The sequence below is a fragment of the Streptomyces sp. NPDC098101 genome (assembly GCF_044760185.1).
In the GTDB taxonomy this organism is placed as follows: Bacteria; Actinomycetota; Actinomycetes; order Streptomycetales; family Streptomycetaceae; genus Streptomyces.
Genome location: NZ_JBIWAS010000006.1, coordinates 1 through 112084 on the forward strand (window position 1 = coordinate 1; position 112084 = coordinate 112084).

Sequence of the window (112084 nt, forward strand, 5' to 3'; positions counted from 1 at the left end):
GCCCGGTTACATTCCGAACCCGGAAGCTAAGCCTTTCAGCGCCGATGGTACTGCAGGGGGGACCCTGTGGGAGAGTAGGACACCGCCGAACAATTCTTCAGGACCCCTGGTCCCAGCGTTCATGCTGGGACCAGGGGTCCTTTTGTTTTTCCTTGATTTTTTCCCACTGCGCGGCGGAGTGCCGGCTGCGCGAGAATGACTGCAGTACCCGAAGACAGGAGTCACGACCATGCCCACCAACTCTCCCGACGACCGTCCGGAGCGCGAGCCTCGTCGCAGGGACGGTGGTGGTGGCGACCGGGGCGGCTTCCGTGGGCCGCGCCGGGACGACCGTGGCGGCGACAACCGGGGTGGCGGTGGCTTCCGCCGCGACGACCGGGGCGCCGGCGGCCGCAGTGGTGACAACCGGGGCGGCGACAACCGCGGTGGTGGCTTCCGCCGCGATGACCGTCGTGACGACCGGCCCTCCTTCCGTCGTGACGAGCGTCCTCCCTTCCGTCGTGATGACCGGCGGGACGACAATCGCGGTGGTGACAACCGTGGTGGTGGCGGTTTCCGCCGTGACGACCGGCGCGACGAGCGTCCCTCGTTCCGTCGGGACGACCGGCCCTCGTACCAGCGCGACGACCGCCGTGACGACAACCGTGGCGGCGACAACCGGGGTGGCGGCGGTTTCCGTCGCGACGACCGGGGTGGTGACAATCGCGGTGGTGGCTTCCGTCGTGACGATCGCCGTGACGAGCGTCCTCCGTTCCGTCGGGACGACCGGCCCTCGTACCAGCGCGACGACCGGCGCGACGACAACCGTGGCGGTGGGTTCCGCCGCGACGACCGTCGTGACGACCGGCCTTCGTTCCGCCGTGACGACCGGCGGGACGACAACCGGGGCGGCGACAACCGGGGTGGTGGCGGTTTCCGCCGCGATGACCGGCGCGATGAGCGTCCCTCCTTCCGGCGCGACGACCGTCGTGATGACCGGCGGGACGACAATCGCGGTGGTGACAACCGGGGTGGTGGCGGTTTCCGCCGTGACGACCGGCGCGACGAGCGTCCTCCGTTCCGTCGGGACGACCGGCCTTCGTACCAGCGTGACGACCGGCGCGACGACAACCGTGGCGGTGGCTTCCGCCGCGACGACCGTCGTGACGACCGGCCCTCCTTCCGTCGTGACGAGCGTCGCGACGACCGGCCTTCGTTCCGCCGTGACGACCGGCGGGACGACAACCGTGGTGGTGGCTTCCGGCGGGACGACCGTGGGGGCGACAACCGTGGTGGGTTCCGGCGCGATGACAGTCGGGGCGGCGGTGGGTTCCGTGGGCGGGACGACCGGGGTGGCGACAGCCGTGGGGGATACGGGCGTCGTGACGACCGGGGCGGCCGGGACCGGGACCGTGGTGACCGCGCGCCCATCAAGCGGCTGCCGATCCCGCCGGAGGTCACCGGTGAGGAGATCGACCCGGACGTGCGCCAGGAGCTGATGAGCCTGCCCAAGGGGCTCGCCGAGGACGTCTCGCGCAACCTCGTCATGGTCGCCCAGCTCATCGACGAGGACCCGGAGAAGGCCTACGGGTACTCCAGGGTCGCCCTGCGGCTCGCCTCCCGCGTCGCCGCCGTCCGCGAGGCCGCCGGGTTCGCCGCGTACGCCACGCAGAAGTACTCCGAGGCGCTGGCCGAGTTCCGGGCCGCGCGGCGGATGAGCGGCGGGGTCGAGCTGTGGCCCGTCATGGCCGACTGCGAGCGCGGCCTCGGCCGGCCCGAGCGGGCGCTCGCGATGGCCGGTGAGCCCGAGGTGCAGAAGCTTGACAAGGCCGGGCAGGTCGAGATGCGGCTCGTGGCCGCCGGCGCCCGCCGGGACCTGGGCCAGCTCGACGCGGCCATCGTGACGCTGCAGAGCCCCGAGCTCGCCTCCAGCGCCGTTCACCCGTGGACCGCGCGCCTGCGGTACGCGTACGCCGACGCGCTCCTCGCCGCCGGCCGTGAGCAGGAGGCCCGGGAGTGGTTCGGCAAGGCCCTGGAAGCCGACAAGGACGGCGCCACGGACGCCTCCGACCGGCTCGCCGAGCTGGACGGCGTCGAGTTCGTCGACGCGTTCGACGACTCTGACGACTCCGACGACTCCGATGAGGAGACGGACGGCGTCGTCGTCGACGAGATCGGCGACGAGATCGACGGTGACGACCGTGACGGCGACAAGGGCTGAGGTCGGTCGGTAGACCGGTAGAAGGAGAAGGGCGGCACCCACGGGGTGCCGCCCTTCTGCGTTTCCGGGGTCCTCAGTCCAGCGCGAGGCTCCTCAGGACCAGGCCCGTCGCCGGCTTCGGGCCGAAGGAGGTCGACTTGCGGGGCATCGTGACGCCCTGGCGGGCCAGGTCGCGGACGACCTCCTCCCGTACCGGGTGCATCAGGACCGCCGTACCGCCACGGCGTTCCGCCTGGGCCACGGCGGCCTCGGTGTCGTGGATGTAGGCGATGTCCTCGGGGGCGTCCGGGACGTGCCAGACGTGCTCCAGGAGGGTGGAGTGCAGGACGGTCGCGTCCAGCGTGCGCCAGGCCCCGGGGCGGTCCGTGCGGATCGTGCGGGCCAGGAGGGCCGGGTCCGGGCGGTCCAGGAGGTGGAAGGAGCCGTCCCCCGCGAGGAGGAAGGCGTTGCCGTCGGCGGTGGCCGCCGCGAGGGCCTCCAGGGCCTCCGGAAGGGGCCCTTCGACGCGGCGCACCCGGAAGGCGCCCTCGACGGCCGCGAGCGCGTCCGCGACCGGCAGGCGGTTGAGGAGGCGGTGGATCGCGCGGACCCGCAGGGGGTAGCGGGCGGTGTCGACCAGGAGGACCAGGCCGTAGTTCCAGGGGCCCGGCGAGACGTGCTCCTCGCGCAGGCGCAGATACGTCGCCCAGCGGTGGTGGCCGTCCGCGATGAGGGCCTGGTGGCGGCCGAGGTCCGCGGCGACGGCGGCCTGCTCGGCCGGGTCGGTCACCGCCCACAGGCGGTGGGAGAAGCCGTCCTCGGTGGTGGTGGCCAGGAGCGGCTCGCGCGCCGCGCACCGCTCGATCACCGCGTCCGCGTCCCCGCCGTCCTCCCCGACGTAGGTGAGGAGCAGGGGTTCGAGGTTGGCGGCGGTCGTCCGCATCAGGGCGGCCCGGTCCTCGACCACGTGCGGCATCACGTCCTCGTGCGGGAGGACGATCCCGGCCTCGGGCGCGGAGAGCTCCAGGGCGCCGATGATCCCGCGCTGGAGGATCCCGTCGCCCCGCTGCTCGTACACGTAGAGCGCGGGCGACGGGTCGGGGGCGAGGACGCCGTCCGCGAGCCAGCGGTCGAGGGTGACGGCGGCCTTGCGGTGGCGGGTGCCCGCCGTCACCGCCTGCGGGAGGATCAGCCGGACGATGTTGTGCGGGTCCGCCGACTCCAGGTGGTGCAGTCCGTCAGGTCGTACGACGACGTCGTAGGGAGGGGACGTCACGGCGGCGAGACTGCCGACCCGCTCGGGGACGTACCGGAGCCCGCGGAAGGGGGCCAGGCGCAGCCCCGCGGTGTCGTCGCGGACGTCGGCGGCCGCGTGACCTGTGGTGTTCATCTCGACATCGTATGTGGGCCGGGCGATGGGCGATGATCGGGGTAGCGGGGGGATCACACCCGGTGAGGCGAGGAGCGAACGGTGACGGTGCACGACGGCCAGGGACGGCGGGGCGGCGGCAGGACGCGGCCCGGGGGCAGCGCGGAGCCGCTGAGCGGGGCGTACGACACGGCGCTGCTCGATCTGGACGGGGTCGTGTACGCGGGCGGGCTCGCCGTCCCGTACGCCGTCGAGTCCCTCGGGGCGGCCCGGGACGGCGGGATGCGCCTCGCGTACGTCACCAACAACGCGCTGCGGACGCCGGAGGCCGTCGCGGAGCACCTCACGGAGCTCGGGGTGCCGGCGGAGGCCGGGGACGTGGTCACCTCGGCGCAGGCCGTCGCCCGGCTGATCGCGGACGAGGTGCCGGCCGGGTCCCGGGTGCTGCTCATCGGCGGCGAGGGGCTCGCGGTCGCGCTGCGCGAGCGGGGGCTGGTGCCGGTGGAGTCGGCGGACGACGACCCGGCGGCGGTCGTGCAGGGGTACGGGGGGCCGGACCTGCCGTGGAAGCGGTTCGCGGAGGCGGCCTACGCGGTGGGGCGGGGCGTGCCGTGGTACGCCTCGAACACGGACCTGACGATCCCCGGGGCGCGCGGGATCGGGCCCGGGAACGGGGCGGCCGTGGAGGTCGTGCGGATCGCCACCGGCGGCCGGTTCGAGCCGAAGGTCGCCGGGAAGCCGCTGCCGCCGATGCACCGGGAGACGGTGCTGCGGACCGGGGCGGAGCGGCCGCTCGTCGTCGGGGACCGGCTCGACACGGACATCGAGGGCGCGTTCAACGGCGGGGTGGACTCGCTGCTCGTCCTCACCGGGGTGACGGACGTGGCACAGCTGCTCGCGGCCGTGCCCGAGCACCGGCCGACGTACGTGGCGGCGGATCTGCGGGGGCTGCTCGTCGGGCAGCCGGAGGTGGTCCCCGACGGGGACGGCGGGTTCGTGTGCGGGGCGTGGCGTGCCTCGGTCGACGGGGGCGCGCTGACGGTCGTGCCGGTCGAGGGACCCGCCTCCGGCGAGGCCGACCCCATGGACGGCGTACGGGCCCTCTGCGGGGCCGCGTGGTCGGCGGCGGAGGCCGGGGCGGGCGTCCTGGACGGGGAGAAGGCGGTCGCGCGGTTGGGACTGTAGGGCGGGGGTTCGGTGGCGGAGGGGCCGGGGCCGGGGGTCCGGGCGGCCCCCGGGGCCGGGTGGCGGGCGGCGGCTGTCCGGGCCCGGCACGGGGGCGCGGTCGGCGCGGCCCGCCCGGTGCGGCTCGGGCGGTGGGGGCGGCAAGGGGCCCAGCCGTGGGGCGGCGGTCGGCCCGGCCTGTCCGGAGTGGCTCGGACGGTGTGAAGCGGCCCCCTCGGCCCGGACGACGCGGCTCGGCCGGTGGCCCGGCAAGAGGTCCGGCCGTGGGGCGGCGGCCGCCCCGGCCCGGTCGGCGCGGCTCGGGGCGGTGGGAGGCGGCTGCCCGGACCCGGCCGGCGCGGCCCGGGCGGTGGGGTGGCGGAGGGCTCGGCGGCAAGGGGTTTCGGAAGTTGGGTAGGCTAACCTAACTCCGCTTGGGTCGTGGTCGTCATCGTCCGCCACGGTCGCGGACGAGGACAACGGGAGTCGTGGGTATGGACGGTCGGCAGAGGCAGCGCCTGAGCGCGGAAGCGGTCACCCTGGCGTACGAGCAGCGGGTCATCGCCCGTGACCTGTCCGTCGAGATACCCGACAACTCCTTCACCGTCATCGTCGGGCCGAACGCCTGCGGCAAGTCCACCCTGCTGCGCGCCCTCTCCCGGATGCTGAAGCCCGCCGAGGGGCGCGTCCTGCTCGACGGGCAGTCGATCCAGACGATGCCCGCCAAGAAGGTCGCCAAGACCCTCGGGCTGCTGCCCCAGACCTCCCTGGCGCCCGACGGCATCACCGTCTCCGACCTCGTCGCGCGCGGCCGCTATCCGCACCAGGGCCTGCTGCGGCAGTGGTCCCCGGAGGACGAGCGGATCACCCGGGAGTCGATGGAGGCGACCGGCGTCGCCGAGCTGGCCGACCGGTACGTGGACGAGCTCTCCGGCGGTCAGCGCCAGCGCGTGTGGATCGCCATGGCGCTCGCCCAGCAGACCCCGCTGCTCCTGCTCGACGAGCCGACGACGTACCTCGACATCCAGCACCAGATCGACGTCCTCGACCTGTGCGCCGAACTGCACGAGACGCAGGGGCGCACCCTCGTCGCCGTCCTGCACGACCTCAACCACGCGGCCCGGTACGCGACCCACCTCATCGCCGTCCGCGCCGGCGAGGTGGTCGCCGAGGGGCCGCCGTCCGAGGTCGTGACCGCCGAGCTGGTCGAGCGGGTCTTCGGGCTCCGCTGCCAGGTCATCGAGGACCCGGAGACGGGCACCCCGCTGGTCGTGCCCGCCGGGCGGCGGGCGCGCGCCGCCACCGGGGCGCGGCCCGCGCTACAGAAGTGAGCGGAGCCGCAGGAGATCGCGGAAGCCGGCCTCCAGCCTGACCCGGCCCGAGGCCCAGGCCTTCGCGAAGTTCAGCCGGCCGTCCACCATCGCCACCAGGTCGTCACCGGTCATCGCGAGCCGGATCTGCGCCTTGGCCGGTGGCGGGCCCTCCACCGTGGAGTCCACCCGGATCCGGCCGTCCGCGAGACGGCCCGTGAAGGTCGTGTCCAGGTCGGTGACGTGGCAGCTCAGGCTGCGGTCGAGCGCGGCCGCGCCCCGCACGTCGCCGTCCGCCCGCGCGAGGCTGTCGGAAAGTCTGTCCAGTGCGCCGCGGCACTCCGTGATCGTCGCCATCGCCGTCGACGGTACCCCAGGGCTTCGCGGTAGCGTCGGGGCATGAGCGACGCGACGCCGGAACCGGTGGTGGACGACCAGACCGACGGAGCGGCCGGAGAGGCACCCGACGAGGCGCCCGGCGACGCGGTCGGCGAGCCCGCCGCGGCCGCGCCGCTCGGGGTCGCCCGGGAGCGCACCGGCCACCCCGCCGTCGACGCCCGCCTCGCGCGTCTCGCCGAGGTCGACGCCCTCCCGGCGGACGGACACCCGGAGGTGTACGAGGATGTACACCGTGGCCTGCGCGACGAGCTGACCTCGCTCGACGCGCACCCCGCACCCCGTCCGCACGACAACAGGAGCTGAACAGAACGTGGCAGGAGTGGCACGCCGCCGTCTCGACGCCGAGCTGGTCCGGCGCAAGCTCGCCCGCTCGCGGGAGCACGCCAGCCAGCTGATCGCCGCGGGCCGGGTGACCGTCGGCAAGACCGTCGCCACCAAGCCCGCCACCCAGGTCGAGACCGCCGCGGCCATCGTCGTCGTCCAGGACGACTCCGACCCCGACTACGTCTCGCGCGGCGGCCACAAGCTCGCCGGGGCCTTCGCGGCCTTCGTGCCGGAGGGGCTGGTGGTCGAGGGCCGGCGCGCCCTCGACGCCGGGGCCTCCACCGGCGGCTTCACGGACGTCCTGCTGCGGGCGGGCGCGGCCCACGTCGTCGCCGTCGACGTCGGCTACGGACAGCTGGCCTGGTCGCTGCAGAGCGACGAGCGGGTCACCGTGAAGGACCGTACGAACGTACGCGAGTTGACATTGGACGTGCTCGACGGCGTTCCCGTCGACCTGGTCGTCGGGGACCTGTCCTTCATCCCGCTCGGCCTCGTCCTGCCCGCCCTGGCGTCCTGCACGGCGCCCGGCGCCGACCTGGTCCTCATGGTGAAACCGCAGTTCGAGGTGGGCAAGGAGCGGCTCGGCACGGGCGGAGTCGTCCGCTCCGCCGAACTCCGCGCCGACGCCGTGAAGAACGTGGCCCGGCGGGCCGCCGAACTCGGGCTCGGCGTCCTCGGCGTCACCGCCAGCCCGCTGCCCGGCCCCTCCGGCAACGTCGAGTACTTTCTGTGGCTGCGGGCAGGGGCGCCCGCGCTGGATCCGGCGGACGTCGACCGCGCCGTGGCGGAGGGACCTCGTTGAGCTCAACGGAAGCACCACCAGAGACCGCACCCCGTACCGTCTTCCTGCTCGCGCACACCGGCCGGCCGGCCGCCGTGCGCAGCGCCGAACTGGTCGTCCTGGGGCTGCTGCGCGCCGGGCTCGGCGTCCGCGTCCTGGAGGCCGAGGCGGCGGACCTGCCGCTGCCGTCCTCCGTGCAGAAGGTCCCGGAGGCCTGCTCCGAGGCGATCGACGACTGCGAACTCCTCGTCGTCCTCGGCGGTGACGGCACCCTGCTGCGCGGCGCCGAGTTCTCCCGCGCCTCCGGGGTGCCGATGCTCGGCGTCAACCTGGGGCGGGTCGGCTTCCTCGCGGAGGCCGAGCGCGACGACCTCGACAAGGTCGTCGACCGGGTCGTCACCCGGGCGTACGAGGTCGAGGAGCGGATGACCCTCGACGTCACCGTCTACCAGAACGGCGACGTCCTGCACCGGGACTGGGCGCTCAACGAGGCGGCCGTGCAGAAGGTGTCCCCGGAGCGGATGCTGGAGGTCGTGCTCGCGATCGACGGGCGCCCGGTGACCGGCTTCGGCTGCGACGGGGTGATCTGCGCGACACCGACGGGCTCCACCGCGTACGCCTTCTCGGCGGGCGGGCCGGTCATCTGGCCCGAGGTCGAGGCGCTCCTCATGGTCCCGATCGGGGCCCACGCGCTCTTCGCCAAGCCGCTGGTGACCACCCCCGAGTCGGTGCTCGCGGTCGAGGTCGAGCCGCACACCCCGCACGGGGTGCTGTGGTGCGACGGGCGGCGGACGGTGGAGCTCCCGGCGGGCGCGCGGGTCGAGGTCCGGCGGGGCGCCGTCCCGGTCCGGCTCGCCCGGCTGCACCACGCCTCCTTCACGGACCGGCTCGTCGCCAAGTTCGCGCTCCCCGTGTCGGGCTGGCGGGGCGCACCGCGCTGACCGGCCCCTCCCCGCCGCCTCCGGTGCGGGAACGAGCGGCGCGCCGGAGGGTTACGGCCGGGGCGATGTCGCATCGGACCAGGGAAACCTCGTATGGTCTGGGGCGTGCTGGAGGAGATGCGGATACGGTCGCTCGGGGTCATCGACGACGCTGTGGTCGAGTTGTCGCCCGGCTTCACCGCGGTGACCGGTGAGACCGGTGCGGGCAAGACCATGGTCGTGACCAGTCTGGGGCTGCTGCTCGGCGGACGGGCCGACCCGGCGCTCGTGCGGATCGGCGCGGCGTCGGCCGTCGTCGAGGGGCGGATCAGCGTGCCCCCGGGCGCGCCCGCCGCCGTGCGCGCGGAGGAGGCCGGGGCCGAGCTGGACGAGGGGGTCCTGCTCGTCAGCCGTACCGTCTCGGCCGAGGGGCGTTCCCGGGCCCACCTCGGCGGGCGTTCCGTGCCCGTGGGGCTGCTCGCCGAACTCGCCGACGAACTCGTCGCCGTCCACGGCCAGACCGACCAGCAGGGCCTGCTCAAGCCCGCCCGGCAGCGCGGCGCGCTCGACCGGTACGCGGGCGAGGCCGTCTCGGTGCCGCTCGTCGCCTACGGCGAGGCGTACCGGCGGCTGCGGGCCGTCACCACGGAGCTGGACGAGATCACCACCCGGGCCAGGGAGCGCGCCCAGGAGGCCGATCTGCTGCGCTTCGGGCTCGACGAGGTCGAGGCCGTCGCCCCGCTGCCCGGCGAGGACGCCGAACTCGCCGCCGAGGCCGAGCGGCTCGGGCACGCCGAGGCCCTCGCCTCGGCCGCCGCGCTCGCGCACTCCGCGCTCGCGGGCTCGCCCGAGGACCCCGAGTCCGTCGACGCGACCACGCTCGTCGCGGGCGCGGGCCGGGCCCTGGAGGCCGTACGGTCGCACGACCCGGCGCTCGCCGCGCTCGCGGACCGGATGGGGGAGATCTCCATCCTGCTCGCGGACGTGGCCACCGAGCTGGCCGGGTACGCCGACGACCTGGACGCCGACCCGCTGCGGCTCGCCGCCGTCGAGGAGCGGCGCGCGGCCCTCACCCAGCTGATCCGGAAGTACGGGGACGGGGACGGCGTCGGCGCGGTCCTGGCCTGGGCGGAGCAGAGCGCGGGCCGGCTCGGGGAACTGGACAACGACGACGACCGGGTCGAGGAGCTGACCGCCGAGCGGGACCGGCTGCGCGACGAGCTCTCGGCGCTCGCGCAGCGGCTCACCGACGCGCGCACGGAGGCGGCGGACCGGTTCGCCGCCGCCGTCACCGCCGAACTCGCCTCGCTCGCCATGCCGCACGCGCGCGTGTCCTTCTCCCTCGCCCAGACCGAGGACCCGGAGGGGGTCGAGGTCGGCGGCCGGCGGGTCGCGTACGGTCCGTCCGGGGCCGACGAGGTCGAGCTGCTGCTCGCCCCGCACCCCGGCGCCCCGCCGCGGCCGATCGCCAAGGGCGCGTCCGGCGGCGAGCTGTCCCGGGTGATGCTGGCCGTCGAGGTCGTCTTCGCCGGGGTCGACCCGGTGCCCACGTACCTCTTCGACGAGGTCGACGCGGGCGTCGGCGGCAAGGCGGCCGTGGAGATCGGCCGCCGCCTCGCCAAGCTCGCCAGGACCGCGCAGGTCGTCGTCGTCACCCACCTTCCGCAGGTCGCGGCCTTCGCCGACCGCCAGCTCCTCGTCGAGAAGACCAACGACGGCTCCGTGACCCGCTCCGGCGTCACCGTCCTGGAGGGCGAGGAGCGGGTCCGCGAGCTGTCCCGGATGCTCGCCGGCCAGGAGGACTCCGAGACGGCCCGCGCCCACGCGGAGGAACTCCTCGCGACGGCGCGGGGGGACGGCTGAGCACGCACGGGGACGACCCCGGTCGCCGCCCCGCGGGGGGAGCGCGCGGATTGTTCGTGCGCTCACCCGTGTGGGTGAACCCGTGGGGCGGGCCACCGCACCCGGTGCCCTCCGCGCAAGGGAACGACTCCATTTCGGTGCCGGAACGTGCGTACGGTCGAAGGCCCGGACTGGCATCCTTGGGCGCGTGACACAGCTCCGTACGGTCCAAGTGCTGGGCGGCGGCGGCGCGGGCAGCAGCGCTCACGTCCGATCACTCGCCTCGGGGCTGGTGGCGAGGGGCGTGCGGGTGACCGTGTGCGCCCCTCCCGAACTCGACCGCGCCCACGACTACCTCGGCGCCGGCGCGCGCTTCGTGCCCCTGCCGCGCCTCGGCGACCCCGCCGCCGTCACCGCGCTGCGCAACACCTGCGTCGGCGCGGACGTCGTCCACGCGCACGGCCTCCAGGCTTCCGTGCGGGCCGCGCTCGCGCTGTCCGGCGGGGCGCCCGTCCCGCTCGTGACGACCTGGCACACCCGGAGCCACGCGGAGGGCGCGCGGGGCGGGGTGCTCCGGCTCCTCGAACGGCGGACCGCACGGGCCGCCGCCGTCGTCCTCGCCACCTCCTCCGAGCTGGTCGACCGGGCCCGGCGGCGCGGCGCCCGCGACGCCCGGCTCGCCCCCGTCACCGTGCCCGCCGCCCGCGGACCGGTCTGCCTCCACGACGGCAAGGCGCGCGCCGAACTCGGCGCCGTCGACCGCCCGTTGCTGATGGCCGTCGGCGCGCTCGAACGCGGCCGGGGGTATCGGACCCTGCTCGACGCGGCCCGGCGGTGGCGGGACCTCGACCCGCAGCCGCTCCTCGTCATCGCGGGCGAGGGGCGCGAACGGGCCTTCCTCCAGCGGCGGATCACCGACGAGGACCTGCCGGTCCGGCTGATCGGCAGCCGCGAGGACGTCGCCGAACTGCTCGCGGCGGCGGACGTCGCCGTCCTCCCGTCCCGCCGGGAGGCCCGCTCCCCGCTCGCCCAGGAGGCGCTCCGGCTCGGCGTGCCGCTCGTCGCGACGGCGGTCGGCGGAGTGCCGGAACTCGTCGGCGACGCCGCCGAACTGGTGCCGTACGGGGACTCCGAGGCCCTCGCGGCGGCGGTGCGGGGCCTCCTGGAGGACGCCGACCGGCGGATGGACCTGGCGGCCGCGGGCCGGGTCCAGGCGGGCACCTGGCCGACCGAGGACGACACGGTCGCCCATGTGCTCAGCGTCTACGACGAACTGGTCGGGCGCTGAGCCGGGGTCACGGCGTGTGGCGGCGGGCCCTGAGCGCCAGGGAGAGGGCCAGGACCGTCTGCGGGTCGTCCAGGTCCGTGCCCAGGAGCTCCGAGATGCGGGCCAGCCGGTTGTAGAGGGTCTGGCGGTTGAGGTGCAGCTCGCGGGCCGTCTCCGCCTTGCGGCCCGCGTGGGCCAGATACGTCTCCAGGGTGGGGAGCAGCGGCGGCCGGGAGGTCCGGTCGTGCTCCTGGAGGGGGCCGATCGCGCGGTCCACGAAGGCCCCGAGCACCGTGTCCCCGTGGAAGTGCAGCCGCCACAGGAGCAGGTCGATGTCGAGGCGCCGCGCGTCGTACCAGGGCAGGTCCGACAGGCCCTGCGCCGCCGTCGCCGTCTCCGCCGCGTGCCGCAGCCCGGCCGAGGCCGCCGCCCAGCCGCCCGCGACGCCCACCACGATCACCGGCGGGTGCGTGCCCGCGCGCTCCAGGCCGGCCCGCTCCACGCCCGCCCGCAGGGCCGCCGCGACCCGGTCCGCGACCGCCGTGCGCTCGGTCTCCGACCGCAGGGCGAGCAGCAGCGGGACCCGGCCCTCGACCGGGCGGACGCCGAGCAGGACGGGGACGCCGACGGAGGAGAGCTCCTCCAGGACCGCCCGGGCGAACAGCGCCCAGTTCCCCGAAGGGGAGAGTTCCGGGGCGAGGCGCATCACCACCGGCAGGAGCGGGCCGTCGCCCGGCTTGAAGCCGAGCACCCGGGCCTGCGCCGGGGCGTCCTCGGCGGTGATCCGGCCCTCCGCCAGGTCCGTCAGGAAGTCGCCCCGCCCGCGCGCGGCCAGCTCCTCCTCCTGCCGCGCCTGCATGAGGACGACCGCGAGGAGCCCGGCCGCCCGCTCGGCCGCCATCCGGTGGACGGGGGAGAGGGCGCCGGAGACCGCCAGGAGCACCAGCCGGGCCCGCACCGAGCCCGTACCGGGGCCGCCGCCGGGCACGTCGACCAGGACCGTGCCGGTGGGCGGGCCCGACTCGCGGGCCGCCCGGCCGCCGCGCAGCCCGTCCCACACCTGGAGCGGGTCGGCGGGCGCGGACTCGGTGCCCGCCGCGTACAGGAGCTGTCCGTCGGGGGTCTCCAGGAAGACCGGGTTGGCGGCGAAGTCGGAGAGGATCCGCAGCACCTGCGGGACCCCGCCGCCGCCGAGCAGGGCCTCCGTGCACTGCCGGTGGACCTCCTCGGCCCGCCGCTGGAGGGCGTAGTGGCCGTTGACGATCTCGGTGTGGATCTCCTCCGTCACCGTCACGAACGGCACCTCGCGGTGCAGCTGCACCAGCGGCAGGCCCGCCGTCCGCGCGGCCTCCACGATCGTCGCCGGGAGGCGGGCGAAGCGCGGCCCCAGCTCCACCACGAGCGCCGCGATGCCCCGGTCGGCGAGCCGCCGCACGAAGGCCCGCTGCTCGGCCGGCCGGGTCCCGAGGCCCAGGCCCGTGGTGAGCAGCAGCTCGCCGCCCTTGAGCAGCGACGCGATGTTCGGCACCTCGCCCGCGTGCACCCAGCGCACCGTCCGGTGCAGCCGGTCCGCCCCGGCGACGACCTCCGGGAGCCCGCCGCGCAGGCCGGGGAGTTCGAGGGCCCGCTGCACGGTGATTCCGCCCTGGTTGTCCATGGGCCCGGACGCTACCCGCGTCCGTGTTCCGGCGACATCACCCCACGGTCACGGCACCGGACGCTTCGTGCGCCGGCCCGACAACTCGTCGCCCCCGGAGGCCATTTGCGCGATCATGTGTCGAGTGTGGCCTGCGTCACTCCGGGGAGGGGGGCGGGCCTCAGGCCGCCGGGGCGATGTTGTGGTTGAAGCGGAACACGTTCTCGGGGTCGTACGCCGCCTTCACTTCGGCCAGCCGCCGGACGTTCTCCGCGCCGAAGCCCGCCGCGACCCGGTCCGTGCCCTCGGAGCCGATGAAGTTCAGGTAGACGGCGCCGACCGCCCACGGCCGCATGTCGGCCCGGACGTCCCGCACCCAGCGGATCACCCGCTCGTCGTCGGCCGGGTCCTCCCACACCCCGAAGGGGTGGACGCCCCACGGGGCCGTGCGCCAGGGCAGCGGATAGCCGGAGGGCCCGTCCGCCACCCGCCCGCCCATCGGGAACACCAGGTGCTGGGTCCCGGTGGGCACCGGCATGTCCGCCGCCCGCGCGCAGAAGCGGTCCACGGCCTCGTCCGGGAAGCCGTCCAGGTACTCGGCCGACCAGTAGTTCCGCTGTCCCGGCGGGTCGTCCAACATGCACTGGAAGTCGGCGTACGGGATCTCCGTGATCACCGTCGCCGCCGGGCCGAGCGCGAGCAGCGGCGCCACCGTCTCCCGCAGCTCCTCCTCCGTCCCGGCGTACGTCGTGAGCACGGCGTAGACCGGCGTCCCCACCAGCTCCGGCGGTACGAAGTCCTCCGGCGGGGCCGTCAGGCAGAGCACCGCGCCGCCCGCCGCGTCGGGCGCCGGCGCGTCGAACGCGTCCCGGTACGCGCGGACCGCCTCGGGCCCCGCGTCCGGGGTGAACAGCAGCAGCGCGAAGCAGAACGCCGGCAGCTCGTGCACCCGCAGCGTCAGCGAGGTCACCACCCCGAAGTTCCCGCCGCCGCCGTGCAGCGCCCAGAACAGCTCCGGGTTCTCCCCGGCGTCCGCGCGCACGTGCCGGCCCTCGGCCGTGACCAGCTCCGCCGAGAGCAGGTTGTCGCAGGCGAGGCCCCACTTCCGCTCCAGCCAGCCCGAACCGCCGCCGAGCGCGAAGCCGCCGACCCCGGTCGTGGAGGCCCGTCCGCCGGTCACCGCCACGTGGAACGGCTGGCAGGCGCGGTCCAGGTGCGACATGGTCGCCCCGCCCCCGACCCGTACCGTCATGTGCTCGGGGTCCGCGACCACCGCGTGCATCCGGCGCAGGTCCACCACCAGGCCGCCGTCGTTGAGCGCCGTGCCGGCGACGGCGTGGCCGCCGCCGCGCACCGCGACCGGCAGGCCGGTCTCCCGGCCGAAGAGCACCGCGATGGAGACGTCCTCGGGGGTCGCGCACTGGGCGACGACGGCCGGACGCCGGTCGATCATGCCGTTGAAGACGGTCCTCGCCCCGTCGTAGCCGGGGTCGTCCGGCACGAAGACCTCACCGGCCAGGTCCTCGCGGAGACCGGCCAGGGCGCTGTCGGGGACGAGCGTTCGGGGAGCCATGGGGTGCCCCCCTTCCTTGCGGGGGACAGGACCCTTTCATCGTAGGTCCGGCCCCCGGACCGTGCGCCCCGGCCGCTTCCGCCCTCCTCAGCCGCCGTAGGCGCCGCTCGCCGTCAGGCGCAGGGCCGTGTCGATCAGCGGGACGTGGCTGAAGGCCTGCGGGAAGTTGCCCACCTGGCGCTGGAGCTTCGGGTCCCACTCCTCGGCGAGGAGGCCCAGGTCGTTGCGGAGCGCGAGCAGCTTCTCGAAGAGGGTGCGGGCCTCGTCGACCCGGCCGATCATCGCCAGGTCGTCGGCCAGCCAGAAGGAACACGCCAGGAACGCGCCCTCGTCGCCCTCCAGGCCGTCGACGCCCGCCTCCTCGCCCGCCGTGGGGTAGCGCAGGACGAAGCCGTCCTCCGTGGACAGCTCCCGCTGGATCGCCTCGATCGTGCCGATGACCCGCTTGTCGTCCGGCGGCAGGAAGCCCATCTGCGGGATCAGCAGCAGCGAGGCGTCCAGCTCCTTGGAGCCGTACGACTGCGTGAAGGTGTTCCGCTCCTTGTCGTACCCCTTCTCGCAGACGTCCCGGTGGATCTCGTCGCGCAGCTCGCGCCAGCGCTCCAGGGGGCCGTCGGCGTCCCCGGACTCGATGAGCTTGATCGTGCGGTCCACGGCCACCCAGGCCATCACCTTGGAGTGCACGAAGTGCCGGCGCGGGCCGCGGACCTCCCAGATGCCCTCGTCGGGCTGGTCCCAGTTCTTCTCCAGGTACTCGATCAGCTTCAGCTGGAGCAGCGAGGCGTAGTCGTTGCGGGACAGGCCTGTCATGTGCGCCAGGTGCAGGGCCTCGGTGACCTCGCCGTACACGTCCAGCTGGAGCTGGTTGGCGGCGCCGTTGCCGACGCGGACCGGGCCGGAGTTCTCGTACCCCGGCAGCCAGTCCAGCTCGGCCTCGCCCAGCTCGCGCTCGCCCGCGATGCCGTACATGATCTGGAGGTTCTCCGGGTCGCCCGCGACGGCGCGCAGGAGCCAGTCCCGCCAGGCGCGGGCCTCCTCGCGGTAGCCGGTGCGCAGCATCGAGGAGAGGGTGATCGCCGCGTCCCGCAGCCAGGTGTAGCGGTAGTCCCAGTTCCGCACGCCGCCGATCTCCTCGGGCAGCGAGGTCGTCGGGGCGGCGACGATCCCGCCGGTCGGCGCGTACGTCAACGCCTTCAGGGTGATCAGGGAGCGGACCACGGCCTCCCGGTAGGGGCCGTGGTACGTGCAGTGGTCGACCCACTCGCGCCAGAAGTCGGCGGTCGCCTCCAGGGCCCCCTCGGGGTCCGGCAGCGCCGGCTGCTCCTTGTGGGAGGGCTGCCAGGAGATCGTGAGGGCGACCCGCTCCCCGGGGCCGACGGTGAACTCCGAGTACGTGGTGAGGTCCTCGCCGTGGGTCTCGGCCTCCGTGTCCAGCCACACCGAGTCGGGCCCGGCGACCGCGACCGTGCGGTCGCCGACCTTGTGCACCCAGGGCACGATCCGGCCGTAGCTGAACCGCATCCGCAGCGCGGACCGCATCGGGACCCGGCCGGAGACGCCCTCGACGATCCGGATCAGCTGCGGCGCGCCGTCGCGCGGGGGCATGAAGTCGGTCACCCGGACCGTGCCGCGCGGGGTGTCCCACTCGGACTCCAGGATCAGCGAGTCGCCCCGGTAGCGGCGCCGGTCGGCGGGGGCCGGCTCGGCGTCCCCGGGACCCGCGGGCGCCACCCGCCAGAATCCGTGTTCCTCGGTGCCGAGGAGTCCCGCGAAGATCGCGTGCGAGTCGAAGCGGGGCAGGCAGAGCCAGTCCACGCTGCCGTCCCGGCAGACCAGGGCAGCGGTCTGCATGTCTCCGATGAGTGCGTAATCCTCGATGCGCCCGGCCACGTGCTTCACTCCAGTCGAACGGCCATGTCCGCCCCTCGGGGCGCTTGCTCCAGATGCCCGGCCGCATGTGCCGGCCGGGGTCCGAGTGTGTCAGCGATCGGGAGGTCTGCGACAAGCCTCGGTCCGGGATGGGTCCCCGGGCGTTCGGCCCCGGGGGGACAGGCGGTGGCGTCGTCGGCCGGCCGGCTCGGCGGGCCATGTCCGAGCAGGATACGTCGCGCCCCGCGCCACCCGTTGATCACACCAGTAACGTCGTTGCTCCAATTGGGTGAACACCCCCTTTCCCCGCTCTCCCCGTCCGGAGCCGGCCGGACTCCGGCCACGTCAGCGGCCGTGTCACCGGCCGCGCCGCCGTTCGCGTCGCCGTCCGTGCGCGCCCGGCTTCCGCGTGTGGCCGGAAGCGGTCTCCCCGGGTCGCTGATACCCTGGTACCCCGTGGACCGGTGGGAAACGGCGACAGCCGAGGACCCCGCAACCGCAGCGACGGCACCCCCCGATTCTTCCGGAGGGGACGCCGGTACGCACCTCCAGAACGCGACCACGGGAGCCCCCTCTTGGCGATGCCGCCCAACACCACGACGACCAAGCACATCTTCGTCACCGGGGGTGTCGCCTCCTCCCTCGGCAAGGGCCTGACCGCCTCCAGCCTGGGTGCGCTCCTCAAGGCGCGGGGCCTGCGGGTCACGATGCAGAAGCTCGACCCGTACCTGAACGTCGACCCCGGCACCATGAACCCGTTCCAGCACGGTGAGGTGTTCGTCACCAACGACGGCGCCGAGACCGACCTGGACATCGGCCACTACGAGCGCTTCCTCGACGTCGACCTCGACGGCTCGGCCAACGTCACCACCGGCCAGGTCTACTCGCAGGTCATCGCCAAGGAGCGGCGCGGCGAGTACCTGGGCGACACCGTGCAGGTCATCCCGCACATCACCAACGAGATCAAGTCCCGGATCCGCCGCATGGCGACCGACGACGTCGACGTGGTCATCACCGAGGTCGGCGGCACCGTCGGCGACATCGAGTCCCTGCCGTTCCTGGAGACCGTCCGCCAGGTCCGCCACGAGGTCGGCCGCGACAACGTCTTCGTCGTGCACATCTCGCTGCTGCCCTACATCGGCCCGTCCGGCGAGCTGAAGACCAAGCCGACCCAGCACTCGGTCGCCGCCCTGCGCAACATCGGCATCCAGCCCGACGCGATCGTGCTGCGCGCCGACCGCGACGTCCCCACCGCCATCAAGCGCAAGATCTCGCTGATGTGCGACGTCGACGAGGCCGCCGTGGTCGCCGCCATCGACGCCAAGTCGATCTACGACATCCCGAAGGTGCTGCACACCGAGGGCCTGGACGCCTACGTCGTCCGCAAGCTCGACCTGCCCTTCCGCGACGTGGACTGGACCGTCTGGGAGGACCTCCTGGACCGCGTCCACAACCCGGAGCACGAGGTCACCGTCGCGCTCGTCGGCAAGTACATCGACCTGCCCGACGCCTACCTGTCGGTCACCGAGGCCATGCGGGCCGGCGGCTTCGCCAACAAGGCCCGGGTCAAGGTCAAGTGGGTCACCTCCGACGACTGCAAGACCCCGGCCGGCGCCGAGAAGCAGCTCGGCGACGTCGACGCGATCCTCGTCCCCGGCGGCTTCGGCGACCGCGGCGTGAGCGGCAAGGTCGGCGCGATCCAGTACGCCCGCGAGCACAAGGTGCCACTGCTCGGCATCTGCCTGGGCCTGCAGTGCATCGTCATCGAGGCCGCCCGGAACCTGGCGGACATCCCCGAGGCCAACTCCACCGAGTTCGACCCGGCCACCGCCCACCCCGTCGTCTCCACGATGGAGGAGCAGCTCGCGTACGTCGAGGGCGCCGGCGACCTGGGCGGCACGATGCGCCTGGGCCTGTACCCGGCGAAGCTCGCCGAGGGCTCGATCGTCCGCGAGGTCTACGGCGACGAGCCGTACGTCGAGGAGCGCCACCGCCACCGCTACGAGGTGAACAACGCGTACCGCGCGGAGCTGGAGAAGAAGGCCGGTCTGGTCTTCTCCGGCACCTCCCCGGACAACAAGCTCGTCGAGTACGTCGAGTACCCCCGCGAGATCCACCCCTACCTGGTCGCCACCCAGGCGCACCCGGAGCTCCGCTCCCGCCCGACCCGCCCGCACCCGCTCTTCGCGGGCCTGGTGAAGGCCGCGGTGGAGCGCAAGACGGGCAAGTAGGACGCAGGCGTTAACGTTGCCGGGGTGCGGGCCCGTTCGGGTCCCGCACCCCGGTTTTCACGTGTCCACGGGAGGACGGCTGATGGAGTTGCAGGACACCCCGCAGGAGTGGCGGATCGCCGCGACGGCGACCCCCTTCCGGGGAAACAAGACGAGCGTCCGCACGGACGACGTGGTCATGCCGGACGGGGAGGTCGCGCGCCGCGACTACCAGGTCCACCCCGGCTCGGTGGCCGTCCTGGCCCTGGACGAGGAGGACCGGGTCCTGCTGATCAAGCAGTACCGGCACCCGGTGCGGCAGAAGCTCTGGGAGATCCCGGCCGGACTGCTCGACGTGCCCGGCGAGAACCCGCTGCACGCCGCCCAGCGCGAGCTGTACGAGGAGGCGCACGTCAAGGCCGGTGACTGGCGGGTCCTGTCCGACGTCTACACCTCGCCTGGCGGCTGCGACGAGGCCGTACGGATCTTCCTCGCGCGCGACCTCGCGGAGGCGGAGGGGGAGCGCTTCGAGGTCTCCGAGGAGGAGGCCGACATGGAGACGGCGCGGGTGCCGCTCGCGGAGCTCGTGCGCGGGGTCCTCGCGGGCGACCTCCACAACAACTGCCTGGTCGTGGGCGTCCTCTCGCTGGCCGCCGCGCGCGCCGGCGACGGCCTGGACTCCCTCCGCCCGGCGGACGCGCCCTGGCCGGCCCGCCCGTTCGAGGCGTAGGCCCCGGGCGGGGGAGCGGGGCGGGGCGGCGTCGTTTCGCGCCGGCGCGTCCGTGCGGAGTGTGGAGTGCGGAGTGCGGTGAAGGTGGGGACGGGGTGCCCGGTGTGACCATCCGCTGATCCGATCGGGGGATGTGTCCGCCCTGCTCCGCCGGGTACGCGTCGTGCCCTGAACTACGCTCGGAAACGCCCGCCCGGAGCCCCTCCGGCGGGATCGGCTCGTGCGCAGGTGGACGGGAGCGTGGCCCGTGACGGATCAGGCGGTGGCGGCAACCGGCAGCGGGCGGTTCTTCGGCCGCCAGCGCGAGTTGAAGGCCCTGCGCGCCGACATCGAACGGACCGGGCTCGACACCCTCACCGGCCGCAAGGCGCCCCGCGCCCGGGTCCTGCTCGTCGCGGGCAGGCCCGGCTCCGGGCGCACGTCCCTCGCCGAGGAGCTGGCCGCCGCGGTCGCCGACCGGTACCCCGACGGGATCTTCCGGGCCCGGCTCACCGAGCCCGGCGGAGAGCCCGTCCCCACCGGCCGGGCCGCCCAGGAGCTGCTGGCCGCCCTCGGGGTCGCCGAACCCCCCGGCGCCGCCGAGGACGAGCTGACCGAACTGGTCCGCGGCGCCTTCGCCGGGCGCCGGGCCGTCCTGATCCTCGACGACGCCGTGGACGCCGAGCAGGCGGACCCGCTGATCCCCGACGAGCCCGGCACCCTGGTCATCGGGGTCGCCGGGGGGCCGCTCACCGGCATCCCCGACGTACGGCCCTGCACCCTCGGCGGACTCGACCCCAAGTCGGCCATCGAACTGCTCACCTCCTTCACCGGCTCCGTCCGCGTCACCGTCGACCCGCAGGCCGCCGAGGCCCTCGTCGAGGAGTGCGGGGGGCTGCCCGCCGCGGTCGTCCTCGCCGCCGGCCGGCTCTCCACCCACCCCGAGATCTCCGTCGCGGACCTCGCCAAGCGGCTGCGCGGCCTGAGCGGCGACCCCCTCACCCGGGCCTTCCTGCTCGCCCACGAGGGGCTGCCCGCCACCGCCGCCCGGATACTGCGCTTCCTCGCGCTCGCCCCGCTCGGCCGGGCCGACGCCCACACCGCCTCCGCCCTGGCCGGCTGCTCGGTCTCGGCGGCCGCCACCACGCTCGCCGACTTCGCCGCCCTGGGACTCGTCTCGGCCGGCGAGGACGGGCAGTACGAGGTGCGCGCCCATCTCGTCCCCCTCCTCCGGGCCCGCCTGGAGGAGCACGACCGGCCCGCCGAGGTGCAGCTCGCCCGGGCCCGGATGCTGGAGCGGACCGTACGGCTCCTGCAGTCCTGCCGCGCGGTCACCGAGCCCGAGGGCTCGCCCGCCCGCAAGAAGCTGGCCGGGCTGCCCCGGGCCCTGCGCTTCCCGAACGCCGCCGCCGGGGCCGCCTGGCTGGACTCCCGGCAGCCCGTCCTGCTCGCCTCCGCCCGCCTCGCCGTCGCCGACGGGGAGATCGACACCCTGGCCCGCCGGCTGATCGCCTCCCTGGTGCGGGCGCTCGCCGCGCACCGGGGCGCCGAGGCCGCCGCCCCCGAGCTGTACGGACTGCACCGGCTCGTCCTGGACGTGGCCGAGCGGCGCGGACTGCACCGCGAGCGGGCCGCCGCCCTGCTGAACCTGGCCGACCTCGACGCCCGGACCGGCAGGACGAAGGAGGCTCTGCTGCGATATCGGTCGGCCCTGGAGGCCGGACGCGCAGCAAATGACCCGTACGCGACCTGTCGGGCGATGGAATCCGTAGGCGGCTCCTATCAGGAGCTGGGGGACTGGCAGCGGGCCGGCGACTGGTACGGACGGGCGCTCGCCCAGCGCCTCGCCCGGGACGAGCGCGCCGACCAGGCCCGGCTGTACGCCCGGCTCGGTGCCGTGCAGACCTACGCCGGGCGGTACGGGGAGGCCCTGCGGAACTGGCGGGCCGCCGCCGCCGGCTACCGCAGGCTCTCCGATCTCCCGGGCTACGCACGGGCGTTGAGCGAGGCGGCCCGGGTCCAGGAGTACGCGGGGAGGCCCGAGGAGTCCCTGCGGACCTGCGAGGAGGCCGTGGAGTGGGCCCGCCGGGCCCAGGACGTCCGGCTCCAGGCGGCGCTCCGGCTCAGGCTCGCCGACACCCTCGACCGGCTCGGCGACCCGGCGGCGGCCCGGCTGCACCGGGCCGGAGCGGAGAGACTGCTGGAAACGGAACCATCTGCCTGCGAAATCCGCAGTGGCTCCGTCGAAGATTAGTACTTTGAAAGGCTAGACAGCGGGAACTCCTTCATTAGACTGGTTCTGCCGCGTTCGAACGTGGTCTGCCCCGGTGTGCCGTGATGCATCCGGGTATGTATCGCAGTGCTCCAGTTATCCCCCCTGATTCAAGGACCGTGATCGACGATGAAGGTCGGCATCCCCCGCGAGGTCAAGAACAACGAGTTCCGCGTGGCCATCACCCCCGCGGGTGTCCACGAGCTCGTCCGCCACGGCCACCAGGTCTTCGTCGAGCAGAACGCCGGCGTCGGCTCCTCGATCACGGACGCGGAGTACGTCGCCGCCGGCGCCGAGATCCTCCCCACCGCCGACGAGGTCTGGGCCACCGCCGACCTGCTGCTCAAGGTCAAGGAGCCGATCGCGGAGGAGTACCACCGCCTCCGCAAGGACCAGACCCTCTTCACCTACCTGCACCTCGCCGCCTCCCGCGAGTGCACCGACGCGCTGCTCGCCTCCGGCACCACCGCCATCGCGTACGAGACCGTCGAGACCGCGAACCGCGCGCTCCCGCTGCTCGCCCCGATGTCCGAGGTCGCGGGCCGCCTGGCCCCGCAGGTCGGCGCCTACCACCTGATGCGCTCGGCCGGCGGCCGCGGCGTCCTCCCCGGCGGCGTCCCCGGCACCCACGCCGGCAGGGCGGTCGTCATCGGCGGCGGCGTCTCCGGCTGGAACGCCACCCAGATCGCCGTCGGCATGGGCTTCCACGTGACCCTGCTCGACAAGGACATCAACAAGCTCCGCGAGGCCGACAAGATCTTCGGCACCAAGGTGCAGACGATCGTCTCCAACGCCTACGAGCTGGAGAAGGCCGTCGTCGAGGCCGACCTCGTCATCGGCGCCGTCCTCATCCCGGGCGCCAAGGCCCCGAAGCTGGTCACCAACGAGCTCGTCGCCAAGATGAAGCCCGGAAGTGTCCTTGTCGACATCGCGATCGACCAGGGCGGCTGCTTCGAGGACTCGCACCCGACCACCCACGCCGAGCCGACCTTCCGCGTCCACGACTCGGTCTTCTACTGCGTCGCCAACATGCCCGGCGCGGTCCCGAACACCTCGACCTACGCCCTCACCAACGCCACGCTGCCCTACATCGTGTCGCTGGCGAACAACGGCTGGGCCGAGGCCCTGCGCCGCGACGCCGCCCTCGCCCTGGGCCTCAACACCCATGACGGCAAGGTGGTTTACAAGGAGGTCGCCGAGGCGCACGGCCTTCCGCACGTCGAGCTGACCAGCCTCCTGGGCTGACCCCCGCGGCACCGCCGTCAACGCGGACCGTCAATACCACGCACCCGGCCGGACCTTGTTCGACAAGGTCCGGCCGGCTGTGTCTCCGGCCACGCCGAAACGTTCGGGCAACTCGCGGCGAACGTAACTCTTTAACCGTTTCGCACACCCCGGAAACGTGCGGATGCGTGACCGCGCGCCCTTGACAGAGGGGTGTTCGGTTACCGACACATCGGGCCGGGTCCGGCGGATTGTGTTGCTGCGGACCGGTGACACGCCATAGAGTCGCCAACCGTCGGCATGGTGCCACGCTGACCTATCGATAAATGTTCCTGGTCACACCCAAGGAGGTAAGACGACTTGTGAATGAGTCGACATTTACTCCCGGGAGTGGTGCGCCGGGCGCCCCGATCGGCTCCGTCGCGGTGCGGACCTTCGCGACGCACCAGCCCATGACGACAGCCCACACGATGAAGACGATGGACGGCCTACACGTGAACGCCACGGCCGGCAACGAGATGGGCCGAGAGTCCACCCACTTCGCCGCCTACGACGAGGTGCCCGAGGGGCACTTCTACGACCCCGACGCCGAGTACGAGCCCGACCCGGAGTACGCGGCCACCCTCGCGCCCGACGCCGCGCGCCAGCGCCGCGAGCGGATCGGCCCGACCGGGCGGCCCCTGCCGTACTTCCCGATCCCGGGCCCGCTCACCGACCACGGACCCGCGAAGATCATCGCGATGTGCAACCAGAAGGGCGGCGTCGGCAAGACCACGTCGACCATCAACCTGGGCGCCGCGCTCGCCGAGTACGGGCGGCGGGTCCTGCTCGTCGACTTCGACCCGCAGGGAGCCCTGTCGGTCGGCCTCGGCGTGAACCCGATGGAGCTCGACCTCACCGTCTACAACCTGCTCATGGAGCGGGGCATGTCGGCCGACGAGGTCCTCCTCAAGACCGCCGTGCCCAACATGGACCTGCTGCCGAGCAACATCGACCTCTCGGCCGCCGAAGTCCAGCTCGTCAGCGAGGTCGCGCGCGAGTCCACGCTCCAACGCGCCCTGAAGCCGCTGATGAACGACTACGACTACATCGTGATCGACTGTCAGCCCTCGCTCGGCCTGCTGACCGTGAACGCCCTGACGGCTGCTCACAAGGTCATCGTGCCGCTCGAGTGCGAGTTCTTCGCGCTGCGCGGCGTCGCCCTGCTGACCGAGACCATCGAGAAGGTCCAGGAGCGGCTCAACCCGGAGCTCGAACTCGACGGCATCCTCGCCACGATGTACGACTCCCGGACCGTGCACAGCCGCGAGGTGCTCGCGCGCGTCGTCGAGGCCTTCGACGACCACGTGTACCACACGGTCATCGGGCGGACCGTGCGCTTCCCGGAGACCACGGTCGCCGGCGAGCCCATCACCACGTACGCCTCCAACTCCGTGGGTGCCGCCGCCTACCGTCAGCTCGCCAGGGAGGTGCTCGCCCGGTGTCACGCCGAGTGAGCCTGCCCGGCGCCGACGAACTCTTCCGTACGACCGGGGGCACGGCGCTCCAGGCGTCCTCACCCCGCCGGGCCGTTCCGGCACCGGCGGGTGAGAGCGACCCGGCGGCGGCCGAGGGCTCCGCGGAGCACACGGCGGCGGACTCCGAGGCGGCGGAACCCCGCGCCCGGGCGTCCGCCGAGGCCGAGAAGGCGGCTCCGGCCGCCGCCCCCGCCCAGGCCGCCGCACCCCGGCGGCGCGGCGGCGGAGGCCGTGCCGCGAGCCGGCGGCCCAGCGGCCGCGAGCGCCACGACGAGAAGATCACGGTCTACGTCTCCGCCGAGGAGCTGATGGACCTGGAGCACGCCCGGCTCGTGCTGCGCGGCGAGCACGGCCTCGCCGTCGACCGGGGCCGGATCGTCCGGGAGGCCGTCGCGGTCGTCCTGGCGGACCTGGAGTCCCGCGGCGACGCGAGCATCCTCGTCCGCCGTCTGCGCGGCCGCTGACGGTAGCCTGCGGGCTGCCGCGCCCTCCGCTCCCCCTGGACCTCCATGCACCACGCCCCTGACGAAACGTCCCGCCCACCGCGCCGCCGCCCTCTGGGCCGAGGCGGGTCCCTGCGGGGGGCGGGGACGGGGGCGACCGGGGCCTCCACGACGACCGATCGGGCCGCCGAGGGGCCCGAGACGGCTGTACGGCCTCCTGCGGCCGCCGGGGAACTGCCCGGGCCCGTGGTCGCCGAGGCCTCCGCGACGGCCGTGGCTGTCGGGGGACTCTCCGGGCCTGCCGCCGAGGGCCCCGCGACGGCCGTACGGCCTCCTGCGGCCGATCGGGAACCGCCCGGGCCCGTCGCCGGGGCTCCCGCGACGGCTGTACGGCCTTCCGTGACTGCCGGGGGACCCTCCGGGCCCGTCGCGCTCGCGGAGCCGGGTGCCCGGGAGGACCGCCGTCCGGCCGCTGCCGGAGAGGCGGGGCCTGTGGAGGCCGTGGCCGCGTCCCCCGGCGACCCGTACGCGGCGCCCCCGGTCGCGGGGGAGCCGGGGGCCGGGGGAGAGCCCCCGGAGGGCGCGCCGGGGCCCGCCGCCGAGTCCCCGGCCGCTGCCGGGGCGGTCGGGGGCGACAACGAGACGGGCCGCGTCGAGCCCGGGGCCGCCGGGGGAGACCCCGGTGGTGCCGAAGCCGTCGGTGGGCGGTTCACCGTGCGGCTCGCGAACTTCGAGGGGCCCTTCGATCTGCTGCTCCAGCTGATCACCAAGCACAAGCTCGACGTCACCGAGGTCGCGCTCTCCGAGGTCACCGACGAGTTCATGGCGCACCTGCGCGCCCTCGGGCCGGACGGGGACCTCGACCAGACCACCGAGTTCCTGGTCGTCGCCGCCACCCTGCTCGACCTCAAGACCGCCCGGCTGCTGCCCGCCGCCGAGGTGGAGGACGAGGCCGACCTCGCCCTCCTGGAGGCCCGCGACCTGCTCTTCGCCCGGCTCCTCCAGTACCGCGCGTACAAGCGGATCGCCGCGATCCTGGAGGAGCGGTGGGAGGACGAGGGCCGCCGCCACCCCCGTACCGTCGGACTCGAACCGCACCACGCCGCGCTGCTCCCCGAGGTCGTCCTCTCCATCGGGGCGGAGGGCCTCGCCCGGCTGGCCGTCAAGGCCATGCAGCCCAAGGCCGAGCCGCAGGTGTACGTCGAGCACATCCACGCCCCCCTCGTCAGCGTCCGCGAGCAGGCCGCCCTGGTCGCCGCCCTGCTGCGCGAGCGCGGCACGGCGGCCTTCCGGGAGCTGATCGAGGACGCCGGTGACACCCTCACCGTCGTCGCCCGCTTCCTCGCCCTCCTGGAGCTCTACCGGGAGCGGGCCGTCGCCCTCGACCAGGAGACCGCCCTGGGCGACCTCACGGTCTCCTGGACCGGCGGGGACGGGGAGACCCGGGTCACCGACGAGTTCGACCAGGAACCCGGACAGGAAACGGAGGACCGCGCGTGAGCGCCCCCGACATCGACGCCGACATCGACACCGACCTCAAGCCCTCCCTCGAAGCCGTCCTCATGGTGGTCGACGAGCCCGCCACCGAGGCCCACCTCGCCGACGTCCTCGGCCGTACCCCCGGGGAGGTCGCCGACGCCCTGCGCGAGCTGGCCGGGGAGTACACCGCCCAGGGCCGCGGCTTCGAGCTGCGCCACGTCGCCGGGGGCTGGCGCTACTACACCCGTCCCGCCTACGCCCCGGCCGTCGAGGCCTTCGTCCTGGAGGGCCGGCAGACCCGGCTCACCCAGGCGGCCCTGGAGACCCTCGCGGTCGTCGCGTACCGCCAGCCGGTCAGCCGTTCCCGCGTCTCGGCGGTCCGCGGGGTCAACTGCGACGGCGTGATGCGGACCCTCCTCCAGCGGGGTCTGGTGGAGGAGGCGGGCGCGGAACCCGAAACAGGTGCGATCCTGTACAGGACGACGAACTACTTCCTGGAGCGGATGGGCCTGCGCGGCCTGGACGAACTCCCCGAACTCGCGCCCTTCCTCCCCGAGGCGGCGGCGGTCGAGCCGGACTCCCTCGAAGGCGTTCCGTCGTTCGAACCCGACGCAGACGTAGACGACAAGACGGAACTTTGATGCGAAGCAGCAGCGGCAGGAACAGCAGCGGAAACAACGGCGGGAGCCGTGGTGGCAACAGCGGCGGCCGCGGCGGCAGCAGCGGTGGCGGCCGTGGGGGCTCCGGCTCCGGCGGTGGCGGCGGCTACCGGGGCTCCGGCTCCGGCGGTGGCGGCGGCTACCGGGGCTCCGGCTCCGGCGGTGGCGGCGGCTACCGGGGCTCCGGCTCCGGCGGCGGTGGCGGCTACCGGGGCGGCGGCTCCGGCAGCGGCGGTGGCGGCTACCGGGGCGGCGGCAGCGGCTCCGGCGGCGGCTACCAGGGCGGTGGCGGCCGCGACGACCAGAAGCGTCCCAGCAACCCCCGCAGGCCCCGTCCCGAGGAGCGTTCCTACGACGTGAGCCCGCCCGCCGACGCCCCGAAGAAGGGACGCGGCTCCGCGGCCCGCGGCGGCGCCAAGGGCGGCCCCAAGGCCCCGCAGGGCGGCACCCCGCCCCGCCGCGGCCCGCACGGGCAGCGGCAGGCCCCGGCCCGCTCGCGCGAGCTCGACGCCAAGATTGAGCAGCGCAACCGGGAGCGGTACGAGAACCGGCCCGTCGTCAAGACCCCCAAGACCTTCCCCGGCGCCGAGCAGGAGGGCGAGCGGCTGCAGAAGGTCCTCGCCCGCGCCGGCATGGGCTCGCGCCGCGCCTGCGAGGAGCTCATCGAGCAGGCCAGGGTCGAGGTCAACGGCGAGATCGTCGTCGAGCAGGGGATGCGCGTCGACCCGGAGCGGGACGAGATCAAGGTGGACGGCCTGACCGTCGCCACCCAGTCGTACCTCTTCTTCGCCCTGAACAAGCCCGCCGGCGTCGTCTCCACCATGGAGGACCCGGACGGCCGCCAGTGCCTCGGCGACTACGTCACCAACCGCGAGACCCGGCTCTTCCACGTCGGCCGGCTCGACACGGAGACCGAGGGCATCATCCTGCTCACCAACCACGGCGAGCTGGCCCACCGCCTCACGCACCCGAAGTACGGCGTGAAGAAGACGTACCTGGCCGCCATCACCGGCCCGCTGCCCCGCGAGGTCGGCCGCCGCCTCAAGGACGGCATCGAGCTGGAGGACGGCTACGCCCGCGCCGACCACTTCCGCGTGGTCGAGCAGACCGGCAAGAACTACCTGGTCGAGGTCACCCTGCACGAGGGCCGCAAGCACATCGTGCGCCGGATGCTGGCCGAGGCCGGCTTCCCGGTCGAGAAGCTGGTCCGCACCGCCTTCGGCCCGATCGGGCTGGGCGACCAGAAGTCGGGCTGGCTGCGCCGCCTGACCAACACGGAGGTCGGCATGTTGATGAAGGAAGTCGGCATGTAGCACCGCCGGGGCGTCCGTACGCAGGGGCCCGTGACCGTTCCGGCGGTCACGGGCCCCCGTGCGTCCGCCCCCGGCCCTTGTGGCCGGAGTCCGCCACCCTTTATAGTCAACATGACTCTTAAGGAGGCGGGCGTGAGCCTCGCGAACATCCTCGAACCCCTGCAACAGCCGCTCTTCACCCTCCTGGGCACCCCGGTCAGCTGGACCGAGGTCCTGGGCTTCGGCAGCGGAGCGCTCTGCGTCTGGCTCGTCGCCCGCCAGCACCTCGCCAACTGGCCCGTCGGCATCGCCAACAACCTCTTCTTCGTCCTGCTCTTCACCCAGGCCGGGCTCTACGCCGACGCCGGCCTCCAGATCGTCTTCATCGCCCTCGCCGCGTACGGCTGGTGGACCTGGACCCACGGGGGTGGCCCGGGCTCCGGCGTCCTCCCGGTGCGCCGCACCACGCGCGCCGAGTGGACGTGGCTGATCGCGGCGGGGGCGGTGGGGACCCTCGCCCTCACCCTGCTGCTCGACCGCGCCACCGACTCGACCGTCCCCTTCTGGGACGCCCTGACGACCGCGCTCTCCCTCATGGCGACCTACGGCCAGTGCCGCAAGCGCCTGGAGTCCTGGTGGCTCTGGATCGCCGCCGACGTCGTCTACGTGCCGCTGTACGCGCACAAGGGCCTGTACCTGACCTCCCTGCTGTACGTCGGCTTCATGACGCTCTGCGTCCTCGGCCTGCGCGGCTGGACCCGGGACCTCGCGGGGACCCGGCGACCGGTGGAGGCGGCGGCGTGAAGCACGACGACCCCGGCACCGGGGAGCGGAGGCGCTACGGCCACGGCCTCGTCCTCGGCAAGTTCTATCCGCCGCACGCCGGCCACCACCACCTCGTCCGCACCGCCCTCGCCCGCTGCGACCGCCTCACCGTGCTCGTCTGCGCCGCCTCCGTCGAGTCCGTGCCCCTGGAGGAGCGCGTCGCCTGGATGCGCGAGGTCCACCCCGAGGCCCTGGTCGTCGGCGCCGTCGACGACCACCCCGTCGACCTCCGGGACCCCGACGTGTGGGAGGCCCACATGCGCGTCTTCCGGGCCGCCGTGCCCGAACGCGTCGACGCCGTCTTCACCTCGGAGCCGTACGGCGAGGAGCTCGGCCGCCGCTTCGGCGCGGACTCCGTCCTCGTCGACCCCGACCGCGCCCGCTTCCCCGTCTCCGGCACCGCCGTCCGCGCGGACCCCGCCGGCTGCTGGGACTTCCTGGAGGCCCCCGTGCGGGCCGCGCTCACCCGCCGGATCGTCGTCCTCGGCGCCGAGTCCACCGGCACCACCACCATGGCCCTCGCCCTCGCCGACCACTACCGGCGGCGCGGCGGCGTCTGGGCCCGCACCCGGTACGTACCGGAGTACGGGCGCGAGTACAGCGAGCTCAAGCTCGCCGAGCTGCGGGCCGAGCGCCCCGGAGCCACCTGGTCCGACGTCGCCTTCCGCTCCTCCGACTTCCCCGTCATCGCCCAGCGCCAGGCCGAGCTGGAGGAGGAGGCCGCCCGGGACGGCTCGCCCGTCCTGATCTGCGACACCGACGCCTTCGCCACCACCATCTGGCACGAGCGGTACATGGCCACCACCAGCGCCGACACCGGCGAGATCGCCGCCCGGGGCCGCCAGCACCTCTGGCTGCTCACCGACCACCGGGGCGTCGACTTCGAGGACGACGGACTGCGCGACGGGGAGCACCTGCGGCCCTGGATGACCGCCCGCTTCCTCACCCAGCTCGCGCACTCCGGCCGCCGCACGGTCGTGCTCACCGGCCCCCACGAGGAACGGCTCGCCACCGCCGTCGCCGCCGTGGACGCCCTGCTCGCCGAGGGCCCGGGCCTCACCGACCCCCTGCCGGAGCGCCGATGACCACCCACCGGGCCCCCGAGGGCTACGACCCCCGCGCCTTCGAGCCGTTCGCCGTCACCGTCGACCTCGCCGTCCTCACGATCCGCGAGGAACGCCTCCACGTCCTGCTCGTCGAACGCGCCCGGGAGCCGTACGCCGGGTCCTGGGCGCTGCCCGGCGGCTTCGTGCTGCCCCGCGAGTCCGCCGAGACCGCCGCCCGCCGCGAACTCGCCGAGGAGACCGGCCTCTCCGGGGCCACCGTCGCCGGACTCCACCTCGAACAGCTCCGCACCTACACCGAGCCGGACCGCGACCCGAGGATGCGGGTCGTCTCCGTCGCCTTCACCGCGCTCGTCCCCGACCCGCCCGAGCCGCGCGGCGGCGGGGACGCGGCCCAAGCGCGGTGGATCCCGTACGGGACGCACGGGCCGCTCGCCTTCGACCACGACCGGATCCTCGCCGACGCCCACGAACGGGTCGGCGCCAAACTCGAGTACACCTGCCTCGCCACCGCCTTCTGCCCGCCCGAGTTCACCCTCGGCGAGTTGCGGCAGGTCTACGAGACGGTCTGGGGCGTCGAGCTCGACCGCCCCAACTTCCGGCGCAAGGTCCTCGCCACGCCCGGCTTCGTCCGGGCCGTGGAGGGGCCGCCGCGCCTCACCGGCGGACGGGGGAAACCGGCCGCCCTCTACCGGGCGGGCGGGGCCACGGCCCTCCACCCGCCCCTCCTGCGACCGGAAGGACGCTCCTCGTGAACCACGCACACACCGCCGTCAAGCGGGCCGCGACCGGATCCCTGATCGGACTCGCGCTCGGCGACGCGCTGGGCTTCCCCACCGAGTTCAACGACGTGCCCTCGATCCTCGCCAAGTGCGGGCCCTGGCGGGAGATGGAACTCCCCGTCAGGAACGGGAAGGCGTACGTCACCGACGACACCCAGATGGCCCTCGCCTTCGCCCGGGGCGTCCGCACGGCCATGGACCGGGGCGTCCTCGCCCCGAGGCGCCTCGCCCGGCCGGTGCGCGAGGAGTTCGTCGACTGGTACCACTCCCCGGAGAACAACCGCGCTCCCGGCAACACCTGTCTGCGGGCCTGCCGGCTCCTGGACGGCGACCGGCTCTGGCAGGACGCCAGCCAGATCCACTCCAAGGGCTGCGGCGCCAACATGCGGGTCACCCCCATCGGTCTCGTCCCCGGGCTGAGCGACGAGCAGCGGGCGGGCGCCGCGCAGCTCCAGTCGGCGCTGACGCACGGCCACCCCACCGCGCTCGCCGCCTCCGACCTGACCGCCCGCGCCGTGTACCTGCTCGCGCAAGGGGTGGACCCGGCCGGACTCGTCGGACGGCTCCGCTCGTACGCGTACGAGAACCGCTCCCGCTACCACGAGGAGTGGCTCGGGGACCTGTGGACCCGCTCCCAGGACCCCTCCGCCCGGCACTTCACCGAGCGCGGCTGGGACGAGTGCCTGGCGGTCCTGGAGCGCCTGGACGCCGTCCAGCGCACGGCCGACCCGGAGCTCGACCCCTGCACGTACACCGGTGACGGCTGGATCGCGGAGGAGGCCCTCGCGACCGGGCTGCTCTGCTTCCTGCTCTTCCCCGGCGAGCCCCTCACCGCCCTGCGCCGGGCCGCCTGCACCCGGGGCGACTCCGACTCGATCGCCGCCCTCGCGGGCGCCTTCGCCGGGGCCCACCTCGGCGCGGACGCCTGGCCTGCGGAGTGGGCGGACCGCGTCGAGTACCGGAGCGACCTCGTCGCCCTCGGCGCCCTCTGGGACGCTTGAGCCATGACGCCCGTCCTCGATCCCTCGCAGCTGGACCCCTCCCGGGGCACGGACCTGTCCGCCGTCGTGGCGGAGCAGCCCGACCCGCTCCTCTTCGCCACCGTCTCCGGCGCGCACCTGTACGGGTTCCCGTCCCGCGACTCGGACGTGGACCTGCGCGGCGCGCACCTGCTGCCGGCCGAGGCGCTGGTCGGGCTGCGCGAACCGGAGGAGACCCGGAGCCGGATGTGGGACCGCGACGGGGTCGAGATGGACCTCGTCACCCACGACCTGCGGAAGTTCGCCCGCCTGATGCTGCGCCGCAACGGCTACGTCCTGGAGCAGCTCACCTCCCCGCTGGTGGCGCACACCTCCGACGTCCACGCGGAGCTGGTCGCGCTCGTCCCCGAGGTGCTCACCCACCACCACGCGCACCACTACCGGGGCTTCGCCGGGACGCAGTGGCGGCTGTACGAGAAGAGCGGCGAGCTGAAGCCCCTGCTCTACACCTACCGGGCCCTGCTCACCGGCATCCACCTGATGCGGGCGGGCGAGGTGCAGGCGCATCTGCCGACCCTGGTGGAGGAGGTCCCCGAGGCCCCCGCCCGGATCCCCGGCCTCGTCGCCGCCAAGGCGGCGGCCGAGCACGGGCGGGCCGAGGTGGACCCCGAGACCGTACGGGCCGAGACGGAGGCCCTGCACGCGGTCCTGGACGAGGCCCGCGCGGCCTCCCGGCTCCCGGAGCAGGTCCGGGCCCACGACGCCCTGCACGACCTGGTCGTACGGGTCCGGCTACGGCTCCCGCAGGGCTGACGCGCGGCGGGCGCGGACCAGGAAGTCCTCCACGCGCGCGTGGTCCGGTTCGAGGGGCAGCGGGGAGGCGTCGTGGGCCCGGTCGGCCTCCTCCTGGAGGCGGTTCATCCAGGACTCGACCTCCGGCCAGGACAGCTCGCCGCGCTTGACCGCGAGCAGCCGGTCGCGGTCCTCGCCGACGCCGACGCGCAGCTCGCCCGTGCGCAGCAGGTCCCGGCAGCTCCCCAGGAGCCGCAGCAGGTGCATGGCGTGCTTCCAGCGCGGCTGCCCGTACTGGCGGACGTCCGCGTCCAGCTTGCGGCGCTGCCCGCCCGCGTACCGCACGAACGTCCGGTGCGCCCGCCGGGAGAGGAAGGCGCCGCGCAGGGAGATCAGCTCCCGGCCGAGGTCGTCGGCGTACTCGACCACGGGGGAGTGGAGGCACTCCAGGACGTTCGGGTTGTTGCGCAGGGCCAGCTCGCAGAAGCGTTCCAGCTCCCAGCTGAACTGCTCCTCGCGCGGTCCCTCCACGTGCGCCGGGGGCTTGTCGAAGCGCCAGAAGAGCGGCGTCGGGGCCAGGTAGACGCCCCGCACGTCCGTGTCGCTGCCCTCGGTCGCCAGACCGAAGGCGCGCGAGCCCATCACACAGGAGTAGATCGTGTGCTCGCGCACCAGCTCGTCCGGAGTCATGCCGGGCAGATTACGCGAGGCTGATCGTTTCGCCCGAGACGATGATCCGCTCGGCCGGGAGCGGGCGGGTGGCCGGGCCCGTCACCACCGAGCCGTCCGCGACGCGGAACTTCGAGGCGTGGCAGGGGCAGTCGATGGTGCCGTCCGCGACCTTGTTCACCAGACAGCCCTGGTGGGTGCAGACCGCCGAGAACGCCTTGAACTCGCCGGCCGTCGGCTGGGTCACCACCACCTTCTCGTCCCGGAAGACCGTGCCGCCGCCGACCGGGATGTCGGAGGTCCTGGCCAGCGCCTCGCCGTCGCCCTCCGGGGGCTCGGCGGAGTCCGTCCCCTCCGGCACCCCGGGGGTGTCCGTGACCGCGTCGCCCTCCTCCCCGCCGTCACCGCCGTCCGAGCCGCAGCCCGTCGTCGTCAGGGCCGCGGCGGCGAACAGGACGGTGCGGCGGCTCGTGCTCCAGGACGTCATGGCGCCAGCTTGGCCACGGCACCGGCGCCGGGTCCCGCGACACGCCTGCGTCCGTACTCCGGGTGGCGGAGCGCCCCGGTTCGCGTGACATTGGCCCTGATCCGTACCGGATGAAAACCAATGAAACCGGATGAAGACGGATGAAAAGCGGTCGGAAAGTGAAAGGAAGCGGAACCATGGCGGGAAACGACCTCGGCAGTCTCCTCGGCGGTCTCCTCGGAGGGAGCGGCCAGGGCGGCAGCGGCGGCGCCGGCGGCATCCTCGGCTCCCTGCTCGGCGCCCTCGCGGGAGGCCAGACGGCCCAGGGCGCCCAGAGCGGCGCGGCGGGCGCGGGCGGCGCGGCGGCGGGCGCGGCCGGGAGCCCGCTCGGCGGCCTCCTCGACCTGCTCACCAGGTCCGGCCTCCTCGACCAGGCCCAGTCCTGGATCGGCACCGGCGAGAACAAGTCCGTCAGCGGCGCCCAGATCGCCCAGGCCCTCCCCGACGACACCCTCCGGAAGGTCGCCGAGGACGCCGGCGTCAGCACCGACGAGGCCGCCGACCGGATCGCCCAGTCGCTGCCGCAGGCCGTCGACAAGCTCACCCCCGACGGATCGCTGCCCCAGGGGGACTCCCTGGAGGACATCATCCGGCAGCAGAAGCTCTGACCCCCCTCGGCTCAGACCCCCTCAGCGCTGCCCTGCCCCCTCCACGTGCCCGCCCCCGTCTCGGAGGGCGGGCGCCGTGCTCCCGGCTCCCCGCCGCTGACTAGGCTGAACGCAGCACTGACGCAGGCGAAGGAGCACGACGTGGCGGTACGAGCGGTCCGAGGCGCCGTCCAGCTGGACCGGGACGAGGCCGGGCACATGCGCGAGCGGGTCGAGGAGCTGCTCGCCGCCGTCCTCGAACGCAACGGCCTCACCACCGAGGACCTCATCAGCATCTGGTTCACGGCCACGCCCGATCTGCACAGCGACTTCCCCGCCGCCGCGGCCCGGCACATCGGGATCGTCGACGTCCCCCTGATCTGCGCCCAGGAACTCGACATCGAGGGCGCCATGCCCAGGGTCGTCCGGCTCCTCGCCCACGTCGACACCGAGCTGCCCAAGTCCCGGATCGCGCACGTCTACCTCGGCGCCGCGGCCGCCCTGCGCAAGGACATCGCCCAGTGAGAACAGCGCTCGTCATCGGAACCGGGCTGATCGGCACCTCCGCCGCCCTCGCCCTCGCCGGCCGGGGCGTCACCGTCCACCTGCGCGACCACGACCCGGCCCGCGCCCGCACCGCCGCCGCGCTCGGCGCCGGCACCGACGAGGCGCCCGAGGGCCCCGTGGACCTCGCCGTCGTCGCCGTGCCCCCCGCGCACGTCGCCACCACCCTCGCCGCGGCCATGGCGGCCGGCCTCGCCCGCGGCTACCTGGACGTCGCCAGCGTCAAGGGTGGCCCGAAGCGCGAGCTGGAGGCCCTCGGCCTCGACCTCACCGCGTACATCGGCACGCACCCGATGTCCGGCAAGGAGCGCTCCGGCCCGCTCGCCGCCACCGCGGACCTCTTCGAGGGCCGGCCCTGGGTCCTCACCCCCACCCGGGACACCGACACCGAGGTCCTCAACCTCGCCCTGGAGCTGGTCGCCCTCTGCCGGGCCGTCCCCGTCGTCATGGACGCCGACGCCCACGACCGGGCCGTCGCCCTGGTCTCCCACACCCCGCAGCTGGTGTCCTCCATGGTCGCCGCCCGCCTGGAGGAGGCCGACGAGTCGGCCGTGCGCCTCTGCGGACAGGGCATCCGCGACGTCACCCGGATCGCCGCCTCCGACCCCCGCATGTGGGTCGAGATCCTCTCCGCCAACCCCGGACCCGTCGCCGACGTCCTCTCCGGCGTCGCCGCCGACCTCGACGAGACCGTCCGCGCCCTGCGCTCCCTCCAGTCCGCCGACGAGGACGAGCGCAAGGACGGCGCCACCGGCGTCGAGGACGTCCTGCGGCGCGGCAACGCCGGCCGCTCCCGCGTCCCCGGCAAGCACGGCGCCGCCCCCGCCGCCTACGAGACCGTCGCCGTCCTCATCAGCGACCGGCCCGGCGAGCTGGCCCGGATCTTCGCCGACGCGGGCCGCGCGGGCGTCAACATCGAGGACGTCCGCATCGAGCACGCGACCGGCCAGCAGGCCGGCCTGGTCCAGCTCATGGTGGAGCCCTCGGCGGCCCCGGTCCTCGGCGCGGCCCTCCAGGAACGCGGCTGGGCCCTCCGTACGGGCTGACGCGGCCCGCCCCCGTGCGCGGCCGCGCACGGGCTGGGCCGAACGGGTGCGTGGGACTCGGTAACCTTGGGGGAGCCCGTCGCGACCCCGCCGGGTCCTGCCACCCCACCCCAGGAAGGTGTTCCCACCGTGGAATCCGTGATCGTCGCCATCGACGGGCCGTCCGGCACGGGCAAGTCGAGCACCTCGAAGGCGGTCGCCGCCAAGCTGGGGCTGAGCTACCTCGACACCGGCGCCCAGTACCGGGCGATCACCTGGTGGATGATCAGCAACGGCGTGGACGTCTCCGACGCCGGGGCGATCGCCGCCGTCGCCGACAAGCCGGTGATCGTCTCCGGCACCGACCCGTCCCGGCCCACCATCACCGTGGACGGCGCCGACGCCTCCGGCCCCATCCGCACCGAAGAGGTCACCTCCAAGGTCAGCGCCGTCAGCGCCGTCCCCGAGGTCCGCGCGCTCATCACCGAGCTCCAGCGGACCATCGCCCGGGGCGCCGCCCACGGCATCGTCGTCGAGGGCCGGGACATCGGCACCACCGTCCTGCCCGACGCCGACCTCAAGATCTTCCTCACCGCCTCGCCCGAGGCCCGCGCCGCCCGCCGCTCCGGCGAGCTCAAGGGCGCCGACGTGCGGGCCACCCGGGAAGCCCTGGTCAAGCGGGACGCGGCCGACTCCAGCCGCAAGACCTCCCCGCTCGCCAAGGCCGACGACGCCGTCGAGGTCGACACCACCGACCTCACGCTCGACCAGGTGATCGAGTGCGTCGTCACCCTGGTGGACGAGAAGCGGGCGGTCGCCCGGTGACCGTGCCCTCCGCGAAGGGCGCCGCCGTCGGCCGGGGCATCGGCATCGGACTGATGTACGGGCTGTGGAAGCCGCGCGTCCTCGGCGCCTGGCGGGTGCCGGCCTCCGGCCCCGTCATCCTCGCCGTCAACCACGCGCACAACATCGACGGCCCCATGCTCATGGGCACCGCCCCGCGCCCCGTGCACTTCCTCATCAAGAAGGAGGCGTTCGTCGGCCCGCTCGGCGGCTTCCTGGAGGGCATCGGGCAGCTCAAGGTGGACCGGGACAGCACCGACCGCACCGCCATAGCGGGCGCCCTGGGCGTCCTGGAGCAGGGCGGCGTCCTCGGGATCTTCCCCGAGGGCACCCGGGGCGAGGGCGACTTCGCCTCGCTGCGCGCGGGCCTCGCGTACTTCGCGGTCCGCGCCGGCGCGCCGATCGTTCCGGTCGCCGTCCTGGGCAGCACCGACCGCCGGGGACGGCTGGTCAAGGCCCTGCCCCCGCTGCGCGGCCGCGTCGACGTCGTCTTCGGCGACGCCTTCGAGGCGGGCGACGGAAGCGGCCGGCGCACCCGCAAGGCGCTGGACGAGGCCACCGTACGGATCCAGGGCAAGCTCACCGCCCACCTGGAAAACGCCAGGCGCCTCACCGGGCGCTGAGCGAGACTTCTCAGTAGTGGAACCCGTCGACCGGGAACCACCGACCACGAATGATCGAGGAACGGACTTCATGAACGACCAGCACGACCACGGGGCACTTGGCGACGCCGAGTACGCGGAGTTCATGGAGCTCGCCGCGGAAGAGGGCTTCGACGCGGAGGAGATCGAGGGCGCGATCGAGGAGGCCGGGCACGGCCCGCTCCCCGTCCTCGCCGTCGTCGGCCGCCCGAACGTCGGCAAGTCGACCCTGGTCAACCGCATCATCGGCCGCCGCGAGGCCGTCGTCGAGGACAAGCCGGGCGTCACCCGCGACCGCGTCACCTACGAGGCCGAATGGGCCGGCCGCCGCTTCAAGGTCGTCGACACCGGCGGCTGGGAGCAGGACGTCCTCGGCATCGACGCCTCCGTCGCCGCCCAGGCCGAATTCGCCATCGAGGCCGCCGACGCCTGCCTCTTCGTCGTGGACGCCACCGTCGGCGCCACCGACACCGACGAGGCCGTCGTCAAGCTGCTCCGCCGCGCGGGGAAGCCGGTCGTCCTCGCCGCCAACAAGGTCGACGGCCAGTCCGGCGAGGCCGACGCGGCCATGCTGTGGTCCCTGGGCCTCGGCGAGCCGTTCCCCGTCTCCTCGCTGCACGGCCGCGGCACCGGCGACCTCCTGGACGAGGTCCTGAAGAAGCTGCCCGAGGCCCCCGCGCAGCGCTTCGGCAACGCCGTCGGCGGCCCGCGCCGCATCGCCCTCATCGGCCGCCCGAACGTCGGCAAGTCCTCCCTGCTCAACAAGGTGGCGGGCGAGGACCGGGTCGTCGTCAACGAGCTGGCCGGCACCACCCGCGACCCGGTCGACGAGCTGATCGAGCTCGGCGGCGTGACGTGGAAGTTCGTCGACACCGCCGGCATCCGCAAGAAGGTCCACCTCCAGGAGGGCGCGGACTACTACGCCTCCCTGCGGACCGCGGCCGCCGTCGAGAAGGCGGAGGTGGCCGTCATCCTCATCGACACCACCGACAACATCTCGGTCCAGGACCAGCGCATCATCACGATGGCGGTCGAGTCGGGCCGCGCCATCGTCATCGCCTACAACAAGTGGGACGAGCTGGACGAGGAGCGCCGCTACTACCTGGAGCGCGAGATCGAGACCGAGATGCAGCAGGTCTCCTGGGCGCCCCGGGTCAACGTCTCCGCCAAGACCGGCCGCCACATGGAGAAGCTGGTCCCGGCCATCGAGACCGCCCTCGCCGGCTGGGAGACCCGCGTCCCCACCGGCCGGCTGAACGCCTTCCTCGGCGAGATCGTCGCCGCCCACCCGCACCCGATCCGCGGCGGCAAGCAGCCCCGCATCCTCTTCGGCACGCAGGCGGGCACCAAGCCGCCCCGGTTCGTCCTCTTCGCCTCGGGCTTCCTGGAGGCCGGCTACCGCCGCTTCATCGAGCGCCGCCTCCGCGAGGAGTTCGGCTTCGAGGGCACCCCGATCCACATCTCGGTGCGGGTGCGCGAGAAGCGCGGCCGCAAGAAGTAGCACCGCGCGCCGACGGCGCCGCGACACGGCCGAGGGGCCGGTACCCGCAGCGGGTACCGGCCCCTCGGCCGTTCGGTCCTACAGCCCCCTGCGGGGCCCCGGCGGCAGCGCCGGCCGGGGGGTCTGCGGAGGAGGCGGGGACGGCGCCTGCGCCGACCACGGCGCGGGGGGCGCCGCGTGCCGCCGCCCCTGTCCCGACCCGCCCGCGCCCAGCGTCGTGCCGAAGGCCCGGAAGGCCAGTCCCTCCTCGCCGCTGCGATCGCCCGGCAAGGTGCGGAACGACCTGCGGTACTCCGAGTACAGGGCGTCGTAGATCGGCGTGGGCGAAGGGCCCGCCGCGACGTCCGACGCGGGGCGCATGGAGGGGATCTGACTCGGATGCGGCTGGAGGAAAGGGTCGTATGGGTGCACGTAGGTGCCAACGACCCCGCCGCCCGTCGGATGCGGGCGGCTCTCCGAATGGGACGCCCGCCGGGGGCGCGGCACGGTGCGGGACCCCGGTCCCGGCGTCCCCCGCTCCGCCGGCACTCCGGCGACCCGCACCCACCCCGAGCCCGGCCGCGGGCCCTCCCTCACGTGCCGGCCAGCGGCATCGCGGCGGCCACCAGGCGCCCGTTCGCGGCGGCCTTCTCCAGGGCGTCGCGCAGCAGGTCCTCGCGCGGCTGCTGGCCGATCGAGCCCACCGGGGCGGCGAAGACCAGGACCGTGTGCGACTTGTTGGCCGCCGCGCGCCAGCCCTCGGTGACCTGGAGCGGCTGGTGCGCCTGCCACCAGGCGGCCTGCCCGGCGCCGCCGGGACCCGGCTGGAGCACCGAGTGCAGCTGGCCCATGGCGACCAGGACCGACCAGCCCGGCAGCGTCACCGGCCGCGTGTCGAGGTCCACGACCTGCTGGAAGCCCTGCTCGGCCAGGAGCGGCAGGAACTCGTCGACGAGGCCGTCCGAGCCCGGGCGGGCCACCGGGGCGGTCGGCTCCACCACCAGGGCCGGGTGCAGCTCGCCCTGGATCAGGACGAGCCCGCTGGTGACCCCGAGGACGGCCTGCTCGGGGTGGGAGGCGGAGAGCGCGTCGGCGGCGTCCGAGGCCGTGATGGAGGCGACGGCGCCCTGGAGCTGCTCCTCCGCGACCCGGACGACCTGCGACGGGATGCAGCTGGCGTGGGCGAACGCGAGGACCGCCGTCTCCTCGCCGACGAACAGCACCGTGCTGGTGCGCTCCTGCTCGGAGTCCCCCGGCGTGCGGCAGGAGGTGCAGTCGTAGCTGCCCGGGGCGTTGTCGCCGTCGAGCAGCCGGTCGGCTTCTTCGTCGCCGATCTCGGCGCGTACGTCCTCGCTGACGTCGAGCATGCGCGGCACGGGGGGCTCCCTGGACTCGGTACGGGCGGACGCCGGGCCGTTCCCGGTCGTCTCATGCCGAGTTCAACGGGCCAGGCTCGGCCGGGGTCACGCGCGGATGCGGGGCAAGTTGCGGCCGGGGCCCGCGGCGGGAGGGTGCCGCCGACCGGGTGGGGTGTCGGCGGAGTCCCGCGCGGCACGGGCCGGGGGTGCCGGGAGGCTGCCTAGCCTGCGTCGATGTCGAAGATCAGATTTTGGACGGCCGGTTCCCTCGCGGCGGCCGCGCTCCTCACCCTGGCGCCGACCCCTGCCCAGGCCCAGACGCAGACGCGGGCGCAGACCGCCGCCGCGCCCCGTACGGCCGCCGCCTCCGTGCCCGCGTACGCCTGCGCCCAGGACCAGTGGCCGTGGGGCTGCGTCGCCGAGTGCGAGAGCAGCGGGCGCTGGCACGTCAACACCGGCAACGGCTTCTACGGCGGGCTCCAGTTCTGGCAGCCCACCTGGGTCGAGCACGGCGGCCTCGCGTACGCCCCGCGCGCCGACCTGGCGACCCGCGCGCAGCAGATCAAGGTCGCCGAGGAGGTGCTGCGCACCCAGGGCTGGGGCGCCTGGCCCGTCTGCTCCAAGCGGTACGGACTGAGCGGCCGCGTCCACACCGTGCAGCCCGGCGACACCCTCAGCTCGATCGCCCGCCGCTTCGGTGTCAAGGGCGGCTGGCAGGCGCTGTACACGGCGAACCGGAGCCTGATCGGGGCCGATCCGAACCGGGTCGCCGTCGGCACCATGTTGCGCATCTCCCCGCTCTGACGGGCCCGTTCGGCCGGGCGCCGGGAACCTCCGGGGTCCGCCGCCCGGCCGCCCGTGAGCGCCGCCGCCTCCCCGGCAAGTACAGTCGGGCGACCGATCAACTGACCGGGGGGAACCGGCAGCGCGATGCGTATCTCCTTTCTGCTCCACAACGGCTACCACTACGGCGGCACGATCCGCACGACCTTCACGCTCGCCGAGGAACTGGCGGAGCGTCACGAGGTCGAGATCGTGTCGGTGTTCCGCCACCGCGACCGTCCGCTGCTCGGCCTGCCCGGCGGGGTGACCCTGCGTCATCTGGTCGACCTGCGGAAGGAGAGCCCCGGCTACGACGGGGAGCACCCCGACTTCCACCGCCCCGCCCGGGTCTTCCCGCGCGGCGACGGCCGCTGGAAGCAGTACAGCGCGCTCACCGACGCCCGGATCGGGGAGCACCTGCGCGGAGTGGAGACCGACGTCCTCGTCGCCACCCGCCCCGGGCTCAACGTCCACCTCGCCCGGCAGGCCCGGCGCGGACCGGTCCTGATCGGCCAGGAGCACCTGACCCTGGAGGGCCACAGCCGCCGGCTGCGCCGGGACATCCGCCACGAGTACGCGCTCCTCGACGCGGTCACCACGGTCACCGAGGCCGACGCCCGCGACTACCGGCGCCTCGGGCTGTCCGGCGTACGGATCGAGGCCGTGCCCAACAGCGTGCCCGCGCCCTCGGTGCCGCCGGCCGACCCGGCGGCGAAGACGGTCGTCGCGGCGGGCCGGCTGACCCGGGTCAAGCGGTACGACGTGCTGATCGACGCCTTCGCGCGGGTGGCCGGGGACCACCCCGACTGGAAGCTGCGGATCTACGGCTCCGGGGACGCCGTCCAGGACCTCAGGGCGCCGCTCGCCCGGCGGATCGAGGAGCGGGGGCTCGGGGGGCAGGCCTTCCTCATGGGGTCGGTCACCCCGCTGGAGCCGGAGTGGGTGAAGGGCTCGATCGCCGCCGTGACCTCCCAGCGGGAGTCCTTCGGGATGACGATCGTGGAGGCGATGCGCTGCGGCCTCCCGGTGGTCTCCACCGACTGCCCGAACGGGCCGCGCGAGATCATCGAGGACGGGGTCGACGGGCGGCTCGTGCCGGTCGACGACGTGACGGCGTTCGCGGGGGCGCTGCGGGAGCTGATCGAGGACGACGAGCTGCGGGCGAAGACGGCCCGGGCGGCCCTCACCGCCTCCGAGCGCTTCGACCCCGCCCGGATCGCCGCCCGGCACGAGCAGCTCTGGACGGACCTCCTCGACCGGGGCGCGGGCCGCCGCACCCACTCCCCGGCCCGCACGGCCCTCCACCGACTCGTGGGCCGCGCCGTCGACGCCGTCTACACCGAGAAGGCAAGAGCGGGCCGCCTGGTCCGCCGCTTCCGCTGACCTGCGGGAGCCCGGCCGGGCCGGAAGGGCCCGGCGCGCGTTGAGGCCCGTCTCCGGCCCGGCCGGAAGAGGGGGCGCGTATCGGGGGCCGTCTCCGGTCCGGCCGGAAGAGCCCGGCGCGTGTTGAGGACCGTTTCCGGCCCGCCGGGAAGGTCCAAACCGCCAAGAAGGCCCTCCCCGGCGGCCCGGTCGCAGGCGGGTGGTTCGGATTGCGGACCGTGGCTGTCCGCGACGGGTGTCAGACTCGGCGCATGTTGGAGACCTCCGCACGGCTGCTGCGTCTGCTCTCACTGCTCCAGGCCCACCGCGAGTGGTCCGGTGCCGATCTCGCCGACCGGCTCGGTGTCACCCCGCGCACCGTGCGGCGGGACGTCGACCGGCTGCGGGAGCTCGGCTATCCCGTGCACGCCAGCCCCGGCACCGGCGGCGGCTACCAGCTCGGGGCCGGGGCCGAGCTGCCGCCGCTGCTCCTCGACGACGAGGAGGCCGTGGCGGTCGCGGTCGGCCTGCGCGCCGCCGCCGGGCAGGGCGTCGAGGGGATCGGCGAGAGCTCCGTACGCGCCCTGGCCAAGCTGGAGCAGGTCCTGCCGGGCCGGCTGCGGCGGCGGGTCGGGGCGCTGAACGCCTTCACGGTGCCCCTGCTGCGCCCGCCGGGCGAGCGGGTCGACCCGGCGGTCCTCACCGACATCGCCCACGCCTGCCGGGACGCCGAGCGGCTCCGCTTCGCCTACCGGGACCACGGCGGCTCGGCCACCCGCAGGAGCGTGGAGCCGCACCGCCTGGTCTGCACCGAGCGGCGCTGGTACCTGGTCGCCTGGGACCTGGACCGGGCCGACTGGCGCACCTTCCGGGTCGACCGGATCGAGCCCACCCCGCCGCACGGCCCCCGCTTCGCGCCCCGCGAACCGCCCGCCGAGGACCTGGCCGCCTACGTGGCCAAGGGCGTGTCCGGCGCCGCCTACGCGACGGAGGGGACCGTCCGGCTGCTCGTGCCGCTCGCCGTGGCCGCCCCGGCCGTCGGCCCGATGGACGGCGTCCTGGAGGCCGAGGGGGACGCGTCCTGCCTGCTGCGGACGGGGGCGCACGGCCTCGACGTCCTGCTGATCCACGTGGCGCTGCTGGGCTTCGACTTCGAGGTGGTCGAGCCGCCGGAGCTCACCGACCGGGTCCGGGACCTCAGGGACCGGCTGTCCCGCGCCCTCGACCGGACGGACTCCTGACGCGCGCGCCCGGGTGTCCGGACGTCGTAAGCATTCTGTAAGGAAACCGTGAGCGCCCCGCGCGGGCGCCGCCGGAACAATTCGGGAACTCCGCCCGGCGAGAGGGAATGGTCCGCCTTCCGCCGGGCCTTCCCCTTCCCGTACGAGAAGGGCCGGACGTTCCCCGGAAATCGCCGGAGAAGTCGCGGAGAAGTGGCGGGTAACCGCCCTTCCGGGTGACGCGGAGCACAGCAAACTCATGTCGAGAACTTGTGACACAAGCGTGACCGGCAAGGGACTAACGTGAGGCTCATGGCACCCACATCGCGCACTCCCGAACCGCCCCGCGACGCTCCCGAGTCCTATGTGGGCCTCGGTGCGGAAGGCGCCGAACAGCTCGCCAGGACCCGGGGCTGGAGCGTCGTTCGCACCCTGCCGCCCGGCTCGATCATCACCATGGAGTACCTCTCCGGGCGCATCAACTTCGAGGTCCAGGACGGCACCGTCACCCGCTGCTGGCTGGGCTGACGCCCGGCCCGGCACACGCGGAAGGGCCCCGGCCGACCGGCCGGGGCCCTTCTTCTCGTACGGACGGAGGGGCGGGGGCTCAGCCCCCGGTCGCCGGGGTGCGCCGGCCGCCGGCCACCCCCACGGGCTCCCGGACCGGCTCCTCGGGGCCGGGCGGGCGCGCCGGGAAGAACCCCGGCCGGGGCCCGCCGGACGCCACCGGCAGCGAGGGCACGAGCCGTCGGCGGTCCCGCAGCCGCTCCCGCACCCGGTCGCGCGCGGCGAGGATCCACGACTCCGCCACGGCCAGGACCGGCTCGCACCAGGGCAGCGCGAGCAGGACGAGGAGGCCGGCCGCCCAGCCGAGCAGCACGTCGCTCAGCCAGTGCGTGCCCAGGTAGACGGTGGTGAGGCCGACGCCGAGCGCGACCACGGCGGAGAGCGCCGAGAGGTAGCGCCGGGCCCGCGGGGTGGTCGCCAGATAGGCCAGGATTCCCCAGGTCACGACCGCGTTGGCGGTGTGACCGGAGGGGAATATGTCGCCGCCGGCGAAGAGCTCGGCCGAGCCGACCTGCGTCGCGTAGTGAGGTCCGAGCCGGCCGAGCCCGAGCTTGACCGAGCCGACCGAGACGTTGAGCAGCAGAAGAGCGGCGCCGAGACACAGCAGGGGGCGCAGGGTGTGCTGGCGCCAGGAGCGCCAGCCCAGCCAGGCGGCCACCATGACGGCCGTGGGGCCGCGCTGACCGAGGACGACGTAGTAGTCGAGGAAGGCGTGCAGCTCCGGCCACTGCTGGTAGGGCCGGAACAGCATGATCTTCCAGTCGAGGGTCACCAGCCAGGTCGACAGCAGGACGGCCACGACGATGGCGAGATAGAACGCCGACGTCCCGCCGAAGAGGGCGAGACGCGTGCGGGTCATCCCCGGGACCTCTATCTTCGGCGGTTCCGGCTCCCGGTCCAGCCGGGCAAAGATGTCGGTACGCACCCAATCGACGTTACAGGGAGTGAGAAGCCGACCCCGTCAAACCGCTCCCTTCGTGATGACGATGTGATGTGGAACGGGTCTCGGGAGACGGCTCATTACCGGCGTCCGTCCGGAAATCGGATGACCTGCGGACCCATTCGCGAAGAGGCATTCCGGAAGAATGTTTGAATGCCCGGGAATTGTTCCGAACGGGTGCCCTCGTGGAATTCCGTGCGATCCGCGGCCCGCCCCCGAGTGGCGTACGCCACACCCGGGCTCCCGACGGGGTGAGAGGTGCACCACGCGCTCGACGCTTGAACTCGCGTACGCTGGCGGCTCGCTCGCCCGTCGATGCCGGGCCGCTCCGGGGAGGCAGCCCCTGGTCGGGGGCCCACCGAGCGCGAGAGTTCCACCGGGAGGTACGTACATGTCGCGGACGAACACGGCCCCAGCACGACCTCGTGCCGCCGCGGGCGGTGGTGCCAACCGCTGGGTCGTCCTCGTCGTCCTCTGCGTCAGCCTCCTCCTGGTCGCCCTGGACGCGACCATCCTCCACGTCGCCGTCCCCTCGCTCACCGAGGACCTGCGCCCCGGCTCCACCGAGCTGCTCTGGATCGTCGACGCCTACCCCCTGGTCTGCGCCTCGCTCCTGATCCTCTTCGGCACCCTCGGGGACCGGGTCGGACGGCGCAGGGTCCTGCTGCTCGGTTACGCGCTGTTCGGCGTCGCCTCCGCGGTCGCCGCCCTCGCCACCGAGCCCTCCGTCCTCATCGCGGCCCGCGCGCTGCTCGGCGTCGGCGGCGCGATGATCATGCCCGCCACGCTCTCCATCCTCCGGGCGGTCTTCCCCGACCGGCGGGAGCGCGCCACCGCCATCGGGATCTGGACAGCGGTCGCCGCGATCGGCGCCGCCACCGGACCGGTCCTCGGCGGCTTCCTCGTCGAGCACTACTGGTGGGGCTCCGTCTTCCTGATCAACATCCCGCTGATGGCGCTGATCCTGCCGCTCGGCCGCCGTCTGCTGCCCGAGTCCCGGGGCGCCGCCGACGGCCCCTGGGACGTCCTCGGCGCCCTCATGGCCGCGGCCGGAGTGCTCGGCTGCGTCCTCGGCGTCAAGCGCGCCGGGGCCGGCGACCCGCTGCTCGCCCTGCCCACCGCCGGGCCGCTGCTGCTCGGCGCGGTGCTCCTCGTCCTCTTCGCGCGGCGGCAGAAGCGGCGCCCGCACCCGCTGATCGACACGGGCCTCTTCGCCCGCCCCGCCTTCACCACCTCGGTCGGCTGCATCGTCCTGGCCATGCTGGCCCTGGTCGGCCTGGAGCTCATCGCCGTCCAGTACCTCCAGCTGGTCCTGGGCCTCAGCCCCCTGGAGACCGGTCTCCGGCTCCTGCCGCTGACCTTCGCCGCCATGGCGGCCGGTGCCACCGGCTCGTACACCCTGCGCCGGATCGGGCCGCGCCGGATGGTCGGCTGGGGCTTCGTGCTCACGGCCGGGGCCGTGCTGCTGCTCGTCCTCATGGGGGAGCACGACCGGCCGCTGCTGCTCACGACGGGCTTCGTGCTGCTCGGCTTCGGCCTCCAGACCACGCTCTTCTCGGCGTACGAGTCGATGCTCAGCGAGGCGCCGCCGCGGAGCGCGGGCGGCGCGGCGGCGATCGGCGAGACCTCGTACCAGCTCGGCGCGGGGATGGGCATCGCGCTGCTCGGCAGCGTGATGAACGCGGCGTACGCCCCCGGTCTGCGCGGGGTCCCGGGGGTGCCGGAGGAGGCGGGCCGGGCCGCCTCGAACTCGCTCGGCGAGGCCTACAAGGTGGCCGACCAGCTCGGCGGCGCGGCCGGCGGCGCCCTGCACCAGGCCGCCCGGCAGTCCTTCGTGAACGGTCTGCACGTCACGCTCTTCGTGAGCGCCGCGCTGCTGCTCGCCGGTGCGCTGATGGCCCTGCGGCTGCCGCGGGTCATGGAGTGTCCGGTCGACCCCGAGGGTCCGGACGACCCGGAGGCGGCGGAGGCCGAGGGCGCGCGGAAGGTCCCGGACGGTCCGGTCCGGGGCGCGGAGGACACCGGGAAGGCGGGATCGTCCGGGGCGTCCGGGGCGCGGGTGCCCGCGACCCGGGAAGCGATCGAGCCCGCCGGCTCGGGAGGACGTCCGGCGCACTGACCCGATCCGTCGGGAGGTGCCCGGCCGGGCCGGCGGACCCGCTCAGCTCTGGTTGAAGAAACCGTCCTGCGGGCGCCGGCCGGAGTCGCTGACGATCTGGGTGTCGGCGGGGGTCAGCAGGAAGACCCGCGTGGCCACGCGCTCGATCGAACCGCGCAGGCCGAAGGCGAGGCCCGCGGCGAAGTCGACGACGCGCTTGGCGTCGTCCGGCTCCATCGCCGTCAGGTTCACGATGACCGGGACGCCGGCCCGGAAGAGCTCCCCGATGCCCCGGGCGTCCCGGAAGCCGTCGGGGGAGACGGTGGCGATCCGGCGGCCCCGCTCCTCGGCGGTGTCCGTGGCCACCCGGACCCGGGGGTCCGTCACCCAGGCGTCGCCGCTCTCGGCACCGTCGGCGTACTCGTCGTCGTAGTAACGCTCGTCGTTGTCCTCGACGAGTCCCAGCCAGGCACTTGCCTTGCGCACCGATCCCATCGACGCCTCCTTTCAACGCGGTCACTTGTGGTTCCGCATGTCCCCATCGTCGTCCATGATGCGGATCGCGCGCCAAGCGGATAAGCGCCGTGCAGGGGATTCGTGACGGTACTGGTGCAGAACGTGAGGACCGTTTCCTGGCGATTCGTCAGGAAACTTGCGGTATGCGGGCCCTGGGGAAGGGCCATGCAGATGAAAATATGAAAGTCGTGCCGGAAGAGTGACGATGGGCGCGTACGGGTGAACGGACCCGCTCGCTACGATGCCGCGAGACCGCTCGACGGTCCTTCGTACGGCCCTCCGTACGACCTTGCGCACGGTTTCCGGGCGGCTTCCGGGCGGCCCGGGTCCACGACTCACGGGGGAGTCCTTGTTCGGAATCGTCAGACCCTGCACGCACCGGCTCACCGACGGCCTCAAGACCGCGTGGACGGCCCACCTCTGCGGCCTCTGCCTGGCGCTCCGCGCCGACCACGGCCAGTTCGCCCGGATCGTCACCAACTACGACGGGCTCATCGTCTCGGTCCTGACGGAGGCTCAGACCGGCACCGTGGCGAGCGGCCGCCGCACCGCCGGGCCCTGCCCGCTGCGCGGCATGAGGACCGCGCCGGTGGCCCGCGGCGAGGGGGCCAGGCTCGCCGCCGCCGTCTCGCTCGTCCTCGCCTCGGCGAAGGTGCGGGACCACGTCGCCGACCGGGACGGCCTGTTGGCCCGCCGGCCCGTCGCCGCCGCCGCCCGCCGGGTCGCCCTCTCCTGGGACCGGGCCGGGGCCAGGACCGGCCGCTCCCTCGGCTTCGACACCGCCGTCCTCGTCGACGCCGTCGACCGCCAGACCGGCATCGAGGCCCTCGCCGGACCCGGCACGCCCCTGCTCCTCGTCACCGAGCCGACCGAGACCGCCACCGCCGCCGCCTTCGCGCACACCGCCGTCCTCGCGGGCCGCCCGGAGAACGCCGAGCCGCTCGCCGAGGCCGGCCGCCTCTTCGGCCGGCTCGCCCACCTCCTCGACGCCGTCGAGGACCAGGAGGCCGACGCGGCGAGCGGCGCCTGGAACCCGCTCACCGCGACCGGCACCTCCCGCGAGGAGGCCCGCCGGCTCGCCGACGACGCCCTGCACGGCATCCGGCTCGCCCTGAAGGACGCCCGGTTCGCCGACGGCAAGCTGGTCCACGTCCTGCTCGCGCACGAGCTGCGCACCTCGGTGGACCGCGCCTTCGCCACGACGACCTGCTCGCACGGGGCGCACGGCGCCGGACACGGGCCGGCGCCGGGGAACCCGTACGCCCCTCAGGGACCGGGCCCCGGCAACCCGTTCGCGCCCGGACCCGGCGGACCGGGCGGGCCCCACGCCCCCGGACCCGGCGGTCCCGGGGGACCCGGCGGGCCGTTCCCGCCCGGGCCGCCCGGACGGCGCGGGCTGATCGCCGGATGCGCCCTCTGGGTCGGCCTCGCCTGCACCTGCCAGATGTGCTGCGGGACCTACGAGGATCCCTGGAGCCGGGAGCGGCGCGAGGGTCTCTGCGGCCAGTGCGACCCCGGGAGCTGCTGCGACTGCTGTGACTGCTGCGGGAACTGCTGCTCCTGCGGCGAGGGGGACGGCGGCTGCTGCGACTGCAACTGCGGCTGCGACTGCTGACGGGCCGTCGGAAGACCCCGGCCGGGAGCGTTCCCGGCCGGGGTGCGCACCGCTACTTCTTCGGTGCGGGGATCTCCGGCGGGGAGATCTCCGAGCGCTCGATGCCCGAGCCCGTCACCCCCCACTTCCTCAGGATCCGGTCGTACGTCCCGTCGGCCTTCAGACCGTTCACCGCGGCCTGGAAGGCGGGCGCGAGCGGGGTGCCCTTCTTGAAGGCGAAGCCGACGTCGAGCCGCCGGTACTCGTTGAGGAACTTCATGTTCTTCTGCTGCGTCACCGCGTACCGCAGGCCGTTGATCGTGCTCATCACGACGTCGCTGCGCCCCTGCTGGATCGCCATCCAGACGGCCCCGACCTCGCTGTAGACGTTGATCTCGTACGGCTTCTCACCCGCCTCCGCGCACCGCCCCTTGTTCTTCTCCAGGGTCCGCTCGAAGGTGGTGCCGGCGTCCACCGCCACCTTCAGGCCGCACAGCTGCGTGAGGTCGGTGATCTCCTTCAGCGGGCTGTCGGCCCGGGCCGCGAAGCCCTGCCCGTCGTTGACGTACGTGACGAAGTCGATCGTCTTGCGCCGCTCCTCGGTCACGCCGAAGTTCCCGGTGCCCACGTCGTACTTGCCGCTGCCGAGAGCCGGCAGGATCGCCTCGAAGCCCACGGCCTCGCGCTTCAGCTCCAGGCCGAGCGCCTTCGCCACCGCCGCGGAGAAGTCGGCGTCCACCCCCACCACGGTCCTGCCGTCCGGCAGATAGGCCGAGCTGGGCGGGGTGGCCACGGAGGAGGCGACCGTGAAGCCGCCCCGCTGCCGCACGTCGGCGGGGAGCAGCTTCGCCGCGGCCTCGTTCTTCCTCACCCCCGCCACCACGTCCTCGGTGGGCAGCGCGCCCTTCCCCGCGCCCGGGGCGCCCGAGGCCCCGGCCGGCGCGGTCGCGGGATCGCCGCCCGCGCAGGCGGTGAGACCGAGCGCGGCGACGGTGATCAGGGCGAAGGCCAGGGTGGTGCGGGCGGGTCCGGAACTCGTGCGCGTGGTCATGGCTTCGGGTTCTCCAGGAATTTCTCGAACGGCAGCGGGCCGATCGTCTCGGGATCGGCGGACACGTCGAAGAGCGGCCGGTAGCCGCTCGCCAGGTAGAGGCCCCTGGCCTCCGGCTGGCGCGGCCCGGTCGTCAGGTAGATCCGGGAGTAGCCGCGGGCGGCGGCCTCCCGTTCGAGCACGGTCAGGACGCGGCGGGCGAGCCCGCGCCTGCGGTGCGCCGAGTGGGTCCAGATCCGCTTCAGCTCGGCGGTGTGCTCGTCGTAGCGGCGGTAGGCGCCGCCCGCCACGGGCAGCCCCTGCTCCAGGAGCAGCAGGAAGGCGCCGTGGGGAGGGGCGAACTCCTCCGCCGGATAGCGGCTCAGATCGTGCGCGGAGCCGTACCGGGTCGTGTACTCGTACGCCAGCTCGTCGAGGAGCGGGCGCGCCAACGGGTCGTCGGTCGTGGTCCGGCGCACGGACAGCGCGGACTCACGACTGGGCGTGAGAGGCATACGTCTCTTTCGGGCGAAGAGAACGGGGAAGGGTCAGGAGCGAGGGGAGGGGAGCTCAGTGCCGCGCGGGTGAAGGCGACGCCGGCGGGGTCCGGAAGGACACCGCGGGCGGGTGAGGAGCGGAGGAAGACGCAGAGGGTCGGCTCAACAGGAAGAGGACCACACGCGACCGAAGTCGATGTGGGAGCGCGTGACCAGCTGCTGCGAATGCATGGGCCCAGTGGAACAGGCATCCGTTTCCCCGTCAACCATGGTGAGACGAACGGCTCATATTCCGGACGGACTTGACAAGGCTCCGCTCGACGGCCGTAGCCTCACAGGGCGGACACCGGGCTGAGGGGCCCGGTCCCGCGCTCGCCGCCCGCCGTGCGTACGAAGGCGCACCCCGTGTGAACGCCCGCACGTTTCCGAGCGGAACGCCCATCCGCGTTCCCCGCGAACGTCACGGCGTGTTCCCGTGAACACCTTTCGCGTTTCCCGAGAACACCGTCATCGGTTCCCGCGTGCACTCCCGTGTTCGATCCGCCCCCTGGCAGCCACGGAGCCTTCGCATGTCGACACCCCTCGCCACCCTCGCCAAGGAGGCCGCGGCCCCGCCTCCGGCCGAACCAGCCCTCCGGATCGTCCCCGCCCGCCGCGCCGGGCAGTGGACCGCCGCCGGCGTCGTGCTCGTGCTGCTCGCGCTCGGCCTCGTCTCGGTCGTCCGCAACGAGGCCTTCCAATGGGACGTCGTCGCCCAGTACTTCACCTCCGCGTCCATCCTGCGCGGCCTCGGCCTCACCCTGTGGCTGACCGCCCTCGTCATGGTCCTCGGCTTCGCCCTCGGCACCCTGCTCGCCGTCTTCAGGCTCTCCGCCAACCCCGTCCTGCGCGCCGTCAGCTGGGGCTACATCTGGTTCTTCAGGTCCACCCCGATCCTGGTCCAGCTGCTCTTCTGGTTCAACATCGGGATGCTCTATCCGCAGATCCTCGGCGTGAACACCGTCAACCTCCTCGGCCCCCTCGCCGTCGCCGTCATCGGCCTCACCCTGCACGAGGCCGCCTACGCCGCCGAGGTCGTCCGCGGCGGCATCCTCTCCGTCGACCGGGGCCAGATCGAGGCCGCCGAGTCCCTCGGCCTCGGCCGGTGGCGCAGGCTCTCCCGGATCGTCCTCCCGCAGGCCATGCGCGCCATCGTCCCGCCCGCCGGGAACATGCTGATCGGCACCCTCAAGGGCACCTCGATCGTCTCCGTGATCGCCGTCCAGGACCTGCTCTACTCCACCCAGCTCGTCTACCACCGCACGTACGAGATCATCCCGCTGCTCCTCGTCGCCACCCTCTGGTACGTCGCCGTCACCTCCGTGCTCGGCATCGGCCAGTACTACGTCGAGCGGCACTACGCCCGCGGAACGGCCGGTGACCGATGAGCACCCGCCCCTCCCTCGTCGTCGTGGGCGCCGGGCCGCGGGGGACCGGCTTCCTCGAACGGCTCGCCGCCAGCCTGCCCGAGCTGTACGGCGACCGGCCCCTCGACGTCCACCTCGTCGACCCGCACCCGCCCGGCCCCGGCCGGATATGGCGCACCGAACAGTCCCCGCTGCTCTGGATGAACTCCCAGGCCGAGGACGTCACGATGTTCACCGACGAGACCGTGGACCTCGAAGGACCCGTCCGGCCGGGACCCACCCTCGCCGAATGGGCCGGCATCGACGGCCGCACCTTCCCCACCCGCCCCCTCCAGGGCGCCTACCTGCGCTGGGTGTACGAGCGGGCCCGCGCCGCGCTGCCCCCCTCCGTCACCGTCCACGAGCACCGCGCCGGCGCGCTGCGGGTCGGCGGCCCCCGCGAGGGACGCCAGCGGGTCTGGCTGGAGGGCGCCCCCGTGCCCCTCCCCGCCGACCTGGTCGTCCTCACCGTCGGCCACCTCGACGCCCGACCCGACCCGGAACAGCGGGCGCTCGCCGACTTCGCCGCCCGCCACGGCCTCGTCCACCTGCCGCCCGACTTCACCGCCGACAGCGACCTGAGCGCGCTCCCCGCCGGCGAGCCCGTCCTCGTCCGCGGCTTCGGCCTCGCCTTCGTCGACCTGATGGTGCTGCTCACCGAGGGCCGCGGCGGCCGGTACGAGGGCGAGGGCGACGACCTCGTCTACGTGCCCTCCGGCCGGGAGCCCGTCCTGTACGTCGGATCGCGCCGGGGCGTCCCGTACCACTCGAAGATCGGCTACGCCCTCGACGGCGAACGGCCCCCGCTGCCCCGCTTCTTCGGCCCCGAGCAGACCGATGCCCTGCTCGCCCGCGGCGGCCCGATCGACTTCCGGCGCGACGTGTGGCCGCTCGTCGACAAGGAACTCGGCTGGGCCCACTACCACCGGCTCTTCTCCACCCACCCCGAGCGGACCGCGCTGCCCTGGAGCGACTTCGAGAAGGCCTACGAGGCGGCCGAGCCGCGCGGCGCCGAACTCGCCGCGCTGGTCGCCGCCGCCGTCCCCGACCCGGCCGACCGGCTCGACCTCGACGCCCTCGACCACCCCCTGGAGGGAGCCCGCTTCGCCTCCGCCGAAGCGCTCCAGGAGGGCCTGCGCGCCTACATCGCCGCCGACCTCGACCGCCGCCACGACCCCGCCCACAGCGCCGACGCCGCCGTCTTCGCCGGACTGCTCTCCGCCTACGGACAGCTCGTGCGGCTCGGCTCGCGCCTGGACCCCGGCGGCTGGTGGCACGGCTTCTTCAGCTACCTCGCCTCCGGACCGCCCGGACCCCGCCTCCGCCAGCTCCTCGCGCTCTCCCGCGCCGGCGTCGTCCGCTTCCTCGGACCCCGCGTCACCGTCGAGACCGACGAGGAAAGCGGCCTCTTCCGGGCCTCCTCCGACGCCGTACCGGGGGAGTGGACCGGGGCCCGCGCCCTGGTCGAGGCCCGGCTGCCCGACCCCACCCTGGAGCTCACCGGCAGCCCGCTGCTGCGCGCCCTCCACGAGGAAGGGGCCCGCGCCACCGCCAGCGGCCTCCTCGTCGTCGACCCCGTCGACGGCCGGATCCTGGAGCGCGACGGACGCCCGCACCCGCGCCGCTTCGCGCTCGGCCCGCACACCACCGCCCGCGCCGGCGGAGCCTTCACCCGGCCCCGCACCGGCGGGGTCGCCTTCGGGCAGAACGACGTCACCGCACGGGCCGCGCTCGCCTTCCTGCGGGACCTGGAGTGTCGTCTCCCGGCCCCGCTGAGCGCCTGACCGGCGCCCTCCCCCCCCCGTACCCCGCCCTGCCTTTCTCCCGAGGAACCGCCATGGCTCTCACCAGCGACCCACCGGCCGCCCCGCTCACCGAGGAACCGGCCGCCCCCGCCGCACCGGCGGCCACCGACCTCGTGGTCGTCCCCGTCCGCCACCCCTGGCGCTGGGTGGCCGTCGCCGCCACCGCCGTCCTGCTCGTGCAGTTCGCCCACGGGCTCGTCACCAACCCCGGCTGGGAATGGGACGTCTTCGCCGCGTTCTTCACCACCGAGACGATCCTCAAGGCCGTCTGGGTCACCCTCCAGCTCACCTTCTACGGCACCGCCCTCGGCTTCGCGATCGGCATCGTGGTCGCCTTCATGCGCCTGTCGGCCAGCCCCTTCCTGCGCTCGGTCGCCTTCGGCTACATCTGGGCCTTCCGCTCCATCCCGCTCATCGTCCAGCTCCTCTTCTGGTTCAACCTCGCCTATCTCTACAAGGAGCTGAGCATCGGCATCCCCTTCGGGCCGAGCTTCTTCTCCTTCGACACGATGGGCCTGGTCGGCGAGATGAGCGCCGCCGTCCTCGGACTCGCCCTGCACCAGGCGGCCTACGCGGCCGAGATCGTCCGAGGGGGCGTACTCGCCGTGGACGAGGGCCAGTTGCAGGCCGCGGCCTCCCTCGGCATCCCCAAGCTCCGGCAGGCGCGCCGGATCGTCCTGCCGCAGGCGATGCGCTCCATCCTGCCCAACGCCGCCAACGAGGTCATCTCGCTCTTCAAGGGCACCTCGATCGTCTCGGTCATGGCGATCGGCGAACTCTTCTACCAGGTCCAGGTCGTCTACGGCCGCAACGGGCGGGTCGTCCCGCTCCTGATGGTCGCCACCGCCTGGTACATCCTGCTCACCACCGCGCTCTCCGTCGTCCAGCACTACGTCGAACGCCACTACGCGAAGGGGAGCACCCGATGAGCTCCGCCACCACCGAGAAGGCCCCCGCCGAGACCACCGCCAAGGTCGAGATCCGGTCCGTCCACAAGAACTTCGGCGCCCTGCACGTCCTGCGCGGCATCGACCTCGACGTGCGGGCCGGCGAGGTCACCGTCGTCCTCGGCCCCTCGGGATCCGGCAAGTCCACCCTGCTGCGGACCATCAACCACCTGGAGAAGGTCGACGGCGGCACGGTCAGCGTGGACGGCGTCCTCGTCGGCTACCGGCGCTCCGGGAACAAGCTCTACGAGCTGCGCGAGCGCGAGATCCTCAAGCAGCGCACCCGGATCGGCTTCGTCTTCCAGAACTTCCACCTCTTCCCGCACCTGACCGTCCTGGAGAACATCGTCGAGGCCCCCGTCTCGGCCCTCAAGCGACCCCGCAAGGAGGCCGAGGCCGCGGCCCGGAAGCTCCTCGAACGCGTCGGGCTCGACGACAAGGCGGAGGCGTACCCCAAGCAGCTCTCCGGCGGACAGCAGCAGCGGGTCGCCATCGCCCGCGCGCTCGCCCTCGAACCGGGCCTGCTCCTCTTCGACGAGCCGACCTCCGCGCTCGACCCCGAGCTGGTCGGCGAGGTCCTCGACGTCATCAAGGACCTGGCCGCCACCGGCACCACCATGATCGTCGTCACCCACGAGATCGGCTTCGCCCGCGAGGTCGCCGACACCGTGGTCTTCATGGACGAGGGCCGGATCGTCGAGCAGGGGCCGCCGGCCGAGGTGCTGGAGAACCCGCGCCACGAGCGCACCCGCGCCTTCCTCTCCAAGGTCCTCTGACCTTCCCCCTTCCCTCTCTTTCCCCTTCACCCACGACAGGAGCACCGTCATGAAGTCCCGCCGCACCCTCCTCACCGCCCTCGCCTCGCTCACCGCCCTCGGCGTCCTCACCGCCTGCGGCTCGGGCGACGCCGCTCTCAACGAGACCAAGCCCGAGGCGAAGAAGGGCGGCGGCATCAACCTGACCCCGGAGCAGAACCGCATCCACACCGCCAAGGTCGACGCCATCGCCGCCAAGCTCCCGGCGGCCGTACGGGAGAGAGGCACGCTCGTCCTGGGCGTCTCCGCGTCCAGCAATCCGCCGCTCGCCTTCCGCGCCACCGACGACAAGACGCTGATCGGCGTCGAGGTCGACATCGCCACCCTGGTCGCCGACGCGCTCGGCCTGAAGCCCGAGTTCAACGCGGTCTCGTGGGAGAACCTCTTCGTCGGCCTGGACAGCGGCAAGTACGACGGCGTCTTCTCCAACGTCACCGTCACCGAGGAGCGCAAGGACAAGTACGACTTCGCCACCTACCGCCTGGACGACCTGGCCTTCGAGGCCAAGAAGGGCTCCGGCTGGACGGTCAAGGGACCCGAGGACGTGGCCGGGAAGGCGATCGCGGTCGGCTCCGGCACCAACCAGGAGAAGATCCTCGTCGACTGGTCCGCGCAGAACGAGAAGGCCGGGCGCAAGCCGGTCGACATCAAGTACTACCAGAACACCTCCGACTACTACCTGGCGCTCCAGTCCGGCCGGATCGACGCCTACCTCGGCCCGAACCCGGTCGCCGCCTACCACGTCCTCGCCTCGGGGCAGACGGAGGTCGTCGGCAAGTTCTCCGGTGCGGGCGCCGGGCTCCAGGGCAAGATCGCGGCCACCACGAAGAAGGACAGCGGCCTCGTCGCCGCGTACGCCGCCGCGCTCGACCACGTCATCCAGAACGGCACCTACGCCCAGGTCCTCAAGCGCTGGGGCCTCGACGGCGAGTCCGTCCCCAAGTCGGAGATCAACCCGCCGGGCCTGCCCCGCACCAAGAACTGACCCGCACCGAAAGAACCGCGGCGGGGCCGGTCCACCCGGCCCCGCCCCGCGGAACCCTCCCGAGAGAGACCGCATGACCAGTACCCGACCGCTCCACCTCGCCGCCGAGCTCGTCCCGGGCTCCGGCCGGGCCGACCCGGGCCCGGACACCGCCGCGCGCACGGTCGCGCTCGCCCGCCTCGCCGAGGCCGCCGGGCTCGACTTCCTCACCCACGACGACTCCTTCGCCCGGCCCGGCCTCGACGCGCTCGCCGTCCTCGCCCGGGTCGCCCCGGAGACCCGCTCGATCGGGCTCGTGCCGACCGTGACCACCACCCACACCGAGCCCTTCCACGTCCAGGCCGCCGTCGCCACCCTCGACTGGGTGAGCCGGGGCCGGGCGGGCTGGCGGATCGGGGTCTCCCCGACCGGCGCCGAGGCCCGGCTCTTCGGCCGCCGCCCGGCCCCGCCGACCGCCGAGCTCTGGCAGGAGGCCGGGGAGGTCGCCGAGGTCTCCCGCAAGCTGTGGGACAGCTGGGAGGACGACGCCGAGATACGGGACGTGGCCACCGGGAGGTTCGTCGACCGCCGCAAGCTGCACTACGTGAACTTCCAGGGCGCGACCTTCTCCGTCAAGGGCCCCTCGATCGTCCCCCGGCCCCCGCAGGGCAACCCGGTGACCGTCGTCGACGCCACCCGCCCCGCCGCCCGGGAGACCGCCGCCCACCACGCCGACGTGGCCCTGATCGGCGCCGCCACCGCCGAGGAGGCCGCCGCGCTCCGCGCCGAACTGCACCGGGGCGCCCGCGCCCACGGCCGGGACCCCGGGCAGCTGCGCGTCCTCCTCTCGCTGACCGTCGACACCGACGCGTACGAGGGCGGGCCGGGGGCGCTCGCCGGACTGATCGCGGACTGGCACGGCGGCGGGGCCGTCGACGGCTTCCACCTCGTGCCGGCCGTCCCGGAGCGGGACCTGGAGCGGTTCGCCGCCGTGACCGTGCCGCTGCTCGGGGACCGGGGCCTCTTCCGTACGGCCTACGCGGGCACCACCCTCCGCGACCACCTGGGACTGGCCCGCCCCGAGAGCCAGTACGCCACCGGCCCGCGCGTCGCCACGGGAGCGGGCGCATGAGCACTCCCCGGCCCCGCAAGCAGGTCCACCTCGCCGCGCACTTCCCCGGCGTCAACTCCACCACCGTCTGGGCCGATCCGCGCTCCGGCTCGCAGATCGACTTCTCCTCCTTCGCGCACCTCGCCAGGACCGCCGAACGCGGCCTCTTCGACTTCTTCTTCCTGGCGGAGGGGCTGCGGCTGCGCGAGCACGCGGGCCGCATCCACGACCTCGACGTCGTCGGCCGGCCCGAGTCGATCACCGTCCTGAACGCGCTGGCCGCCGTCACCGACCGGCTCGGCCTGGCCGCCACGGTCAACGCCACCTTCAACGAGCCCTACGAGCTGGCCCGGCGGCTCGCCTCGCTCGACCACCTCAGCGCGGGCCGGGCCGCCTGGAACGTCGTCACCTCCTCGGACGCCTTCACCGGCGAGAACTTCCGGCGCGGCGGCTACCTCGACCGGGCCGACCGCTACACCCGGGCCGCCGAGTTCCTCGCCACCGCCCGGGAGCTGTGGGACTCCTGGACCCCGGAGGGCGCCCCGGGACCCTTCGCCCACAGCGGGCCGCAGTTCCGGATCGACGGAGAGTTCACCGTCCCGCGCTCCCCGCAGGGGCATCCGGTCGTCATCCAGGCCGGGGACTCGCCCGAGGGCCGCGAGTTCGCCGCCTCCGGCGCCGACGTGATCTTCACCCGGCACTCCACCCTGGAGGCGGGCCGGGCGTTCTACGCCGACGTCAAGGGCCGGCTCGCCCGGTACGGCAGGGAGCCCGGCGACCTGAAGATCATGCCGGGCGTGACGTACGTCCTCGGCGACACCGACGCCGACGCGCGCGAGAGGGCCGCCGGGATCCGCGCGCAGCAGGTCTCCCCGCAGAACGCGATCCTCGCCCTGGAGCAGGTCTGGGGCCGCGACCTGTCCGGCTACGACCCCGACGGGCCGCTGCCGGACGTCGACCCCGACCCGGACTCGGCGCTCGTGCAGGGCAGGGTGCGGGTCGCCGACCCGATCGGCACGGCCCGGAAGTGGCGGGCGCTCTCCGAGGCCAAGGGCCTGTCGATCCGGCAGACCGTCATCGAGTCCACCGGCCGCCACTCCTTCGTCGGCTCCCCGGAGACGGTCGCGGCGGCCCTGGAGGAGTTCGTCGCCACGGACGCCGCCGACGGCTTCATCCTCGTCCCCCACCTCACCCCCGGCGGCCTCGACGACTTCGTCGACCGGGTCGTCCCCCTCCTCCAGGAGCGCGGGGTCTTCCGCACCGAGTACACCGGCACGACGCTGCGGTCCCACCTCGGGCTCCGCGAGCCCGTACGAAAGGTCTGAGAAGCATGAGCACGGATCCACGGCAGGACTGGCGGGAGTGGCACGAGACGCGCGAGGCCTCGGTCTCCGCTCCGTACGGCCTGCTCTCCCTCACGGGCAACCACTGGCTCTCCGATCACCCGGAGGGGCGAATTCCGGCCGTTCCGGGGGAGTGGCGGGCGGACGGCGACGAGGTGGTCCTGACGGCGACCGGAGAGGACGGCCTCACGGTCGACGGGAAGCCGTTCACCGGCACCGTCCGGCTCGCCGCCGACCAAGGTCCGGCCGAGGACTCCCGGGTCGCGGCGGGGGAGCGGCGGATCGTGGTGCTGCGGCGCGAAGGGGAGTGGGCCGTACGGGACTTCGACCCCGACGCGGAGACGCGCCGCGCCTTCCGGGGCATCGAGGCCACCCCGTACGACGAGCGCTGGGTGGTGCCCGGCGTCTTCCGCCCGTACGGGGAGACGCGCAGCGTGCGGGTCGAGAACGCCGACGGCCGGGAGCGGGGCCTCGGCCTCGCCGGCGAGCTGGTCTTCGAGCTGGACGGCGACGAGCGCACGCTCCAGGTGGCCGTCGAGGAGGGCGGCTCGCTGTGGGCGGTCTTCGCGGACGCCACCAGCGGGCACGACAGCAACCGCTTCCGCTTCCTGAAGCCCCCGGCCCCGGCGGCGGACGGCACGGTGACGGTGGACTTCAACCGGGCGGTGCTGCCGCCGTGCGCCTTCGCGGACCACTTCCTCTGCCCGTTCCCGCCGCCGGGCAACACGCTCGACGTCGCCGTCGCGGCGGGGGAGCGGCGGCTCGCACCGGCCTGATCGGCGGGGGAGCGGCAGCGCGTACCGGGCTCGCGGGGCTGATCATCAACCCCCTGGTGGTGTGCGGTAGTTGACGGCTGTACGGCCGAAAGGCGCCCTTGCGGCGTGAAGTCGTACGGCCGGAGACTCCCCCACAGCGCAGGCCCCCGGGCCGCGCCTCACGGGCCCGACCCCCCACGGCGGGCCCCCGATTCCTTTCGGGAGGAACGAGAAGTGAGGACCACGCGCACCACCCCCACGAGAACGATCCGGCTGCTCGCCGTCACCGCCGGTCTCGCCGCCGCCGCGGCGCTCGCCGTCCCCACCGCGAACGCCGGCACCACCGATGCCACCGGGTCCGCGGGCGTTTACAGCGCCGCCGCCCTCGCGGCGACCGGCGACGCCGTCCGCGCCGCCGACGTGGCCGGCACCGCCTGGCACGTCGACACCGCCACCGGCCGGCTCGTCGTCACCGCCGACTCCACCGTCAGCCAGGCGGAGATCGCGAAGATCAAGGAGCGGGCCGGGACCAACGCCGCCGCCATCAAGGTCGAAAGGACCCCGGGCCGCTTCAGCAAGCTGATCTCCGGCGGCGACCCGATCTACGCCGACGCCGGCTGGCGCTGCTCCCTCGGCTTCAACGTCCGGGACTCCGCGGGCAACTACTTCTTCCTGACCGCCGGACACTGCACCGACGGCGCCCGCACCTGGTACGCCAACTCCGCCAAGACCACCGTCCTCGGGACCACCGCCGGGTCCAGCTTCCCGGGCAACGACTACGGCCTGGTCCGCTACACCAACGCCTCCATCGCCAAGCCCGGCACCGTCGGCAGCGTGGACATCACGAGCGCCGGCAACGCCACGGTCGGCCTGTCGGTCACCCGCCGGGGCTCCACCACCGGCATCCACAGCGGCACCGTGACGGGCCTCAACGCCACCGTGAACTACGGCGGCGGTGACATCGTCTCCGGCCTGATCCGCACCAACGTCTGCGCCGAGCCCGGCGACTCCGGAGGCCCGCTCTACTCGGGCAGCCGGGCCATCGGCCTCACCTCGGGCGGCAGCGGCAACTGCTCCTCGGGCGGGACGACCTTCTTCCAGCCCGTGACGGAGGCGCTGAGCGCGTACGGCGTGAGCGTGTTCTGACGGACGCGCCGGGGCGGGCGGCCCCGGCACGAGGACGGGAAGGCCCCGGCGCTTCGGTGCCGGGGCCTTCCCGTGTCCCGGCGCGGCCCCATCCTCAACTGCCGCATTATCAGATGGTCATGACGGCGCATCACTTTTTACCGACGCGTAACTTCCCAGTCGAGGCTACCCGTGCGTAGCTTGGCTGAAGCGCATCCCCACTTGTGGTCCGGACCGCAGGGCGTAGCACCCCACCTTTCCCCTTGAGCCGCAAGGAGATCGCCCGATGCTGCCCTGGAAGCACGCCGTCAGAGCGCTGTCCGTCCTGCTGCTGACCGCCGCCGCCACCCTCGCCCCCACCGCCGCCTCCGCCGCCCCCGACCGGGCCGGAACCATCGCTGCCGCGCCCAGCCGTGGCTGGAACGACTTCTCCTGCAAGCCCTCCGCCGCGCACCCGCGCCCCGTCGTCCTCGTCCACGGCACCTTCGGCAACTCCGTCGACAACTGGCTCGGCCTCGCGCCGTACCTGGTCAACCGCGGGTACTGCGTCTTCTCGCTCGACTACGGGCAGCTCCCCGGCGTGGCCTTCTTCCACGGCCTCGGTCCCGTCGAGGCCTCCGCCGGGCAGCTCGCCACCTACGTCGACCGGGTCCTCGCCGCCACCGGCGCCCCCGAGGCCGACCTCGTCGGACACTCGCAGGGCGGGATGATGCCCCGCTGGTACCTGAAGTTCCTCGGTGGTGCCGACAAGGTGAACGCGCTGGTCGGCATCGCCCCGAACAGCCACGGCACCACCCTGCTCGGCCTCACCGGGCTCCTGCCGTACTTCCCCGGGGTCGAGGACCTCATCAGCTCCAGCACCCCGGGCCTCGCCGACCAGGTCGCGGGCTCGCCCTTCGTCACCAAGCTCAACCAGGGCGGCGACACCGTGCCGGGGGTCCGCTACCACGTCATCGCGACCAAGTACGACGAGGTCGTCACGCCGTACCGCTCGCAGTTCCTGAGCGGCCCGAACGTCACCAACGTCCTCATCCAGGACAAGTGCGCGCTCGACCTGTCCGAGCACGTGGCGATCGGCACGGTGGACCGGGTCACCTTCCACGAGGTCGCCAACGCCCTCGACCCGGCCCGCGCGACTCCGACCACCTGCCTCTCCGTGGTCGGCTAGCGGAGCGCCCGGTACGCGGCCGGGGCCCTCGGGAGAGGCCCCGGCCGCGCTCGTCTTCGCTCCGTCGGCCCAATGGACACGCCCTCTGATGGCGCAGTGTCACGGAATGAGCACTAATTGTCATCAGGTGTGCGTTTCTTGCGCATCGCGAGACAGCCATGGTGGACGCCCGAGGGGCGTTCACGGACGGAGCCTGTGACACATGACCACCGAACTGCCCCAGACCCAGCCCGCAGAAGACGGCACGGAAGCGGAAGCGGAGGCGGAGATACGCCCCTTCGCGGGAGCCGTACCGGAGCCGCCGGTGGACGAGGCACCGGAGGAGACCGGGGCCGCCGGGGAAACCCCGGAGCGGGACGCGCCCGACGACGGGACCGGCGACGCGCCCGCTGACACGCTCGACGGCGAGACCGGTGACGAGGCGGTCCGCACGCTCCTGACCACGGCGGCGACCGAGCGCCCGGTGGAGGAGGTCGCCGCGCTCGTGGCCCGGCTCCAGGAGACCGGTGAGCTCTCCAGCCCCGCCGACGTGGCGCTCCGCGCGGCCGCCGTCACCCGCCCCCTGGACGAAGTACGGGAACTGGTCGTCCTGTTGAACGCCTCCGGGTACGACCTCCACGAGGCCGAGACCACGCTGCGCGCCGCGGCGGTGGGGCGGCCGATCGAGGACGTGGTGCGGCTCGTCGGCATCCTCGGCACCGAGGACACGGCTCCGCCGGCCGCCCGGGCCGCCGCCCCGGACGCCGCCGCTCCCGCCGCCCCCAAGCGCCCCCGGGGCGCCGCGCGGCGGACCCGGTCGCCCCTGGACGGCGCGCTGGCCATGGGCCCCGGCAGCCACAGCACCTCCCCGGCGCTGCGGTCGGTACTGCGCTGGCCGGCGGCGCTCGCCCTGGCCGCCTGCGGTCTCGTCCACCTGCCGACGGACCTCACGGGCCTGCGTGCGGGCGGTGACGCGGAGACGCTGTCCGTGGTCGTCACCGTGCTCTGCCTGGTGGGCGCCGCATGGCTCGCGGCGCGGGACACCCTGGTGGCCTGGGCGGCCGCCGCGGGCCTCGGCGTCGCCGTCATCGCCCTCCACGGGGTCGCGACCGCCCGCACCGCCGATCTGCTGAGCGGCAGCCTCGGCGCCACGTCCGCCTGGGCGAAGGCGCTGGCCCTCCTGGGCGCCGTGGCCGTCGTCGCCCTGGCGGCCTCGGTCGTGGTGCGGCACACGAGAACGGCCGGCGCGGCGGACAACGCCTGACGCGCGGGTCGCCGCCCGGGAGCGGGAAACCGCCCGGGCGGCGACCGGACGCTCAGGCCCGGCGGCGCCGGGCGGTCCCGAAGAGCACGGCCGCACCGGCCGCGAGCACGGCGGCGCCGCCGATCGCGAGGTACGGGGTGCTGGAGTCCCCGCCCGTCTCGGCCAGCTCCACACCCGAACCGGAGGTCCCGGCGGGCGCGGGCGCGTTGGGCTCGGCGGGCGCGGCGGAGGACGGCGCGGGGGCCTTCGTCCCCTCGCCCGTCTTCTCGCCCGTCCCCTCGGTCCCGGCGCCCGTGTCCCCGGCGCCGGTCGCCGGGTCGTCGTCCCCGTGCCCGCCGTGCTCGACCGAGGACTGGTCCTTGCCGTCCTGGATCTGCTCGTCGGTGGGCGCGGAGGCGCTCGGCGCCGGAGAGCCGCCGTCCTGCCCGAACACCACGTCGGAGCAGGTGTAGAAGGCCTCGGGGGAGTCGGAGCGCTGCCAGATCGAGTAGATCAGGTGGCGGCCGGACTTCTTCGGCACGGTCCCCTGGAAGACGTAGTCGCCGTTCTGCATCCCCGGGTCGGTCACCGTCAGGAACGGCTTCGCCTCCAGGTCCGACCACTTCAGTGGCTTCGACGGGTCGTACCCGTCCTTCGTCACGTACAGCTCGAACGAGCCCTTGTGCGGCGCGGTCCCCTTGTAGTGGAAGGTGTGCGCCCCGGAGCTCAGCCTGCTCGCCGGCCAGTCGGCCCGGGCCAGGTCGAGCCCGCGGTACTTGTCGTTGCCCGCGCTGCACAGCTTGCCGTCCGGGATCAGCTGCCGGTGCTGTCCGGCGGCGTTCGCGATGTTCACCGCGTTCCAGTCGTAGAACGCCTGCGTCCCGCTCGCCGCCACCGCCGCCTTGCAGGCCGCCGACTGCGGCGACTCCGGCCCCTCCGCGTAACAGGCCGAGACCCGGCTCACCGGATCCGTCATCGACCCGTGCGCGAACGCGGGCGCGACCGAAAGCCCGGACAGGGCCAGCACGGTACCGACGGTGACGACTGCGGCGGAACGACGAGAGGTCATGGGAGGACAGCTCCTTCACGGGGACGAGCAAGGGGGGTTGCCCAGCAAGCTAGCCCCCCGAAACCCCGAAAACCCCCAGGAGAACCGGCAGAGGCCCATCCTTAGGGCCCCTTTAAGGAGCCACTAAGCGACGGCTGAGGAACCGTCCCGGCCGGCCCCCGTCAGCCCAGCCGCCGGTACCGTCGTTCCGGGCGGCCCGTGCCGCCGTAGCGGAGGGTGACCTCCGCGCGGCCCGTTTCCGCGAAGTATTCGAGGTAGCGGCGGGCGCTGACGCGGGACAGGGAGCCCGCCTCGGCGCACTCCGTCGCCGAGAGGCCCTCCGGGTGGGCGCGGAGGACCGCGTCGACCAGGTCGGCGGTGGGGGCTGCGATGCCCTTGGGGAGTTCGCGGGAGCCGCGCGGGCGGGCGCCGAAGATCTGGTCGACGTCCTCCTGCCGGGCCTCGTCCAGATCGTCGAGGCGGGTGCGCAGCGAGGCCACGTGGCGGAGCTGCTCGTGCAGCGCCGCCTGGCTGAACGGCTTGATCAGATAGTGCAGCGCCCCCGCCCGGAGCGCCGAGCGGATCGTCCCCGCGTCCCGCGCCGCCGTGATGAAGAGCGCGTCCGTGGCGTGCCCCGCCGCCCGCAGCTCCCGCAGCACCCGGACGCCGTCCATGTCGGGCAGGAACACGTCGAGCAGCACCAGATCGGGCCGCAGCCGCCCGGCCGCGCGCAGGGCCTCGGCGCCGCTGTGCGCGACCCCGGCCACCGTGAAGCCCGCCACCGCCGACACGTAGCGGCAGTGCAGCTTGGCGACCATGAAGTCGTCGTCGACCACCAGCACCTTCGTCACGCCGACCCACGCTAGGTCCCGACCACAACGACCACAACGTCCGTTGGTTGCGGAAGAGAGACAGCTTCTTCACGCGCGGGCAACATGTGGGCCACCTCACACCCCCTTTCCCTCCTACCTGAGAGGCGGCACACGTGCGGTTGCGCACCCCCTTCGCCCTCCTCGGAGCGGCGCTGCTCGTGCTGGTGGGTCCGCCGCTGCTCAGCCCGGGCAGCGGCTCCGACACCGGCACGCGGATCCCCGGCCTGCGCCTCATGGTCCCCAACACCCCCGGCGGCGGCTACGACATCACCGCCCGCACCGCCGCCAAGAACGCCGAGGAAGCCGGACTCACCGGCGACGTCGAGGTCTTCAACCTGCCCGGCGCGGGCGGCACCGTCGGCCTCACCCGGCTCGTCGGCGAACGCGGCAACGGGCGCCTCGCGATGTCCATGGGCCTCGGCGTCGTCGGCGCCGTCCACACCAACAAGACCCCGATCACCCTCGCCGACACCACCCCGATCGCCCGGCTCACCGAGGAGCAGGACATCGTCGTGGTCGCCAAGGACTCCCCGTACAAGACGATCCGGGACCTGCTCGCGGCCTGGCGGAAGGACCCCGGCAAGCTGCCCGTCGGCGGCGGCTCCTCGCCCGGCGGGCCCGACCACCTCGCCCCCATGCTGATGGCCCGCGCCGCCGGGATCTCCCCGAAGGACGTCAACTACGTCCCCTTCGACGGCGGTGGCGAACTCCTCGCCTCCATCCTCGGGAACAAGGTCGCCTTCGGCGTCTCCGGCGTCGGCGAGTACCTCGACCAGATCGAGGCCGGCGAGCTGCGCCTGCTCGCCGTCACCGGCCCGAAGCGCGTCCCCGGCCTCGACGCCCCCACCCTCCGCGAGGCCGGACTCGACACCGAGTTCACCAACTGGCGCGGCATCGTCGCCCCGCCCGGCCTCTCCGACGCCGAGCGCGACAAGCTCGTCGCCCTCGTCACCGCCCTGCACGGCTCCCCGCAGTGGCGCGCGTCGATGAAGACCCACGGCTGGGACGACGCCTTCCTCCCCGGCGAGCGCTTCGGCGCCTTCCTCACCGAGCAGGACCGGCGCGTCGCCTCCGTACTGAAGGAGCTGGGACTGTGAAGCCGACCGTTCGCACGAAGCCGACCGTTCCCCCCTGGCTGCGCGGACGCTCCGAACTCGGCGTCGGAGCCCTCCTCTTCCTCCTCGGCGTCCTCGTCCTCACCGACGCCCTCACCCTCGACGACACCGTCACCGGACGCGGCCCGGTCGGCCCCGCCACCGTGCCGCTCGTCGTCGGCTGCGGCCTCCTCGTCGTCTCCGTCCTGCTCACCGTCGACGTCCTGCGCGGCGGCCGCGGCGAGGCCGAGGGCGGCGAGGACGTCGACCTGACCGAACCCGCCGACCGGCGCACCGTCCTGCTCCTGGCCGGCGTCTTCCTCGGCTTCGCCGTCCTCATCGGCCCCGTCGGCTTCCCCGTCGCCGGCGCCCTCCTCTTCTGGGGCGCCGCCCACGCCCTCGGCAGCCGCCACCTCCCCCGCGACCCGCTGATCGCGGCCGGCCTGTCGCTCCTCACCTACGTCGTCTTCGACCGGCTGCTCGGCGTCCCGCTGCCCGGCGGCCCCCTGATGGGAGTGATCTGACCCGTGGATTCCCTGAACTCCCTCATCGACGGCTTCGGGACCGCCCTCACCCCGGCGAACCTGCTCTGGGCCGCCCTCGGCGTGCTCCTCGGCACCGCCATCGGCGTCCTGCCCGGCATCGGCCCCGCCATGGCCGTCGCCCTGCTGCTCCCGGTGACCTACGGACTCGACCCGACCGGCGCCTTCATCATGTTCGCCGGCATCTACTACGGAGCCATGTTCGGCGGCTCCACCACCTCCATCCTGCTCAACACCCCCGGCGAGAGCGCGGCCGTCGTCGCCGCCATCGAGGGCAACCCGATGGCCAAGGCCGGCCGGGGCGCGCAGGCGCTCGCCGCCGCGGCCGTCGGCCACTTCGCCGGCGGCATGATCGGCACGATCCTGCTCGTCGTCCTCGCCCCGACCGTCGCCGCCCTCGCCGTCGACATCGGCGCCCCCGACTACCTCGCCCTCATGGTCCTCGCCTTCATCGCGGTGACCTCCGTCCTCGGCTCCTCCCGCGTCCGCGGCCTCGCCTCCCTGCTCATCGGCCTCACCATCGGCCTGGTCGGCCTGGACTCGATGACCGGACAGCAGCGCCTCACCTTCGGCTCGCTCCAGCTCGCCGACGGCGTGGACGTCGTCATCGTCGCGGTCGGCCTCTTCGCCATCGGCGAGGCCCTGTGGGTCGCCGCCCACCTGCGCCGCACGGCGGGCGAGGCCATCCCGGTCGGCCGCCCCTGGCTGGGCCGGGAGGACGTGAAGCGCACCTGGAAGCCCTGGCTGCGCGGCCCGTTCATCGGCTTCCCCTTCGGCGCCATCCCGGCCGGCGGCGCCGAGATCCCGACCTTCCTCTCGTACGTCACCGAGAAGCGGCTCTCGAAGCACAAGGAGCAGTTCGGCAAGGGCGCCGTCGAGGGCGTCGCCGGACCCGAGGCGGCGGCCTCCGCCTCCGCCGCCGGGACGCTCGTCTCCATGCTGACCCTCGGCCTGCCCACGACCGCCGTCGCCGCCGTGATGCTGGCCGCGTTCCAGCAGTACGGCATCCAGCCCGGACCGCTGCTCTTCGAGCGGGAGCCCGACCTCGTGTGGGGCCTGATCGCCTCGCTCTTCGTCGGCATGGTGCTGCTGCTCGCGCTCAACCTGCCGCTCGCCCCCGTCTGGGCCAAGCTGCTGCGCATCCCCCGCCCGTACCTCTACGCCGGCATCCTCTTCTTCGCCGCCGTCGGCGCGTACGCGGTGGGCGGCGAGGCGCTCGACCTGGTCGTCCTGCTCGTCATCGGCCTGATCGGCCTCGGGATGCGGCGCTACGGCCTGCCGGTGCTGCCCGCCGTCATCGGCGTCATCCTCGGACCGGCCGCCGAACAGCAACTGCGCCGCGCCCTCCAGATCAGCGACGGCGCCCTGACCGGGCTCGTGAACACCCCGTTCTCGATCACCGTGTACGCGGTCGTCGCGGTCCTGCTCACCTGGCCGCTCCTGCGGCGGGCGTTCCCCCGGCGCCCGGCCCCCTCCCCACCGAAGGGATGAACTTCGGCCATCTGACGGCCGGATCCGGGTATCCCTGGCGGGCAGTACCATCCCCCACCCCGAAGGGACCCCCCTCATGCGCGTCCGGCTCGTTCTCGCCGCAGCCGCCCTGCTCACCGCCGCCGTCGCCCCCCTCGCCCACGCGGGAGGGGCCGACGGCCACCACGCCGCCGACCGGCCCACCGGGGCCTCCGTCCGCGACGGCCACTTCACCAACGGCCTCTTCGTCGACGCGTACGGAACCGTCGCCGACGACGCCACCGTCACCCTCTCCGGCACCTACCGGTGCCTGGACGACAGCGCGGGCCCCGTCTTCGTGAGCTCCACCCTCGTCCAGGGAGACCGCTCCACCGGCATCGGCGGCACCCGGGCCGTCTGCGACGGACACCTCCACACCTGGACCAACAGCTCCGTGGTGAAGGACCCCGCCTACGTCCCCGGCGCCGCCCGCGTGGAGGCCACCCTCCTGCAGCTCAGCGGGACGGGCCTGCCGCTGCCCCGCTTCCTCGCCACCGAGAAGACGGACGTCGAGCTGCGCTGACGCGCCCCCTACCGGGGCCCGTCCAGCAGGTCGACCAGACCGGCCCGGCCGAGCGCCGCGAGCTCGTCGAGGGCGGCGACGGCCCGGGCCGCCGCCTCCGGATCGGAGGCGGCGAGACCGCTCGCCGCGAACTCGTCCTCGTCGAGCCGCAGCACCTCGCTGCCGTCCGCCGACACCCACAGGTCCAGGTCCAGGTCCTCGACCACCACCCCGGCCCCGCCGATCACGGGCGGCCGGGTGACGTCGCAGTACCAGCCCTTGAGGGAGCCGTCGGCGGACCACACCTCCTTGACCGTGAACCAGCGGTCCCGCCAGTAGTGCTCCACGAAGACGTCGCCCGGCTCGAACCGCACGAAGCCGAAGTCCCGCACCCCCTCGGCCGCCCACGGCGCGCGCACCGAGAGCCGGCCCGGCTCCGCCACGAGCACCTCGGCCGGATAGCGGATCTTCGTCCGGCCCGCCTTCGTCAGGGTGACCTCAACCGAGCGCCCGGACATGCCGCACCTCCGTCGCCGCGATCGCGTACCCGAACCACCGGTTGATCGCCAGCATCGGCCCGTTGCCCGTGTCGTTCCCGGTGAACGCCTCCGTACAGCCCGCCTCCCGGGCCCGGTGCAGGGACGCGTTCTTCACCAGCTTGGCGAGCCCCCGGCCCCGGAAGGCCGGCGCCGTGCCCGTCATCCCCGTGTTGTACCGGCCGAGACCGTCCGTCTGCGCCACGCTGAACGCGGCCGGCACCCCGTCCACCACCGCGACCGTCGTCAGCGTCCGGTCGAGGAGGGGGTGCTCCCAGGTGGTCTCCAGCCAGTGCGCGTAGTCGTCCATCGCGACCGACACGTCACCCGGCTCGTCCGCGGTCGTCACCGCGTCCAGCTCGAACAGCGGCCGGGGATCGGCCGCGAAGTCCTCGGCCGTCACCAGCTCGACGCCCGGGGGCGGCGCCTGGAGCGGCGGCAGCCCGGCCCCCGCCAGGTCGAGCCGGAGGAAGTGGGCCGAGCGACTGGGGGAGTACCCCCGCCGCTCCGCCCAGCCCCGGTGCTCCGGCGCGTCCAGGACCCAGCTGTAGAGGGTGCGCGCGCCGTGCGCGGCCAGGTGCTCCTCGGCGGCGCGCAGCAGCAGCGTCCCCGCGCCGCGCCCCTGGTGGGCGGGGTCCACGTACACGTTGAGGGAGCCGATGCCCGGCTCCGGCGAGTCGTGGGCGATCCGCAGCTGGACGGTTCCGACGACCTCGCCGTCCCCGTCCCCGTCCACGGCGACGAACGGGCGCGCGTGGCTCCCGGGATGGGCGTGCGCCCAGTCGAACAGGAACTGTTCCGCGGTCGCGAGCATGAAGGGGAGGGCGGCACGGCGGACACGGGCGTAGCCCTCGGCGTCCCCGGGCCGTACATCACGGACGATCACAGTCATGTGGGCGCACGCTACGGGCAGAGCGCGCACCGCCGCCTCCCCTTTTCCGGCGGGGTGGGGGCAGAATCGGCGGGTGACACTCACCATCGTCGTGGACCACGAATCCACCACCGCTCCCTACGAACAACTGCGTGCCCAGATCTCGGAGCGGGCCCGGTCGGGCGGACTGCCGGTCGGCTACAAACTGCCGACGGTACGGGGACTCGCGGAGCAGCTGGGGCTCGCAGCGAACACGGTCGCCAAGGCGTACAAGGCGCTGGAGGCGGACGGGGTCATCGAGACGCGCGGGCGCCACGGGACCTTCGTCGCCGCCGCCGGGGACGCGGCGAGCCGCCGGGCCGCCAGCGCCGCCGCCCAGTACGCCGAGGAGACCCGCCGCCTCGGCCTCAGCCGCGAGGCCGCCGAGGCGGCGATGAGCGAGGCCCTGCGGGCGGCGTACGACAGCTAGCGCCCCCGGAAGAGCGCCACTCCTGTAGCCCCTGGCCACAGATGCGACCTTTGGCTACAGGTACAACCCCTGGCTGCAGGTACAACCCCTGGTCACAGATACAGCCCCTGATTACAGGTACAGCCCCGCCCCCGCCGTGCGGGGCTCGGGAAGGTCCGCCGGGGGCGTGCCGCGACGGAGCGCGAACAGCTCCGCCAGCGTCGCGCCCTCGCGCGGCACGTCCTCCTCGCGCCCGAGCCACGCCACCGACTCGGCCCGGCTCAGCGGCCCCACCTCGATGCGGGCCAGGCAGCGGCCCGGCCGGACCACGGCCGGGTGCAGCCGCTCCAGGTCCTCGTTGGTGGTGACCCCGACCAGGACGTTCCGTCCCTGCCCGAGCAGGCCGTCCGTCAGGTTCAGCAGCCGGGACAGGGCCTGCCCCGCCGTGTGCTTCGCCTCGCCCCGGATCAGCTCGTCGCAGTCCTCCAGGAGCAGCAGCCGCCAGCGGCCCTTCGCCGTGCCCTCGTCCTCCCCGATGGCGATGTCCATCAGATAGCCGACGTCGTTGAAGAGCCGCTCCGGGTCGAGGACGCAGTCCACCTGGCACCAGTCCCGCCAGGACCGCGCCAGGGTCCGCAGCGCGGACGTCTTGCCGGTCCCCGGCGGCCCGTGCAGCAGCAGGAGGCGCCCCGCGATGGAGTCGGGCGTCACCTTCATCAGCCGGTCCATGGAATCGGCCACCGGCGCCGCGTAGTTGGGCCGGACCTCCTCCCACGTCCCGGCGCTGATCTGCCGGGTGGTGCGGTGCGGGCCGCGCCGGGGCGACACGTACCAGAAGCCCATCGTCACGTTCTCGGGCTGCGGCTCCGGCTCGTCCTTCGCCCCCTCCGTGGCCTCGCCGAGGATCCGCGTCGCCAGCTCCGCGTCCGTGGCCGTCACCGTGACGTCCGCGCCCCGGTTCCAGCGGGAGACCAGGAGCGTCCAGCCCTCGCCCTCGGCGAGCAGGGCGCTGCGGTCGTCGTCCTTCGAGGCCCGCAGCACGCGCGCGCCCGCCGGGAGCAGCGTGGCCTCCGGCTTGACCCGGTCCAGGGTGGTGCTGTGGGAGTGGGGCTGCTCGCCGGTCGCGAAGCGGCCGAGGAACAGCGCGTCGACGACGTCCGACGGCGAGTCGCTGTCGTCGAGGTTCAGCCGGATCGGCAGCGACCGCTGCGGTGCGGACGGTACCGGTGGGGTGTCAGCCATGGCGCCCATGATCCGGCAACCGGGTGCGCGGCGCACCGTCTTTTGGGCGGGGCGCGCCCCCGGTCGCCGGAGTGGCGGTACGTCAGATCCAGTGGCCGCGCAGCGCGCCCCGGGCGCGCCGGGCGAGCGCGTACCCCTTCGTCAGGGCCCGGTCGGCCGCGAAGTTCCGCGCGATCGCGCGGCCCTCGATCAGCCGGACGAACTCCTCGATGCCGGTGGACCGGCGCACGGTCACCCGTTCCAGGGCGTACGGCCCCTGGCGGCGGCGGGCGAGCGCGTTGCCGACGGCGAGCGCCTGGGCGAACCCGGCCTCCCGGACCGCCCGGCGGACCCGCCGGCTGGAGTACCCGTACGGGTAGGCGAAGGAGACCGGCGCGGTGCCGAGTTCCTCGCCGACGATCTCCCGGCAGCGCAGCGTCTCGAACCGGAGCCGTTCCGCGTCGAGCTGGTCGAGCTGCGGGTGGCTGTGGCTGTGGCCGCCGATCTCCGTTCCCGCGTCGGCCAGTTCGCGCACCTGTGCCCAGTCGAGCATGGTGTCGAGGGCGCCGCCCCCGTCGTGCTTGCCGCGCAGCCAGCCGGTGGAGACGAAGACGGTGCTCGCGAAGGAGTGCTTCGCGAGCACCGGCAGGGCGTGCCGGTGCACGCCCTCGTAGCCGTCGTCGAAGGTGACGAGCAGCGGCCGGGCGGGCAGCGGCGTCCCGTCCCGCCAGGCGGCGGCGAGCCCGGCCGTGGTCAGCGGGGTGAACCCCCGCTCGGCGACCGCCGCCATCTGCGCGGCGAACGCCCCGGGCGTGACGGAGAGGCCGAGGGCGGCGGGGGCCGGGTCCCGGTCGACGGCGTGGTACATGAGGACGGGGACGGGCGTGTTCCCGGAGGCGCCCGTCACGAGGCCACCTCTTCGGCGGCTTCGTTACCGCTCCGTCCGGCGGCGCGTCCGGTGGCGTGTTCGCCGGCGCGTCCATCGATGTGTTCGTCGGCGCGCTCGTCGGTGCGTTCGATCGGGCCCCAGGAGAAGGTGGTGCCGGAGCGGCGGGCCCGCAGCTGTCCGAGGGCGTAGCCGCCGGCCGCGAGGGCCACCCCGGTGACGATGGCCCCGGCGCGGCCCGCGCCGCCGGAGCGGCCGCGCAGCGCGTCGCGCACTCCGCGCAGGACGCCGGCGGGCAGCACCCGGGTGGTGTAGCGCCGCTCGGACTCCAGGCCCTTCTGCGCGCCGACGCTCCGCGCGACGAGCGCCTTGGAGAGCCCCTCGGCGTACACCCGGGTGCGGAAGTAGCCGAAGCGCTCGCGGGCGGCGGGCACCTTGTGGTGGATGACCGCCCGGTCGTCCATGAGCAGCACCGCCTCGGGCAGCGCCTTGGAGAGCCGGATGCACAGCTCGGTCTCCTCGCCGCCCAGGGGCCGCCGGTCGCCGTCCCGGCCGATGCCGGTGGCGAAGCCGCCCGCCGCGTCGAAGGCCGTACGGCGGAAGGAGGCGTTGCCGCCGAGCACGTTCCGGACGGGGACGCGGCCCGGGGCCAGGCCCCGGTACGTACAGCCGACGACCCAGTCGAACTCCTCGGGGAACCAGGCCGGGCGGTGGCCGGACGCCCAGGCGGGCAGGGTCCGGCCGCCGACGGCCATGACGCGCGGGTCGTCGTAGGCGGCGGCGAAGTGGTGGAGCCAGTCCCGCTCGGCGACGGCGTCGTCGTCGAGGAAGGCCACGAACTCGCCGCGGGCGGCGGCGATTCCGGTGTTGCGGCCGGCGGAGAGGCCGCGGGGGCCCGCGTTGGCGAGCACCCGCACCTCCTCCCGGAGCCGTGCGTCCGCGTACTCCTCGGCGAGCCGTGCGCGCAGGCGCTCGTTGTGGTCGACCACGAGGAGCGTCTCCAGCGGCGGCAGCGACTGCTTCCGCACGGAGTCGACGGCGGCGAGGATGTCCTCCCACCGGTCCTCCGTGTAGACGCAGACGACCACCGAGAAGCCGTGTGGGGACGTGCCGTCGCTCAAGACACCTCTCCCCGGGGGACGTTCACCGAGAAGGGGGCGGGCCGGCGGCGGGCCGCCTTGGCGAGGGACTTCTCCTTGAGGATGACCTTCAGGACCCGGATGCCGTCGCGCACGGCGTTGAGGTTGCTGACGCCGTGGATGCGGTTGTACTCGTGGCTCGGCACCTCCTGCACCTTGAGGCCGGCCTTGACGACCCGGATGTTGATCAGGGTCTCGATCTCGAATCCGGTGCAGTCGAGGGTGATCTTGTCGAGGCAGTGGCGCCAGAAGGCGTTGTAGCCGTAGCAGAGGTCGGTGTAGCGGGCGCCGAACTTGCGGTTGACGAGCGTGCAGAGGGCCCAGTTGCCGAGTCTGCGGATGGTCGTCATGTCGTCCGTGCCGCCGCCGTTGGCGAAACGGGATCCCTTGGCGAAGTCCGCGCCGCCGACGAGGGCGGAGACGTAGGAGACGATCTCCTGGCCGTCGGCCGAGCCGTCCGCGTCGACCATGACGATGATGTCACCGGTGCAGGCGGCGAAACCGCTGATCAGCGCGTCGCCCTTGCCCTTTCCGACCTGCTTGACGACCTTGACGTCCGGCCAGAGTTCACGGGCGACGTCGACCGTGTTGTCGGTGGAATTTCCGTCGACGAGGACGACTTCGTGAATCCAGTCCGGCAGCGTCTTGAAGACGTACGGAAGATTTTCGGCCTCGTTCATCGCGGGAATGACCACACTCACCGGCGGAGCGATCGCCAGATGCGAGGTGATGGCCCGGTACTGGGCGGCTATTCGACTCGGCTCGGTCAATTCTTGGCCCGTGGCGGCCGGGCGCAGGAACGAGCTCATGGGTCTTTTTTCCCTCTCGTCCGGTGGGCCGCCCACCCCTTGGGCGGTCCGATGGTGTGTCCGGTTCGAAAGGGGGGTTCTCGCCATTCCGCGCGGAAACGATCACCTTGCGGGACCGGCGAGTTGGCATGGCTGGCCGCGCGGTACCCGCGACTCGGCGCACGTTCGAACACCGAGCACGGCACCCCCCTACCGCGCCCCCACCGGAACCACCGCGACGCTAGAGCCCTCCCCTGAGCCGCTTTGCATGATGGACCGGTGCGGGTGAGATGTACGACGGTATTGATGAATGGGACTGTATGGCAAGTCCCGGATCTGTGGCCTGCTTTTCCGTAGTTTGACGGAGCTTCAGCGGTCGGATACGCGCTCGGCCCGGTCGGATTCGATCAATCCGACGATGCGTCGGAGGGTGGTGGGGCAAGGGCGTACTCCTGTGCATTGATGTGTGAACGTGTCGCGATCCCGGGGTTTCGCGAGGCGAAAAGCGGGAGTGGAGCGTCCGCTTCCTCTACTGGCTGGATTTCGATGGTCCATGACGGAGGATCGAAGGAAGTTCACCCCCAGTTTTGACATGGACACTTCCGGGGCGGCGGATCCGCTGCTACTACCTGGTAACGCAGAGATCCTGCTACAGGGAGGTTCCATGAGACTGTCCCGATTCACCGCCCTCTCCTCCTCGCTCCTCCTCGGCGCCGTCCTCGCCCTCACCGGGGCGGGCGCCGCCCAGGCCGCGGAGAGCGCCGCCCTCGACTACGTGGCGCTGGGCGACTCGTACTCCTCCGGCGTGGGAGCCGGCAGCTACGACAGCGCCAGCGGCTCCTGCAAGCGCTCCACGAAGGCGTACCCGGTCCTCTGGAAGAACGCGAACGCCCCCTCCTCGTTCGCCTTCACCGCTTGCTCGGGCGCCCGAACGGGTGATGTGACCGCGAATCAGCTGGGACCGCTCTCGGCCGCCACCGACCTGGTCTCTCTCACGATCGGGGGAAATGACGCCGGTTTCGCCGACGTCATGACGACCTGTGTGCTCCAGTCCGAGTCCACCTGCGTCAATCGCGTGAATCAGGCCAAGGCCTACGTCGACTCCACCCTGCCCGGCAAGCTCGACTCCGTGTACAACGCGATCAGGAACAAGGCGCCCAACGCCCGTGTGGTCGTCCTCGGCTACCCGCGCTTCTACCAGCTGAACGGCACCTGCGTCGCCGGCCTGAGCGAGGGCGAGCGCCGGGCCATCAACGGAGCCTCCGACCACCTCAACGCCGCCGTGGCCAAGCGCGCCGCCGACCACGGCTACACCTTCGCCAGTGTCGTCTCCGCCTTCACCGGACACGAGATCTGCTCCGGCTCGGCCTGGCTGCACAGCGTCAACTGGCTCAACATCGGCGAGTCGTACCACCCGACCGCCGCCGGACAGTCCGGCGGCTACCTGCCGCCCTTCAGGAACGCGGTGTAGCCGGTACGCCGTCCGCCCCCGTGGCGCCGGGACCGGCCGGAACGGTGCTCGTGACACCGCCCGGCGCACCCGGACCGGCGCCCGGCCCGTCGTCCCGCACCACGTGGTAGACCAGCGCCCCCACGATGAGCAGCGCCCCGACGATCCCGGCCACCAGGACGGGGACCCGGCGGGGCGCCCCGCGCTTGCGGGCGGGCGGAGCGCCGTGCGCGGAGGCCGTGTTCTCGCCGTCGCCGTGGGCGCTCGGGCGCGGGGCGGGTCCGGGTCCGGTACGTGGTGCGTCGTCGTCCCTCCGCGAGCCGCCCGTACCCTTTCGCGAGCTCCCCGCGTCCTTCCGTGAGCCGTCCCCGTCCGCCCCCGCGCCGCCCGCGGGCGTCCGTGCGCCGCCCGCGGGCGTCCGTGCGCCGCCGCCCGCCACCCGGCGCAGCTCCCGCTCGGCCCGGTCCGCCGTCACGGCGTCCTCCGGCCCTTCGCCCAGGAGCGCGTCGATCACGGCGCCCAGCGGCCCGGACCGGTCGTCCGCGGCCGTCTCCAGGAGCGCCCCCAGGGAGCGCAGCTCCGCCGCCGGGCCCGCGTCGTCCTCCGGCGCGCCGCCGAAGCCGGTGACGACCACCCGGCCGTCGTTCCCCAGGAGTACGTGCTCCGCCCGCACGCCCGGGTGGGGGACGCCGGCCTCCCGGGCCGCCCGCAGTCCGGCCAGGACCTCGGCGCCGACGCGCGCGGCCTCGCGCGCGGGCAGCGGCCCGCCCGCCTCCAGGGTCTCGGCGAGAGTGAGGCCCCGGACCAGCTCCGTCACCACCCAGGGCCGGCCGTCCTCGGTGACCACGCCGAGGACCCGTGCGACGGAGGGGTGGGAGACCCGCGCGGCGGCCCGCGCCGCGCGCTCCCGCCGCGCGTGCAGCAGGGGCGCCTCGTCCGCCGGGAGTCCGGGCGGCACCCGGGAATCCTTGAGGGCCACCTCGTGGCCGTCCGTCTCGTCCAGGGCGCGCCAGACGGTGCCCGTCGCCCCCTCGGCCAGGACGTCCAGAAGCCGGTAACGACCCGCGATCACCGTCATGGATCCACGGTAGCCGAGGAGGGCCCTCCCGGCTCCCGGCCCGCACCGGACCGGCTGCCGGACCCCGTCGTTGGATCTTGGTGGCGGAGATCACACGGGCCTCCGTGCCTCCGGGGGGCACTCCGGAGTGCAGGATGGTTCGTGACGGTTCGACAGGTGTTCGAGCCCTGTCCAACTCGCCCTGGAATCACACGTATTCGGAGGGTGACCGTCAACCCCCGTACGGGTGCGTTGAATCCCCTCGCCGGGATACACGGGTGTCATGACGGGGCGATAGGGTTAACCTGCCCGGGTCGGGTGCCCTTGTACGGGTGGGGAGTGACATGGAACAGATAGCAATGCGCAGCAGGCCGCGAGTGCCTGCCATCACCTGCGGGAGCAGCGCGACCAGTTCGCGGCTCGACCGTCATCTCGCGGTGCTCGGCGGACCCGCCGTGCCCCAGCGCGAGGTGGCCGAGGCGACCCTGCTGATGAGGGAACTGACGACGCGTACGCACGAGACGCCGGTGCACGGCCACCGCAGCCGCAGCGCCCGGGTCTCGCTCTTCGCACCGCTCCGCCGACTCCGCCGCTCCCTCTTCGGCACCCGCCGCTAGCCCGCCCGGGTCCCGGCCGCCCGTACGGCCCCGACCACGACTCCGCCGGACGTGTCCCCGCCCGTCCGGCGTTCGTCGTGTCCGTACCGGCTGTTCTCGCCGGCCCGTCAGGCGACCACGCCCGCGTTCCTGAGCTCCTTCACCTCCGCCTCCCGCAGCCCGAGCCCCGCGAGCACCGCGTCCGTGTCCTGCCCCAGGGCCGGGATCCGGTCCATCCGGGGCTCCGGCGCGTCCGGGAAGACGATCGGCGGGAGCAGCGTCCGCAGCGGCCCGACCGGCGACTCCACCTCCCGCCACCGGTCACGGGCCGTCAGCTGCGGATGGTCCGCCAGCTCCGCCACCGAGTTGAGCCGGGCGCAGGCGATGCCCGCCGCGTCGAGCCGGGCGAGCGCCTCCTCCGCCGTCAGCGGGGCCAGCGCCGCCGCGACCGCCGCGTCCGTCGCCGCGCGCCCCGCCACCCGCGCCGCGTTCGTCGCGAAGGCCGGGTCGTCGGCGAGGCCGGGCCGCCCGAGCACCTGCCCGGCGAGCCGCCGCCACTCCCGGTCGTTCTGCACGGAGAGCAGCACCAGGCCCCCGTCCGCCGTCGGATAGGCGTCGTACGGGGCGATCACCGCGTGCGCGAGCCCCGTGCGCGCCGGGGCCTCGCCCCCGTGCGCCCCGTGGTGGAGCGGATGCCCCATCCACTCGGCCAGCGCGTCGAGGAGGGAGACCTCCACCGGCCCGCCCCGGCCGGTCGTGCCGCGCCGCACGAGCGCGGCGAGGACGCCCGAGAAGGCGTACATCCCGGCGGCGATGTCGGCCGCCGGGATGCCCGACTTGACGGGCTGCTCCGGGGTCCCGGTCACCGACACGAGGCCCGCCTCGCACTGGACGAGCATGTCGTACGCCCGCCGGTGCGCGTACGGCCCCTCCGCCCCGTATCCGGAGACGTCCACCGCGATCAGCCGGGGGTGCGCGGCGCACAGGGTGGCGGCGTCGAGGCCGAGGCGGGCCGCGGCTCCCTGCGCGAGGTTCTGCACGAAGACGTCGGCGCCGGCCGTCATCCGCCGGACGAGGGCCAGGCCCCGGGGGTCCTTGAGGTCGATCGCCACCGACTCCTTGCCGCGGTTGCACCACACGAAGTGGGAGGCCAGGCCCCGGGCGGCGGTGTCGTAGCCGCGGGCGAAGTCGCCGCCGTCGGGGCGCTCGACCTTGACGACGCGGGCGCCGAGGTCGGCGAGCTGGCGGGTGGCGAAGGGCGCGGCGACGGCCTGCTCGACGGCGACGACCGTGATTCCTTCGAGGGGGAGTGGCTGAGTGCTCATGACCGCCCTGCCTACCCTGCCGGACCGGCCCCTGTCATCAGGGGACGCGTCACCCGGCCCCCGTCGTCCCGCCGCGGTCACAGCAGCACGAACTGCCCCTCCGGGCCCTCCTCCCGGTGGTCCAGTACGGACGCGGGGCGGCGGGCCCGGGCGGGCGGCGGCAGCACCCCGGCGGCCCGCAGCGCCGTCGCGCCGTCCTCCGTGCCTTCCCCGTCCGCCGCGTTTTTCGAGTTTTCCGCCGCCCGTGCCGCGAGGGCCGCCCGCTCCGGCTCCCGTGCCCCGAGCAGCGCGAGCACGGTGATCAGGTCGAGCAGCTCCGAGGTCCACTCCTGCGGCCAGGCGGCCGGGCCGATCGCCTCCAGCGAGCCGGGCTCCGCCGGAGCGGTCCGGCGCGCGAACCACTGCTCCAGGACCCGCGCCCCGCCCACCCGGAACTCCCAGGCCTCCGCCGGTACGGGGGAGATCCGGCCCCCGTCGAGGACCAGGGCCTCGTCCTCGGAGTCGTACGCCATCGTCGTCGGACGGGCGGGGACCGCGGCCCGCACGTAGGGGCGGCGGCCGCCCGGAAGGCGGGGCTTCGTCCCGTTCAGGGCGCCCCGCAGCTGCACGTCGAGGAGGTCCCGGCCGAGCGCCACGCCCGCCGTCCAGACCTCCGGGCCCGCGGGGAGGGGGACGCGGCACCCGGCGGGGGAGGGGCGGGCCGCCGCCACCGTCCACGCCAGCCAGTCGAGGGCGTCGGCCTCCTGCCCGTACCGCCGCCGGAGGAAGTCCAGGAGTCCGGGCGCGAGGTTGGGCTCGTGGCCGCCGGGGCGGCGGAACAGCGGCCGGATCCGGCCCGGGCGGCCCGCCGGGGAGCCCTCCGGCAGCGCGGCCGTCACCAGGAGCGCGGGCCCGGCCGCCCCCGGCACGTACCCCTGCTCGACGGCGAACAGCTGCGGCTCCCCGGCGACCCGCCACAGCTCCGGCCGGGCGGTGTCGATCAGCCGGTGGTCGGGGAGCAGCCACTGCTCGTCGAACGGCCCGTGCGCCACCCGCACCGGCGTCGGGCACGGGCCCGCCTCGCGCGCGAACCGCACGGTCCCGGTGCGCTGTCCGGGCAGCGAGGCCACCGCGCTCGCCGGGGTCCGCGCCCGGCTGGGCCGGAACAGCGCCTCCCGCTCGGCCCCCTCGGCGGCCACGAGCCGGTCCCAGCGGGTCCGCAGCGTCCGCGCGTCGGGGGCGACGATCCAGGAACGGCCGAACCGCGGCGGGGCCACGGACCACGGCATCAGCTCGTCGAGGAGGGGCGCGTCCTGCGGCCGGGCGTCATCGGTCACGCCCCGCATGTTAATGACCGCCGTCCGTGCGGCTCCAGGGCGTCAGTGCGCCTCGACCGTGACCGTGAACGAGAAGCGGTCGCCGCGGTAGCGGATGCGGGCCACGTCGACGACCCGGCCGTCCTCGTCGTAGGTCACGCCCGTGTAGTGGAGGATCGGGGAGAGCAGCGGGACCCGGAGGAGGCCCGCCGTCTCCGGGTCGGCGAGGCGGGCCTCGACCGTGTCCGTGATGCGGCTGATCCGCACCCCGACCACGTCCCGCAGCACCTTCGTCATCGGCCAGCGCTCCAGGTCCGCCGGGTCGATCGCGGCGGCGAGCGCGGGGAGCACCGCGTTCTCCGCCCAGTTCGTCGGCTCGCCGCTCTCCCCGTCGCTGCGCAGCCGCCGGTACGCCACGACCTCGGGCACGTCGGGGAAGTACTCCGCGAGCTCCCCGGGCACCGGCTCGGCGCCGTGCCCGAGGACCGTCGTCCGCTCGCCCGACTGCTGGGCCACGATCGCGTCGATCGAGCCGAGCAGCCGGCGCGGGGTGGAGCGGCGGGCACCCGGCTCGATGAAGGTGCCGCGCCGCCGGTGCCGGCTGATCAGGCCCTCCTCCTCCAGCTCCTTGAGGGCCTGGCGCATGGTCAGCACGCTCACGCCGTAGTGCGCGGCGAGCTGCTCCTCGGTGGGCAGCCGCAGCGAGGCGTCGGGCGTGCGGCCCAGTATCGAGGCGCGCAGCGACTGCGAGACCTGGTACCAGAGCGGCAGCTTGCGGTTCAGGACCAGCGAATCGGGAGCGAAGGCGGTCACGGGTCCTCCGTACGAAGGCTACGAACTTACGGCCGGGACGTTACGGCCGGAAATGGCGCTCCAGACCCTGCCACACGTCGTCGTACCCCTTCTGCAGATGGTCGGCGTTCGCGGCCTGCGGGGTCGCGGTCACCGGCCAGCGGGTCTCGAACATGAAGGCCAGGCCGTCGTCGATCTTCTGCGGCTTCAGCTCGGCGGCGCTGGCCTTGTCGAAGGTCTCCCGGTCGGGGCCGTGCGCGGACATCATGTTGTGCAGCGAGCCGCCGCCGGGCACGAAACCCCCCTTTCCGGCGGTCTTGGCGTCGTACGCGCCCTCGATCAGGCCCATGTACTCGCTCATCACGTTCCGGTGGAAGTACGGCGGCCGGAAGGTGTCCTCGCCGACCAGCCAGCGCGGGGCGAAGGCCACGAAGTCCACGTTCGCCAGGCCGGGGGTGTCGGTGGGCGAGGTGAGGACCGTGAAGATCGACGGGTCGGGGTGGTCGTAGGAGATCGTCCCGATGACGTTGAAGCGGTGCAGGTCGTAGACGTACGGGGTGTGGTTGCCGTGCCAGGCGACGACGTCGAGCGGGGAGTGCCCGTACGTCGCGGACCAGAGGTTGCCGCAGTACTTGTTGACCACCTCGACCGGACCCTCGACGTCCTCGTAGGCGGCGACCGGGGCCCGGAAGTCCCGGGCGTTGGCCAGGCCGTTGGCGCCGATCGGGCCGAGGTCGGGGAGCTGGAAGGGGGCGCCGTAGTTCTCGCAGACGTAGCCGCGGGCGGTCTCGTCGAGCAGTTCGACGCGGAAGCGGACCCCGCGCGGGATCAGCGCGACCTCGCCGGGGCGGGCGGCGAGCAGGCCCAGCTCGGTGCGGAGCAGGAGGCCGCCGCGCTCGGGGACGATCAGCAGCTCGCCGTCCGCGTCGCCGAAGACCCGCTCCATGGAGGCGTTGGCGTGGTAGAGGTGCACGGCCATGCCGGTGCGCTGGGTCGCGTCGCCGTTGCCGCCGAGCGTCCACAGACCGGCCAGCCAGTCGGTGCCGGGGGCCGGGTCGGGCAGCGGGTTCCAGCGCAGCCGGTTGGGGTCGGGCACGGTCTCGGTGAAGGGGGCGCCGCGCAGCGCGCCGTTGTCGATCCGGGCGTACGGCGGGTGCGCGGCCGACGGGCGGATCCGGTAGAGCCAGGAGCGGCGGTTGTGCGACCGCGGCTCGGTGAAGGCGCTGCCGCTGAGCTGCTCGGCGTAGAGGCCGAGGGGCGCGCGCTGCGGCGAGTTGCGGCCGTGCGGCAGCGCGCCGGGGATCGCCTCCGAGCTGTGCTCGTTGCCGAAACCGGTGCTGTAGGTGAGCGCCTCGGCCGTCTTCCTGGCCTGCTCCGTGGTCATCGCCCGCTCCTGTCCTGAGCCCGCAAAAGAATCCTATGGGAGACCATAGGATTCCGCGCGGCTCGCGTCAACGGTGCGCCGGGCTGCGGCGGATGGAAGCGGCGGTGGGGAGGCGTCGCGAACCGATGCGTGCGCGAGGGGGTCAAAAAAGATGAACATTGCTCTACTCTCACGCGCATGTCCCGGACCCGAAGGTTCGTCCTCGCGCTCTCGGTCGTGCTCGCGGCGCTCGCCGCGGCCCTGTTCACCGCCCCCGGGGCCCAGGCCCACGAGGAGCGGCCCGTCACCTTCCCCGACGGCTCCGGCAGCGTGCCGAAGCTCCGCACCGGCGAACCCGACCTCCTCGTCTGCAAGACCGACCGGGCCGACTTCGCGCGCCGGATCTCCGGCTTCCCGGCCGCGCTCAAGACCCGCAACCTCGCCCTCTTCGAGCGCTGCGCGGCCTCCGGACACCGCCACCTCCAGCAGGCCGTCGACGCCGTCGACCGGCCCGGCCTCACCATCGCGATCCTCCCCGGCCGCTACGAGGAGGAACCCTCGCAGCCCCCGCCCACCGGGGCCTGCGCCTCCCTCGACGCCCCGGACTCCGCCCTCGGCTACCAGATCCTCAGCTACGAGCAGCAGCGGCAGTGTCCGCACAACCAGAACCTGGTCGCGATCCTCGGCAAGAAGGACCTCCAGATCGAGGGCACCGGAGCCTCCCGCCTCGACGTCGTCATCGACGCCAAATACCAGAAGCTCAACGCGATCCGGGCCGACGGCTCCGACGGCGTTTACTTCCGCAACTTCACCGCCCAGCGCACCACCTTCAACTCGCTGTACGTCCTGGCCGCCGACGGCTTCGTCATCGACGACGTCCTCACCCGCTGGAACGACGAGTACGGCTTCCTCACCTTCGCCTCCGACCACGGCCTCTACAAGAACTGCGAGTCCTACGGCAACGGCGACTCCGGCATCTACCCCGGCTCGGCCTCGAACATCAACGACGGCCGCGGCTACGACGTCCCCCGCTACTCCATCGAGATCACCGGCTGCCGCAGCCACCACAACATGGTCGGCTACTCCGGCACCGCCGGGGACTCGGTCTGGGTCCACGACAACGAGTTCGACCACAACATGGGCGGCGCCTCCATGGACTCCGCCTTCCCCGGCCACCCCGGCCTGCCCCAGAACCACGCCCGCTTCGAACGCAACCTGATCCACGACAACAACCAGAACTACTACCGGTACGTCGCCGACGGCACCTGCGCCAAGCCCCCCGTCGAGCGCGGCTACGAACGGGGCGTCGTCTGCCCCCAGATCTCCATGCCGCCCGGCACCGGCATCATCACCGCCGGAGGCAACTGGAACCTCTACGAGGACAACTGGGTCTACGGCCACCAGCGCACCGCCTTCTACCTCAACGCCGTCCCCGCCTTCATCCGCGGAGAATCCGCCTGGGGCAAGCAGACCGACACCTCCCACCACAACCGCTACGCCGGCAACCACCTCGGCGTCGACCGCTCGGGCGCCTCCCGCCCCAACCGCACCGACGTCTGGTGGGACGGCCAGGGCGGCGGCAACTGCTGGCAGGCCGACGCCGGCGCCACCAGCCCCGGCGCCCCGCCCGAGTGCGGCGCCCGGCGCGGCGAGGTCTCCGGCACCGCCGACCGCCTCGTCGGCGAACCCGTCAAACTCGCCCAGCTCCTCGTCTGCGCCGACTACGACGTCCAGGCCCGCCGCCTCCCGGCCGGCTGCGACTGGTACGGCGCCCGGGGCCTCCAGCGCGTCGAGACCCAGCTCGCCCTCGGCACCGCCCTCGTCCTCGCCCTCACCGGCGGCGCCCTGTGGTGGCGACGGCTCCGCGGCTCCCGCCTCGCGGGCGCGGCCACCCTCGTCGGCCTCGCGGGCCTCGCCCTGGACGTGGCCGGCTCGACCCTCGCCCTCACCCCGACCGCCGTCCCGGCCCTCGCGCTGCTGCTCACCGGCGTCTGGTGGACCCTGCTCGGCCTCACCCTGCGCCCCACCCGCCCCGCCTTCGCCCTGACCACCCTGACCCTCGGCGCCCTCACCCTCCTCGACGCCTTCGACAAGGCGGTCCTCATGATCCCCGGCATCCCCGTGAGCCCCGCCTGGCTCCGCCTCCTCCTCGGCGTCGTCTGGATCCTCTGGGCGGTGGTGGCGGCGGGTGCGCGCCCTTCGACCGGAGAGCCGGTCGAACCCGGGAGTGTTTCCGCCCCCACCCGTACTTCCGCCACCGGCCCCGGCCCCGGCCCCGTGGGCCCACAGGCCCCTGATGTCCGCCCGCAGCACGGGGAGGGGTCCGCGTGATGCGCACCGCCGGGGCACCGCCCCTCGGGCGCCGGTTCGGTGGGCTCTGTCTGGTGTTCGTCCTGGCCGCCGCGCCGGTCCTCCCGGGCTGCGGTGGCCGGGCCACCACCCACCACAAGCCCGGCACCAGCCATCAGGAGGCCACTGGCGGCAGCGGCACCCTGCTGCCGGCCCGGGACGAGGCCGGGCACCGGCTCCGGGAGCTTCCCACGGCGGAAGCGCCCGCCGTCCGGGCCGAGGTCCGCCCCGATTCCGAGGGCGGCTGGAACGTCCACCTCACCGTGGAGAGGTTCCTCTTCACCCCGGAGAGCACCGGCGGCGCGGCCGTCCCCGGCCGGGGCCACGCCCGCCTCCTGGTCGACGGCCGCGAGACCGGCCGCCTCTACGGCCCCTGGGGGTACGTACCGCCCGGCGCCCGCACCCTGACCGTCCGGCTCCACGCGGACGACCACACCGTCTGGGCCGCCGACGGCGCTCCCGTCCAGGCCACCGTCCCCCTGGCCGGAGCCTCCGTCTCCTCCATCCCCTCCGTTCCACCGAGCTCCCGCCCAGCCGAGTCCACCGCCCCGGCCGAGCCCGCCGGGGCCGAGCGGACCGTCACCCTCACCATCACCGGCAAGACCGTCCAACCACCTCCCTCCCGCATCGAGTTGAAGAAGGGCGAACGGCTCACCCTCCGCGTCACCAGCGACCGCGACGACACCCTCCACGTCCACGGCTACGACCGTGAACTGCCGCTCGCGGCCGGCACGCCCGCCGCCCTCACCCTCACCGTGGACCGCACCGGCCTCTTCGAGGTCGAGACGCACGATTCCGGACTCGTGCTGACCCAACTCGTCGTCCGATGACCACGGCCCTCGCCCACTCCCTCACCTCCGTCCACTCCCTCCCGGCCCTCGCCCAGGCCCCCGCTCATGCCCACGCCACAGCGTTCCCCCTTCCGCTCGCCCACGGCGTGGGCTCCCAGCACGACCTCCCCCTCTCCCCCTTCTATGCCTACGTCGGCGCCTTCACCGCGCTCCTCGTCTCCTTCCTCGCCCTGGGCCTGCTCTGGTCCTCCTCCCGCTTCCGGGGCGACCTGGCCGGACGCCCGCTCCCCGCCGCCCTCCAACGGGCCGCCGACGCCCCGTCCACCCGTACCGCGCTCCGGCTCCTCGGCGCCGCCGTCGCCCTCTTCTTCCTCCTCCACCTCCTCCTCGGCCCGGACGACCCGGACCGCAACCCCGCCCCCGGCGCCCTCTACGTCCTCCTCTGGGTCGGACTCGTCCCCGCCTCCCTCCTGTTCGGTCCCGTCTGGCGCCTGCTCAACCCCCTGCGCGCCCTCCTCGCCCTCCACCCGCCGCGGAACCCCCGCCCGCTGCCCGCCGCCCTCGGCATCCGCCCCGCCGCCGCGGGTCTCCTCCTCTTCACCTGGCTCGAACTCGTCGCCCCCGACAACACCTCCCGCACCACCCTCCTGACCGCCCTCGCCCTCCACCTCGGCGTCCAGCTCCTGGGCGCCGCCCGCTACGGCGACCGCTGGTTCGCCCACGCCGACCCCTTCGAGGTGTACTCCTCCCTCCTCGCCCGGCTCTCCCCACTCGGCCGCCGCGCGGACGGCCGACTGGTCCTGCGCTCCCCGCTCGACGGCCTCGACTCCACCCCCCAACTCCCCGGCCTCGTCGCCACCGTCTGCGTGCTCCTCGGCTCCACCGCCTACGACGGCCTCTCCGACAACCCCCGCTGGATCACCACCCTCCAGACCTCACCCCTCGGCCCCGTCCCCACCGCCACGCTCGGTCTCCTCGCCGCCGTGGCCCTCGCCGCCGCCTGCTACGGCCTCTGCGCCGGCGCCCTGCGTCTCATGGACCGCGAACTCACCACCCCCCTCACCTCCTTCGCCCACTCCCTGCTGCCCATCGCCCTCGGCTATCTCACTGCCCACTACTTCTCGCTCTTAGTCACTGAATTTTCACGCACCGTAATCATGGCGGGGGGTACTGACAACGCCCCCGAGCCCGCTCCGCCCCTGAGTCCCGGCGGCCTCGCGACCCTCCAGGTCGCCGCCGTCGTCACCGGCCACGTCCTCGGCGTCGTCGCGGCCCACGACCGGTCCGTGCACCTCTTCCCACCCGCCCGGGCCGTCGCCGGGCAACTCCCCCTGTTCCTGCTGATGATCGCGTACACCCTCGGAGGCATCGGCCTGCTCGTCGCCTGAGGCCCCGGCTTCGCCCTTCTCCGCCGGAGCGGCATCATGGACCCCGTGCCCCAGACCCGCCCCCAGACCGCTCCGGCGCTCCGCCGCGCCCCCGTGCAGCAGCGCAGTGCCGAGCGGCTCGCCCGGATCCTCGACGCCTGCGCCGTGCTCCTCGACGAGACCGGGTACGAGCGGCTGAGCACCCGGGCCGTCGCCGCCCGCGCCGGTGTCCCCATCGGCTCCGTCTACCGCTTCTTCGGCAACAAGCGGGCGATGGTCGCGGCCCTCGCCCTCCGCAACCTCGACCGGTACGTCGAGCGGGTCTCCGAGCGTCTCGCCGCGACGCCGCTCCTCGACGCGTACGGGGCCATCGACGGCGTCCTCGACGAGTTCATCGCGATGAAGCGGACCGTCCCGGGCTTCGCGCTCGTCGACTTTGGCGTGCCCGCCGCCGCGCCGGGGGAGGCCTCCGGCCGTACCGCCGAGGACGGTGCCGACGCGGACCCGAGTGACGGCGCGGACTCGCACGATGGCACAGATCCGAGTGAGGGCGCGGACTCGAGTGACGGCACGGACCCGGGCGACGGCGTGGACCCGCGCGACGAGGTCGAGGATCCCAACCGGCTCGTCGCCGAGCGGATCTGCGGGCTCCTCGCCGCCCATCTGGGCCGTCCCGCCGACGAGGAGCTGCACCGGAAGGTGCTCGTCGGTGTCGAGACCGCCGACGCCCTCGTCCGGCTCGCCTTCCGCACGGACCCCGCCGGGGATCCGGCGCTCGTCGACGAGACCCGGCTCCTCCTCTACGCCTACCTGGCGCCCTCCCTCTCGTAGGGGCCACCGTTTCCCTGCGCGGGGCGGTCCCCGGCCCGGTCTCCTTCGCGCCGGTGGAGGACTGCGAGAGCGACCGGCGCTCGCCTCCGCCCTCCACCTCCGCCCCCGCCCGTCCGTCCTCTCGTCCGTCCCGTCGTCTGGAGCTGTCGTCCATGCCCGCCTCCTCGGCCCCGCCCGCCGCCGAACACCTCGACGTCCTGGTCATCGGCGCCGGGATCTCCGGCATCGGGGCCGGTCGCTGGCTGAAGACCGAGCTGCCGTCGAAGAGCTTCGCGATCCTGGAGGCCCGGGCCGCCTCCGGCGGGACCTGGGACCTGTTCCGCTACCCGGGCATCCGGTCCGACTCGGACCTGCACACCTTCGGCTACGCGTTCAAGCCGTGGCGGGACGAGGAGGCCATCGCCACCGGGCCCCGGATCCTGTCGTACCTGCGCGAGACCGTGGCCGAGAACGGGCTGGACGCCCACATCCGCCACCACCACAAGGTGCTTTCCGTATCCTGGTCGAGCGACCGGGCGCGGTGGACGGTGCACGTCGAACGCGCCGACACCGGCGAGCGGACGACGCTGACGTGCTCCTGGCTGTTCTGCGCGGGCGGCTACTACCGCTACGACCAGGGGTTCACCCCGCACTTCGAGGGCCGGGAGCGCTTCCGCGGCACGATCGTGCACCCGCAGCACTGGCCCGAGGACCTCGACCACGCCGGAAAGCGGGTGGTGGTGATCGGCAGCGGCGCCACCGCGGTCACGCTGCTGCCCGCCATGGCCGAGACCGCCGCGCACGTGACGATGCTCCAGCGGACCCCGTCGTACGTCATGCCGGTGTCGAGGAAGGACGTGATCGCCAACGCCCTGAAGAAGTACCTCGGGCAGGAGCGGGGCTACGCGCTGACCCGGCGGAAGAACATCGCCCGGCAACGCTTCTTCTGGGCCTTCTGCCGCCGGTGGCCGAAGACCGCGCGCCGGATCATCCGGCGGGTCAACGTCGGGCAGCTGCCCGACGGCTACCCGGTCGACGAGCACTTCAACCCGCCGTACGACCCCTGGGACCAGCGTCTGTGCGCCGTGCCCGACGGGGACCTGTTCAAGGCCCTCCGCGCCGGGAAGGCCTCGGTCGTCACCGACCGGATCGCCACCTTCACCGAGAACGGGATACGGCTGAAGTCCGGCCGCGAACTGGAGGCCGACGTCGTCGTCACCGCGACCGGTCTGAACGTGCAGGCGTTCGGCGGCGTGCGGATCATCGTCGACGGCGAGGAGATCCGCCCCTCCGACACCGTCGCCTACAAGGGCGTGATGCTCTCCGGGGTGCCCAACCTGGTCTTCTCGATCGGCTACACCAACAGCTCCTGGACGCTGAAGGTCGGCCTGCTGTGCGAGCACTTCTGTCGGCTCCTCGCCCACATGGACGCCTCCGGCCACGACGTCTGCCGGCCCGAACCCGCCGATCCGGCGATGCCGACCCGGCCGTTCCTCGACTTCGGCGCCGGCTACATCCGGCGCGGGGTCGACCAACTGCCCCGGCAGGGCGACCGGATGCCGTGGCTGACCTCGATGGACTACCACTCGGACGTCAAACTGCTCCGCACCGACAGCCTGCTCGACCCGGAGCTGCGCTTCACCCGCGCCGGGGTCGTTCGCGCCGCTACGACGACGGCGGCGACGGCCTCCCGGTAGGCGAGGCGAGCGCGACGACTCCCGGCGATCCCGAACGCCCCGGCCCCCAATACGCCGGTCCCGAACGCGCCGGTCCCGATACGCCCGTCCCGAACGCCCCCATCCACCCCTCCGGCGACCTCCCGCACGACCCTCCCCACCGTCCCTACCGGTCGGTATGCTCGGGCTCCCGACGCCCCCAGGGAGACGCCATGTCCACCGCCCTGCGCATCTGCCCCCTCTGCGAAGCGACCTGCGGACTGACCCTCACGCTCGAAGGGACCCGGGTCACCGGGGCGCGCGGCGACCGCGACGACGTCTTCAGCCAGGGGTTCATCTGCCCCAAGGGCGCCGCGTTCCCCGAGGTCGACGCCGACCCGGACCGGCTCCGCCGCCCCATGGTCCGGAAGGACGGCGAACTCCGGGAGGTCGGCTGGGCCGAGGCGTTCGACACGATCGCCGCCCGAATCCGTCCGATCGTCGAGGAGTACGGGCCGGACGCGGTGGGTATCGTCCTGGGCAACCCCAATGTGCACACGATCGCCGGAGCCCTCTACCCACCCCTGCTCGTCGGCGCGCTGCGCACCAGGAACCTCTTCACGGCGTCCACGCTCGACCAGATGCCCAAGCACGTGTCCAGCGGCCTGCTCTTCGGGGACCCCCTCGCCGTCCCCGTGCCGGACCTGGACCGCACCGACCACCTGCTGATGCTCGGAGCCAACCCCCTGGACTCCAACGGCAGCCTGTGCACCGCCCCCGACTTCCCCGGCCGGCTCAAGGCGCTCCGCCGGCGCGGCGGCACCCTCACCGTCGTCGACCCCCGGCGCACCCGCACCGCCCGCCTCGCCGACCGGCACGTCGCGATCCGCCCCGGCGCCGACGCGCTGCTCCTCGCCGCCCTCGTCCACACCCTCTTCGCGGAGGACCTCACCGACCTCGGACCGCTCGCCGCCCACGTCGAGGGCGTCGAGGAGGTACGGGCCGCGGTACGGGAGTTCAGCCCCGAGGCGGTCGCCGCCGCCTGCGACGTGGACGCTGCCACCATCCGCGCCCTCGCCCGGGAACTCGCCGCCGCGCCCACCGCCGCCGTCTACGGGCGGATGGGCAGCTCCACCGTGGCGTACGGCACCCTCGCCAACTGGCTGGTCGACGTCCTCAACGTCCTCACCGGCAACCTCGACCGGCCCGGCGGCGCGCTCTTCCCGCTCTCCGCCACCGCGCCCGCCCCGCGCCCCGCGGGACCCGGCAAGGGCTTCGCCCTCGGCCGCCGGCACAGCCGGGTCTCGCACCACCCCGAGGCCAAGGGAGAGCTGCCGCTGGTCGCGCTCGCCGAGGAGATCGAGACCCCGGGGGAGGGGCGCGTCCGGGCCCTCCTCACCATCGCCGCCAACCCCGTCCTGTCCGCCCCCGACGGAGACCGCCTCGACGCGGCCCTCGGCTCCCTCGACCTGATGGTCGCCGTCGACCCGTACCTCAACGAGACCACCCGCCACGCCGACGTCCTGCTGCCCCCGCCCCCGCCCTCCCGGAGCGCCCACTTCGACTTCGCCTTCAACGGGTTCGCCGTCCGCGACCAGGTCCGCCACACCCCGGCGGCCGTTCCCCTGGAAGCGGACCGGATGGACGAGTGCGAGATCCACGCCCGGCTGATCCTCGCCGTCTCCGGGGCCCACGGCTCACCGCCCTCCGCCGTGGACGACCTCGCCATCCGCGGCACCCTCGCCAAGGCCGTGACGCAGGAGCACTCGCCGGCGTACGGCGCCGACCCCGAGGAGTTCGCCGCCCGGCTCACCGGGGACACCGGGGCCGAGCGGCGGCTCGACCTGATGCTGCGGCTCGGCCCGTACGGGCTCACCCTCGACGAGCTGAAGGCGCACCCGCACGGCATCGACCTCGGCCCGCTCAAGCCCCGGCTGCCCGGGCTCCTCAAGACCCGCAGCGGGCGGATCGAGCTTCTGCCCGCGCCGCTCGCCGCCGACCTGCCCCGGCTGCGCGCCGCGCTCGACGCCGTACCCGACCCGGACGTCCTCCGGCTCGTCGGGCGCAGGCACCTGCGCTCGAACAACAGCTGGCTGCACAACACCCCCGCGCTCGGCGGCGGCTCGAACCGCTGCACCCTCCAGGTGCACCCCCGGGACGCGGACCGGCTGCGGCTGGCCGACGGCGGGCTCGCCCGGGTCAAGGGGGAGGGCGGTGAGCTGGAGGTGCCGGTCGAGGTCACCGAAGGGGTGCGCCCCGGCGTGGTGAGCCTTCCGCACGGTTGGGGCCACGACCGGGCGGGCACCCGGCTCGCCGTGGCGTCCGCCCGGCCCGGTGTCAACGTCAACCAGTTGCTCGACGGGTCGCGGATCGACCCCCTCTCCGGGACCGCCGTGCTCAACGGCTTCCCCGTCGAGGTGTCGCCCCTGCCGTGACCCGGAGTGCCATTCCGCTGGAGTCCCATCCCGCCGGAGTGTCACCCCGCCGTAGTGCCGACCCGCCGTGACCCCGAGTCGCACCCCTGTATTGACCTGGGGTTTTGCTCGTATTGCTCACGCGTCAACACCTTGTTAACGGCGGAAGGGGGCACCTACCGTCATCCGGACCGCCGCTCGGCGGCAGTTCAAGGGTGAACGTGAGGTGTCCTCCATGCTGACCGTCCTCGGCTTCGCCATGATCGCGACCTTCCTGGTCCTGATCATGACGAAGAAGATGTCGCCGATCGCGGCGCTCGTGCTGATCCCCGCGCTCTTCTGCGTCGCGGTCGGGCAGGGCGCCCGGCTCGGTGACTACGTCATCGAAGGCGTCGGCAACCTGGCGCCGACGGCCGCGATGCTGATGTTCGCGATCGTCTACTTCGGGGTCATGATCGACGTCGGCCTCTTCGACCCGATCGTCCGCGCCATCCTGCGCTTCTGCAAGGCCGACCCCGTGCGGATCGTGGTGGGGACGGCGGTGCTCGCCGCGATCGTCTCCCTGGACGGCGACGGCTCCACCACCTTCATGATCACCGTCTCGGCGATGTATCCGCTCTACAAGCGGCTCGGGATGAGCCTGGTCGTCATGACGGGCGTCGCCGCCACGGCCAACGGCGTCATGAACACCCTGCCCTGGGGCGGCCCCACCGCCCGCGCCGCGACCGCCCTGAAGCTGGACGCCTCCGACATCTTCGTGCCGATGATCCCCGCGCTCGGCACGGGCCTGCTCTTCGTCTTCGTCCTCGCGTACGTCCTCGGCCGCCGCGAGCGCAAGCGCATCGGTTACCTCACGCTCGACGAGGCCCTGGTGCCGGAGGCCGACGCGGTGCTGGTCAAGGCCGGTGGCGGCAGCGTCGGTGGCAGTGGCAGTGGCAGCGGCGGCAAAAGCGCGGTCGGGTCTGCGGGCACGACCGGTGCCGGTGCCGGTGCCGGTGCGGGGGAGGGGAGCGGGGACGGGTTCCAGGGGCTCGATCCGAACCGTGCCATGCTCCGTCCCCGGCTGTACTGGTTCAACGCCGGTCTGACGGTCGCGCTGCTCACCGCGATGATCCTCGAACTGCTGCCGATCCCGGTGCTGTTCCTCCTCGGCGCCGCCCTCGCGCTCACCGTCAACTACCCGAACATGGCCGAGCAGAAGGCCCGTATCGCCGCCCACGCCGACAACGTCCTCAACGTCTCCGGGATGGTCTTCGCCGCCGCCGTCTTCACCGGCGTCCTCACCGGTACGGGCATGGTCAAGCACATGGCGGACTGGCTCGTCGGCGCGATCCCCGAGGGCCTGGGGCCGCACATGGGCCTGGTCACCGGTGTGCTGAGCCTCCCGCTCACCTACTTCATGTCGAACGACGGCTTCTACTTCGGCGTGCTGCCGGTCCTCGCGGAGGCGGGCGCGGCCCACGGGGTGTCGCCCGTGGAGATCGCCCGGGCGTCCATCGCGGGCCAGGCGCTGCACATGTCGAGCCCACTGGTCCCGGCGGTGTACGTGCTCGTGGGCATGGCGAAGGTGGAGTTCGGCGACCACACCAGGTTCACGGTGAAGTGGGCCGCGCTGACGTCACTGGTCGTGCTGGCGGCGGCGATCCTCTTCGGAATCGTCTGAAAACCCGGGCCGGACGAAGCTCCAGGTCCGGCGGGTCCGGCGGCCTCTGAGCCGGACGGGCGACTCGGAGATCGACACACGCATGTCGCTACCCTCCGCAGTCATGTGATGACGGATAGTCGGATTATCGGTTGAAACACCCGACCTGTCCTTTCCTGGAGGAATCCGCAATGCCCGCTCGCGCTCTCCGCCCCCTCGCCGCCACCCTCGCGGCCACGGCCGCCTTCGGCGGTTTCGCCCTCGCCGGCGCCCCGGCCGCGTTCGCCGCACCCGGCGACAACGGGGACATCAAGGTCCACAAGGTCGGCACCCCCTACGGGGACCTGAACGACGAGGCGAGGGTCTGCAAGTTCTACCTCGCGGCCTTCAACTTCGACATCCTCCAGGAGGTCAGCTGGGAGATCACCCCCCAGCCGCCCCGCCCGGAGGTCCCCACCCTCAGCGGCCGCGTCGCCCTCAACACCGGTATGGGACACACCAACCCGCTGACGCTGCCCGAGGGGCAGTACCGGGTCACCTGGACCTTCCCGGGCGCGACCCCCACCGGCAAGCAGAAGGTCTTCACGGTCGACTGCCACAACAACGGGCAGGGCGGACGGCCGGGCAACGGCCAGAACAACGGCAACAACGGCTCCGGCAACAACTGGTCCGGCAACGACAGCAACAGCGGCAGCAACAGCAACTGGTCCGGCAACGGCCAGGGCCGGCCCCCGCAGGGCCCGGTGGGCGCGGGCGGCGGCGGCGTCGAGCTCGCCGCCTCCGAGGACTCCTCCGCCTTCGGCGTCGGTGCCGCCGTCGCCGCCGGTCTCGCCGGCACGGCCGGACTGGTCATGATCCGCCGCTCGCGCCGCCGCAACGATGGCGCCGCGTAGGTCCCGCATCCCGCGCAGGCGACGGCGCCTGTTCCGGCTCGCCAGGACCATGACGGTGCTCGTGGTCCTGGTGGTCGGAGGCTTCTGGTGGGCGGGCGACGAAGAGCCCGCCGCCCCGCCCCTCGCCGCCGCCCCGGCCGCTTCCGACGGAGCCGGGGCGGCGGGGGCGGGAACGGGGGCGGTCGCGGCGGCCGGAGCGCCGGCCGCGCTGGACCACAAGGCGAAACCCGAGGCCCCGCCGGAGAACGCGCCCCCACCGGAGCGCGCTCCCTCCCCGAAGGCCGCGCCCCCGCAGGAGGGCAAGGCCTCCCCGAAGGCCGCCCCCTCCCCGAAGGCCGCACCCCGGCCGAAGGACGCATCCGGTGCGCCCGCGCCGCTTCCCCGCTCGCGTCCCACCACCGTCGCCGTCCCGGCCATCACCATCGAGGCCCCCGTCATCGACCTCGGCCTCGACGCCAAGGGGCAGCTCGCCGCCCCGCCCGTCGACGACCCCCGGGTCGTCGGCTGGTACGCCAAGGGCACCACGCCGGGCGAGCGCGGGACCGCCGTCGTCGTCGGTCACCGCGACACCCGCACCGGGCCCGCGGTCTTCCTCAACCTCGGCGTGCTCAACCCCGGCAACACCGTCCGGATCGCCCGCGCCGACGGCAAGGTGGCCGTCTTCACGGTCGACCGCGTCAAGACGTACGCCAAGGACGACTTCCCCGACAAGGAGGTGTACGGCGCCACCGGGCGGCCCGAACTGCGGCTTCTCACCTGCGGCGGAGCCTTCGACCGCAAGACGGGTTACGAGGCGAACATCGTCGTCTTCGCCCACCTCACCGACATCGCCCAGAAGATCTGACGTCCCGGGACGCCGCGCCCTCCCCGCGCCGCGGCACCGGAACGTCCGGCCGACGGATCCCAGCCGCTCCGTCGGCCCCCACCCGCCGCGTCCGGCGGGCCGCGCCACCCGGCGCGCGCCCCGCCGGACGCGGCGGCACGTCCGGACGACACGCGAGAGACAGACACGGCGAGAGACAGGCACGGCGAGAGGCGGGCGCGCGCCGCGTCGCAAGGCGGAACGGCCCGTTTCCGGCGCCCACGCCTGTCCGGTCCCACCGTGGACGGCGCCCGGTCCGGGACGGCACGATCGACTCCGTACCGGAACCCCAATCGACTCCGTACCGGAACCCCGAACGGCTCCGTACCGAAGCCCCCGGGCCGGGCCGGGCCGGTCCCGGTACTGAGACCCGGGGCACCCCCCGCCACCCTGGCGCCGGAAAACTAACGGCGCTAGTTTGGGTGGGCGACGAACCCGTCGGTAACGTGAGGAGACAGCGGATGAAGGCGCACGACGCGATGTACATCGGCGGGGAATGGCGCCCCGCCTCCTCCACGGACACCATCCCCGTGGTCAACCCGGCGGACGAGCAGGTCATCGGCCACGTCCCGGCCGGCACCGCCGAGGACGTCGACGCCGCCGTACGCGCCGCCCGCGCCGCGCTGCCCGGCTGGGCCGCCACCCCGCCCGCCGAGCGCGCCGCCCGCATCGCCGCCCTGCGCGACGCGCTCGCCGCCCGCGCGGAGGAGATCGCCGCCACCGTCACCGCCGAGCTCGGCGCCCCGCCGCAGTTCGCCGCCGCCGTCCACGCCGGACTGCCGATCGCCGTCGCCGGCACGTACGCCGAACTCGCCGCCACCCACCCCTTCGAGGAGAAGGTCGGCAACTCCACCGTCTACGCCGAGCCGGTCGGCGTCGTCGCCGCGATCACCCCCTGGAACTACCCGCTCCACCAGATCGTCGCCAAGGTCGCCCCGGCCCTCGCCGCCGGCTGCACCACCGTCCTCAAGCCCGCCGAGGACACCCCGCTCACCGCGCAGCTCTTCGCGGAGGCCGTCCACGAGGCGGGCCTGCCCGCCGGCGTCTTCAACCTGGTCACCGGCCTCGGCCCGGTCGCGGGACAGGCGCTCGCCGAGCACCCGGACGTCGACCTCGTCTCCTTCACCGGCTCCACCGCCGTCGGCCGCCGCATCGGCGCCCTCGCGGGCGGCGCGGTCAAGCGGGTCGCCCTCGAACTCGGCGGCAAGTCCGCCAACGTCATCCTGCCGAGCGCCGACCTGCCCAAGGCCGTCGCCGTCGGCGTCGCCAACGTCATGTCCAACTCCGGCCAGACGTGCAGCGCCTGGACCCGGATGCTGATCCCCGCCGACCGGTACGAGGAGGCCGTGGCGCTCGCCGCCGAGGCCGTCGCCAAGTACGTCCCCGGCGAGCGCGTCGGCCCGCTGGTCAACGCCAAGCAGCGGGAGCGCGTCCGCGGCTACATCGAGAAGGGCGTCGAGGAGGGCGCCCGGCTCGTCGCCGGCGGCCCCGAGGCCCCCCGCGAGACCGGCTACTACGTCTCCCCGACCGTCTTCGCCGACGTCACCCCGGACATGACCATCGCGCAGGAGGAGATCTTCGGCCCGGTCGTCTCGCTCATGAAGTACGAGGACGAGGAGGAGGCCCTCGCCCTCGCCAACGGCACCGTCTACGGCCTCGCCGGGGCCGTCTGGGGCGACCCGGACGAGGCCGTCGCCTTCGCCCGCCGCATGGAGACCGGCCAGGTCGACATCAACGGCGGCCGCTTCAACCCGCTGGCCCCCTTCGGCGGTTACAAGCAGTCCGGCGTCGGCCGGGAGCTCGGCGCGCACGGCCTCGCCGAGTACCTCCAGACCAAGTCCCTGCAGTTCTGAGCCGCTTTCCTGCCCCGCCGCAGTCCGAGCCCCGAGGAGCACCGCACGTGAGCCTGATCCGCGCCGCCGTCCTGCCCGCCGTCGGCGCTCCGCTGGAGATAACCGACATCGAGCTCCCGGAGCCCGGCCCCGGCCAGGTCCGGGTCCGCCTCGCCGCCGCCGGAGTGTGCCACTCCGACCTCTCCCTCTCCAACGGCACCATGCGCGTACCGGTCCCGGCCGTCCTCGGCCACGAGGGCTCCGGCACCGTCGTCTCCGTCGGCGAGGGCGTCGCGCACGTCGCCCCCGGCGACGAGGTCGTCCTCAACTGGGCGCCCTCCTGCGGCAGCTGCCACCCCTGCTCCCTCGGGGAGGTCTGGCTCTGCGCCGACGCCCTGACCGGCGCGGCCAACCTCCATGCCCGCACCCAGGACGGCACCGAACTCCACCCCGGGCTCAACGTCGCCGCCTTCGCCGAGGAGACGGTCGTCGCCGCCCGCTGCGTCCTGCCCGTGCCCGCCGGCGTGCCGCTCGCCGACGCCGCCCTGCTCGGCTGCGCCGTCCTCACCGGCTGGGGCGCGGTCCACCACTCCGCCCGGGTCCGCGAGGGCGAGACCGTCGCGGTGTACGGCGTCGGCGGCGTGGGCCTCGCCGCGCTCCAGGCCGCCCGGATCGCGGGCGCGTCGACGATCGTCGCCGTGGACGTCTCCCCGGAGAAGGAGGCGCTCGCGCGGGCGGCCGGGGCCACCGAGTACGTCGTCGCCTCCGACACCACGGCGAAGGACATCAGGAGGCTGACCGGCGGGCAGGGCGTCGACGTGGCCGTGGAGTGCGTGGGCCGCGCCGTCACCATCCGCACCGCCTGGGAGTCCACCCGGCGCGGCGGCCGGACCACGGTCGTCGGCATCGGCGGCAAGGACCAGCAGGTCACCTTCAACGCCCTGGAGATCTTCCACTGGGGCCGCACCCTGACCGGCTGCGTCTACGGCAACTCGAACCCGGCCGAGGACCTGCCGGTCCTCGCCGGGCACATCCGGGCCGGACGGTTCGACCTGGGCTCCCTCGTCACCGAGCGGATCACCCTGGACGGCATCCCCGGCGCCTTCGACAACATGCTCGCGGGCAAGGGCGGCCGGGCCCTGGTCGTCTTCCCCTGAGCGTTCCGGGCCGTCACAGGTCCAGGGTGAGGCGTGGGCCGCGCGAGCGGCCCACGCAGATCATCATCGAGGCCCCCGCCGCCCTCTCCTCCTCGCCGAGGACCGAGTCGTGGTGCTCGGGCGTTCCCGCGAGTACCTTCGTCTCGCAGGTGCCGCACCAGCCCTCCTCGCAGGAGTACGCCACACCCGGCACCACCTCCCGCACGGCGTCGAGCAGGCTCCGCCCCGGCTCCACCCGGACCGTCCGGCCGCTCCGGCGCAGCTCCACCTCGAAACCGCCACCGGAGTCCGACGCCGGCACGGCCGCCGGCGGGGCCGCCGGCGGGGCCCCGAACCGCTCCGTGTGCAGCGGCCCCGGCCAGCGCTCCTCGACCGCCCGCAGCAGCCCCTCCGGACCGCAGCAGTAGACGGCCGTCGACGGGGGCAACTCCCCGAGGGCGGCGTCCAGGTCGAGGAGTCCGGCCGTGTCCTGCGGCACCAGCGTCACCCCGGGCAGCCCCGTCAGCTCCTCGCGGTACGCCATCGACGCCAGGCTCCGGCCCCCGTACAGCAGGGACCAGGAGTCCGGCGGCAGGGAGCGGAGCATCGGAAGGAGCGGGGTGATGCCGATGCCGCCCGCCACGAACAGGTACCGCTCGGCGGGCACCAGCGGGAAGCGGTTGAACGGCCCCCGCACCCCGAGGACCGTCCCCGGTCCCACGGAGGCGTGGACCTCCTCCGAACCGCCCCGGCCCGCCGGCTCCCGCAGCACCCCGAGCCGGTAGGTGCCCCGGTCGCCCGGGTCGCCGCACAGCGAGTAGTGCCGGACCGTCCCGGAGGGCAGGACGACCTCCAGGTGCGCGCCGGGCTCCCACGGGGCCAGATCGGCGCCCGAGGGGTCGGCGAGCAGGAGACCCAGGACGCCCTCGGCCTCCCGGACGACCGACCGGACCGTCAGCCGGAACACGGACATGCGACACCTCGAAGCTCGGAACGGAGGGGAGGGGGAAGGGGACGCGTACGGGATCAGCGCGCGGCGCCCGCCGCCGGAGGGAGCAGCGGCTCCGGCCACACCCGGCAGAGCGCCCCGTACAGCACCGCCGCGACCGTGAAGGAGGCCGGCAGGCTCAGGTCGACGCCGCCCGTGAGGAGGGCCAACGGACCCACGTACAAGGGGTTGTTGACCCACAGCACCCCGACGGCGGTGCCCGCCGCGAAGGCCGTGGCGGCCCGCGGGTTGACCCCGCGCACGTACCAGTACCGCCCGCCCCCGCCCGTGGTGAAGGAGCGCAGCGCCTCCGCGTCGTACCGGCCCCGGTGGAGCCCGTACCCGACGAAGAGCACCGCCGCCCACGGGGCGACGACGGTGAGCAGCAGCGTCACGAACGCCGACATCGCGTCCATGGCGTCGTACACCACCGCCCCCAGGTACAGCACGGCCCCGGCGAGCAGCGCGACCACCGCGGTCACCGCCGCCCGCGAGGAGCGCCAGAACACCGAGTTGGCGGAGAGGCCCGCCGCGTACAGGCAGAGCCCGGCCTGCGGCAGGGTGCCCGCGAAGCCGAAGAGCACCACCGCCACCGCGAACCAGCCGGGCACCGCGTCCGTCAGGCCCTGGAGCCACGGCTCGTCGGGCACCGGGAAGAGGGTCGTCACGTATGCGCCGGTGAGCAGCGCGGCGAGGCTGCTGAGGAACATGGACACGCCGCTGGCCCGGGCCACCCGCCCCGGCCGGGCGGAGGCCGGCATGAAGCGGGTGTAGTCGCCCTGGAAGGTGGCGTAGGACAGCGGCACGGTCGCGGAGGCGGTCGCCGCCAGCAGCCAGGTGTGCGGGACGCCGTCCAGGGCGAGCGGACCGCCGCCGTACCCCGGGTCGAACCTGGGCGCCAGGACGAGGACGGTGCCGAGCAGCACCGCCCCGCCGGTGACGGCGGTGATCCGGTACGTGCGGACGAGCGCCTCGTGGCCGCGCACGGCGACCAGCGCGACCGCCGCCGCCGTCACGAACATGGCGACGGTCAGCGCCCCCGGGCCCGTCGGGGTCGACAGCAGCCGGTGCCCCGCCACCATGACGGCGGTGCCGCCGGTCCACACGGCGATGGCGAAGAAGCCGAGCGCGGTCACCACCGTGAGGACGTTGCCGACAACCCTGCCCCGCACCCCGAAGTGCGCCCCGCTGGACACCGGGTCGTTGGTGCCGGTGCGGACGCCGAACCGGGCCAGCGGCGCGAGCAGCGCCGTCCCGACGGCGACGCCCACCGCGATCGCGCTCGCCGAGGCCCACCAGCCGAGGCCGAAGACCACGGGCAGCGCGCCGAGCACGACCGTGCCGAACGAGAACTGCGCGGACGGCCAGATCCAGCCGAAGTCGGCCGGGGACGAGGTGCGTTCGGCCTCGGGCACGGGCGCGACGCCGTCGTGTCCGGCCGCGGCCGCACGGGGCGGCGCCGCGACGGGCGCCGCCCCGGTCGGTGTGGTGGTCACGGGGCGCCTCCGGAGGAAGGGACGGGAGCGGTGACGTCCTGACCCGGCAGGACGTCGACCACCCGGAGGGCGGCGCAGGCCGCCCCCGAGAGCCGCTCCCCGCTCGTCAGGTCGAAGGTCGTGTGGTGCAGGGGGCAGGTGATGCGCAGCCTGTCCCCGTCGACCCTGCCGTACTTGAGCCGGCCCCCGCGGTGCGGGCAGACGGCGGCCGCGAGGACCTTCCGGCCGCCGGTCTCGACCAGGACGAGGTCCTCGGTCACCTGGCGGACGGCCGGCTCCTCGCCCTCCCGCCGCCGCCCGACGGGCACGGCCGTCATGCGACGGCCTCCCGCGCCCGGGCCACGGCCGCCTCCGTGGCCGTGCCGACGATGTCGGAGGCCAGCCGCACGCCCGCCCAGATCTTCGCGAGGTCCGGCTCCTCCAGCGCGCGGATCGCCGTCCGCATGTGACCGCTGTGGTAGGAGTCGATGTAGAGGTGCTCGGTGTAGTAGGCGTCGTTCCTGATCCCGAGCCGCCCGGCCGCCCGCGCGAAGCTCTGGAAGGCGTACAGGACGCTGGTCTCGAAGTAGGCGTACGCGCCCAGGAAGTACTGGGGCGAGGCCGCCCGGCTCGCCAGCCAGTGGAACATGTTGACGTACGCGTAGCACTCGGGGACCGTCTCGTCGAGGTAGTCCTCCGGGCGCAGGCTCAGGCCGAGCTCGGTCAGCAGGTCCCGGTAGAGCTGGGAGTGCGCCTTCTCCTCGTTGCCGCAGCCGAGTTCGTCGATGAGGACCCGGAAGACCGCCATCGCCGAGCGGTACGGCAGCCGGGGCACGACCGGCAGCAGGGACTCGGACTCGGTGAGCCCGTCGAGGGCGAACTGCCGGACCACGGTGGTGAACTGTTCGAGGGTGGCGTGCTCGGCGAGGAAGGTGGCGCTCTCGGGGAGCGCGGCCTCCTCCTCGGCGAGGAAGTCCTTGAGCGCGCCGAGGAGTTCGCCGGGCGAGCCGAAGCGGGGCGCGGACGCCTCGTAGGCCCGTGCCTTGGGCAGGATCCACCGCTCCTCGATCGCGGTCATCGACGCGTAGTCGCCGGGGCTGGGCACCCGCCGGTAGAGGGCGTGCAGCTCGCGCTGGGCGGTCGCGAGGAGGGTGGGGGAGGCCGACGGACCGCCGCTCATGCCGCCCTCGCCTCCTCGTGGGTGGTGGGCGAGGAGATCACGCCGCGCTCGTGCAGCTCCTTCTTGACCCAGCGGTACCAGTCGTCCCGGAAGACGCCGTACCGCTCGCAGACGGCGTTGAGCTCCGCCTGCCGCTCCGGGGAGGGGTCGACCAGCATCGCGTTGCACAGGGCGGGTTCGAGGTTGGCCAGCGGGCCGATGAAGCCGTCGACGCCGCGGACGTCGGCGAGGAGGTTCTCCCAGCCCTCGAAGACCGGGACGCCGGTGCCGGACTCGGCCGTCTTCCGGGTGAAGGCGGCGTCGCCGCTCGACTCCTTGATGCCGACGATCCCGGGGATCTCGCAGATCCGCAGCAGGGTGTCGAACTCGATGCGGTTGCCGGACAGTGCCTCCTCGTTGTAGAGGAAGACCGGTATGTCGAGGGCGGCCCGGATGGCCCGGTAGTGGTCGACGATCGCGTCCTGCGTCACGTCGGCGCCGAACGGGGTGGTGACCACGACGGCGTCGACGCCGAGCTCGACGGCCGTACGGGCCCGCTCGATCACCGAGGCGGTGTCGGGGAGCTGGATGCCGGCGAGGACGGGCAGTCCGCCGGCGTGTCTCACGGTGTACGCGACGACGTCCCGCCACTGCCGGGCGTCGAGCTTCCAGCCCTCGCCGGAGGTCAGGGCGGGCATGAGGCCGGTGACCTCGGCGCGGACGTGGTCCAGGAGGCGGGCGACGCTCCGCTCGTCGACGGTGCCGTGCTCGTCGAGGGGGGTGATCAGCGGGACGATCGTCCCGGAGTAGGTGCCAGGCATGGAAGGGGGGCCTTTCCGAGGTCTGTTCAGAGGGTGTCGGAGGCGACCGTCAGCACCAGCGACCGCTGGTAGAGGTCCTCCAGGTACGCGGGGAACGCCGGCTCCCCGTCGGGGGAGGGGGCGCCCGCCGGGACGAGCGGTGCGACGGGCAGGCCGGTCGTCCGGAGCAGCCGGGGGCTCGCCGTGTGCAGCGTGCCCCCGCGGTGGACGACCTGGGCGAGCAGCAGCCGCTCGTGGGCGGGCAGGCCGTCCAGCTCGGGCGCGGTGAAGGCCCGGCGGACGTCCGCCTCCTCGTAGCCGATCCGCTCGACGGCGAGGTCGGTGTGGAGGACGTCCATGAAGGGGTAGTACGCGTCCTGCGTCTTCCGGTCGTAGCCCCACACGAGGTCGTCGCAGCGGCCGACCTGCTCCCAGCTCATGAGGACCCGTCCGGCCTCCCCGGCGGCGACCCGGCCGGCGAAGAAGGCCTTGGCGGCGGTCCGGACGGCGTCGTCCTCGCTGTGCATCCCCATGAAGAGGGCGGCGTCCACGAAGGTCGGTGCTTCGGTGTCAGGCCGCATGACGCTCCAGCACCTTCCGCATCCGCTCCATGGCGCCGGCGAACACCTCGGGCTCGCGGGCCAGGGCCAGCCGGACGTACCGCTCGCCCTTCTCCTTGCTGTTCCAGTAGAAGAAGGTGCCCGGCAGGACATACACCTCCTCGTCGAAGAGGAGGGCCTGGAGCCGGGTGGCGGTCAGGTGCTCCGGCTTGATCCGGAACCAGGCGACGCTGGTGCCGACGACCGGCTCCTGGAACTCCAGGACCGTGCCGTCGAGGGCGGCGCGGGCGGCCTCGGCGTTGGTGGTGATGATGTCGCGGACGGAGGCGAAGCCGTCGGTGATGGAGTCCTCGACGTACTGCGTGACCATGTTGAGGACGAAGGGCGAGACGTTCAGGAGGACGCTGGTGTGGAGGTTGTAGACCTCCTCCTGGATGTCCCGGCTGGCGGTGATCATGGCGCACTTGGCGTCCTGGATCGGCCAGGTCTTCCCGGTGTCCTCCATGACCATGTACGTGACGCCGGACTCCTCCAGGAGCCCGTAGACGTCCACCCGGCCGATGCCCTCGTCGCACAGGGCGAAGGACGCGAAGCAGAAGTCCATCACCAGGACCTTGCCGTGGTCCACGCAGTAGCGGACGACCTCGCGGAAGCCCTCCAGCTTCTCGGCGAGCAGGGTGAAGCCGGTGGGGTTGTTCGGGTCGACCAGGTAGATCGCGTCCGCGTGGACCTCCTCGGCCAGCCGGTCGTAGATCGCGTCCTTGTCGTGCAGCACCGACTCGTCCACCGGGCCGAGCGGCACCTGCATGTTGCGCAGCAGGTCCACGAGGTTGTCGAAGCAGGGCTCGACCAGCTGCACGGACATGCCGCGCTGCTTGAGGAACATGCCGGCGACCATGGTCGAGACGCTGGCGGAGTACGACAGGAGCGTGCGGTCCATGGCGCGGGCGGTCGGCTGCCGGTGCAGCCGGAAGAAGGCGTCCAGGAACTGGCGCTCGAAGTGGGCCTGCTGCTTCGACTCGGACTCGTGCCACAGCTCGGGGAGCCGGGAGACGATCCGCTCCTGGGAGGCGGACTGGCGCTGGTGGGTGTGCGCGTCGGCCAGGTTGAACCGGGTCTTCAGGGCTTCGATCTCGTGCTGGGTGAGGTCGACGAACGTGCTGACGTCTGCCTTGTCGGTCAACGACATGAAGAACTCCCGCTGTCGATGCGAATCTGCGTCCGGAATTCCGGCGGCGGGGACGACTGTAGGAGCTTCGAGCGTCCTTGCGAATAACGGCCGGGTCACGCAATTAATAATCACCGCGATGTTCTGGAGGCGAAAAAAAGGTACGACGGCGAGGCATTTCTCGATGAGAAATGCCTCGCCGTCGTACCTGGTATTCAGCCGGTTATGGCAGCGGCAAGAGCTATTCGGTGGCGGCCTGGAGCAGGATGTCCTCGTACACCTTCGGGTCGTCGGAGGCGATCACCGGCCAGCCGATGCCGTACGCGCCCTCCCAGCCCACGTCGATGCCGGGGTTGGCGTGGTCGGAGCCGTCGGGCAGGAAGAGGTGGGGGCTGCAGTTGACCCGGTCGGTCCGGGAGAGCGCGGCCTGGTCCGCGAGGGCCCGGCGGGCCCTGCCGTCGTCCAGTGCCTCCGCGAGGGCGTCGACGTCCACCGCGCCGGTGTCCGCGGCCACGTCCAGGATCACCTTCCGGTGGCTGATGCACCGCGACTCGGCCCAGAAGGCCCGGCGCAGCCCGAGGTCGAGCAGCTCCGAGGCGCGCAGGCCCTGCTCCTTCGCGGCGAGGACCGCCTCCAGGGCCGGCAGCGTCGTCGAGGGGTACAGCCAGTCCTTGGCCTGCCACAGCTGCCAGCCGGCTTCCGGCTCCAGACTGGCCATGCGGGCCACCTCGCTGTCCGTGCCGGGGCGCGGGCTCGGGGCGTCGTTCAGCAGTTCCAGCGGGAAGGCGCGCAGGTCGAAGGAGACCTGCTCCTCCAGGCCGAGCCGGGCCCGGGTGGTGTGCAGCCGGTGGACGGCGATGTGCGCGAAGGAACACCAGATGTCGGAGAAGACGGTGACGACTCCGCGCGGCGGGGTCGGATCGGTGAGGGCGGGGTCGGGCATGGTTCTCCTCGGTTCGTGTGCGGGCCGGGCGGAGGGGCTCAGCCGGTGAGGGACTCGTGGGCGTCGAGCGCCGCCTCCAGGTCGAGGTCGGCGCCGGGCAGCCAGGCGGGCAGGGCGGGGATGCGGGCCATGGCGTCGAAGAGCCGGGGCACGGCGTCCCCGCGCACGGTCGGCCCGTGGGCGCTCAGCAGGCGCACGGGCCGCAGGGCGGCGAGCTCGCGCACCGGCCGGAGGAACTTCGCCTCGTCGACCAGCGCGGTCCAGGGGGCTATCGCCCGGTTCAGGACCTCGAATCCGTGGAAGAACTCCTCCTCGGCGAGGTCGGTGAATTCCTGGCCGATCTCCTCCACGACGGTCCCGAAACTGTCGGAGCTGTAGAGCGTGCCGTCGGAGTGGTCGAACACGGCGAGTGTCCCGGGTGAATCGAACGTGGGCGGCCGGTGAAAACTCAGCTCGCGGTCACCGATTTTCATCCGGTTTCCCGGATTCGCGGTCACCAGGCGGTCCTGCGGAATGCCGAACTCTTCGGATATGCGCGTCACCGATATCGCGTTGGCCAGCACCTTCGCGTGCGGCGCGGTGTCCAGGACGCGGGCGAGGGCACCGGTGTGGTCGCGGTCGTCGTGGGTGACGACGATCCAGCGCAGGTCGACGGGGTCGATCAGGGACCAGAGGGAGTCCAGGAAGCCCTCCCGGTCGACGGGCATACCGGTGTCCACGAGGACCGGCTGTCCGGACCGCAGGAGGAAGGCGTTCACCGGCTGGTCGCCGAGGCCGGGTATGGGCAGGGCCGAGGGGAGGACGTGGAGGTCCGGCCCGGCGGTGTACGACGCTTTCATGACGCACCTTTCGTGACGCGCCTCTCACGGCGCACCTTCTGCGACGCGGGCCCGGGATCAGACGAGCTGGATGGTCAGGGAGCCGGCGATCAGCAGGGCGAGGCCCAGGGCGCGCGGCGTGGTGAGGGAGCGCTGCGGGAGCTTGAACAGGCCCTTGTGGTCGATGAGGGCGGAGGTCAGCTGCTGGCCCGTCACGGTCAGGGCGATGGTCACCGCCGCGCCGATGGACGGGATGAGCAGGAAGGTGCCGGTGACGTAGGCGGCGGCGCAGGCGCCACCGAGCCAGCCCCACCAGGGCATCTTCTTCAGCGGGGCGATCTTGGGCTTCGGGGTGCGCCGGGTCGCGTAGAGCACGAGCAGGACGACGGCGATGGTGAAGGTCGCCACGGCGAAGCTGATCACCGCGACGGTGAGGGGCTCCTTGAGCTGGGCGCGCAACTGGGCGTTGACCGCGCCCTGGACCGGCAGCACGCCGCCGGCCACGATGCCGAGGGCCAGCCAGCCGACGCGCCCGGCGCTCGACATCGCGGGCGCGCCGGCGGGGGCCGCGGCCTTCATGCCCCGGATGATCACCACGATGCCCGCGAGGACCGCCACGGCGCCCAGGACGATGCCGACGCTGAGGTCCTTGCGCTCCAGGCCGAGGAGGCCGAAGAGGTCGAGCGCGAGCGAGGCGAACATCTGCCCGGTGACGAAGAGTCCGACGGCGGCGAGGGCGCCGAGCCGGGGGAAGAGCAGGATGCCGCTGGTGATGTAGAGCGGGCTGGCGAGGCCGCCGAGCAGCTGCCAGGGCTCGACGTCCGGCAGCTTGCCGAGCGCGCCGAGCGCGCCGGCCACCACCGCGAGGACGACCAGCAGGCCGGTCGCGACGCCGAGCTGGATGGTCGAGGCGCCGTAGGGGGTGCCGACGGCCGAGTTGAGCTGGAGGTTCACCGAGGCCTGGACGGCCAGGAGGCAGCCGACCAGCAGGGCCGCGGCGAGGAGCGCGGTGTGCATGGGATCTCCCTGGGGCGGGATGACGAGCGGTAAGTGGACAGTGAGTCCGTTTATGATGCCACTCGACATGGCAAGCGGACAAGGTGTCCACTTATCTTGGGGAGAACTTGAGGGAAGTAGGGTCGGGCCCATGAGCGACGACGAGCAGCGGGGCGGTGGAGCCGGCTCCGTGCACCGGGTCGACGGGCTCCTCGGCGACCTCCAGGCCGCGGACGAGCGGCCGGTCGCCCCGCGCAGACGCGCGGACGCCGAGCGGAACCGCGCCCAGATCCTGGCCGCGGCCGAACGGCTCTTCGCCGAACAGGACCCCCGGACCGTCACCATGGACCGGATCGCCAAGGCCGCCGGGGTGGGCCGCGCCACGCTGTACCGCAGCTTCCCCGATCCGCCCTCGGTCGCCGTGGCCCTGCTCGACGAGCACGAGCGCCGGCTCCAGGGGCAGTTGATCTACGGCCCCCCGCCGCTCGGTCCCGGCGCGCCGGCGGGGGAGCGGCTGGCGGCGTTCTACCTGGCGATGCTCGATCTCCTCGAACGGCACCTGCCGCTGGCCCTGGGGGCGGAGACGGGCGCGGCGCGCTTCCGGACGGGCGCGTACGGCTTCTGGCGCGTGCACGTCCGGACGCTCCTCGTCGACCACGGGGTCAAGGACCCGGACCCGCTGATCGACATCGCGCTCAGCCCGCTGTCGCCGGAGCTCTTCCGGTTCCAGCGGCACGAGCTCGGCCTGTCCGTCGAGCGCGTCGGCGGCTCACTGGCGGCCTTCGCCCGCCAGTTGCTGCGCTCGGGGACCGAGGGCTGACGGTCCGCCCCTCGGGGCGGGCTCGGCGGGGGAGCGGACGGGCTCTCCAGGGCGCTTTCGGGCGCTTCCAGGGGGCTTCCCGGAGAGCTTTCCGGGGCGCTTCACGGAGGAGGGCCGAGGGGGGGGCCGACGGGGGCTCGGCCCGTCGACGCCCTCGGTCCGGTGCCGCTCAGGCCGACGCGGGTCGTGAGGGGCGCGGGCCCTGGGGACGCGGGTTCTGCGGACGGGGACCCTGGGCGCGGGGGGCGGGCGCCTGGGCGGGGCCGTACGACGTCTGCCCCGGCGCGTGGGGTGCCGGGGTCGAGGCCGGACCGGGCGTCCGCGCGGTGGTGGCGTTGGCGGCGGCAGTTGGGCCGGTCGCGGGGCCGTGCGGCGGCTGGGCGGACGGGCGGACGAGGCCGGGCAGGATCAACTCCCAGATGCGGCGCAGCCGTTCCTCGGCGGAGCCGTGCAGGGCGCCGCTCTCGGGGACGCACGGGCCCTGCGGTCCGCCGTCGGCGAGCAGCCGCGAGGTGTCGGCCGGGGGGCACGGGCGGCGCATCTCCAGCTCGACCCCGGTCACCACGTAACCGATCAGCGCCGCGACCGCCGTCGCGTCCACGCCGGGACGCAGGGCGTTCTCCGCCACCGCGTACCGCGCCAGCCGGCTCACCTCGCGGCGCCAGGGGCAGTCGCGCGCGAGGGCGGGGTCGGTCGGCTGGAGCTCGCGGGCCAGGCGCTCGCCGGCCCGTGCCACGTGGTCGGTCTCGAAGAGCCGGATGAGGGCGTGGGTGGTGATCACCAGCTTGTCGACCGCCGTGCCGCCCACCCCCTCGGCCGATAAGCAGGCCGACTCGACGGTGACGCCGGTGATCGCGCGGGCGCGGGCGCGCACCGCGATCGCCAGGTCCGACTTCGTCGCGAAGTGGAACACCAGGGCGCCCGTCGTCACCCGGGCGTCCCCCGCGATTCTCGCCAGGGACGCCCGCTCGTACCCCAATCTGTCGAACACCCGCGCGGCCGCCGACAGAATCTCCTGTCTTGTCCGCTCTGCCCGCTGTTGAATCGCCATCGGCTCCCCCGTCGGCTTGGTGGTTCGGAAGGTGTCGGAGTGCTGCGTTCCGGCCCGTGCCCGTGGCCGACTCGAAACTATCCGGCCGGACGGTGGCGAAACGTGGTTCCTCGTCCGCCCGGCCGGAATTGAGGCTTGACGGACATTCCCCTCCCAGGTCGCGGGCGCGCGACCGGCGTCGGACGCCCGCGAAGTGACCGGAACCGGAGGCGTGGCCTGTCAGGTGGATTCGGCCGTTCCGGTGGCGGCGGAACTCCTCGGCCGGGACCGGGACACGGCCACCCCCGCGAGGCACAGCGCGCCCCCGGCGAGGGTGAGCGGCCCGGGCAGCTCGCCCAGGAACGCCCACGCGAGCAGCACCACCAGGGCGGGCACGGCGTACGTCGTCGCGCCCATCCGCCCGGCGGTCGTACGGGCCAGGGCGTAGGCCCAGGTCGTGAACGCGAGCGCGGTCGGGAACACCCCGAGGTAGACCATGTTGAGGGTCGCCGACAGCGGCGCCCGCCCCACCTCCCCGGCCAGCTGTCCGGCGAACGGCAGGCACGCCACCGCTCCCACCAGGCAGCCGAACGTCGTCACCTGGAGCGCGCTGCCGTGCGCGAGCGCCGGCTTCTGGGCGACGACCCCGCCCGCGTACGCGACGGCCGCGAGCAGGCAGAGCGCGACCCCCAGCACCGAGGCGTGGCCGCCGGAGGAGTCCCGGGACATCGAGAGGCCGACGGTCACCGCGCCCGCGAACGACACCGCCATGCCCGCGAGCAGCCGGGGCGGCAGGGACTCGCCGAGGAACCGCGCGCCGAGCAGGGCGATCAGGATCGGTCCGACGTTCACGACCATCGCGGCCGTGCCCGCGTCGACCTCCTGCTCGCCCCAGTTGAGCACCACCATGTACACCCCGAACCAGAGCAGCCCCGAGACCGCGATCCCCGGCCAGGCCGCCCGGGGCGGCAGCCCCTCCCGCCGGACCAGGAGGACGGCGCCGAGGACCAGGACCCCGGAGAGGAGCCGACCGAGCGCGAGCGCGCCGGGGGAGTAGGCGGCACCCGCGCTGCGGATGGAGACGAAGGCGGAGGCCCACAGGACGACGGTGACGCCGGCCGCGGCGAGCGCGAGCCGGGAGGAGTGCTTCTGCATGTCCCGACGGTAGGCGGAGCACCGTTCGGCCCTCACCGTAATATCCCGGGAGCGGGATCCCGTGTGGGGTCTCGTGCCGGGGATCCCGTGTGGGGGATTCCGTGTGTGGGGGTGACGCCGGGCAGCCCCGGCGGGGGGAAGTCGCCGGGGCTGCTCGGGTACGGGGGAAGGGCCGGTCGGTACGGGGCCGGGGTCAGCCGCCGGTGACGGCGGCCAGGGTCTTGTCCGCGTCGGAGAGCCCGGCGCCGCAGCCGCCGGAGCAGGTGCCGGGCAGGGCGCGCGTGTTGTTCTTGACGGTCTGCTCGATCTGGGCCGGGGTGAGGGAGGGGTCCTTCTGCTTCATGAGGGCGGCCAGGCCCGCGACGTGCGGAGCGGCCATGCTGGTCCCCTGGTAGGAGGCGTAGCTCGCGTCCCCCGGGGACTTGGTCCCCTTGTTGAGCGTGGACCAGATGCCGTCCGCGGCGCGCACGCCGGTCTCGCCGCCGGGGGCGGTGACGTCGACGGCCTTGCCGTAGTTGGAGTAGACGGCGCGGTTGCCCTCCCGGTCGGAGGCGGCGACGGTGACCACGTGGGCGCAGCCGGCCGGGCTGTACGAGGCGGCGTCCGCGTTGTCGTTGCCCGCCGACACGACGACGGTGGTGCCCCGGTCCGCCGCGCCCTTGAGCGCGGCGTTGTAGGCCTGGTCGCAGGCGAACTCACCGCCCAGGCTCATGTTGATGACCGCGGCGCGGTTCTTGTTGGCGGGCACGCCGCTCACGGTTCCGCCCGACGCCCAGGTGATGGCGTCGATGATGTCGGAGGTCGATCCGCCGCACCTGCCCAGGACGCGGACCGGCAGGATGTTCGCCTCGTGGGCCACGCCGACCACGCCGGACCCGTTGGCCGCGGCCGCGATCGTGCCGGCGACGTGGGTGCCGTGCCAGGAGCTGTTCCGGTCGCCGGAGGGGACGGGGTTGCCGTACCTGTCCTTGCCGCACTCCCCCTTCTTCAGCCAGTCACCGGCGTCGGAGGGGTCGTCGTCGCGGCCGCCTCCGTCGTTGGCCGTCCAGGTGTTCGAGATGAAGTCGTACCCGGGGAGGACCTGGGAGTTCAGCTCGGTGTGCCGGGTGATGCCGGTGTCGAGGACCGCCACGGTGACGCCCTTGCCGGTGGCCCGCTTCCAGGCCG

The 112084-nt window shown here is 73.7% G+C and carries 103 protein-coding genes, 1 rRNA gene and 1 pseudogene (1 of these 105 cut by a window edge); 66 read left to right on the forward strand and 39 right to left on the reverse strand.

What is annotated here, in order from left to right:
• From rrf to ACIQVI_RS25465, 3 genes and pseudogenes are all read left to right on the forward strand, one after another.
• Window positions 1-91 (forward strand): 5S ribosomal RNA (rrf, locus tag ACIQVI_RS25455); the annotation flags it as partial.
• 486 nt (window positions 92-577) lie between these two features.
• Window positions 578-1372 (forward strand): annotated as a pseudogene (locus ACIQVI_RS25460) (hypothetical protein); the annotation flags it as partial.
• Window positions 1373-1477: 105 nt separating this feature from the next.
• A complete protein-coding gene (locus ACIQVI_RS25465) occupies window positions 1478-2200 on the forward strand; it encodes a hypothetical protein (RefSeq protein ID WP_403600546.1) in 723 nt (240 codons plus the stop codon).
• Between the two features lie 73 nt (window positions 2201-2273).
• Here ACIQVI_RS25465 and ACIQVI_RS25470 read toward each other — a convergent pair whose 3' ends face one another.
• A complete protein-coding gene (locus ACIQVI_RS25470) occupies window positions 2274-3569 on the reverse strand; it encodes a DUF1015 domain-containing protein (protein ID WP_403599833.1) in 1296 nt (431 codons plus the stop codon).
• A gap of 81 nt (window positions 3570-3650) precedes the next feature.
• Between ACIQVI_RS25470 and ACIQVI_RS25475 the strand changes: the two genes are divergently transcribed.
• Window positions 3651-4733 (forward strand): HAD hydrolase-like protein, encoded by a 1083-nt coding sequence (locus tag ACIQVI_RS25475; protein WP_403599836.1) that lies wholly within the window; start codon window positions 3651-3653, stop codon window positions 4731-4733.
• A 473-nt stretch (window positions 4734-5206) separates the two neighbouring features.
• The gene (locus tag ACIQVI_RS25480) at window positions 5207-6043 is read left to right on the forward strand and encodes an ABC transporter ATP-binding protein (RefSeq protein WP_351972524.1); all 837 of its coding nucleotides are present in this window, start codon (window positions 5207-5209) and stop codon (window positions 6041-6043) included.
• Here the strand turns inward: ACIQVI_RS25480 and ACIQVI_RS25485 are convergent.
• Window positions 6032-6379 (reverse strand): SCP2 sterol-binding domain-containing protein, encoded by a 348-nt coding sequence (locus ACIQVI_RS25485; RefSeq protein ID WP_125657009.1) that lies wholly within the window; start codon window positions 6377-6379, stop codon window positions 6032-6034. The genes ACIQVI_RS25480 and ACIQVI_RS25485 overlap by 12 nt on opposite strands.
• A gap of 42 nt (window positions 6380-6421) precedes the next feature.
• Here ACIQVI_RS25485 and ACIQVI_RS25490 point away from each other — a divergent pair, with 42 nt between their 5' ends.
• The 5 genes from ACIQVI_RS25490 to ACIQVI_RS25510 all read left to right on the forward strand — a co-directional run bounded on the left by ACIQVI_RS25490 (window position 6422) and on the right by ACIQVI_RS25510 (window position 11576).
• Complete coding sequence (locus tag ACIQVI_RS25490) at window positions 6422-6724, forward strand: hypothetical protein (protein WP_403599839.1); 303 nt, start codon at window positions 6422-6424, stop codon at window positions 6722-6724.
• A gap of 7 nt (window positions 6725-6731) precedes the next feature.
• The gene (locus tag ACIQVI_RS25495; protein ID WP_161371486.1) at window positions 6732-7547 is read left to right on the forward strand and encodes a TlyA family RNA methyltransferase; all 816 of its coding nucleotides are present in this window, start codon (window positions 6732-6734) and stop codon (window positions 7545-7547) included.
• Window positions 7544-8467, forward strand: coding sequence for an NAD kinase (locus tag ACIQVI_RS25500; RefSeq protein ID WP_351972521.1), 924 nt, complete (start codon window positions 7544-7546; stop codon window positions 8465-8467). The genes ACIQVI_RS25495 and ACIQVI_RS25500 overlap by 4 nt, the downstream gene beginning before the upstream one ends.
• A gap of 93 nt (window positions 8468-8560) precedes the next feature.
• Window positions 8561-10309, forward strand: coding sequence for a DNA repair protein RecN (recN, locus tag ACIQVI_RS25505; protein WP_403599843.1), 1749 nt, complete (start codon window positions 8561-8563; stop codon window positions 10307-10309).
• A gap of 187 nt (window positions 10310-10496) precedes the next feature.
• Window positions 10497-11576, forward strand: coding sequence for a glycosyltransferase family 4 protein (locus tag ACIQVI_RS25510; RefSeq protein WP_403599846.1), 1080 nt, complete (start codon window positions 10497-10499; stop codon window positions 11574-11576).
• A 7-nt stretch (window positions 11577-11583) separates the two neighbouring features.
• Here the strand turns inward: ACIQVI_RS25510 and ACIQVI_RS25515 are convergent, their stop codons facing one another.
• From ACIQVI_RS25515 to ACIQVI_RS25525, 3 genes are all read right to left on the reverse strand, one after another.
• Window positions 11584-13212: a PucR family transcriptional regulator gene (locus ACIQVI_RS25515; protein WP_351972518.1), complete on the reverse strand. Its 1629-nt coding sequence runs from the start codon at window positions 13210-13212 to the stop codon at window positions 11584-11586.
• Between the two features lie 160 nt (window positions 13213-13372).
• Window positions 13373-14764 (reverse strand): FAD-binding oxidoreductase, encoded by a 1392-nt coding sequence (locus tag ACIQVI_RS25520; protein WP_403599849.1) that lies wholly within the window; start codon window positions 14762-14764, stop codon window positions 13373-13375.
• An 87-nt stretch (window positions 14765-14851) separates the two neighbouring features.
• Window positions 14852-16654, reverse strand: coding sequence for a glycoside hydrolase family 15 protein (locus ACIQVI_RS25525; protein ID WP_351971410.1), 1803 nt, complete (start codon window positions 16652-16654; stop codon window positions 14852-14854).
• 560 nt (window positions 16655-17214) lie between these two features.
• Here ACIQVI_RS25525 and ACIQVI_RS25530 point away from each other — a divergent pair.
• From ACIQVI_RS25530 to ACIQVI_RS25595, 14 genes are all read left to right on the forward strand, one after another.
• Window positions 17215-18864 (forward strand): CTP synthase, encoded by a 1650-nt coding sequence (locus ACIQVI_RS25530; protein WP_351971411.1) that lies wholly within the window; start codon window positions 17215-17217, stop codon window positions 18862-18864.
• 82 nt (window positions 18865-18946) lie between these two features.
• Window positions 18947-19573 carry an NUDIX hydrolase gene (locus ACIQVI_RS25535; protein ID WP_351971412.1) on the forward strand — a complete coding sequence of 209 codons (627 nt, stop codon included), beginning with the start codon at window positions 18947-18949 and terminating at the stop codon, window positions 19571-19573.
• 247 nt (window positions 19574-19820) lie between these two features.
• Window positions 19821-21806 (forward strand): tetratricopeptide repeat protein, encoded by a 1986-nt coding sequence (locus ACIQVI_RS25540; protein WP_351971413.1) that lies wholly within the window; start codon window positions 19821-19823, stop codon window positions 21804-21806.
• A gap of 147 nt (window positions 21807-21953) precedes the next feature.
• Window positions 21954-23069: an alanine dehydrogenase gene (gene ald, locus ACIQVI_RS25545; protein ID WP_351971414.1), complete on the forward strand. Its 1116-nt coding sequence runs from the start codon at window positions 21954-21956 to the stop codon at window positions 23067-23069.
• A 449-nt stretch (window positions 23070-23518) separates the two neighbouring features.
• Window positions 23519-24544: a ParA family protein gene (locus ACIQVI_RS25550; protein ID WP_030212665.1), complete on the forward strand. Its 1026-nt coding sequence runs from the start codon at window positions 23519-23521 to the stop codon at window positions 24542-24544.
• Complete coding sequence (locus ACIQVI_RS25555) at window positions 24541-25029, forward strand: hypothetical protein (protein WP_351971415.1); 489 nt, start codon at window positions 24541-24543, stop codon at window positions 25027-25029. Before ACIQVI_RS25550 ends, ACIQVI_RS25555 begins: the two co-directional genes overlap by 4 nt.
• A 480-nt stretch (window positions 25030-25509) precedes the next feature.
• A complete protein-coding gene (locus ACIQVI_RS25560; protein WP_403599853.1) occupies window positions 25510-26508 on the forward strand; it encodes a segregation and condensation protein A in 999 nt (332 codons plus the stop codon).
• Between the two features lie 62 nt (window positions 26509-26570).
• Entirely contained in the window at window positions 26571-27128 is a 558-nt protein-coding gene (scpB, locus tag ACIQVI_RS25565) for an SMC-Scp complex subunit ScpB (protein ID WP_403600550.1), read from the forward strand.
• Window positions 27128-28459, forward strand: coding sequence for a pseudouridine synthase (locus tag ACIQVI_RS25570; RefSeq protein ID WP_403599856.1), 1332 nt, complete (start codon window positions 27128-27130; stop codon window positions 28457-28459). Before scpB ends, ACIQVI_RS25570 begins: the two co-directional genes overlap by 1 nt.
• Window positions 28460-28591: 132 nt before the next feature.
• Window positions 28592-29242, forward strand: a complete 651-nt coding sequence (gene pnuC, locus ACIQVI_RS25575) for a nicotinamide riboside transporter PnuC (protein WP_351971304.1) — start codon at window positions 28592-28594, stop codon at window positions 29240-29242.
• Window positions 29239-30348: an AAA family ATPase gene (locus ACIQVI_RS25580; protein WP_403599860.1), complete on the forward strand. Its 1110-nt coding sequence runs from the start codon at window positions 29239-29241 to the stop codon at window positions 30346-30348. The genes pnuC and ACIQVI_RS25580 overlap by 4 nt, the downstream gene beginning before the upstream one ends.
• Window positions 30345-31082 (forward strand): NUDIX hydrolase, encoded by a 738-nt coding sequence (locus ACIQVI_RS25585; protein WP_403599862.1) that lies wholly within the window; start codon window positions 30345-30347, stop codon window positions 31080-31082. Before ACIQVI_RS25580 ends, ACIQVI_RS25585 begins: the two co-directional genes overlap by 4 nt.
• Window positions 31079-32110, forward strand: a complete 1032-nt coding sequence (locus ACIQVI_RS25590) for an ADP-ribosylglycohydrolase family protein (RefSeq protein ID WP_403599865.1) — start codon at window positions 31079-31081, stop codon at window positions 32108-32110. The genes ACIQVI_RS25585 and ACIQVI_RS25590 overlap by 4 nt, the downstream gene beginning before the upstream one ends.
• A gap of 3 nt (window positions 32111-32113) precedes the next feature.
• Window positions 32114-32902, forward strand: coding sequence for a DNA polymerase beta superfamily protein (locus ACIQVI_RS25595; protein ID WP_351971308.1), 789 nt, complete (start codon window positions 32114-32116; stop codon window positions 32900-32902).
• On the opposite strand, the gene ACIQVI_RS25600 is transcribed toward ACIQVI_RS25595, so the two are convergent.
• Both ACIQVI_RS25600 and ACIQVI_RS25605 read right to left on the reverse strand, forming a co-directional pair.
• The gene (locus tag ACIQVI_RS25600; RefSeq protein WP_351971309.1) at window positions 32882-33571 is read right to left on the reverse strand and encodes a DNA polymerase beta superfamily protein; all 690 of its coding nucleotides are present in this window, start codon (window positions 33569-33571) and stop codon (window positions 32882-32884) included. The two genes, ACIQVI_RS25595 and ACIQVI_RS25600, sit on opposite strands and share 21 nt — an antisense overlap.
• A 10-nt stretch (window positions 33572-33581) precedes the next feature.
• Entirely contained in the window at window positions 33582-34037 is a 456-nt protein-coding gene (locus ACIQVI_RS25605) for a Rieske (2Fe-2S) protein (protein WP_403599869.1), read from the reverse strand.
• 176 nt (window positions 34038-34213) lie between these two features.
• Here ACIQVI_RS25605 and ACIQVI_RS25610 point away from each other — a divergent pair, with 176 nt between their 5' ends.
• The 6 genes from ACIQVI_RS25610 (at window position 34214) to der (ending at window position 39237) form a co-directional block, all read left to right on the forward strand.
• Window positions 34214-34684 (forward strand): YidB family protein, encoded by a 471-nt coding sequence (locus tag ACIQVI_RS25610; protein ID WP_403599872.1) that lies wholly within the window; start codon window positions 34214-34216, stop codon window positions 34682-34684.
• A gap of 141 nt (window positions 34685-34825) precedes the next feature.
• Window positions 34826-35188: a chorismate mutase gene (gene aroH, locus ACIQVI_RS25615; protein ID WP_351971312.1), complete on the forward strand. Its 363-nt coding sequence runs from the start codon at window positions 34826-34828 to the stop codon at window positions 35186-35188.
• Entirely contained in the window at window positions 35185-36273 is a 1089-nt protein-coding gene (locus tag ACIQVI_RS25620; RefSeq protein WP_403599874.1) for a prephenate dehydrogenase, read from the forward strand. Before aroH ends, ACIQVI_RS25620 begins: the two co-directional genes overlap by 4 nt.
• Window positions 36274-36411: 138 nt before the next feature.
• Entirely contained in the window at window positions 36412-37077 is a 666-nt protein-coding gene (gene cmk, locus ACIQVI_RS25625) for a (d)CMP kinase (RefSeq protein ID WP_403600553.1), read from the forward strand.
• Window positions 37074-37718 (forward strand): lysophospholipid acyltransferase family protein, encoded by a 645-nt coding sequence (locus ACIQVI_RS25630; protein ID WP_403599877.1) that lies wholly within the window; start codon window positions 37074-37076, stop codon window positions 37716-37718. Before cmk ends, ACIQVI_RS25630 begins: the two co-directional genes overlap by 4 nt.
• Window positions 37719-37788: 70 nt before the next feature.
• Window positions 37789-39237, forward strand: a complete 1449-nt coding sequence (der, locus tag ACIQVI_RS25635; protein WP_121831873.1) for a ribosome biogenesis GTPase Der — start codon at window positions 37789-37791, stop codon at window positions 39235-39237.
• Window positions 39238-39315: 78 nt separating this feature from the next.
• Here the strand turns inward: der and ACIQVI_RS25640 are convergent, their stop codons facing one another.
• On the reverse strand, window positions 39316-39597 hold the full coding sequence (locus ACIQVI_RS25640; RefSeq protein WP_202528885.1) for a hypothetical protein: 282 nt from the start codon (window positions 39595-39597) through the stop codon (window positions 39316-39318).
• A 212-nt stretch (window positions 39598-39809) separates the two neighbouring features.
• On the reverse strand, window positions 39810-40592 hold the full coding sequence (locus tag ACIQVI_RS25645) for a hypothetical protein (RefSeq protein WP_121831875.1): 783 nt from the start codon (window positions 40590-40592) through the stop codon (window positions 39810-39812).
• A 216-nt stretch (window positions 40593-40808) separates the two neighbouring features.
• On the opposite strand from ACIQVI_RS25645, the gene ACIQVI_RS25650 reads away from it, so the two are divergent.
• From ACIQVI_RS25650 to ACIQVI_RS25665, 4 genes are all read left to right on the forward strand, one after another.
• Entirely contained in the window at window positions 40809-41378 is a 570-nt protein-coding gene (locus tag ACIQVI_RS25650; protein WP_351973467.1) for a transglycosylase family protein, read from the forward strand.
• Between the two features lie 126 nt (window positions 41379-41504).
• Window positions 41505-42779, forward strand: a complete 1275-nt coding sequence (locus ACIQVI_RS25655) for a glycosyltransferase family 4 protein (protein ID WP_351973468.1) — start codon at window positions 41505-41507, stop codon at window positions 42777-42779.
• A 251-nt stretch (window positions 42780-43030) separates the two neighbouring features.
• Window positions 43031-43999, forward strand: coding sequence for a helix-turn-helix transcriptional regulator (locus ACIQVI_RS25660; RefSeq protein ID WP_403599881.1), 969 nt, complete (start codon window positions 43031-43033; stop codon window positions 43997-43999).
• Window positions 44000-44290: 291 nt separating this feature from the next.
• Window positions 44291-44506, forward strand: coding sequence for an I78 family peptidase inhibitor (locus ACIQVI_RS25665; protein ID WP_121831881.1), 216 nt, complete (start codon window positions 44291-44293; stop codon window positions 44504-44506).
• 79 nt (window positions 44507-44585) lie between these two features.
• On the opposite strand, the gene ACIQVI_RS25670 is transcribed toward ACIQVI_RS25665, so the two are convergent.
• Window positions 44586-45404: a phosphatase PAP2 family protein gene (locus tag ACIQVI_RS25670; RefSeq protein WP_403599884.1), complete on the reverse strand. Its 819-nt coding sequence runs from the start codon at window positions 45402-45404 to the stop codon at window positions 44586-44588.
• A 472-nt stretch (window positions 45405-45876) separates the two neighbouring features.
• Here ACIQVI_RS25670 and ACIQVI_RS25675 point away from each other — a divergent pair, with 472 nt between their 5' ends.
• Window positions 45877-47604: an MFS transporter gene (locus ACIQVI_RS25675; RefSeq protein ID WP_403599887.1), complete on the forward strand. Its 1728-nt coding sequence runs from the start codon at window positions 45877-45879 to the stop codon at window positions 47602-47604.
• Window positions 47605-47646: 42 nt separating this feature from the next.
• On the opposite strand, the gene ACIQVI_RS25680 is transcribed toward ACIQVI_RS25675, so the two are convergent.
• Window positions 47647-48078, reverse strand: coding sequence for a cell division protein SepF (locus tag ACIQVI_RS25680; protein WP_351973845.1), 432 nt, complete (start codon window positions 48076-48078; stop codon window positions 47647-47649).
• Window positions 48079-48448: 370 nt separating this feature from the next.
• Here ACIQVI_RS25680 and ACIQVI_RS25685 point away from each other — a divergent pair, with 370 nt between their 5' ends.
• The gene (locus ACIQVI_RS25685; RefSeq protein WP_403599890.1) at window positions 48449-49714 is read left to right on the forward strand and encodes a DUF5685 family protein; all 1266 of its coding nucleotides are present in this window, start codon (window positions 48449-48451) and stop codon (window positions 49712-49714) included.
• Window positions 49715-49766: 52 nt separating this feature from the next.
• Here the strand turns inward: ACIQVI_RS25685 and ACIQVI_RS25690 are convergent, their stop codons facing one another.
• Entirely contained in the window at window positions 49767-50744 is a 978-nt protein-coding gene (locus tag ACIQVI_RS25690) for an ABC transporter substrate-binding protein (RefSeq protein ID WP_403599893.1), read from the reverse strand.
• Complete coding sequence (locus ACIQVI_RS25695) at window positions 50741-51238, reverse strand: GNAT family N-acetyltransferase (protein ID WP_121833068.1); 498 nt, start codon at window positions 51236-51238, stop codon at window positions 50741-50743. Before ACIQVI_RS25695 ends, ACIQVI_RS25690 begins: the two co-directional genes overlap by 4 nt.
• Before the next feature lie 551 nt (window positions 51239-51789).
• Between ACIQVI_RS25695 and ACIQVI_RS25700 the strand changes: the two genes are divergently transcribed.
• From ACIQVI_RS25700 to ACIQVI_RS25750, 11 genes are all read left to right on the forward strand, one after another.
• The gene (locus tag ACIQVI_RS25700; protein WP_351973788.1) at window positions 51790-52647 is read left to right on the forward strand and encodes an amino acid ABC transporter permease; all 858 of its coding nucleotides are present in this window, start codon (window positions 51790-51792) and stop codon (window positions 52645-52647) included.
• Window positions 52644-54449: an FAD/NAD(P)-binding protein gene (locus ACIQVI_RS25705; protein ID WP_403599896.1), complete on the forward strand. Its 1806-nt coding sequence runs from the start codon at window positions 52644-52646 to the stop codon at window positions 54447-54449. The genes ACIQVI_RS25700 and ACIQVI_RS25705 overlap by 4 nt, the downstream gene beginning before the upstream one ends.
• Window positions 54450-54502: 53 nt before the next feature.
• Entirely contained in the window at window positions 54503-55399 is an 897-nt protein-coding gene (locus tag ACIQVI_RS25710) for an amino acid ABC transporter permease (protein ID WP_351973790.1), read from the forward strand.
• The gene (locus ACIQVI_RS25715) at window positions 55396-56193 is read left to right on the forward strand and encodes an amino acid ABC transporter ATP-binding protein (RefSeq protein ID WP_351973791.1); all 798 of its coding nucleotides are present in this window, start codon (window positions 55396-55398) and stop codon (window positions 56191-56193) included. The genes ACIQVI_RS25710 and ACIQVI_RS25715 overlap by 4 nt, the downstream gene beginning before the upstream one ends.
• Before the next feature lie 49 nt (window positions 56194-56242).
• Window positions 56243-57217 carry an ABC transporter substrate-binding protein gene (locus tag ACIQVI_RS25720; protein WP_351973792.1) on the forward strand — a complete coding sequence of 325 codons (975 nt, stop codon included), beginning with the start codon at window positions 56243-56245 and terminating at the stop codon, window positions 57215-57217.
• Between the two features lie 73 nt (window positions 57218-57290).
• On the forward strand, window positions 57291-58328 hold the full coding sequence (locus tag ACIQVI_RS25725) for an LLM class flavin-dependent oxidoreductase (protein ID WP_403599901.1): 1038 nt from the start codon (window positions 57291-57293) through the stop codon (window positions 58326-58328).
• Window positions 58325-59632, forward strand: coding sequence for an NtaA/DmoA family FMN-dependent monooxygenase (locus ACIQVI_RS25730; RefSeq protein WP_403599904.1), 1308 nt, complete (start codon window positions 58325-58327; stop codon window positions 59630-59632). The genes ACIQVI_RS25725 and ACIQVI_RS25730 overlap by 4 nt, the downstream gene beginning before the upstream one ends.
• Window positions 59633-59637: 5 nt before the next feature.
• Window positions 59638-60426 (forward strand): DUF1684 domain-containing protein, encoded by a 789-nt coding sequence (locus ACIQVI_RS25735; protein WP_403599907.1) that lies wholly within the window; start codon window positions 59638-59640, stop codon window positions 60424-60426.
• Between the two features lie 213 nt (window positions 60427-60639).
• Entirely contained in the window at window positions 60640-61551 is a 912-nt protein-coding gene (locus tag ACIQVI_RS25740; protein ID WP_403599910.1) for a S1 family peptidase, read from the forward strand.
• Between the two features lie 265 nt (window positions 61552-61816).
• Window positions 61817-62698: an esterase/lipase family protein gene (locus ACIQVI_RS25745; protein WP_403599913.1), complete on the forward strand. Its 882-nt coding sequence runs from the start codon at window positions 61817-61819 to the stop codon at window positions 62696-62698.
• Between the two features lie 202 nt (window positions 62699-62900).
• Window positions 62901-63941 (forward strand): hypothetical protein, encoded by a 1041-nt coding sequence (locus ACIQVI_RS25750; protein ID WP_403599916.1) that lies wholly within the window; start codon window positions 62901-62903, stop codon window positions 63939-63941.
• A gap of 52 nt (window positions 63942-63993) precedes the next feature.
• Here the strand turns inward: ACIQVI_RS25750 and ACIQVI_RS25755 are convergent, their stop codons facing one another.
• Both ACIQVI_RS25755 and ACIQVI_RS25760 read right to left on the reverse strand, forming a co-directional pair.
• Window positions 63994-64989, reverse strand: a complete 996-nt coding sequence (locus ACIQVI_RS25755) for a lytic polysaccharide monooxygenase (RefSeq protein WP_403599919.1) — start codon at window positions 64987-64989, stop codon at window positions 63994-63996.
• Between the two features lie 161 nt (window positions 64990-65150).
• On the reverse strand, window positions 65151-65819 hold the full coding sequence (locus ACIQVI_RS25760; RefSeq protein ID WP_403599922.1) for a response regulator: 669 nt from the start codon (window positions 65817-65819) through the stop codon (window positions 65151-65153).
• Between the two features lie 134 nt (window positions 65820-65953).
• Here ACIQVI_RS25760 and ACIQVI_RS25765 point away from each other — a divergent pair, with 134 nt between their 5' ends.
• From ACIQVI_RS25765 to ACIQVI_RS25780, 4 genes are all read left to right on the forward strand, one after another.
• Entirely contained in the window at window positions 65954-66937 is a 984-nt protein-coding gene (locus tag ACIQVI_RS25765) for a tripartite tricarboxylate transporter substrate binding protein (RefSeq protein ID WP_351970258.1), read from the forward strand.
• Window positions 66934-67458 carry a tripartite tricarboxylate transporter TctB family protein gene (locus tag ACIQVI_RS25770; RefSeq protein ID WP_351970259.1) on the forward strand — a complete coding sequence of 175 codons (525 nt, stop codon included), beginning with the start codon at window positions 66934-66936 and terminating at the stop codon, window positions 67456-67458. Before ACIQVI_RS25765 ends, ACIQVI_RS25770 begins: the two co-directional genes overlap by 4 nt.
• A 3-nt stretch (window positions 67459-67461) precedes the next feature.
• On the forward strand, window positions 67462-68967 hold the full coding sequence (locus tag ACIQVI_RS25775; protein WP_403599926.1) for a tripartite tricarboxylate transporter permease: 1506 nt from the start codon (window positions 67462-67464) through the stop codon (window positions 68965-68967).
• Window positions 68968-69043: 76 nt separating this feature from the next.
• A complete protein-coding gene (locus ACIQVI_RS25780; protein ID WP_403599929.1) occupies window positions 69044-69508 on the forward strand; it encodes a DUF6299 family protein in 465 nt (154 codons plus the stop codon).
• Between the two features lie 8 nt (window positions 69509-69516).
• On the opposite strand, the gene ACIQVI_RS25785 is transcribed toward ACIQVI_RS25780, so the two are convergent.
• Both ACIQVI_RS25785 and ACIQVI_RS25790 read right to left on the reverse strand, forming a co-directional pair.
• A complete protein-coding gene (locus ACIQVI_RS25785; protein ID WP_351970262.1) occupies window positions 69517-70005 on the reverse strand; it encodes a DUF402 domain-containing protein in 489 nt (162 codons plus the stop codon).
• Window positions 69986-70915 (reverse strand): GNAT family N-acetyltransferase, encoded by a 930-nt coding sequence (locus ACIQVI_RS25790; RefSeq protein ID WP_403599932.1) that lies wholly within the window; start codon window positions 70913-70915, stop codon window positions 69986-69988. Before ACIQVI_RS25790 ends, ACIQVI_RS25785 begins: the two co-directional genes overlap by 20 nt.
• 73 nt (window positions 70916-70988) lie before the next feature.
• Between ACIQVI_RS25790 and ACIQVI_RS25795 the strand changes: the two genes are divergently transcribed.
• Window positions 70989-71363 (forward strand): GntR family transcriptional regulator, encoded by a 375-nt coding sequence (locus ACIQVI_RS25795; protein ID WP_121833177.1) that lies wholly within the window; start codon window positions 70989-70991, stop codon window positions 71361-71363.
• A 111-nt stretch (window positions 71364-71474) separates the two neighbouring features.
• Here the strand turns inward: ACIQVI_RS25795 and ACIQVI_RS25800 are convergent, their stop codons facing one another.
• From ACIQVI_RS25800 to ACIQVI_RS25815, 4 genes are all read right to left on the reverse strand, one after another.
• Entirely contained in the window at window positions 71475-72593 is a 1119-nt protein-coding gene (locus ACIQVI_RS25800; protein WP_351970264.1) for a DUF5925 domain-containing protein, read from the reverse strand.
• Window positions 72594-72666: 73 nt separating this feature from the next.
• Window positions 72667-73431 (reverse strand): polysaccharide deacetylase family protein, encoded by a 765-nt coding sequence (locus ACIQVI_RS25805; protein ID WP_403600556.1) that lies wholly within the window; start codon window positions 73429-73431, stop codon window positions 72667-72669.
• Between the two features lie 35 nt (window positions 73432-73466).
• Window positions 73467-74570 carry a glycosyltransferase family 2 protein gene (locus ACIQVI_RS25810; RefSeq protein WP_403599936.1) on the reverse strand — a complete coding sequence of 368 codons (1104 nt, stop codon included), beginning with the start codon at window positions 74568-74570 and terminating at the stop codon, window positions 73467-73469.
• Window positions 74567-75397, reverse strand: a complete 831-nt coding sequence (locus ACIQVI_RS25815; protein WP_351970266.1) for a glycosyltransferase family 2 protein — start codon at window positions 75395-75397, stop codon at window positions 74567-74569. Before ACIQVI_RS25815 ends, ACIQVI_RS25810 begins: the two co-directional genes overlap by 4 nt.
• 643 nt (window positions 75398-76040) lie before the next feature.
• Here ACIQVI_RS25815 and ACIQVI_RS25820 point away from each other — a divergent pair.
• Window positions 76041-76847, forward strand: coding sequence for an SGNH/GDSL hydrolase family protein (locus tag ACIQVI_RS25820; protein ID WP_403599940.1), 807 nt, complete (start codon window positions 76041-76043; stop codon window positions 76845-76847).
• Here the strand turns inward: ACIQVI_RS25820 and ACIQVI_RS25825 are convergent.
• Window positions 76831-77904, reverse strand: a complete 1074-nt coding sequence (locus ACIQVI_RS25825) for a protein kinase (protein ID WP_403599943.1) — start codon at window positions 77902-77904, stop codon at window positions 76831-76833. The genes ACIQVI_RS25820 and ACIQVI_RS25825 overlap by 17 nt on opposite strands.
• A gap of 323 nt (window positions 77905-78227) precedes the next feature.
• Between ACIQVI_RS25825 and ACIQVI_RS25830 the strand changes: the two genes are divergently transcribed.
• Window positions 78228-78500, forward strand: coding sequence for a hypothetical protein (locus tag ACIQVI_RS25830; protein ID WP_121834013.1), 273 nt, complete (start codon window positions 78228-78230; stop codon window positions 78498-78500).
• A 107-nt stretch (window positions 78501-78607) separates the two neighbouring features.
• Here ACIQVI_RS25830 and ACIQVI_RS25835 read toward each other — a convergent pair whose 3' ends face one another.
• The 4 genes from ACIQVI_RS25835 to hmgA all read right to left on the reverse strand — a co-directional run bounded on the left by ACIQVI_RS25835 (window position 78608) and on the right by hmgA (window position 83275).
• Window positions 78608-79804 (reverse strand): CaiB/BaiF CoA-transferase family protein, encoded by a 1197-nt coding sequence (locus ACIQVI_RS25835; RefSeq protein ID WP_351970269.1) that lies wholly within the window; start codon window positions 79802-79804, stop codon window positions 78608-78610.
• Between the two features lie 77 nt (window positions 79805-79881).
• Window positions 79882-81129, reverse strand: a complete 1248-nt coding sequence (locus ACIQVI_RS25840; RefSeq protein ID WP_403599947.1) for a type ISP restriction/modification enzyme — start codon at window positions 81127-81129, stop codon at window positions 79882-79884.
• Between the two features lie 33 nt (window positions 81130-81162).
• The gene (locus ACIQVI_RS25845) at window positions 81163-81912 is read right to left on the reverse strand and encodes a GntR family transcriptional regulator (protein WP_351970271.1); all 750 of its coding nucleotides are present in this window, start codon (window positions 81910-81912) and stop codon (window positions 81163-81165) included.
• A 40-nt stretch (window positions 81913-81952) separates the two neighbouring features.
• Complete coding sequence (hmgA, locus tag ACIQVI_RS25850) at window positions 81953-83275, reverse strand: homogentisate 1,2-dioxygenase (protein ID WP_403599951.1); 1323 nt, start codon at window positions 83273-83275, stop codon at window positions 81953-81955.
• Between the two features lie 177 nt (window positions 83276-83452).
• Between hmgA and ACIQVI_RS25855 the strand changes: the two genes are divergently transcribed.
• The 11 genes from ACIQVI_RS25855 (at window position 83453) to ACIQVI_RS25905 (ending at window position 99026) form a co-directional block, all read left to right on the forward strand.
• The gene (locus ACIQVI_RS25855; protein ID WP_403599954.1) at window positions 83453-85585 is read left to right on the forward strand and encodes a right-handed parallel beta-helix repeat-containing protein; all 2133 of its coding nucleotides are present in this window, start codon (window positions 83453-83455) and stop codon (window positions 85583-85585) included.
• On the forward strand, window positions 85585-86433 hold the full coding sequence (locus ACIQVI_RS25860) for a hypothetical protein (protein ID WP_403600558.1): 849 nt from the start codon (window positions 85585-85587) through the stop codon (window positions 86431-86433). Before ACIQVI_RS25855 ends, ACIQVI_RS25860 begins: the two co-directional genes overlap by 1 nt.
• Window positions 86430-87782: a hypothetical protein gene (locus ACIQVI_RS25865; protein ID WP_403599957.1), complete on the forward strand. Its 1353-nt coding sequence runs from the start codon at window positions 86430-86432 to the stop codon at window positions 87780-87782. Before ACIQVI_RS25860 ends, ACIQVI_RS25865 begins: the two co-directional genes overlap by 4 nt.
• 36 nt (window positions 87783-87818) lie before the next feature.
• The gene (locus ACIQVI_RS25870; protein ID WP_403599960.1) at window positions 87819-88592 is read left to right on the forward strand and encodes a TetR family transcriptional regulator; all 774 of its coding nucleotides are present in this window, start codon (window positions 87819-87821) and stop codon (window positions 88590-88592) included.
• 152 nt (window positions 88593-88744) lie between these two features.
• Complete coding sequence (locus ACIQVI_RS25875; protein ID WP_403599963.1) at window positions 88745-90268, forward strand: flavin-containing monooxygenase; 1524 nt, start codon at window positions 88745-88747, stop codon at window positions 90266-90268.
• A 191-nt stretch (window positions 90269-90459) separates the two neighbouring features.
• Window positions 90460-92661, forward strand: a complete 2202-nt coding sequence (locus ACIQVI_RS25880; protein ID WP_403599966.1) for a molybdopterin-dependent oxidoreductase — start codon at window positions 90460-90462, stop codon at window positions 92659-92661.
• Between the two features lie 214 nt (window positions 92662-92875).
• A complete protein-coding gene (locus tag ACIQVI_RS25885) occupies window positions 92876-94303 on the forward strand; it encodes a CitMHS family transporter (protein ID WP_403599969.1) in 1428 nt (475 codons plus the stop codon).
• A gap of 170 nt (window positions 94304-94473) precedes the next feature.
• Window positions 94474-95175 (forward strand): hypothetical protein, encoded by a 702-nt coding sequence (locus ACIQVI_RS25890; RefSeq protein ID WP_403599972.1) that lies wholly within the window; start codon window positions 94474-94476, stop codon window positions 95173-95175.
• Between the two features lie 49 nt (window positions 95176-95224).
• Entirely contained in the window at window positions 95225-96019 is a 795-nt protein-coding gene (locus ACIQVI_RS25895; RefSeq protein WP_403599975.1) for a class F sortase, read from the forward strand.
• 479 nt (window positions 96020-96498) lie between these two features.
• Window positions 96499-97890, forward strand: coding sequence for an aldehyde dehydrogenase family protein (locus tag ACIQVI_RS25900; RefSeq protein ID WP_403599978.1), 1392 nt, complete (start codon window positions 96499-96501; stop codon window positions 97888-97890).
• A 53-nt stretch (window positions 97891-97943) separates the two neighbouring features.
• Complete coding sequence (locus ACIQVI_RS25905; RefSeq protein WP_403600561.1) at window positions 97944-99026, forward strand: Zn-dependent alcohol dehydrogenase; 1083 nt, start codon at window positions 97944-97946, stop codon at window positions 99024-99026.
• Window positions 99027-99039: 13 nt separating this feature from the next.
• Here ACIQVI_RS25905 and ACIQVI_RS25910 read toward each other — a convergent pair whose 3' ends face one another.
• The 10 genes from ACIQVI_RS25910 to ACIQVI_RS25955 all read right to left on the reverse strand — a co-directional run bounded on the left by ACIQVI_RS25910 (window position 99040) and on the right by ACIQVI_RS25955 (window position 107933).
• Window positions 99040-99978 carry a PDR/VanB family oxidoreductase gene (locus tag ACIQVI_RS25910; RefSeq protein WP_403599981.1) on the reverse strand — a complete coding sequence of 313 codons (939 nt, stop codon included), beginning with the start codon at window positions 99976-99978 and terminating at the stop codon, window positions 99040-99042.
• 53 nt (window positions 99979-100031) lie between these two features.
• A complete protein-coding gene (locus tag ACIQVI_RS25915; protein WP_403599984.1) occupies window positions 100032-101489 on the reverse strand; it encodes a purine-cytosine permease family protein in 1458 nt (485 codons plus the stop codon).
• A complete protein-coding gene (locus ACIQVI_RS25920; protein WP_403599987.1) occupies window positions 101486-101806 on the reverse strand; it encodes a Rieske (2Fe-2S) protein in 321 nt (106 codons plus the stop codon). The genes ACIQVI_RS25915 and ACIQVI_RS25920 overlap by 4 nt, the downstream gene beginning before the upstream one ends.
• Window positions 101803-102648, reverse strand: coding sequence for an iron-containing redox enzyme family protein (locus ACIQVI_RS25925; RefSeq protein ID WP_403599990.1), 846 nt, complete (start codon window positions 102646-102648; stop codon window positions 101803-101805). Before ACIQVI_RS25925 ends, ACIQVI_RS25920 begins: the two co-directional genes overlap by 4 nt.
• Window positions 102645-103448, reverse strand: coding sequence for a dihydrodipicolinate synthase family protein (locus tag ACIQVI_RS25930; RefSeq protein WP_403599993.1), 804 nt, complete (start codon window positions 103446-103448; stop codon window positions 102645-102647). The genes ACIQVI_RS25925 and ACIQVI_RS25930 overlap by 4 nt, the downstream gene beginning before the upstream one ends.
• Before the next feature lie 26 nt (window positions 103449-103474).
• Complete coding sequence (locus tag ACIQVI_RS25935; RefSeq protein ID WP_403599996.1) at window positions 103475-104008, reverse strand: DUF6190 family protein; 534 nt, start codon at window positions 104006-104008, stop codon at window positions 103475-103477.
• A complete protein-coding gene (locus ACIQVI_RS25940) occupies window positions 103998-105176 on the reverse strand; it encodes an aminotransferase class I/II-fold pyridoxal phosphate-dependent enzyme (RefSeq protein ID WP_351973226.1) in 1179 nt (392 codons plus the stop codon). The genes ACIQVI_RS25935 and ACIQVI_RS25940 overlap by 11 nt, the downstream gene beginning before the upstream one ends.
• A 220-nt stretch (window positions 105177-105396) precedes the next feature.
• Complete coding sequence (locus ACIQVI_RS25945) at window positions 105397-106098, reverse strand: DsbA family protein (protein ID WP_403599999.1); 702 nt, start codon at window positions 106096-106098, stop codon at window positions 105397-105399.
• Between the two features lie 38 nt (window positions 106099-106136).
• A complete protein-coding gene (locus tag ACIQVI_RS25950; protein WP_403600003.1) occupies window positions 106137-106937 on the reverse strand; it encodes an MBL fold metallo-hydrolase in 801 nt (266 codons plus the stop codon).
• A gap of 57 nt (window positions 106938-106994) precedes the next feature.
• Window positions 106995-107933, reverse strand: a complete 939-nt coding sequence (locus ACIQVI_RS25955; RefSeq protein WP_351973521.1) for a DMT family transporter — start codon at window positions 107931-107933, stop codon at window positions 106995-106997.
• 130 nt (window positions 107934-108063) lie between these two features.
• On the opposite strand from ACIQVI_RS25955, the gene ACIQVI_RS25960 reads away from it, so the two are divergent.
• Window positions 108064-108732, forward strand: a complete 669-nt coding sequence (locus tag ACIQVI_RS25960) for a TetR/AcrR family transcriptional regulator (protein WP_403600006.1) — start codon at window positions 108064-108066, stop codon at window positions 108730-108732.
• A gap of 169 nt (window positions 108733-108901) precedes the next feature.
• On the opposite strand, the gene ACIQVI_RS25965 is transcribed toward ACIQVI_RS25960, so the two are convergent.
• The 3 genes from ACIQVI_RS25965 to ACIQVI_RS25975 all read right to left on the reverse strand — a co-directional run.
• The gene (locus tag ACIQVI_RS25965; RefSeq protein WP_403600008.1) at window positions 108902-109783 is read right to left on the reverse strand and encodes a TetR family transcriptional regulator; all 882 of its coding nucleotides are present in this window, start codon (window positions 109781-109783) and stop codon (window positions 108902-108904) included.
• Between the two features lie 219 nt (window positions 109784-110002).
• Window positions 110003-110917, reverse strand: a complete 915-nt coding sequence (locus ACIQVI_RS25970; protein ID WP_403600011.1) for a DMT family transporter — start codon at window positions 110915-110917, stop codon at window positions 110003-110005.
• Window positions 110918-111110: 193 nt separating this feature from the next.
• Window positions 111111-112084 carry the 3' portion of a S8 family peptidase gene (locus ACIQVI_RS25975; protein WP_403600014.1) on the reverse strand. 511 nt of this gene lie beyond the right edge of the window, so 974 of the gene's 1485 nt are visible here — the last part of the coding sequence; the start codon falls outside the window, past its right edge; its stop codon occupies window positions 111111-111113.

Coding starts and splice junctions, on each gene's coding strand:
- ACIQVI_RS25815 (WP_351970266.1), bottom strand. CDS start 75,397: ATGAGCTCGTTCCTGCGCCCGGCCGCCACGGGCCAAGAATTGACCGAG.
- ACIQVI_RS25940 (WP_351973226.1), bottom strand. CDS start 105,176: ATGTCGTTGACCGACAAGGCAGACGTCAGCACGTTCGTCGACCTCACC.
- ACIQVI_RS25950 (WP_403600003.1), bottom strand. CDS start 106,937: ATGAAAGCGTCGTACACCGCCGGGCCGGACCTCCACGTCCTCCCCTCG.
- ACIQVI_RS25825 (WP_403599943.1), bottom strand. CDS start 77,904: ATGACGGTGATCGCGGGTCGTTACCGGCTTCTGGACGTCCTGGCCGAG.
- hmgA (WP_403599951.1), bottom strand. CDS start 83,275: ATGACCACGGAGCAGGCCAGGAAGACGGCCGAGGCGCTCACCTACAGC.
- ACIQVI_RS25550 (WP_030212665.1), top strand. CDS start 23,519: ATGAAGACGATGGACGGCCTACACGTGAACGCCACGGCCGGCAACGAG.
- ACIQVI_RS25930 (WP_403599993.1), bottom strand. CDS start 103,448: ATGCCTGGCACCTACTCCGGGACGATCGTCCCGCTGATCACCCCCCTC.
- ACIQVI_RS25755 (WP_403599919.1), bottom strand. CDS start 64,989: ATGACCTCTCGTCGTTCCGCCGCAGTCGTCACCGTCGGTACCGTGCTG.
- ACIQVI_RS25800 (WP_351970264.1), bottom strand. CDS start 72,593: ATGGGCGCCATGGCTGACACCCCACCGGTACCGTCCGCACCGCAGCGG.
- ACIQVI_RS25520 (WP_403599849.1), bottom strand. CDS start 14,764: ATGGCTCCCCGAACGCTCGTCCCCGACAGCGCCCTGGCCGGTCTCCGC.
- ACIQVI_RS25900 (WP_403599978.1), top strand. CDS start 96,499: ATGAAGGCGCACGACGCGATGTACATCGGCGGGGAATGGCGCCCCGCC.
- ACIQVI_RS25535 (WP_351971412.1), top strand. CDS start 18,947: ATGGAGTTGCAGGACACCCCGCAGGAGTGGCGGATCGCCGCGACGGCG.
- recN (WP_403599843.1), top strand. CDS start 8,561: ATGGTCTGGGGCGTGCTGGAGGAGATGCGGATACGGTCGCTCGGGGTC.
- ACIQVI_RS25570 (WP_403599856.1), top strand. CDS start 27,128: ATGCGAAGCAGCAGCGGCAGGAACAGCAGCGGAAACAACGGCGGGAGC.
- ACIQVI_RS25480 (WP_351972524.1), top strand. CDS start 5,207: ATGGACGGTCGGCAGAGGCAGCGCCTGAGCGCGGAAGCGGTCACCCTG.
- ACIQVI_RS25735 (WP_403599907.1), top strand. CDS start 59,638: ATGAGCACGGATCCACGGCAGGACTGGCGGGAGTGGCACGAGACGCGC.
- ACIQVI_RS25880 (WP_403599966.1), top strand. CDS start 90,460: ATGTCCACCGCCCTGCGCATCTGCCCCCTCTGCGAAGCGACCTGCGGA.
- ACIQVI_RS25960 (WP_403600006.1), top strand. CDS start 108,064: ATGAGCGACGACGAGCAGCGGGGCGGTGGAGCCGGCTCCGTGCACCGG.
- ACIQVI_RS25840 (WP_403599947.1), bottom strand. CDS start 81,129: ATGCGGGGCGTGACCGATGACGCCCGGCCGCAGGACGCGCCCCTCCTC.
- ACIQVI_RS25665 (WP_121831881.1), top strand. CDS start 44,291: ATGGCACCCACATCGCGCACTCCCGAACCGCCCCGCGACGCTCCCGAG.
- ACIQVI_RS25780 (WP_403599929.1), top strand. CDS start 69,044: ATGCGCGTCCGGCTCGTTCTCGCCGCAGCCGCCCTGCTCACCGCCGCC.
- ACIQVI_RS25830 (WP_121834013.1), top strand. CDS start 78,228: ATGGAACAGATAGCAATGCGCAGCAGGCCGCGAGTGCCTGCCATCACC.
- ACIQVI_RS25875 (WP_403599963.1), top strand. CDS start 88,745: ATGCCCGCCTCCTCGGCCCCGCCCGCCGCCGAACACCTCGACGTCCTG.
- ACIQVI_RS25870 (WP_403599960.1), top strand. CDS start 87,819: ATGGACCCCGTGCCCCAGACCCGCCCCCAGACCGCTCCGGCGCTCCGC.
- ACIQVI_RS25490 (WP_403599839.1), top strand. CDS start 6,422: ATGAGCGACGCGACGCCGGAACCGGTGGTGGACGACCAGACCGACGGA.
- ACIQVI_RS25710 (WP_351973790.1), top strand. CDS start 54,503: ATGGCTCTCACCAGCGACCCACCGGCCGCCCCGCTCACCGAGGAACCG.
- ACIQVI_RS25470 (WP_403599833.1), bottom strand. CDS start 3,569: ATGAACACCACAGGTCACGCGGCCGCCGACGTCCGCGACGACACCGCG.
- ACIQVI_RS25675 (WP_403599887.1), top strand. CDS start 45,877: ATGTCGCGGACGAACACGGCCCCAGCACGACCTCGTGCCGCCGCGGGC.
- ACIQVI_RS25680 (WP_351973845.1), bottom strand. CDS start 48,078: ATGGGATCGGTGCGCAAGGCAAGTGCCTGGCTGGGACTCGTCGAGGAC.
- ACIQVI_RS25720 (WP_351973792.1), top strand. CDS start 56,243: ATGAAGTCCCGCCGCACCCTCCTCACCGCCCTCGCCTCGCTCACCGCC.
- ACIQVI_RS25790 (WP_403599932.1), bottom strand. CDS start 70,915: ATGACTGTGATCGTCCGTGATGTACGGCCCGGGGACGCCGAGGGCTAC.
- ACIQVI_RS25785 (WP_351970262.1), bottom strand. CDS start 70,005: ATGTCCGGGCGCTCGGTTGAGGTCACCCTGACGAAGGCGGGCCGGACG.
- ACIQVI_RS25805 (WP_403600556.1), bottom strand. CDS start 73,431: ATGTACCACGCCGTCGACCGGGACCCGGCCCCCGCCGCCCTCGGCCTC.
- ACIQVI_RS25650 (WP_351973467.1), top strand. CDS start 40,809: ATGTCGAAGATCAGATTTTGGACGGCCGGTTCCCTCGCGGCGGCCGCG.
- ACIQVI_RS25605 (WP_403599869.1), bottom strand. CDS start 34,037: ATGACGTCCTGGAGCACGAGCCGCCGCACCGTCCTGTTCGCCGCCGCG.
- ACIQVI_RS25660 (WP_403599881.1), top strand. CDS start 43,031: ATGTTGGAGACCTCCGCACGGCTGCTGCGTCTGCTCTCACTGCTCCAG.
- ACIQVI_RS25700 (WP_351973788.1), top strand. CDS start 51,790: ATGTCGACACCCCTCGCCACCCTCGCCAAGGAGGCCGCGGCCCCGCCT.
- ACIQVI_RS25885 (WP_403599969.1), top strand. CDS start 92,876: ATGCTGACCGTCCTCGGCTTCGCCATGATCGCGACCTTCCTGGTCCTG.
- ACIQVI_RS25530 (WP_351971411.1), top strand. CDS start 17,215: ATGCCGCCCAACACCACGACGACCAAGCACATCTTCGTCACCGGGGGT.
- ACIQVI_RS25835 (WP_351970269.1), bottom strand. CDS start 79,804: ATGAGCACTCAGCCACTCCCCCTCGAAGGAATCACGGTCGTCGCCGTC.
- ACIQVI_RS25600 (WP_351971309.1), bottom strand. CDS start 33,571: ATGACTCCGGACGAGCTGGTGCGCGAGCACACGATCTACTCCTGTGTG.
- ACIQVI_RS25895 (WP_403599975.1), top strand. CDS start 95,225: ATGACGGTGCTCGTGGTCCTGGTGGTCGGAGGCTTCTGGTGGGCGGGC.
- ACIQVI_RS25725 (WP_403599901.1), top strand. CDS start 57,291: ATGACCAGTACCCGACCGCTCCACCTCGCCGCCGAGCTCGTCCCGGGC.
- ACIQVI_RS25855 (WP_403599954.1), top strand. CDS start 83,453: ATGTCCCGGACCCGAAGGTTCGTCCTCGCGCTCTCGGTCGTGCTCGCG.
- ACIQVI_RS25970 (WP_403600011.1), bottom strand. CDS start 110,917: ATGCAGAAGCACTCCTCCCGGCTCGCGCTCGCCGCGGCCGGCGTCACC.
- scpB (WP_403600550.1), top strand. CDS start 26,571: ATGGTGGTCGACGAGCCCGCCACCGAGGCCCACCTCGCCGACGTCCTC.
- ACIQVI_RS25595 (WP_351971308.1), top strand. CDS start 32,114: ATGACGCCCGTCCTCGATCCCTCGCAGCTGGACCCCTCCCGGGGCACG.
- ACIQVI_RS25965 (WP_403600008.1), bottom strand. CDS start 109,783: ATGGCGATTCAACAGCGGGCAGAGCGGACAAGACAGGAGATTCTGTCG.
- ACIQVI_RS25910 (WP_403599981.1), bottom strand. CDS start 99,978: ATGTCCGTGTTCCGGCTGACGGTCCGGTCGGTCGTCCGGGAGGCCGAG.
- ald (WP_351971414.1), top strand. CDS start 21,954: ATGAAGGTCGGCATCCCCCGCGAGGTCAAGAACAACGAGTTCCGCGTG.
- ACIQVI_RS25695 (WP_121833068.1), bottom strand. CDS start 51,238: ATGCCTCTCACGCCCAGTCGTGAGTCCGCGCTGTCCGTGCGCCGGACC.
- ACIQVI_RS25865 (WP_403599957.1), top strand. CDS start 86,430: ATGACCACGGCCCTCGCCCACTCCCTCACCTCCGTCCACTCCCTCCCG.
- ACIQVI_RS25820 (WP_403599940.1), top strand. CDS start 76,041: ATGAGACTGTCCCGATTCACCGCCCTCTCCTCCTCGCTCCTCCTCGGC.
- ACIQVI_RS25465 (WP_403600546.1), top strand. CDS start 1,478: ATGAGCCTGCCCAAGGGGCTCGCCGAGGACGTCTCGCGCAACCTCGTC.
- ACIQVI_RS25715 (WP_351973791.1), top strand. CDS start 55,396: ATGAGCTCCGCCACCACCGAGAAGGCCCCCGCCGAGACCACCGCCAAG.
- ACIQVI_RS25750 (WP_403599916.1), top strand. CDS start 62,901: ATGACCACCGAACTGCCCCAGACCCAGCCCGCAGAAGACGGCACGGAA.
- ACIQVI_RS25925 (WP_403599990.1), bottom strand. CDS start 102,648: ATGAGCGGCGGTCCGTCGGCCTCCCCCACCCTCCTCGCGACCGCCCAG.
- ACIQVI_RS25730 (WP_403599904.1), top strand. CDS start 58,325: ATGAGCACTCCCCGGCCCCGCAAGCAGGTCCACCTCGCCGCGCACTTC.
- der (WP_121831873.1), top strand. CDS start 37,789: ATGAACGACCAGCACGACCACGGGGCACTTGGCGACGCCGAGTACGCG.
- ACIQVI_RS25670 (WP_403599884.1), bottom strand. CDS start 45,404: ATGACCCGCACGCGTCTCGCCCTCTTCGGCGGGACGTCGGCGTTCTAT.
- ACIQVI_RS25860 (WP_403600558.1), top strand. CDS start 85,585: ATGCGCACCGCCGGGGCACCGCCCCTCGGGCGCCGGTTCGGTGGGCTC.
- ACIQVI_RS25935 (WP_403599996.1), bottom strand. CDS start 104,008: ATGCGGCCTGACACCGAAGCACCGACCTTCGTGGACGCCGCCCTCTTC.
- ACIQVI_RS25655 (WP_351973468.1), top strand. CDS start 41,505: ATGCGTATCTCCTTTCTGCTCCACAACGGCTACCACTACGGCGGCACG.
- ACIQVI_RS25705 (WP_403599896.1), top strand. CDS start 52,644: ATGAGCACCCGCCCCTCCCTCGTCGTCGTGGGCGCCGGGCCGCGGGGG.
- ACIQVI_RS25640 (WP_202528885.1), bottom strand. CDS start 39,597: ATGCGCCCCGCGTCGGACGTCGCGGCGGGCCCTTCGCCCACGCCGATC.
- ACIQVI_RS25920 (WP_403599987.1), bottom strand. CDS start 101,806: ATGACGGCCGTGCCCGTCGGGCGGCGGCGGGAGGGCGAGGAGCCGGCC.
- ACIQVI_RS25890 (WP_403599972.1), top strand. CDS start 94,474: ATGCCCGCTCGCGCTCTCCGCCCCCTCGCCGCCACCCTCGCGGCCACG.
- ACIQVI_RS25745 (WP_403599913.1), top strand. CDS start 61,817: ATGCTGCCCTGGAAGCACGCCGTCAGAGCGCTGTCCGTCCTGCTGCTG.
- ACIQVI_RS25690 (WP_403599893.1), bottom strand. CDS start 50,744: ATGACCACGCGCACGAGTTCCGGACCCGCCCGCACCACCCTGGCCTTC.
- ACIQVI_RS25485 (WP_125657009.1), bottom strand. CDS start 6,379: ATGGCGACGATCACGGAGTGCCGCGGCGCACTGGACAGACTTTCCGAC.
- ACIQVI_RS25585 (WP_403599862.1), top strand. CDS start 30,345: ATGACCACCCACCGGGCCCCCGAGGGCTACGACCCCCGCGCCTTCGAG.
- ACIQVI_RS25945 (WP_403599999.1), bottom strand. CDS start 106,098: ATGCCCGACCCCGCCCTCACCGATCCGACCCCGCCGCGCGGAGTCGTC.
- ACIQVI_RS25955 (WP_351973521.1), bottom strand. CDS start 107,933: ATGCACACCGCGCTCCTCGCCGCGGCCCTGCTGGTCGGCTGCCTCCTG.
- ACIQVI_RS25610 (WP_403599872.1), top strand. CDS start 34,214: ATGGCGGGAAACGACCTCGGCAGTCTCCTCGGCGGTCTCCTCGGAGGG.
- ACIQVI_RS25515 (WP_351972518.1), bottom strand. CDS start 13,212: ATGGACAACCAGGGCGGAATCACCGTGCAGCGGGCCCTCGAACTCCCC.